The sequence below is a fragment of the Kitasatospora sp. NPDC097605 genome (assembly GCF_040302725.1).
In the GTDB taxonomy this organism is placed as follows: domain Bacteria; phylum Actinomycetota; class Actinomycetes; order Streptomycetales; family Streptomycetaceae; genus Kitasatospora.
Map to the genome: position 1 here is coordinate 113326 of NZ_JBEOSF010000006.1, position 113362 is coordinate 226687.

Sequence of the window (113362 nt, forward strand, 5' to 3'; positions counted from 1 at the left end):
CTCCTCGTAGAAGTCGTCCAGCGCGCCCCGGTAGCCGCCGGGGTGGTCGGTCGTCTCGACGGTGACCGGGTAGACCAGCTTCTCCTCGATCTGACCGCCGGTCAGGTAGCGCTCGGCGATGGACCGGGCGATCGAGCGGCCGTGCCGGGCGCTGTGATAGGCCACCACGTCGGCCTTGCCGATGAGTTCGGCGGCGCGGACGGTCACCAGCGAGGGGTCGCCGGGACCGAGGCCCACCCCGTAGAGCCGGCCCGTGGTGGTGTTCTGACGCTCCGTCACTCTTCCTCGCTCGCAATCGCGTTGATCGCGGCGGCGGCGATCGCGCTGCCGCCGCGGCGGCCGCGGACCACCAGGTGCTCCAGGCCGGCCGGGTGCCCGGCCAGCGCCTCCTTGGACTCGGCCGCGCCGATGAAGCCGACCGGCACGCCGATCACCGCGGCCGGGCGCGGGGCGCCGGCCTCGATCAGCTCCAGCAGCCGGAAGAGCGAGGTCGGCGCGTTGCCGACGGCGACCACGGCGCCCTCCAGGCGGGGCAGCCACAGCTCCATCGCGGCGGCGCTGCGGGTGTTGCCCATCGCCCGGGCCAGCTCCGGCACCGCCGGGTCGGTGAGCGTGCAGATCACCTCGTTGTCCGCGGGCAGCCGCTTGCGGGTGACGCCGCTGGCGACCATGTTGACGTCGCACAGGATCGGCGCGCCGGCGCGCAGGGCGGCGCGCGCGGAGGCGACCACGCCGGGCGAGTACACCAGGTCCTCGACCAGGTCGACCATGCCGCAGGCGTGGATCATCCGCACCGCGACCTGGGAGACGTCCGCCGGCAGCGCGGCGAGGTCGGCCTCGGCCCGGATGGTGGCAAAGGACTGGCGGTAGATGGACGCGCCGTCCTTCTCGTACTCGATCACGTGGTGGTCCTCCGGGCCGCGGCGACCGCCGCGGCCATCTCCTCGTTCGTCACTTCCACGGCGGTCTCCCGCCCCGGCGGCCCGCCTTCGACCGCCACCCGGTACCCCTGCCCGGTCGCCAGCACGTCCACCCGCCGTCCGGCGGGGTGGCCGCAGCGGCGCTCGCAGCCCGACCAGTGCACCGGCAGGCCGCCGGGGCCCGCCGGGACGCCGTCCAGCGCCCGGGCCGCGTCGGCCCGGACGTCGGCCGGCGACTTCGCGCAGCCCGGCAGCCCGGTACAGGCGCTCGCGCCGTCCCAAGCCGTCCCGGCGGCGGTCCGGAAGCCGGCCGCCGCCAGCCCCGCCAGCCGTCCGGCCGGCGCGTCGGGCAGCACCACGGCGCGCCACGGGGTGAGCCGCAGCTCGCCCTCGGCGGCGTCGGCCAGGGTCCGCCACTGCCCGGCCGTGGCCACACCGAAGCGCGGGCCGACGTGCAGTCCGCCACCGGGCAGCGCGCCCAGCGGCGGGCGGGTCCCGGACAGCACCGGCATCGGGAGCTGACCGGGCGGCAGCAGGTCGGGCACCTCGCGCAGGTGCCAGGCCCGCACCCCGGCGGCGCGCTGCGCCTCCAGGAACTCCCGGGCGGCCTCCAGGGCCGCGCAGGGCGCCTGGTCGGCGGGCACCGGCCGCACGGTGGCGGCCCGGCCGAGGCGCAGCAGGGCGGTGCCCTCCGGGCCTGCGATCAATGTCACATCGGCGTCCAGCGCGGCGACGTCGCCGTCGCCGTCGTCCAGCGCGAACAGGAACTTGCCGGACAGGCCGGTCGCCCAAGGGGCGGCGCACAGGGACCGGTCGAGCGAGCGCGCCCAGCCCCGCACCACGCCGCGGCCGGTGGCGGGGACGGGCGAGGCGACGATGTTGCGGACCCGCTCGTGGGTGTCGGAGGGCAGCAGGCCGGCGGCGCGCAGCCGCCCGCCGAGTTCGCCGCCGCCGTCCGGCGCCAGGCCGCGCAGCTGGACGTTGCCGCGCGAGGTGATCTCCAGTCGGCCGTCGCCGAGTTCGCCCGCCGCGTCGGCCAGCGCGAGGGCCTGAGCGGCCGTCAGCAGTCCGCCGGGCAGCCGGACCCGGGCCAGGGCGCCGTCGTCGGCGGTGTGCAGACGAAGGGCCCCGGGGCAGGCGTCCGGACGCGCCCGGTCGGGCACGGCGGCGCCCGGCGCGGCGGCGTCGGGTTCGGGAGGCATGGCGGCGAGCATACAGATGATCCGATGGGTTGCCGCCGTACCGTCGCTCACATCCCCGGCCCCGCCCGGCGCCCCCGTCACCTGCACTCCCCCGGCCCGGCCGTACCCCGTACGATGCTGGCGGACGGTCCCCGCGGACCGTCCGACGCCAGCGACGGCGCAGGGGAGGAAACCGGTGCGAACCCGGTGCGGTCCCGCCACTGTGACCGCGGTTCACCGGGCCTTCCGGTGGAACGCGGGAGCCAGGAACTCCTGCCGTCCTCCACCGGCCCGGGGCGCGGACCCCGAGGAAGGCTTGAAAGCCATGCGCCGTCGCATGCCCGCTCTCGCGGTCTCGTCCACCGACAAGGCCGGGAGGGCCTTCGCATGATTCTGCTGCTGTCGACGTCCGACACCGACCTGCTGAGCGCCCGCGCCTCCGAGGGGCCGGTCCGCTACCGGCTGGGCAACCCCGCCCGGTTGACGCCCGAGGAGCTGCCCGCCCTGCTGGAGGGCACCGAGCTGGTCGTGGTCCGCCTGCTCGGCGGCCGCCGCGCCTGGCAGGAGGGCCTGGACGCGCTGCTCGCCGGCCCCCGCCCGGTGGTCGTGCTGACCGGTGAGCAGGCCCCCGACGCCCAGCTGATGGAGCTGTCCACCGTCCCGGCCGGCATCGCCGCCGAGGCGCACGCCTACCTGGCGCACGGCGGCGCGGCCAACCTCGCCGAGCTCGGCGCCTTCCTCTCCGACACCGTGCTGCTCACCGGCCACGGCTTCGCCCCGCCCGCCTCCGCCCCGGCCTGGGGCCCGCTGGAGCGCGCGGCCCGGACGGAGGAGGGCCCGACCGTCGCGGTGCTCTACTACCGCGCCCAGCACATGAGCGGCAACACCGCGTTCGTGGAGACCCTCTGCCGGGCGATCGAGGACCAGGGCGCCCGGGCCCGGGCGTACTACTGCGCCTCGCTGCGCGGCGCCGAGCCGGAGCTGCTGGCCGCCCTCGGCGAGGCCGACGCGATCGTCACCACGGTGCTCGCCGCCGGCGGCACCCGCCCGGCCGACGCGCAGGCCGGCGGCGACGAGGAGGCCTGGGACGCCGGCGCGCTCGCCGCGCTGGACCGCCCGATCCTCCAGGCGCTCTGCCTGACCTGGTCGCGCGCCCAGTGGGAGGCCAGCGACGACGGCCTGTCCCCGCTGGACACCGCCACCCAGGTCGCGGTGCCCGAGTTCGACGGCCGGCTGATCACCGTCCCGTTCTCCTTCAAGGAGCTGGACGAGGACGGCCTGACCGTCTACGCCGCCGACGGGGAGCGCGCCGCCCGGGTGGCCGGCGTCGCCGTCGCGCACGCCCGGCTGCGGCACGTCCCGGCCGCCGAGCGCCGGCTCGCCCTGGTGCTGTCCGCGTACCCGACCAAGCACGCCCGGGTCGGCAACGCCGTCGGCCTGGACACCCCGGCCAGCGCGATCCGGCTGCTGACCGCGCTGCGCGCGGAGGGCATGGACCTGGGCGAGGGCCTGCCCGGTCTGGACACCGACACCGATGACGGCCACGAGGGCGACGCCCTGATCCACGCCCTGATCGCCGCCGGCGGCTACGACCAGGACTGGCTGACCGAGGACCAGCTGGCCCGCAACCCCGTGCGCATCCCGGCCGCCGACTACCGCCGCTGGTACGCCACCCTGCCCGAGGGCCTGCGCGCCCGGGTCGAGGAGCACTGGGGCCCGGCCCCCGGCGAGCTGTACGTCGACCGCTCGCAGAACCCCGACGGCGACATCGTGCTCGCCGCGATCCGCTCCGGGAACCTGCTGGTGCTCATCCAGCCGCCGCGCGGCTTCGGCGAGAACCCGGTCGCGATCTACCACGACCCGGACCTCCCGCCGTCCCACCACTACCTGGCCGCCTACCGCTGGATCGCCGCCGCCGAGGCCGACGGCGGCTTCGGCGCGCACGCCGTGGTCCACCTCGGCAAGCACGGCAACCTGGAGTGGCTGCCCGGCAAGACCGCCGCGCTGTCCGCCGAGTGCGGCCCGGACGCCGTGCTCGGCGACCTGCCGCTGGTCTACCCGTTCCTGGTCAACGACCCGGGCGAGGGTACCCAGGCCAAGCGCCGCGCCCACGCCACCCTGGTCGACCACCTGGTGCCGCCGATGGCCCGCGCCGACTCCTACGGCGACATCGCCCGCCTGGAGCAGCTGCTCGACGAGCACTCCAACATCGCCGCGATGGACCCGGCCAAGCTGCCCGCGATCCGCGCCCAGATCTGGACGCTGATCCAGGCCGCCAAGCTCGACCACGACCTCGGTCTGGAGGAGCGCCCCGAGGACGACGGCTTCGACGACTTCCTGCTGCACGTCGACGGCTGGCTCTGCGAGGTCAAGGACGCCCAGATCCGCGACGGCCTGCACGTCCTGGGCCAGGCGCCCGCCGGCACCGACCGGGTCAACATCGTGCTCGCCATCCTGCGCGCCCGGCAGATCTGGGGCGGCGTCAGCGCGCTGCCCGGCCTGCGCGAGGCGCTCGGCCTGGACGAGGCCGCGCTCACCCTCGGCGCCACCGACGCGGCCGAGGCCAAGGCCCGCGAGCTGGTCGAGGCGATGGAGGCGGCCGACTGGGCGCCGGAGGCCGTCGAGAAGGTCGCCGCCGGCCTGCCGGAGGCGGTGCGCGAGGTGCTGGACTTCGCCGCCGTCCAGGTGGTGCCGCGACTGGCCGCCACCACCGACGAGCTGGACGCCGTGCTGCACGCGCTGCGCGGCGGCTTCGTCCCGGCCGGCCCGTCCGGCTCGCCGCTGCGCGGGCTGGTCAACGTGCTGCCGACCGGCCGCAACTTCTACTCCGTCGACCCCAAGGCGGTGCCCAGCAAGCTCGCCTGGGAGACCGGGCAGGCGCTCGCCGCCTCGCTGGTCGAGCGCTACCGGGCCGACAACGACGGTGCCTACCCGCCGTCGGTGGGCCTGTCGCTCTGGGGCACCAGCGCGATGCGCACCGCCGGCGACGACATCGCCGAGGCGTTCGCGCTGCTCGGCGTCCGCCCGGTCTGGGACGACGCCTCGCGCCGGGTCACCGGCCTGGAGGCGATCCCGCTCGACGAGCTGGACCGCCCGCGCATCGACGTCACGCTGCGCATCTCCGGCTTCTTCCGGGACGCCTTTCCGCACGTCGTCGCCCTGCTGGACGACGCGGTGCGCCTGGCCGCCGCCCAGGAGGAGCCGGAGGAGCGGAACCACGTGCGCGCCCACGTCCAGGCGGACCTCGCCGAGCACGGCGACGAGCGCAAGGCCACCGTGCGCGTCTTCGGCTCCCGCCCCGGCACCTACGGCGCGGGCCTGCTCCAGCTGATCGACAGCCGCGACTGGCGCACCGACGCCGACCTCGCCGAGGTGTACACGGTCTGGGGCGGCTACGCCTACGGCCGCGGGCTGGACGGGCGCCCGGCCCGCGAGGAGATGGAGACCGCGTACAAGCGGATCACCGTCGCCGCGAAGAACACCGACACCCGCGAGCACGACATCGCCGACTCGGACGACTACTTCCAGTACCACGGCGGCATGGTGGCCACCGTGCGCGCGCTCACCGGCAAGGCGCCGACCGCCTACATCGGCGACTCGACCCGCCCGGAGACGGTCCGCACCCGCACCCTGACCGAGGAGGCGGCCCGGGTCTTCCGCGCCCGGGTGGTCAACCCGCGCTGGATCGAGGCGATGCGCCGGCACGGCTACAAGGGCGCGTTCGAGATGGCCGCGACCGTCGACTACCTCTTCGGGTACGACGCCACGACCGGTGTGGTCGCGGACTGGATGTACGAGAAGCTCACCCAGGAGTACGTGCTGGACCCGGTCAACCGGGAGTTCCTGGCCGGCGCCAACCCGTGGGCGCTGCACGGGATCAGCGAGCGGCTGCTGGAGGCGGCGAGCCGGGGGCTGTGGGAGCAGCCGGACCCGGAGCTGATCGAGCAGCTGCAGGCGGCGTTCCTGGAGACCGAGGGCGACCTGGAGGGCGACGAGGGCTGACCCGCCTTCGGCCACTGGGCCGTTCGGGTGATCGCGGGGCTGGTGACGGGGCCGCGCCGAGCGGACAATACGGGGCATGCCGCGCCCTCCCCTGCTCACCGGCCCCGACGGCCCGTCCGACCCCGTCACCCGGACGGCGGCCGATGTCGCCGCCGCCCGACCCGGCGGGGCCGCCGCCCGCTACCGGCCCCGGCTGGCGGCGCTCGCCGCCGGGGCCCTGCCGGTGCTCGCCTTCCCCGCCCCCGGGGTGGCGGCGCTCGCCTGGGTCGCCCTGGTCCCCGGCCTGCTGCTGATGCAGCGGGCTCCGGGGGCCCGCGAGGCGGCGGTGCGCGGCTGGTGGTTCGGCGCCGGGTTCATCCTGACCGGGATGTCCTGGCTGCTGTCCTCCGTCGGACCGGCCCTGCCGCTGATCGCCGTGGTGTTCGGGTCGCTGCAGGCCGGGGTGGGCTTCGCGGTGTGGCGGCTGCTGCGCCCGCCGCTGACCGTCCGCCGGGCGCTGCTCGCGCCGCCGGTGGTCGCGGCGGTCTGGCTGACCACCGAGTACGCGCGCTCCTGGCCCGCGCTGGGCGGGCCGTGGGCGCTGCTCGGCGCCACCCAGTGGCAGCACCCGGCCGTGCTGGCGCTGGCCTCGGCCGGCGGGATCTGGCTGGTCAGCGCCGCCGTGGTGGCGGTCAACACCGCCGTGCTGGTGGTGCTGACCGCCGTCGACCCGCGCCCGCGGGCGGCGGCCGCGCTGCTCGCGGCGGGGGCGCTGGCGGCCGGGCCGCTGCTGTTCGCGCTGCGCCCGGCGCCGCCGGCCGCCGCCCCGGACGGGCTGCGGGAGGTGCGGATCGCGCTGGTCCAGCCCGGGATCGTGGACGAGCCGCAGGCCCGGTTCGAGGCCAGTGCCCGCGCCACCACCGCGCTGGTCGGGCAGCGGCCGGTGGACCTGGTGGTCTGGGGCGAGTCCAGCACCACCGCCGACCTCGACCGCGATCCGGGGGCGCTCGACCGGCTGCGCGCGCTGTCCGCCGCGACCGGGGCCGAGCTGCTGGTGGGCGAGGACGCGCGCAAGGCGGACGGGCGGATCTCCAAGGACGCGGTGCTGGTGACGCCGGGCGGCGTGGCCGACCGGTACCGGAAGATCCGGCTGGTGCCGTTCGGCGAGTACATCCCGCTGCGGCCGGTGCTCGGCTGGGTCGCCGGGGTCAGCCGGGCGGCGGGCGAGAACCGGGCGCCGGGCAGCGGCCGGCACCTGCTGCCGGCCGTCGACCGGTCGGGGCGTCCGCTGCCGGTCGGGGCGCTGATCTGCTTCGAGTCGGCGTTCCCCGACATGGCGCGGACGGCGGCGCGCGACGGCGCCCGGGTGCTGGTCTACCAGTCGTCGACCTCGACCTTCCAGCGGACCTGGGCGCCCGAGCAGCACGTCTCGCTGGCCGCGATCCGGGCCGCCGAGACCGGGCGGCCCGCCGTACAGGCCTCGCTCACCGGGGTGTCGGCCGCCTTCGACGCGCAGGGGCGCGAGCTGGCCCGGCTGGGCACCGACGACACCGGCGCGCTGGTGGTGGACCTGCCGCTGACCGCGCCGACGACGTCCACCTGGTACCTGCGGGTGGGGGACGTGGTGCCGCTGACCGCCGTCCTGGTGACGGCCTGCGCCGCGGCGCTCGCCGTCCGCCGGCGTCAGCCCGCTCCCCTGGTCTCCGAGCGGAAGTAGAGGCCGAACGCCGCGCCCACCGGGTCGCGCAGCACCGCGATCCGCAGGCCGCCGCCCGGCAGGTCGGCGGGCGCCATCAGCACGGTCGCGCCGAGGTTTCCGGCCCGGAACGCCGAGACGTCCACGTCGGCCACCGAGAAGTACGGCAGCCAGTGCGGCGGCACCTGCGGCGGGAACTGCTCGCCCATGGTCAGCATGCCGCCGAAGTCGCCGTCGGCCAGGCCCCACTGGGTGTACGGCCCGGCGGGGCCGGCCTTCCAGCCGAACACCTCCGGGTAGAAGGCGCGGGCGCCGTCCGGGTCCCGGGTGAGCAGTTCCACCCAGCCGAGCGAGCCGGGCGCGTTGAGCACCTCGGCGCCGCGCAGCCGGCCCGCCTGCCAGAGCCCGAACACCGCGCCGGACGGGTCGGCCGCGATCGCGAACCGGCCGTAGTCCAGCGCGTCCGTCGGCTCGACGACCAGGCTCCCGCCCGCCCCGGTCACCCGGCGGGCGACGGCGTCGGCGTCCTCGACCAGGAAGGAGACCGTCCAGGCGGTGGGCTGCTCCTCGCCGTAGAGCGGGGTGACGGACGCGGCCGCCCTGCCGTCCAGCCGCATGAACGCGTAGCCCGCGGCCCCGGGGTGCTCGTCGGGCTCCGGCTGCCAGCCGAACAGCTCGCCGTAGAACCGCTGGGCGGCCGCCGGGTCGGCGCTGCCGTGCTCGACCCAGCACGGGCCGCCGGTCGTCACCGTCCGCTGCTTCATCGCGCTCTCCTCCTTCAGCCGATGTCCAGGACGACCTTGCCGCGCGCGTGTCCCGACTCGACGAGCGCGATCGCCTCGGCGGCGCGGGACAGCGGGTAGCGGCTGACGATGTGCGGGTCCAGTTCGCCCGCGGCCACCAGCTCGGCCAGCGCGGCGAGCGTCCCGGGGCTGGTGGAGCGGGTGAGGTAGCGCCCGCCCAGTTCCTCGGCGGTGGTCGGGTCGGCGGTGGACACCAGCCGGGAGCGGTCCTCCAGGGTCACCGCGGCGGCGCGGGCGTCGTCCCCGCCGACCAGGTCGAGCAGGCCGTCGACGCCGTCCGGCGCGGCCGCCCGGATCCGGTCGGCGACACCCTCGCCGTAGCGGATGCGCACCGCGCCCAGCGACTCGACGTACTTCTGGTTGGCGTCGCCCGCCGTGCCGATCACATGGATGCCCCGGCTGCGGGCGATCTGGGCGGCCGCGCTGCCGACGCCGCCGGCGATGCCGAGGATCAGCAGGGTCTGCCCGGCGCCGACGCCGACGTCGCGGACCGCGTCGTCGGCGGTCGCGGCCGCCACGGGCAGGGTGGCCGCCTGGTCGAAGCCGACCTTCGCCGGCTTCACCGCGCTCGACGCGGCGGACAGCAGGGTCTGCTCGGCGAACGCCCCGGCCGCCGCGATGCCGAACACCTCGTCGCCCGGGGTGAACCCGGTGACGCCGGGGCCGACCCGCTCGACCACGCCGGCCGCCTCGGACCCCATCACGGAGGGCAGCTCGCGCACCTGGCCGAGCCAGCCCCGGCGGACCTTCCAGTCGACCGGGTTCACCCCGGCCGCCCGGACGGCGATCGCCAGCTGGCCCAGACCGGGCTCCAGCACCGGCCGGTCCAGGAACTCCTGAGTCTCCGGCCCGCCGTAGTCGACGAACCCGAACGCCTTGGCCATCCCCGCTCCACTCTCCGCTCGACGGCCCCCGCCCCAGCATGCGGGCGGGGCCCGTCGGGAGGCGGTTCCTACTGGGCCACCCGGAGTACCGGGATCCAGAGTTCGGCCTCGGCCTCCTCGCCACCGGGGCGGACGTCCACCCGCAGGATCTCGGGACCGAGCCGGAACTCGTACGGGTTGGACGGGAACCACTGGGTGAAGACGTCCCGCCACATCTCCTGCAACGCGCGCGGGTACGGCCCGCTGTTGGCGAACACCGCCCAGGTGCCGGCCGGGACCTCGCGCACGTCCAGGTCCTCCGGCACCTCGGCGTCCGTCCCCGTGACCACCGCGTGGTAGTAGTCCAGCGGAACGCCCTCCTCCCGGCTCTCCGAGAAGAACTCGGTGACCGCGACGATCCCGGCCGGCTCCTGCTCCGAGAGGGCCGCGATCCGCTCGATCGTCTCCCGGCCGAGGCCCCTGATGAACTCGGCCATCGCCGGGTTGACCCCCTCGTGGACCAGGGGCACCCGGGCCCGCCGGCCCACGACCCGGAAGGCCGGCCGTTCGACGACGCGGTACTCCATGCTGCTGCTCCCTTCGATGACGAGCCGGAAGGACATCCGGGGCTGGGAGACGAGCACCGCACCGGTGCGCCGGGCCTCGCCGGGGCCGACGCCGTGCATCGCCCGGAACGCCCGGGCGAACGCCTCGCCGGAGCCGTAGCCGTGGCGGACCGCGACATCGAGCAGCGTCCGCTCCCCGGCCAGCACCTCCGCCCCGGCCAGGGTGAGCCGGCGCCGGCGCAGGTACTCCGACAGCGGCATCCCGGCGAGCGCCGAGAACAGCCGCCGGAAGTGGTACTCCGAGGTGGTCGCGATCCGCGCCAGCTCGGCGGCGTCGACCTCCTGGTCGAGGTGCTCCTCGATGTACTCCATGGCCTGGTTCAACCGGTCCAGCATCGGTTCCCGCCCCCGTCCTTCCCTCTGGTGCTCCTCACCGTAGGAGGCGGCCGCCCGCCCGGACCCGACATCTCCTGCCCGTTCCGGTCGGGTGGCCGCCGTGGCCCCGCCGCAGGTCAGGAGCCGTCGGCGCGCACCGCGTGGACGGAGCGGCTGCCCGCGTACTCGCCGAGGTTCCAGATCACCGACTCGGCGGACTTCCAGTCGGTGGTCGCCGAGCTGGGGAAGCCGAGGTCCTCGCAGCCGACCGCCGGCCGGGCCACCGTGGACGGCGTGTCGGCGCCCGGGGCGACCGCGCGCCGGCTGCCGTTGGCGGAGCCGTTGCTGGTGGACGGGTAGTGCCGGGGCTGCTGGGAGACCACGCCCTGGATCTTGCCCTGCTTACGTGCCGTCGGAGGCGTCCAGTCCGCAGACGTCGGACTTGCCGGTGGCCGCCTCGAAGACCGTCTCCAGGTCGAAGACCCGCAGGCCCTTGGTGGTGTCCACCGTGTAGAGCAGGTTGCCGTACCAGAGGATGCCGCCCGCGTGCCGCTGATGAAGCCAGAACGTACGGTGATCACCGGGCCGCTGACAACCCGCCACCTCTCCGGCCGGCCGAACGCCGCCGGCCGGGGAGATGCGGTGATGACTTCGTGTCGGATCAGGCCCTGCTCAGATCAGGCCCTGCTCAGATCAGGCCCTGCGCCAGCATCGCGTCCGCCACCAGTTCGAAGCCGGCGATGTTGGCGCCCAGCACGTAGTCCCCGGGCCGGCCGTACTTCTCCGCCGTGGTGTGGCAGGCGGTGTGGATGTTCCGCATGATCGCGGCCAGCCGCTCCTCGGTCCGCTCGAAGGACCAGACGTCGCGCGAGGCGTTCTGCTGCATCTCCAGCGCGCTGGTGGCGACACCGCCCGCGTTGGCCGCCTTGCCCGGCCCGAAGGCCACCCCGGCCTCCTGGAAGACCCGGACCGCCTCCGGGGTGGTCGGCATGTTGGCGCCCTCGGCGACCGCCCGCACCCCGCCGCGGACCAGCGCCAGCGCGTCCGCCTCGTCCAGCTCGTTCTGGGTCGCGCAGGGCAGCGCCACGTCCACCGGGACGCTCCAGACGCCGGTGCCCTCCACGTAGCGGACGTGGTCGCCCCGCTGCTGCGCGTACTCGGTGAGCCGGCCGCGCCGGACCTCCTTGATCTCCTTCAGCAGGTCGAGGTCGATGCCCTTCTCGTCCACCACGTAGCCGGTGGAGTCGGAGGCCGTCACCACGGTCGCGCCCAGCTGCTGGGCCTTCTCGATCGCGTACAGGGCGACGTTGCCGGAGCCGGAGACGGAGACCCGCAGGCCGTCCAGCTCCTCGCCCCGGGCGCGCAGCATCTCCTGGGTGAACAGCACGCAGCCGTAGCCGGTGGCCTCGGTGCGGGCCTGCGAGCCGCCCCAGCCGATGCCCTTGCCGGTCAGCACGCCCGACTCGTAGCGGTTGGTGATCCGCTTGTACTGGCCGAACAGGTAGCCGATCTCCCGGCCGCCGACGCCGATGTCCCCGGCCGGGACATCGGTGTGCTCGCCCAGGTGGCGGTACAGCTCGGTCATGAAGGACTGGCAGAAGCGCATGACCTCGGCGTCCGAGCGGCCCTTGGGGTCGAAGTCGGAGCCGCCCTTGCCGCCGCCGATGGCGAGGCCGGTCAGCGCGTTCTTGAAGATCTGCTCGAAGCCCAGGAACTTCACGATCCCGAGGTTCACCGAGGGGTGGAAGCGCAGGCCGCCCTTGTACGGGCCGAGCGCGCTGTTGAACTCCACCCGGAAGCCGCGGTTGACCTGGATCCGGCCCTGGTCGTCGGTCCACGGCACGCGGAAGATCAGCTGGCGCTCGGGCTCGACGATCCGCTCGACGATCCGGGCGTCGGCCAGCTCCGGCCGCTGCTCCAGGACCGGTCCGAGCGTCTCCACCACCTCCCGCACGGCCTGGTGGAACTCGGGCTCGCCGGGGTTGCGGCGGAGCACCTCGGCGTACAGCGACTCAATGGCGGGGTTCCCGGCGTCGTGGGACGCAGCGGGCACGGGGGTAGCCGACATCTTGATGAGGACCTTCCATGGTCTGAATCGACAGACAGGGCGCCTCCCCCGTCGTCCCGGGGGAAAGGCACCGGCGGTCCCCTCGCCATTGAGGGCGTCACGGCGCATTGAAACACCAGCGCGGCAACTCCTGGACCGCTCGCGCGGGCACAGTCTCTCATTGCCACCCCCCGTTTGTCCGCCCCTGTCCGTCCGGACTCCGTCCGGCAACCCGTTCGTGAGCTGCACCGACCTTCCGTCGGCCCACGGACCGGCCTCCGATTCGCCCCCGAATAATGTTGTTCAAATTGGAACTACCTAGTACCGTCGGAAGCCCAGCCCCACCGGAACCGCCCGTCACGAAAGGCCCGCCCATGCCGCAGGTGCAGTTGCCGCAACAGCAGAACCGTTCCTCCCAGGGCGACGACACCGCCCGGGTGCGGGCGCGGGTGCGGATCCCGCTGGTGTTCCCGGACGGGTACCGCGCCGAGGCGCAGGTGTCCACCTTCCACGGGCTGGCGGACGGGGCGGAGCACCTGGCGCTGGCGCTCGGCACGGTGCCCGAGGGCGCGACGCCGCTGGTGCGGCTGCACTCGGAGTGCCTGACCGGGGACGTGTTCGGCTCCGCCCGGTGCGACTGCGGGCCGCAGCTGCGCGAGGCCGTCGAGCGGATCGCCACGGCCGGCGGCTACCTGCTGTACCTGCGCCAGGAGGGGCGCGGCATCGGGCTGTACAACAAGCTGGACGCCTACGCCCTGCAGGACGCCGGCCTGGACACCTACGACGCCAACACCGCGCTCGGCCTGCCGGAGGACGGGCGCGACTACACCGCCGCCGCGCAGATGCTCGGGGCGCTCGGCGTCGACGGGATCGAGCTGCTGAGCAACAACCCCGACAAGGCCGCCCAGCTGGCCGCGCTCGGCGTCACGGTGCGGCGCCGGGTGCCGACCGGTGTGCACGTGTCCGAGAGCAACGTCCGCTACCTGCGGGCGAAGGTCGAGCGGACCGGGCACTCGATCGAGCTGTCCCGGCTGGTGGGCTGAGCGGCCCTCTCCCCGAAGAGTGCCCGGACGGTCAGCCGACCGGGCGGCCGCGCGGCTCCTCGGCGATCCGGCGGGCGATCTCGGACGGGCGCACCGGGCGGCCGAAGTGCCAGCCCTGCGCCCAGTCGCAGCCGATGACGCGCAGCCGCTCGGCGTCCCGGCCGGTCTCCACGCCCTCGGCGGTGACGGTCAGTCCGAGGGCGTGCGCCATCGACACCAGGCCGCTGACGATCCGCCAGCCGGTCTCCTCGTCCTTGGCCGGGTCGTGCAGGTCGCCGACGAAGGAGCCGGCGATCTTCAGTCCGGACACCGGCAGGTCGCGCAGGTAGGCGAGGTTGGACCAGCCGGTGCCGAAGTCGTCCACGGCGAGCGAGACCCCGAGGCCGACCAGGCCGTGCAGGGTGCGCAGCGCCTCGTCCTCCGGGCCGACCACGGTGGACTCGGTGATCTCCAGCTGGAGCCGGGCCGGGTCGAGGCCGGTGGTGCCGAGGATCCGGCCGAGGTCGCCGACCAGGGCGGCGCTGCGGGCCTGGCGCACCGCCAGGTTGACGTTGAGCTGGGGCGCGGCGTCGCCGAACCGCTTGATCCAGTCGGCGGCCTGGCCGCAGGCCTGTTCCAGCACCCAGCGGCCGAGCGGCATGATCAGCCCGGTCTCCTCGGCGGTGGTGACGAACTCGTCCGGGCCGAGCACGCCGAGCTGCGGGTGGCGCCAGCGCACCAGCGCCTCGACGGCGGCGAGCCGGCCGTCGCCGAGCGCGTAGAGCGGCTGGTAGTCGATGAAGAACTCGCCCCGGTCCAGGGCGGCGGGCATCCGCACCGAGACGGCGTAGCGGGAGACGGCGCGGGCGTTCTCCTTGGGGTCGAAGAGCGTCCAGCGGCCCCGGCCGGCCTCCTTGGCGCGGTAGAGCGTCAGGTCGGCGGCGCGCACGGCGGCGCCGGGGGTGGTGGTGGAGACCCGGCGCTCCAGGACGCCGACGCTGGCGCCGACGGCCAGCTTGTGGTCACCGATCAGCACCGGTCCGGCGAGCGCCTTCAGGACGGTCTTGGCCGCGGCGACCGCCTCCTGCTCGCCGCGGCTGTTCTCCAGCAGGACGACGAACTCGTCACCGCCGAGCCGGGCGACCAGGTGCCCGAGCGGGGTGAGCGCGGCCTTCAGCCGGGCGGCGACGGCGCACAGCAGCTGGTCGCCGGTGTCGTGGCCGAGGCTGTCGTTGACCACCTTGAAGCCGTCGAGGTCGACGTAGCAGAGTCCGAACCGGGCGCCGGGGTCCGGGTCCTCGAAGAGCTTCTCCAGCCGTTCGAAGAACGCGGCCCGGTTGGGCAGCCCGGTCAGCGGGTCGTGGGTGGCCTGGTGGCGCAGCCGCTCCTGGAGCCGGTAGCGGTCGGTGACGTCCTCCAGCATGGCGACCTGGTACACCGGGCGGCCGTCGTCGTCGCGGATCAGCGAGACCGTCAGGTGGGTCCAGACCACCTCGCCGTCCTGCCGGTAGTACGGCTTGTCGAACTGGAAGTACTCGCGCTTGCCGCTGATCAGCTCCTCGTAGGCGTCCCAGACGCCGTCGGCGTCCTCGGGGTGGACGAGGTCGCCGACCCGGCGGCCGATCATGTCGTCGGGGCCGGCGCCGAAGAGCTCCTGGAGGGCCTTGTTGACGGCCAGGATGTTGCCGTCGGTGTCGCCGATGCCGATGCCGATGGCCGCGCTCTCGAACAGCGCGCGGAAGCGGGCCTCGGAGGCGCGCAGCGCCTTCTCGGCCTCCTTGCGGGCGATGTCGGCGGCGGTGCGGATGGCCTCCTGCTCGCGCAGGGTGCGCTCGCGCAGCGCGGCCGCCCAGCCGGCCGCGAACGCGCCGCTCAGCGCGGGGCCGCGGCCGTCGGCGGCGGGCTGGCGCTGGAGCAGTTCGACCGCCCGGGCCAGCACGACCGGGTCGGTGAAGTGGGCGTCGACCAGCTCGGCCCCGGCCGAGGCGGCCAGGTGCGGCTCGAACGGGTGCTCCAGCTGGGCGCGGTGGAGCAGCCCGGCGGTCCGGGAGACCAGCCGGCCGAGCAGGCCGGGGTGGACCGCCGTGCCGTGGTCACCGGAGAGCAGCCGCGCCCAGTCCTCGTGGAACCGTTCGGCGCCGCTGCCCGGTTCCGGCGCGTCCGTCACGGACGGAGCCCCACGCCCGCCACCCCGGTCATCCGCTCGGGGTGTTCGCCGACGGTCTCGGGCTGGTCCGGGCGCCACTGCGGCAGGTAGACGACGCCGGGCTCGACCAGCTCGAAGCCCTCGAACATCGCGGTGATCTGCTCGTGGGTGCGCATGGTGAGCGGGGTCGGCGTCATCCGGTAGAGCCGCTGGTGGTCCTCGGCCTGGTCGGGGCGGCCCTCCAGGGAGGCGTGCGAGAGGACCAGGGCGCTGCCCGGCGGGAGGGCGTCGCGGATCACCGCGATCAGCTTCCACGGGTCCTCGGCGTCCTGGACGAAGTGCATGACGGCGACCAGCAGGACGGCCACCGGCTCGCCGGCGGCGAGCAGCGCGGTCACCTCGGGGCGGGACATGAGGTCCTCGACGTCCCGCACGTCGGCCTGGACGACGGAGCTGCCCGGGTCGTCCTCCAGCAGCAGGCGGCTGTGCGCGACGGCGACCGGGTCGCGGTCCACGTAGACGACCTGCGCCTCGGGGCGGATGGCGCGGGCGATCTCGTGCACGGCGCCGAAGGTGGGGATGCCGGAGCCGATGTCCAGGAAGCGGCCGATGCCGCGCTCGGCGGCGAACTGGACGGCGCGGCGCAGGAAGGCGCGGTTGGAGCGCATGATCTGCGGCAGCTCCGGCCACAGCGCGATGGCCTTGCGGGCCATCTCCCGGTCGACCTCGAAGTTGTGCGATCCCCCGAGGTAGTAGTCGTAGACCCGTGCGGCGTTCGGTTTGTCCAGGTCCGTGCCCTCCGGTACCCAGTTCGGTCGCCGCATCCTCGGGACTCCTTCGCTCCGGTTCCGGTGGACCAGCCGCCTTCTGTGGCAGCTGTGACTGATGAGACTACAAGCACAAAAGATCCTCCTCTGCACGCCGAACGCATGCAAGCGGAGTGCCGCGCTCCTGTCGGAGGTCCGCCGGACACCCCGGCGCGCGCGGCTACAGTGCCTCCGTGGACCCCAACCACTACCGGTTCCACGGGGTGTGGCGGCTGGCCGCGCCCCCCGCCGCCGTGTACCGGGCGCTCGCCGACGTGGCCGGCTACCCGCGCTGGTGGCCGGAGGTCCGCGACGTCCGGGAGACCGGGCCGGACCGCGGCGAGGTGCTGGTCCGCGCACTGCTCCCCTACCGGCTGGTCATCGGGCTCACCGCCGTCCGCCAGGACCCCGCCGCCGGGGTGCTGGAGGCGGCCATGCACGGGGACCTCACCGGCTGGTCGCGCTGGACGGTCACGGCGGACGGCGAGGGCGGCGCCCTGGCCCGGTTCGAGGAGGACACCCGCCCGGCCAAACCGCTGCTGCGCCGCCTCGCGCTGCCCGCCCGGCCGCTGTTCCGGGCCAACCACGCGGTGATGATGCGGCGCGGGCGGCGCGGCCTCGCGGCGTACCTGGACCGGCGGGACTGACCCCGGCCGGCCCCACCGGAGGCCCGGCGGCCCGGCCCGGCCCGGCCCCGGCCGTCCCCCGCTGTTCCCCGCCGTCCCCCGCTGTTCCCGGCGGCCGGATCGGTGCGCCCGACGGCCGGATCCCGCCGTCCGCGCGCCCGGTTCACCCGTCCGCACCGCCCCGGCCTGCGGCGACGGGCCTTCACCAGATGTTTGGGCGGCGCCCCCGCATGGTCCGGGGCAGACTGGGCAAGGTAGTCCGGGCCGCACCCGTGCCCCGAGGATGGTGAGTCCGGTGATACCGCTTCGACCGCCCAACCCGACCGACCGGCAGAGCCCGGAACCGCACGCCGACGCGGTGAGCCCGCTCACCGAATCAGCCGCGCGCAGCCACATGGCGGGCGTCTGCTTCAAGATCGGACCGCCCCGGCTGGTCGGCGTCGAGGTCGAGTGGTTCGTCCACGACGACCGATGTCCCGACCGGCCGGTCCCCGCGGAACGGCTGCACGCAGCACTGGACGCACTACCGCTCGGCGGACCCGACGGGACCTCGCTCCCCTCCGGCTCCCGCCTCACCCTCGAACCCGGCGGACAGGTCGAGCTCAGCTCCCCGCCCGCCGACAGCCTCACCGGCTGCGTCGCCGACACCCGGCGCGACCTCGGAGCCCTGCGGGCCGCCTTCGCCGGCCAGGGCCTGCGCCTCACCGGCACCGGCACCGACCCGCTGGCCCGCCCCCGCACGATGGTGCTGGACCATCCGCGCTACCTCGCGATGGAGCGCCACTTCGACGCCGCGGGCCCCTGGGGCCGGATCATGATGACCGGCACCGCCTCGCTCCAGGTCTGCCTGGACGCCGGCGCCGAGGACGGCCCGCACGCCCTGGACCGCCGCTGGCTGCTCGCCCACCGGCTCGGCCCGGTGCTGGTCGCCGCCTTCGCCAACTCGCCGCTGCTGGACGGCCGCCCCACCGGGCACCGCTCCACCCGGCAGACCGTCTGGTCCCGGATGGACCCCACCCGCACCCTCGCCCCCGCGCCCGACCACGGCGACCCCCGCGAGGCCTGGGCCGGGTACGTGCTGGACGCCGAGGTGCTGTGCGTGCGCCGCCACGACGGCCTGCCGTGGACCGCCCCGGCCGGGCTCACCTTCCGCGACTGGCTGCGCGGCGGCGGCGAACGCCCGCCGACCCTGGCCGACCTCGATTACCACCGCACCACCCTGTTCCCGCCGGTGCGCCCGCACGGCCACCTGGAGCTGCGGATGATCGACGCCCAGCCGGGCGACGGCTGGATCGTGCCGACCGCGCTGGTCACCGCGCTGCTGGACGACCCGCTCGCCGCGGACGCCGCGCTCGCCGCCCTGGAACCGCTGCAGCCGCCCCGGGACGACCCCCGCCCGCCGCGCGGCGACCTCTGGCGCCGGGCCGCCGCCCTGGCCACCGCCGACCCCGAGCTGCGCCGCGCCGCCCTCGCCTGCTTCGGCGCCGCCGACGCCGCGCTGGGCCGCCTGCCCGGCGCCGAGCGGCTGCGCGCCACCGTCGCCGCCTACGCCGAGCGCTACCCCGCGCGCGGCCGCTGCCCGGCCGACGACCAGCTGGACGCCCTGCGCTCCGGCACCCGAAGCACTCCCCCGGAGGAGGCCGCACCATGATCGACGACGCCCGTGAGGCCGGAACCACTCCCCCGGCGAACACCCCCGCGCCCGAGGCGCCGACATCGGACACCCCGGCGCCCGAGGCCCTGACCTCGGAGGCGCTGCGCGAGGCGATCGCCGTCGAGCTGCTGGCCGCCCGCGCCCGCACCGCCGCGCTCACCGACTGCGTCGGCGACCACGACCTCACCGCCCAGCACTCCCCGCTGATGTCCCCGCTGGTCTGGGACCTCGCGCACATCGGCAACCAGGAGGAGCTCTGGCTGCTGCGCAACGTCGGCGGCCGGGACCCGATGCACCCGGAGATCGACCCGCTCTACGACGCCTTCCAGCACCCGCGCGCCGAGCGGCCGAGCCTGCCGCTGCTGCCGCCCGCCGAGGCCCGGGCGTACGCGGGCGAGGTCCGCGGCCGGGTGCTCGACCTGCTCGCCGCCAGCCCGCTGGAGGGCGCTCCGCTGCTCACCGCCGGGTTCGCCTTCGGCATGATCGCCCAGCACGAGCAGCAGCACGACGAGACCATGCTGATCACCCACCAGCTGCGCAAGGGCGAGCCGGCCCTGGCCGCTCCCCCGCCGCCGCCCGCCCCGGCGGACGCCGCCGCGCTGCCCGCCGAGGTGCTGATCCCGGCCGGCCCCTTCACCATGGGCACCGACACCGAGCCGTGGGCGCTGGACAACGAGCGCCCCGCCCACCGCGTCGAGGTGCCCGCCTTCCGGCTGGACACCACCCCGGTCACCAACGGCGCCTATCTGCGCTTCATCGCCGACGGCGGCTACGACGAGCCGCACTGGTGGACGCCCGAGGGCTGGGCGCACCGGCGCGGCGCAGGGCTGAACGCGCCGCTGTTCTGGCACCGCGAGGACGGCCAGTGGCTGCGCCGCCGGTTCGGCGTGCTGGAGCCGGTGCCGCTCGACGAGCCGGTGCTGCACGTCAGCTGGTACGAGGCCGACGCCTACGCCCGCTGGGCCGGGCGCCGGCTGCCCACCGAGGCCGAGTGGGAGAAGGCCGCCCGGCACGACCCGGCCACCGGCCGCTCGCGGCGCTACCCGTGGGGCGACGGCGCGCCCGGCCCCGAGCACGCCAACCTCGGCCAGCGGCACCTGCGCCCGGCCCCGGCCGGCAGCTACCCCGAGGGCCGCTCCCCGTACGGGGTGCGGCAGCTGATGGGCGACGTGTGGGAGTGGACGGCCAGCGACCTCACGCCGTACCCGGGCTTCCGGGCCTGGCCCTACCGGGAGTACTCGGAGGTGTTCTTCGGCCCGGAGTACAAGGTGCTGCGCGGCGGCTGCTTCGCGGTGGCGCCGGTCGCCTGCCGGGGCACCTTCCGCAACTGGGACTATCCGGTGCGCCGGCAGATCTTCGCCGGGTTCCGCACCGCCGCCGACATCGACAGCGACGGTGGCGGTGGCGGCGGCGGCCAGGGGACCCGGTCCGCCGCGGAGGCCGGCTGATGTGCCGCCACCTCGCCTACCTGGGCGAGCCGGTGGCGCCCCGGACGCTGCTGGTGGAGCCCCCGTACGGGCTCTACCGGCAGTCCTGGGCACCGCGCCTGCAGCAGTACGGCACGGTCAACGCGGACGGCTTCGGCCTCGGCTGGTACGCGGACGGCGACGGGACACCGGCCCGCTACCGCCGGGCCGGGCCGATCTGGGCGGACGCCTCGTTCGCCGACCTCGCCCGGGTCCTGCGCACCCGGGCGCTGCTGGCGGCGGTCCGCTCGGCCACCGAGGGCTGCGCGGCGGGCGAGGAGGCGGCCGCGCCGTTCGCCGCCGGGCGCTGGCTGTTCAGCCACAACGGGGCACTGGCCGGCTGGCCGGAGCAGAGCGGGGCGCTCGCCGCGCTGCTGGCGCCGCGGGAACTGCTCGGCCTGGAGGCGCGCACCGACTCGGCGCTGCTGTGGGCGCTCGCGCTGCACCGGCTGCGCGCGGGCGCCGCGCCCGGCGAGGCGCTGGCCGGCACCGTCGCGGAGGCCGCCGCGCACACCACCGGGCGGATCAACCTGCTGCTCACCGACGGCCGGGAGATCGCCGCCACCGCCTGGGGCGACACCCTGCACCACCGCACGGTGCCCGGGCTCGGCGTGCTGGTCGCCTCCGAGCCCTCCGACGACCACCCCGACTGGACGGTCGTGCCGGACCGGTCGCTGCTGCTGGCCGGACCCGACGGGGTGACCGTCAAGCCGCTCTGAACGCGGCGGTCCGAGCCCACCGCAGGTACATCATCTCTTCACTTCCTGAACAGAGGACCCACCTGTCATGAGCACCTTCGATCTCACCCGACTGCTCCCCGCCGACCACTTCAGCACGGCGCTGCGGCACGACGTCGAGACCGGGCTGACCGCCCGGCCCAAGACGCTGCCGCCCAAGTGGTTCTACGACGCGCGGGGCAGCGAGCTGTTCGAGGAGATCACCCGGCTGCCGGAGTACTACCCGACCCGGGCCGAGCGGGCGATCCTCACCGCCCGGGCCGGCGAGATCGCCGCCGCCACCCGCGCCCGCACCCTGGTGGAGCTGGGCTCCGGCTCCTCCGAGAAGACCCGGCTGCTGCTGGACGCGCTGCGCGGCCTCGGCACGCTGGAGGCGTACGTGCCGGTGGACGTCAGCGAGAGCGCGCTGACCTCGGCCGGCGAGGCGCTCGCCGCCGAGTACCCGGGCCTCGCGGTGCACGGCGTGCTGGCCGACTTCACCGCCCGGCTCGACCTGCCGCCGGCCGGCGGCCCGCGCCTGGTCGCCTTCCTCGGCGGCACCCTCGGCAACCTGCTGCCGGCCGAGCGGGCCGGCTTCCTGCGCGGGCTGCGCGCCGCCCTCGACCCGGGCGACTTCCTGCTGCTCGGCACCGACCTGGTGAAGGACCCGGCGGTGCTGGTCGCCGCCTACGACGACGCGGCCGGGGTGACCGCCGAGTTCAACCGCAACGTGCTCAACGTGCTGAACCGCGAGCTGGCCGCCGACTTCGACCCGGAGACCTTCGCCCACGTGGCGCTCTGGGACCCGCGGCGGGAGTGGATCGAGATGCGGCTGCGCTCGCTGGTCCCGCAGACCGTGAAGATCCCGGCGCTGGACCTGCCGGTGCACTTCGCCGAGGGCGAGGAACTGCGCACCGAGGTGTCGGCCAAGTTCCGCAAGGAGCGGGTCGCCGAGGAGCTGGCGGCGGCCGGGATGCGGCTGGCGGCCTGGTGGACGGACGACGAGGGGCGGTTCGGACTCTCGCTGGCCCAGCCGGTCGAGGGCGCTATTTGATCGTTCAGTTTACTAAATGCCTGACGCCTGGGATGGCCATCCGGCGTACAACACTTGAACATTGAGGGGTTACGATCGCGGCTACCGCACTCAGCGTTGAGTACCAGGAGTCAAGATCGTGAGCGTCACCCAGCAGTCCGCGGAGCCCTCCGGGGCCGGGACCGGGCCGGCACCGTCCGGCCGGCTCGGCTTCGTCGTCTTCATCACCGCCGCCGCGGCCCTCGGCGGGTTCCTGTTCGGCTACGACAGCTCCGTGATCAACGGCGCGGTCTCCGGCATCCAGGAGAAGTTCGGTGTCGGCGACGGCGTGACCGGTCTGATCGTCTCCTCCGCGCTGCTGGGCTCCGCCGCGGGCGCCGCGCTGGCCGGCCGGTTCGCCGACCGCTACGGCCGGATCACCGTGATGAAGGCCGGGGCGCTGCTCTTCGCGGTGAGCGCGGTCGGCTCGATGCTGCCGTTCTCCGCCTGGGACCTCGCCCTGTGGCGGGTCCTCGGCGGAGCGGCCATCGGCATCGCCTCGGTGATCGCCCCGACCTACATCGCCGAGGTCGCGCCGACCAGGTACCGCGGCCGGCTGGCCTCCTTCCAGCAGGCCGCCATCGTGCTCGGCATCGCGATCTCGCAGCTGGTGAACTGGCTGCTGGCGAACGCCGCCGGCGGCGAGACCCGCGGCCACCTGCTCGGCCTGGAGGCCTGGCAGTGGATGCTCGGCATCTGCGTGGTCCCGGCCGCGGTCTACTTCGTGCTCGCCTCGACCATCCCCGAGTCGCCGCGCTTCCTCATCTCGGCCGGCCGCCTGGACGAGGCCCGCACCGTCCTCGCCGACATCGAGGGCGAGGCCGTCGACAGCGACGCCCGGATCGCCGAGATCCGGGGCCTGATCGACTCCGACCACCGCCCGCGCTTGCGCGACCTGCTCGGCGGGCGCTTCGGCCTGCTGCCGATCGTCTGGGCCGGCATCGGCCTGTCGGTCTTCCAGCAGCTGGTCGGCATCAATGTGATCTTCTACTACTCGTCGATCCTCTGGCAGTCGGTGGGCATCGACCAGTCCAACTCGCTGCTGATCAGCTTCGTCGGCTCGGTCATCAACATCCTCGGCACCGTGATCGCGATCCTGCTGGTCGACCGGATCGGCCGCAAGCCGCTCGCGCTGATCGGCTCCGCGGGCATGGCCGTCGCGCTGGGCGCCTGCGCCTGGGCCTTCTCCTCCGCCACCGGCAGCGGCGACGACGTCGCCCTGCCCGACCTGCAGGGCACCGTGGCGCTGATCGCCGCCAACGCCTTCGTGCTGTTCTTCGCGCTCTCCTGGGGCGTGGTGGTCTGGGTGATGCTCGGCGAGATGTTCCCCAACCGGATCCGCGCCGCCGCGCTCTCGCTGGCCGCCTCCGCGCAGTGGATCGCCAACTGGGCGATCACCGTCTCGTTCCCGGCGCTCTCGCGCTGGAACCTCTCCGCCACCTACCTCGCGTACGCGGTGTTCGCGGCGCTGTCCATCGTCTTCGTGGCGCGCTTCCTCAAGGAGACCAAGGGCGTCCGCCTGGAGGACATGGGCTGACCGCCTCCGTGGCCTCCGGCCCCCGCACCCTAGCGCGAAGACGCCGGGGGCGGGGGCCGAATCGTTCACTCTCTGCGGTCCCGCGCACACCTCCGGTATCCCTGTGCGGCAGGAGGGATGTCCTTGATCTTCGACCGGCTCCGCACCCGCGGCAGCAACCGGAGCGGTGAGCACGGCACGCGCCGGCCCGCCGCCGCCTGCCCCTACTCGCACGCCCACGTCCACGGCCACCTCGTCCCCGAGGACCCGCCCGAACCCGCCGCCGGCCCGCCCGCCGATCCGCAGCGGCACTTCACCGACCCCCGGCAGGCCGCCGACTTCGTGCGGCGCTTCCACGAGGAGCAGCCCGCCGCCGGGGACCCGGACGCCCGGATACGCGCCGTCCTCGACGAGATCGACCGCACCGGCACCTACGAGCACACCCCCGCCGAGCTCGCCCACGGCGCCAGGCTCGCCTGGCGCAACGCCGCCCGCTGCATCGGCCGGCTGTACTGGCGCAGCCTGGTGGTCCGCGACCTGCGCCACCTCTCCTCCGCCGACGACATCGCCGCCGAGTGCTTCACCCACCTGCGCACCGCCACCAACGACGGCCGGATCCGCCCGGTGGTCTCGGTGTTCGCCCCCGACCGGCCCGGCCGCCCGGCCGCCCGGATCCTCAACCAGCAGCTCGTCCGCTACGCCGGCCACCCCGGCCCGGACGGCCGCTGGATCGGCGACCCGGCCGGCGGGCAGCTCGCCGCCCGGGCCCGCGACCTCGGCTGGAAGGGCGGCGGGGAGCGCTTCGAGGTGCTGCCGCTGCTGGTCCAGGAGCGGCCCGGCGAGCGGCCCGCCTGGTACGAGCTGCCCGAGGACGCCACGCTGGAGGTCCGGCTCACCCATCCCGAGCACCCGTGGTTCGCCGACCTCGGCCTGCGCTGGTACGCGGTGCCGGCGATCAGCGACATGACGCTGGAGATCGGCGGCGTGCGCTACCCCACCGCGCCGTTCAACGGCTGGTACATGGGCACCGAGATCGGCGCCCGCAACCTGGCCGACGCCGACCGCTACGACATGCTGGCCACCGTGGCCGGCCGGCTCGGCCTGGACACCTCCAGCGACCGCACGCTCTGGCGGGACCGGGCGCTGGTGGAGCTGAACATCGCGGTGCTGCACTCCTTCGAGGAGGCCGGGGTGACCATCGCCGACCACCACACCGAGTCCGAGCGGTTCCTGCGGCACATCGCGCAGGAGCGGCGGGCCGGCCGGCCGACACCCGCCGACTGGAGCTGGATCGTGCCGCCGGTCTCCGGCGGGCTGACCCCCGTCTACCACCGGTACTACGACCCGGTGGACCCCGCGCTGCGCCCGGCGTTCGTGGCCCGCGGGCCCTGGTGAGTCCGGGGTCCTCGCTCCAGCCGTTCGAAACGCAGCACCAGCCCGTCGAGGAGCGCCTCCAGCCCGGTCTCGAAGGCGCCCTCGTCGACGGCCGCCCGGTGCTCGGCCAGCCGGTGCGCCTCGCCGAGGTGCGGGTAGTCGGCGACGTCGTACACCCCGGCGTCCTCCGGGAAGCCGGCCGCGAAGGAGGCCAGCGCCGAGCCGGTGACGAAGTAGCGCATCAGCGCGCCGATCCTGGTCGCCTGTCCGCGCGGCCAGCCAGCCTCGACCAGATGGCCGAAGACGGCGTCGGCCAGCCGCAGCGCGTTCGGCCGGCGCCCGGGGCCCTGGGCGAGCACCGGGACGATGTTCGGGTGGGCGGCGAGCGCGGCGCGGTAGGAGCGGGCCCAGTCGCGCAGCGCCCGCGGCCAGGGCGCACCGGCGGTGAACATCGACAGGTCGACCTCGCCCATCACGCCGTCCACCACCGCGTCCAGCAGCTCGTCCTTGGTGGCGAAGTGGTTGTAGAGGGACGGCCCGCTCACCGACAGCTCGGCGGCCAGCCGGCGGGTGGAGAGCGCGGGCAGCCCCTCCTCGTCGACCAGCCGCAGCGCGGCGGCGACGATGCGCTCGCGGTTGAGCAGGGGGGTGCGCGGGCGGGGCATCGGCGCGGTTCCTCCGGTCGGGTGGGGGTGTGCAGCGATTCTGGCAGGCGCCCCTTCCCAGCACGGCCGGTCGGAGCTACAGTCCCCTCGTAAAACTTGCAGCGCTAGTTTAACTGGGGGCGCCCCGATGGACCTGGAACTCTCCGGGGAACAGGCCGCCGTCCGCGCACTCGCGGCCTCCTTCACCGACCGCGAGATCGTGCCGCACGCCGCCGCCTGGGACCGCGCCGAGTCCGTCGACCGCGCGATCGTCGGCAGGCTCGGCGCGCTCGGCTTCCTCGGCCTGACCATCCCCGAGGAGTACGGCGGCAGCGGCGGCGACCACCTCGCCTACTGCCTGGTCCTGGAGGAGCTGGGCCGGGGCGACTCCGCCGTGCGCGGCATCGTCTCGGTCTCGCTCGGCCTGGTCGCCAAGTCCGTCAACGCCTTCGGCACCGAGGAGCAGAAGCGGCACTGGCTGCCCCGGCTCACCTCCGGCCAGGCGCTCGGCTGCTTCGCCCTCACCGAGCCCGGCACCGGCTCGGACGCCGCCAACCTCACCACCCGCGCCGTGCGCGACGATGGGGGCACCTCCCGCTCGAAGAGTGGGGGACACTGGCGGCTCAGCGGCAGCAAGACCTTCATCACCAACGGCACCTGGGCCGACGTCGCGCTGGTCTTCGCCCGCACCGGCGGGCCCGGCCACCGGGGCATCACCGCCTTCCTGGTGCCCACCGGCCTGCCCGGCTTCACCCGCACCGAGATCCACGGCAAGCTCGGCCTGCGCGGCCAGGCCACCGCCGAACTCGCCCTCGACGACGTCCGGGTGCCCGACAGCGCCCGGCTCGGCGAGCTCGGCAAGGGCTTCACCGTCGCCATGGCGGCGCTCGCCAAGGGCCGGATGTCGGTCGCCGCCGGCTGCGTCGGCATCGCCCGGGCCTGCCTGGACGCCGCCGTCCGCTACGCCGGCGAGCGCGAGCAGTTCGGCGCGCCGATCGCCTCGCACCAGCTGGTGCAGCAGCTGCTCGCCGGCATCGCCGTGGACGTCGAGGCCGCCCGGCTGCTCACCTGGAAGGTCGCCGACCACATCGAACGCGGTCTGCCGTTCGCCACCGAGTCCTCCGTCGCCAAGCTGTTCGCCAGCGAGGCGGCGGTGCGGGCCGCCAACAACGCCCTCCAGGTGTTCGGCGGCTACGGCTTCATCGACGAGTACCCCGTCGGAAAGTACCTGCGCGACGCGCGGGTGATGACCCTCTACGAGGGCACCAGCCAGATCCACCAGTTGCTCATCGGGCGCGCGCTCACCGGCGTCAACGCCTTCTGACCCCCCTCTTCGACAAGGAGCCCGACGTCGTGCGTCCTGTCTACTTCGCCGCCGCCCGCCGCACACCCATCGGCCGGCTGCGCGGAGCGCTCGCCACGGTCCGCCCGGACGACCTCTCGGCCACCGTGCTGCGCGCCCTGCTCGCCGACCTGCCCGCCCTCGACCCGGCCCGGATCGACGACGTCTACTGGGGCGCCGCCAACCAGGCCGGCGAGGACAACCGCAACGCCGCCCGGATGGCCGTCCTGCTCGCCGGACTGCCCGACAGCGTCCCCGGCGCCACCGTCAACCGGCTCTGCGCCTCCGGTCTGGAGGCGGTCACCATGGCCGCCCGGGCGATCGGCTCCGGCGAGGCGGACGTGGTGCTCGCCGGCGGCTGCGAGTCGATGACCCGCGCCCCCTTCGTCCTCCCCCGCCCCGACGAGGCGCTGCCGCACCGGATCGAGACCTACGACACCCGGCTCGGCTGGCGGCTCACCCACCCCCGGATGGCCGCGCTGCACGGTGTGCTCTCCATGGGCGAGACCGCCGAGGAGGTCGCCGCCCGCTACGGCGTCACCCGCGAGCGGCAGGACGCCTTCGCGCTGCGCAGCCACCAGCGGGCCGCCGCCGCCCGCAAGGACGGGCACTTCGACGCCGAGCTGATCCCGGTCGAGCGGCCCGACGGGGTGAGCGTCGGCGCGGACGAGTCGATCCGCGAGGACACCAGCCTGGAGAAGCTGGCCCGGCTCAAGCCCGCCTTCCGCCCCGGCGGCACGGTGACGGCGGGCAACGCCTCGCCGATGAACGACGGCGCGGCCGGGCTCGTCCTGGTCAGCGAGGAGGCGCTGAACGCGTTCGGCCTGGAGCCGCTCGGCCGCTATGTGGCCGGTGCCTCGGCGGGCGTGCACCCGGACGTGATGGGCATCGGGCCGGTGCCGGCCACCCGCAAGGCGCTCGCCCGGGCCGGCTGGTCGCTGGGGGAGGTCGAGGAGGCCGAGCTGAACGAGGCCTTCGCCGCCCAGGTGCTGGCCTCCGTCGACCAGTTGGGGATCGACCCGGAACTGGTCAACCCGACCGGCGGCGCGATCGCCCTCGGCCATCCGCTGGGCGGCTCCGGCGCCCGGATCCTCACCACCCTGCTGCACCGGATGCGCCGCACCGGCGGCCGCCGGGGCCTGGCCACCATGTGCGTGGGCGTCGGCCAGGGCACGGCGGTGCTGGTGGAGTCCGCCTGACGGCTGACAACTGACAACTGACAGATATCAGATGACAGCTGACAGATTTCAGATAACAGATTTCAGATGACAGATTCTGTCAGCTGTCAGCCGGACTTCCCTTCCCGAGGAGCAGCAGCATGACGCGTTTCGCAGGCAAGGTCGCCGTCGTCACCGGCGGGGCACAGGGCATCGGCGCGGCGACCGCGCGCCGGCTGGCCGAGGAGGGCGCGGCGGTCGCCGTGGTCGACCTCTCGGCCGAGCGGGCCGCCGGCACGGCCGGGGAGATCACCGCCAAGGGCGGCACCGCCCGGGCGTACGGCTGCGACGTGGCCGACTACGACGCCGTGGAGGAAGTGTTCGCCCGGATCGCCGAGGACCTCGGCGGCCTGCACATCCTGGTCAACAACGCCGGGATCACCCGGGACAACCTGTTCTTCAAGATGCCCAAGGCCGACTGGGACGCGGTACTGACGGTCAATCTGACCAGCGCCTACAACTGCAGCCACGTGGCACAGAAGTACATGGTGGCGCAGAAGTGGGGCAAGATCGTCTCGCTCAGCTCGCGCTCGGCGCTCGGCAACCGGGGCCAGGCCAACTACGCCGCCGCCAAGGCCGGCATCCAGGGCCTGACGGCGACCCTCGCCATCGAGCTCGGCCCGTTCAACATCAATGTGAACGCGGTGGCCCCCGGCTACATCGCCACCGCGATGACCGCCGCCACCGCCGCCCGGGTCGGCGCCACGGCCGAGGACCACCAGATCGAGGTGGCCGCCCGCACGCCGCTGCGCCGGGTCGGGCAGCCGGAGGAGATCGCCTCGGTGGTCGCCTTCCTGGCGAGCGAGGACGCCTCGTACGTCAGCGGTCAGACGCTGTACGTCAACGGCGGGGCGCGCTGACACGGTCAATATTTCTGACGGTCAGTCAGTAGGCCGTCCCAGGTGTTGGGTTACCTTCGCCTGGGACGGCCTTGACCTTTCCCGGTGGCCGGAGACGACCATGCCGACAGCATGAAATGACTATGGCATGATCATGCGGCACTCGATGGGATGGCCGGACCGACCCGTCCGATCCCGGCCGGGCCCAGCGTCCCTAGGAGTCCCATGCGCAGCCCCCGCACCCTCCGCCGTGCCCTGGCCCTGCTCGCCGTCGGGGCCACCGCCCTCGCGGCCGGCACCGTCTCCACCGGTTCCGACGCCGCCGGCACCACCGCCGCGCCGAGCGCCGCCGGCGTGCACGTCCGCCCCGCCTCGGCCGGCCGGGTGAGCGCCGTCGGCCGCACGTCGCCGCTGTCCACCTCGCAGTGCCTGGCCGAACTCGGCCTGCACTGCTACTCCCCGCTCCAGTACCGCGAGGCCTACAACCTCAACGCCCTCTGCCGGGAGGGCGTCACCGGCAAGGGCCGCACCATCGTCATCGTCGACTCCTTCGGCTCCCCCACCATCCAGCACGACCTGGAGGTCTTCGACCGGCAGTGGGGCCTGCCGGACACCCAGGTCGAGGTGGTCAAGTGGGGCGACGTCCCGCCGTTCGACCCGACCAACCCCGAGCACACCGGCTGGGCGGGCGAGGCCACCCTCGACGTCGAGTACGCCCACGCCATCGCGCCGGACGCGCACATCATCCTGGTCGAGACCGGGGTCGCCGAGACCGAGGGCACCACCGGCCTGCCCGAGATGATGGATGCCGAGCGGGCCCTCATCCGCTCCGGCCGGGCCGACGTCATCTCGCAGAGCTTCGGCGCCACCGAGAACACCTTCCCCGGCTACGACAAGGGCGACTTCCGCTCGCTGACCGACCTGCGCTACGCCTTCAAGGAGGCCGCCGCGCACGACGTCACCGTGCTCGCCTCCTCCGGCGACGCCGGGGCCACCGACTACCAGGAGAACGGCACCGACCTCTACCCGTACCGGGTCAACTCCTGGCCGTCCTCGGACCCGCTGGTCACCTCCATCGGCGGCACCCAGCTCACGCTGGACGACGCCGGGAAGCGCACCGCGCCCGACAAGGTCTGGCACGACGCCTACGGCGCGGGCGGCGGCGGGGTCTCCGGCGTCTTCGAGCGGCCGCCGTACCAGACCGGCGTCGCCAAGGTCACCGGCAACCACCGCGGCACGCCGGACATCAGCATGAGCGCGGCCGTCGACGGCGGCGCGTGGACGTACGAGTCGTACGACCCGGCCCGGGCGGGCTGGCACCTCACCGGCGGCACCAGCGAGGCGGCCCCGGTCTTCTCCGGTGTGGTCGCCCTCGCCGACCAGCTCGCCGGCCGCCGCCTCGGGCAGCTCAACTGGCGCCTCTACGGCATGAATCCGCTCCCGCAGCAGTGGAGCGGCCTGGTCGACGTGACCACCGGCGACAACTCGTGGGACAGCGTCACCGGCTACCAGGCCACCAAGGGCTACGACCTCGCCAGCGGCCTCGGCACCATCGACGCCCACCGCTTCGTCCACGCCCTCGCCGGGCGGTAGAGCGGAAAGCGGCCGTCCACCGACGGGCGGACGGCCGCATTGCGCGCGACTGGTCGTCAGATGGTCTGCGTGAACTCGACGAAGGACCGCCAAGCCGCCGGAGAGAAGGCTAGCTGAGGACCGGACTTGTCCTTGGAATCACGCACCCGGACCTCGTCCGCCACCTCGGCGACCTCGACGCAGTCGCCGCCCTCGTTGCTGCTGTAGCTGCTCTTGAACCACACCTCGACGCAGTCCCCGCCCTCATTGCCGCTGTGACTGCTCTTGAACCACACCGGACGGGCGCTCATCAGACCGACTGCGCGAACTCGACGAAGGACTGCCAGGCGGCCGAAGAGAAGGCGAGCTGAGGACCGGACTTGTCCTTGGAATCACGCACCAGAACGGATTCGGTGGCCTCAGCGACCTCGACGCAAGCGCCGCCCTCGCCGCCGCTGTAACTGCTCTTGAACCACACCAGATCGCTGCTCATCGCTCTCCCAGCATCTTCTCGATCAAGGACAGGGATTCTTGCGGAGAGTGCGCCTGCGCCCTGAGGTTGCCGTACCGCACGTTCAGGAGGCGAACTTCCTCCGCATCGGTGATGAGCCTACCGTTCATCTGGACCTCCATGTAGCCGGTCTGCGGACGCCCCTTGGGCGTGATCAGAATGAACGAACCATCCATACCGGCGTTTTCAGCTCGGTCCATCGGCATGACCTGAAGCGTCATGCCACGGGTGTCCCCGATCTCCAGGAACCGTTCGAGTTGCCTCTTGTGCACCTCGGGCCCGCCGAGCCGCCGGTGCAGGACACTCTCGTCAATCACCCAGCTGAAGACCGCTCGGGGCCACCGGGCAAGGATCTCCTGTCGCGCCATCCGGGCCGCCACCCGGATCTCGACCATCTCCTCCGCCAGCAACGGCTGCCTCATCCGGAACACCGCCCGGGCGTATTCCTCCGTCTGGAGCAACCCCGGCGCAAGGTAAGAACTCCAGTCATGGTGCTCGATGGCCGAGGTCTCCAGGCTGGCGTAGTTCCGGAACCACTCCGGGTGCCGCACACGCGCCCTGGCCTTCGCCCGTTCGATGTCCTGCGCAATGACGAGCAACAGCCCGCCAGCGTCCAGGATCCTCTCCGCCGCCTCCAGCAACTCCCGCTGCGGCGTCCGCTTCCCCTGCTCCACCGAACCGATCAGGCTCTCGGTGTAGCCGACCTGCTTGGCGAACTCCTTCTGCGTCAGCCCCGCCCGCTCGCGCAGCAGCTTGATCTGCCGGCCGACCGCTCGCAGGAAGTCCGAGAACTCCGACAGGTCCTCGTCCAACTCCGGCCGCACGTCGCCGCTCTCGACACCGCCCCGAACCTCAGCCACAACGGCCTCCCCTGTTGTTCACTCACAGAACTGTCCGCACTCGAATGGGCACCCACCGTGCCCGCCGGACGCTCCGTCAGCGTAAGCCCGGGAAACGGGCCGCTCCCCGTGAAGTCCGAAACTCCCCTCGCTACCCCAGCGCCCCGCCGTTCACACCAGGCGCGCCACCGGCCGCCGGTCCCTCGGGCAACGGTCACGACGCGGGCACCCAACTCCCGTTCACCGGAGGCGTTCCACTCCACCCGATTCGCGTCGCATACCCGGCCGCCCGCACCTCCGCCCCCCAGGCGCACACCAGGGCGGAAGCCCGAGTCGCACCCCCCGCTCACCACCTCACGCCCGGCGTGCACCCCCGCGCTCCGGCTCAGGAGGACGTGGTCCGCCGGTCCGGGCGGGAGTCAGCGGCAGAGGGCCGCGTCGACCGCGTCGGTCATGCGGCTGGCGGTGGATGCGTCCGGGACGGTGGTGACGGTGATGTTGACGGCGCGGCCGTCCTCCGTGACGCCGCCCCGGCTCCGGTGGCCCGGGGCGGTGCCGCCGTGACCCCAGACGAGGCCGCCGCAGGTCAGTGGCCTGCTCTGGATCCCCAGGCCGTAGCGGACGCCGGGGCCCAGGAGCTCGGCCGGGACGGTGGTACGCATCTCGGCGAGCTGGGCGGCGGGCAGCAGACGGCCCGCCAGGAGGGCGCCGTAGAAGGTGTTGAGGTCGGTGTTGGTGGACACGACCGCCCCCGCGGCCCAGGCCATGGACGAGTCCATCGCGGTGTAGTCGACCAGCGGCGCGTCCGGGCCGGTGCGCAGGTAGCCGTGCGGGTGGGGCTCGCGGAGGGCGGTCTCCCCGGTGGCCGGGACGTAGGTGCGGCGCAGGCCGATCCGGTCGATGACGCGCTTGGCGACCTCCTCGCCGTAGGGGCGGCCGGTGACTCTCTGGATCAGCAGGCCGGCCACCAGGTAGTTGGTGTTGCTGTACATCCAGTCGGTCCCGGCGGCGAACAGCGCCTTCTGGGCCAGTGCCCCGTCGAGGAGTTCGCGCGGCTCGAAGTAGCGGTACTGGATGGTGGTGAAGTCGGTCAGCGCGGGGGCGTCCATGTAGTCGGGCAGGCCGCTGGTGTGCTGGAGCAGCTGGCGGACCGTGATGGTCCGGCCGTCGATGCCGTCGCCGCGCAGGAGACCCGGCAGGTAGGCGTCGACGGCCGTGTCGAGGCCGACCTTGCCCTCGGCGACCAGTTGCAGGACGACGACGGCGGTGAACGCCTTGGTGTTGCTGCCGGCCCGGATCTGCCCGTCGACCGGGACCCCGGCCCCGGTGGCCAGGTTGCCGACACCGGCGGTGTAGGTACGGCTGCGGCCGTCACGGCCCTTGACGGTGGCGAGGGCGGCGGGCATCCCGTCCTCCTTCACCAGCGCGTCGAGGCGCTGCTGCACGACGTCCGGGCGCGGCGCGGCGGTGGCCGCGGCCGGGGCGAACGCGGTCAGCGCGAGCCCGGCGGCGGCCGTGACCGTCGTGGCGTGCCTCGCCATGCGGATGCGGCGGACCGTGCGCTGCGGGGTGTGTTCGTTCATCGGGACTCCACTGCTGGGAAGGAAAAGGGGAGAGGTGCGAGGCGGCGAGGCCGGGTGGCCGGCGCCGACGACCGGCGCCGGCCACCCGGGGGACGGTCAGCGGCAGAGCACCTCGTCCACTGCCTGGTCCATGTGCTTACCGGTCTCGGGGTCACCCGGGATCGTGGTCACGGCGGCGCTCACGGCGCGGCCGTCGTCGGTGCTGCCGCCGAAGGTCTCGTAACCCGGGATCGCCCCGCCGTGCCCCCAGGAGAGCCCGCCGCAGGAGAGCGGGCGGCTGACCAGGCCGAGGCCGTAGCGGACCCCGGATCCGAGCTCCTCGGCGGGGACGGTGGTGCGCATCTGGGCGAGCTGGGCCGCGGGCAGCAGACGGCCGCCGAGCAGCGCGCCGTAGAACCGGGTGAGATCGGTGTTGGTCGAGACCATCGCGCCGGCCGCCCAGCCCCAGGAGGGGTCCAGCTCGGTGTAGTCGCGCAGCGACCCGTCCGCGGCACGCTGGTAGCCCTTGGGGTGGGCCTCGTGGATCGTCATGTCCCCGGGGAGGGGGAAGTAGGTGTGGCGCAGGCCGATCCGGTCGATGACGCGCTTGGTGATCTCCTCGCCGACCGGGCGGCCGGTGACCTTCTGGATGATCATGCCCGCCAGCAGGTAGTTGGTGTTGTTGTACTCCCACTGGGCGCCGGGCGCGAAGTGGGCCTTCTTGGCCAGGGCGGCGTCGAGGAGTTCGCGCGGCTCGAAGTACCGCTTGGGGTCGCCGAGGACGCCGTCCTTGTCCACGTACTCGGGCAGGCCGCTGGTGTGCTGGAGCAGCTGGCGGACCGTGATGCTCCGGCCGTCGAAGCCCTCGCCGCGCACCAGGCCGGGCAGGTAGGTGTCCACGCTCGCGTCCAGGCCGACCTTGCCCTCGGCGACCAGCTGCAGGACGACGACGGCGGTGAACACCTTGGTGTTGCTGCCGATCCGCACCTGCCCGTCCACCGGGACCCTGGCCTTGGTGTCCGCGTCGCCGACACCGGCGGTGTAGGTGCGGGTGCGGCCGTCACGGCCCTTGACGGTGGCGAGGGCGGCGGGTGCCCCGTCCTTCTGGACCAGGGCGTCGAGGCGCTGCTGCACGGCATCCGGCCGCGGTCCGGCGGAGGCCGTGGCCGGCGCCAGGATGCCGGCCACCACCGCGGCGGCCACGGCGGTCACGGTCACCGCCACCCCGCGCCGGCGACCGCGGAGGCGGTTCGGGCGGTGGTGCTGCGATGCGTGTTCGTTCACGGGAAAGCCCCTCTGGGTAGGGCACCGGAGCTCTTCTCGGCGCCCTTCAAGAGGATCATCCGACGGTCCGTCAATCCGTCCGCGCGGAGGACGAATCCGCACCCGGGAACGTGCTCCGGGCCGGGGGCCGGACACGGGACCGTGCTCCCAGGGCCGTACGGCGACCGTCCCCGCCCCCTGCGCGCGTCCGTGGCCGGGGAAATGGCCGGCGAATTCCCCCGGCAATGTTGCACTTCGCCCCAAAACCACTCCGTCCGCACATTTCCACCCTTGACCTCTTGAACGAGTCCTGTCAGCATTGATCGAAATCGCTTTCCGGAGAATTCGCCAGGGAGGTGCCGGACTGTGCGTTCCCCCACCCACCCGATCACGGCTCCCATCGCACCGGGCCGTATTCCACTCCTCGGACACCTGCCCCGACTCGCGGTCGGCCGGGTGGAATTCCTGCAATCCATCAGATCCCGGGGCGACATCGTCAGGATATTCCTCGGGAATCAGCCGGTCTTCGTCCTGAACTCGCCCGAAGCCGTGCACGACGTCCTCGTGACCCAGGGCCGGAGGTTCGGCAAGGGCCTGCTGTTCGACGTCGCACGCCCGTTCATCGGCAACGGCATCATCACCTCCGAGCGCGAGGTCCACCGGCGCCGGCGGCGCGCGCTGCAGCCCGCCTTCCACCGCCACGCCATCGCCGCCCACGTCGCCACCATGACCGACATCGCCGAGGAGCAGGTGTCCGCCTGGCGCCCGGGCGAGGTGATCGCGATGGACCGGGTGATGCGCCGGATGGCGACGGTCATGCTGGTCGCGACCCTGTTCAGCACCGAGCGTCCCGAGGGCGCCGGGGCCATGGCCGCGCTCGGGGAGGAGGTGGCGGAGCACCTGACCACGGTGATGCGCGGGGTCTTCGTCGGTACCGTCCTGCCCGCGCCGGTCGCCACCCTGTCCGTGCTCGGCCACCGCCGCTACCTGGCCGCCGCCGCGGCGCTGCGCGAACTCGCCGACACCGCCGTCCGGCAGGCCCGGGAGGACCCCTCCGAGCGCGGCGGCCTGCTGTCGGTCATGTTCGCCGGCACCCCCGCGCACCCGCAGGGGATGACCGACGTCGAGGCCCGCGACGAGCTGCTGTCCCTGCTCATGGCCGGCGCCGAGACCACCGCGACCACCCTGGCCTGGGCCCTGCACGAACTCGGCCGGCGCCCGGAGATCGCCGGCCGGGTCAGGGACGAGTGCCGGGCCCTGCCCGCCGGCACCCCGCCCGGCGCCGAGGCGCTCCCCTACACCGACCGGTTCCTGCGCGAGGTGCTGCGGCTGCACCAGCCCAACTGGCTGCTGATGCGGCGCGCCACCGAGCCGGTGCGGGTCTGCGGGGTGGACCTCCCGCAGGGCGCCGAGGCCGTCTACAGCGCGGTGACGATGCACCGCGACCCGGCGTACTACCCGGACCCGCTGCGCTTCGACCCGGACCGCTGGCTGCGCCGCCCCGTGAAGGAACTCCCGCCCGGTGCCTACATCCCGTTCGCGCTGGGCAGCCGGAAATGCATCGGGGATTTCTTCTCGCTGACCGAGATGCTGGTCGTCCTGCACACGGTCGTCTCGCGCTGGCGGCTGCACCCGGTCGAGAACCACCGGGTACGACCCGTGGTCCAGGCGATGATCCGGCCGAACGCGCTGCCGATGCGCGTCTCCCCCTGGTAGACCCGGAAATCTTCGAGCCCGCCGGGAATTCCCGGAATTCCGGCGGACCCGCCTTTTCCGGCCGCCCCGGAAAACCGGCCCCGCCCCTGGAGGTGAGCCCGTCATGACCCGAACCATGGAGCCCCCGGCCGACGAGCGCCGCACCGGCCCGACCGCCGTCCCCTTTCCCAGCCGGATCAGCCCGGACTTCCCGGCCGCCCACGAACGCCACCTGGCCTGGCCGAAATCCTTCGGCTTCCTCGCCTCGGCGCCGGAGGAGGCCCACCACCTCAAGGGCCAGTTCCCGCTGATCGCGGCCATGTTCTACCCGAACGCGACCGGCGCCGAACTGGACCTCGGCGTCGACCAGCAGAGCTGGTACTTCCTGTTCGACGACGCGCTCGACGAGCAGTGGGGCCACTCACCGGAACGCGTCCGCCACCTCGTCGAACTCGTCAAGGAGGGCACCACCGGAGCGGCGTCCCCGCTGCCGCTGGCCGCCGCCTTCGCCGACATGCGCCGGCGCAGCTGCCACGGCATGCCCGAGGACTGGATCCAGCGCTCCGCCGCCCACTGGTCCTCCTACCTCGACCACCACGTCCACGAGGCGCGCAGCCGGCGGTCCGGCCGTCCGATGCCGCTGAACGCCTACCTGCGCGTCAGGCGGCACACCATCGGCGTGGCACCGGTCATCGACCTCGCCGAGCGGCTGTCCTCGTGCGTCCTCCCGGACCACCTGTACGCGCTGCCGCACCTGTCGGTGCTGCGCGAGATGACGAAGACCTTCATCATCTGCGACAACGACGTCGTCTCCCTGGAGAAGGACGCCGCGCTGGGCGAGCGGAACAACCTGGTGCTCTGCCTGGAGCGCGAGCACGGCCTCTCCCGGCCGCAGGCCCTCGACCGGGTGCTGCGACGTCAGGACGAGGTGCTGCGCCTGTACACCGGAACCCGGGACGCGCTGCTCGACCGCACCCGGCCGGACCCGCTCGCCCCGGCCGACCACGAGCTGGTGGCGCGCTACTGCGCCGAGGCGCTGGAGACGACCGTCCGGGGCGCCTTCGACTGGCACCACACCTCCACCCGCTACCACACCTGACCGAGTTGAGTTGAGTTGAGTTGAGGGGAACCGTCTGCCATGTCCGATGAGCGCCTGGCCTCCTTCGTGGCCTCCGAACGGGACCGGGCGTGCCCGTTCGATCCGTCGCGCGACCTGCTCCGGCTGCGGGAGGAGGACCGGACGCCCCGGCTGCCGGTGGTCCACCCGGTGCGCGGCGCGATCGAGGCCGTCGTCCTCACCGGGTACGGCGACGTCCGGGCCGCCTTCGCGGAGGAACGCCTGGTCACGGGCGACGGCATCGACCCGGCGCTGCCGCGGACCCTGTTCAACCACCCGGGCTTCCTGCCCGCCTACAGCGGCCCGGAGCACCTGCGCCTGCGCCGGATGCTCACCGGCGCCTTCACCGTCCGCCGGACCGAACAGCTGCGGCCCGCGATCGAGCAGCTGGTCGCCGGCCACCTCGACGCCATGGCCGCGCGCGGCCCCGTGGTCGACCTGGTCGAGGCGCTCGCGCTGCCGGTCCCCTCGCTGGTGATCTGCGAACTGCTCGACGTCCCGTACGCGGCACGGGCGATGTTCCAGCGCTGCTCACAGGTGATCATGGACGGGTCGGCCGACGCCGGGCAGCTGGTGGCGGCGTCGGCGGAGCTGAACGCGGCGATGGCGGAGATCGTCGCCCGCAACCGGGCGACCCCCGGGGACGGTCTGCTCGGCGAACTGGTGCGGGAGCACGGCACGGAGCTGACCGACGACGAACTCGTCGGCTTCGGGACCACCCTCCTGGTCGGCGGGCACGAGACCACGGCGACCATGCTCGCCCTCAGCGCGCTGGCCCTGCTGCGGAACCCGGAGCAGGCCGCCGTCCTGCGGGACGACCCGGCGGCCGCGGGCCCGGCGGTGGAGGAGCTGCTGCGCTACCTCGCCGTCCCCGCGCCGCTCCTGCGGACGGCGGTGGCGGACGTCGAGGTGCGCGGGCACCGGATCGCCGCCGGCGAGCACGTGCTGCTCTCCCCGCTGACGGCGAACCGCGACCCCGCCCTGGTGCCCGAGCGGCCCGACACCCTGGACCTGCGCCGGCGCCCGGTCGCCCAGCTGTCCTTCGGCTTCGGCGTCCACCAGTGCCTCGGCCAGCAGTTGGCGCGGCTGGAGCTGAGGATCGCCCTGCCGGCCCTGCTGCGGCGCTTCCCCACCCTGCGGCTCGCCGTCCCCGAGGCGGAGATCCGGTTCCGGCAGGGCTCGACGGTCTACGGGGTCGAGGCGCTCCCGGTCTCCTGGTGATCCGCGGCGGGGCGGTCGGCGGCGGGGCGGTCGGCGGCGGCGAGGGTGGCGGCGGCGAGGGTGGCGAGGTGGCGTTCGGCGGCCCGGAGCTTGCGGCCGCCCGGGCCCGGCAGGTAGGCGCGCAGCTCGATGATCTCCGGGGCGATCCGCAGGGCCTCGGCGCGGTCCCGGATCGCCCGCCAGCAGGCCTCGGCGTTGGTCGCCGCGTGCTGGGTCTCCGGGTGCTCGGCCCCCTGGGTGCGGAGCAGGGAGAGCGCGACCTCGCGGTAGATGTCGGCCGCCTCGGCCGGCCGTCCGGCGAGGCGGGACACATGGGCGCGGACCTGACGGACCTGCAGCACCGGGGCGGAGACCGGGCCGTGCTCGGCGATCGCCTCCAGTTCGAGGGCGAAGGCCAGGTCGGTGGCGGCGGCGTGGTCGCCGGCGTCGGCGCTGCGGACGATCCGGCCGATCACCTCGCGGTAGTCGGCTCGGGGCTGCGCGAGGTCCGGGGCGGGTGCGGCCTCGACCGGGACGGCGTCGACCGGGACGGCATCGACCGGGGCGGCATCGACCGGGCCGGGGTCCGCCGGCTCGGTGGGCTCGGCGGCGGCCTGTCCGGCAGGGTCGGCCTGTTCGGCCGCCTCCACCGGCTCCGGCTCCGGCGACGGCTCCGGCTCTGCGGCCGTGGCGGCGGCTTCGGCCGCCACGGCGGGCTCCACGGGTTCGGCGTCGGCGGGTACCGGCTCGTCGGCGGGTACCGGCTCGTCGGCGGGCTCGGGGGCCGGCGGCTGCCAGGCGTGGGGCTTCCGCAGGTCGACCGGGTGCGGCGGGAGCGGCGGGGTGGGCGGCACCCCGGGCTTGAGCAGGTCCACCGGGCCGTCCGCGGGCTGCGCCGCGGACACCGGTGCGGTGGCGGCCGGCTTGTCCAGGGTGACCGCCGGACCGGGCACCGCGTCCTGCGGCACCGCGTCGCGCGGCGGCTCGTTCCACGGCCGGCCGGCCGGCGGCCAGGGGGTGTCCTCCTGGGCGGCCGGACGGGGCAGCACGGCGGCCGGGCTCGGCCCGTCGTACGGGACGGCGTCGGCGAACGGGCCGTCGCCGCGCCGGGCGGTGTTGCGGAACACGGGGCGGTCCGGCGCGTGGGTGCTGAGCACGATCACGTCGGGGCGCAGCACCGAGTAGACCTGCTGGCGCAGCTGTTCGGGGGCCAGGACCGCCTCGGCGCCCGGGCGGCCGCCGTGCAGGGCCTCGATCAGCGCGCGGGTGAAGGTGCCGATCTGCTCCGGATCCGGGCTGATCACGGCCCACAGCGGCAGGCCGTCGCCGAGCGGCGAGACGGCGCCCTGGACGGCGCCCTGGAGCAGCGGCCAGGCGTTCTGGTCGGCGCTGAGGTCGGCGATCACCAGGGTCTGCCAGTCCGCCGGGCGGTGCCGCAGTTCACCGGCGATCGCCTGCCAGGCCAGGCCGTCCTGGCGGATGCTGCCGGGCTTGGAGTCCCGCAGGGTGAGGTGGAGTTGGCCGCCGCGCTTGTCGGCCAGCAGATGGCCGCCGAGGTGGACGAGCAGCGGGCCGGGGTGGCGGGCGGCGGCGCGCAGGTGGGCGAGGACGGTGTGCGGGTCGCTGGCGCCGGGCAGGTGGACGGCGTCCACGGCGTCGGCGGCGAGCAGCACCTGCGGGGAGACGGCGGCGAGCATCGCGGACAGCACCGGCGCCTGCGCCGGTCCGCCGCGGCCCCAGGTCCGGCGGCCCGAGGTGCCGTAGCCGCCCTCGACGACCAGGATCCGGCCGCGCGGGCCTCCGCCCAGGCCGCCGATCCCGGGCAGACCGTGCGCGGGGGTGGCACCGGGGGCGGTGAACGGCGGCGGCGGGACGGCCGGTCCGCCGGGCAGACCGCCCATCGCGGGCATGCCGGTGACGGTCCATCCGGTCGACGGCGCGGGCGGTCCGGGCACCGGCCCGGGCGCCGGCGCGGGGGGCTCGTAGAGGGCGGCGGGGCCGGGCGGGTGCTCCTCGTAGGCGTTGCGCGCGGAGGCCGGCGGCACGGCGTCCCGGGGACCCGCGTCCGGTAGGGGCTCGGGACCTCCGGGGACCACCCTCGTCTCCGCCATCTCCAGGTCACCGCCCCGCCCCGCCGCCCAGCGGCGTCTGCTGCCTCGTACCCCGCGTGGTGCCTGTCACCACACCCGTGGGCGCCACCCTACGAGATCCCGCCACACCCGATCCAGGCCGGGTCTGCGTTGCCCCGGAGCGCCACCCCATCAGCCGACCCGGCTGGCCCCGAGCACAGGAAGTCGGCCGGCCCGACTTCCCACTCCGGCCCCGCACCGACGGCCCGAAACACGACCCCACCGAACAGCCCAACCGGGCAAGCCCACCCCAGCAGAAACAGAAAGTCGGCCGGGCCGACTTCCCACTCCGCGTCAGGGCACGGGGTGGGGCAGGACCGCACGTCGGAAAGGGCACGAGAGCGGCAGGCGCGGGAAGTCGACCCGGCCACCGTGAGAGGCCCGGGGCAGGAAGTCGACCGGGCCGACTTCCTGCCCCGGGGCCATGCGACCGCCGAGTACGGGAAGGGGCGGGCCCGGCTCGCGTTGTCGGGGTGCAGGCGAGCGGGACGGGCGCTGGAGGCAGGACACCGCCGACCCAGCGGGGACCAGGCGACGGAGGAAGGTGGAGCAGGAAGTCGACCAGGCCGACTTCCTGCCCCGGGGCCCTGCGACCGCCGAGTACGGGAAAGGGCGGGCCCGGCTCGCGTTATCGGGGTGCAGACGAGCGGGACGGGCGCTGGAGGCAGGACACCGCCGACCCAGCGGGGACCAGGCGACGGAGGAAGGTGGAGCAGGAAGTCGACCAGGCCGACTTCCTGCCCCGGGGCCCTGCGACCGCCGAGTACGGGAAAGGGCGGGCCCGGCTCGCGTTATCGGGGTGCAGACGAGCGGGGCGGGCGCTGGAGGCAGGACACCGCCGACCCGGCGGGGGCCAGGCGGCGGCGGAGGGGGGGTGGAGTAGGAAGTCGGTGGGGCCGACTTCCTACTCCGCTGTCACGAGCCGGCGAGGAGGTCGCGGAGGAGGGCTACGGTGTCGGCGTCGAGGTCGCGGCCGGTGCGGCGGCTGAGGGCGTCGAGGCGGTTGACGGCGCGCAGGAGTTGGTCGCGGGCGCCGGCGGAGGCGTAGGCGTAGAACAGGTCGCGGTGCAGCAGTTCGACGTCCGGGGCGACGGCGAGGCCGCGGAAGACGGCGGCCTCGGCGCTGCGGTGGTCGCCGTACTGGAGGCGGCGGGCGGCGAGTTCGTGGGAGGTGTCGACGATCGCGGCGATCATGTCCTGCCGCTCGGTCTCGGCCCAGCCGTAGGAGGCCGGCGGGGCCTCGGCGAACGGGGCGCCGCGGACCAGGGCGAGGGCGTGGGCGAGGGCCGCGTCGGCGGTGGCGCTGGTGCTGCGCATGCCGCGCCGGTAGAGGCTGCGGAACTCGTCCCAGTCGCAGGTGACGGCGGGTGCGAAGGTGTAGCCCTCGGCCAAGTCGGTGGCCAGGAACGGCCGGCCGTCCGGGGCGGTGCCCAGCCAGGCGGCCAGGTCGGCGAGCTTGTCGGGCAGCGGGCCGTCGGCGTCGGCGGCGCTGGGGTGCCGGTCGAGGTGGGCCGCGCCGGGGTGCAGGTCGTGGTCGAGGGCGGCGTGGTCGGCGCCGGGGCGCAGGGCCAGGTAGGCGGCGAGCTCGGTGAGCCGGACGACCGCGCCGGGCTCGGCGGTGCCGGCGGTCCCGGCGACGTCGACCGGGCCGAGCAGGCGGATCCGGGGGGTGGCGCGGGTGGCGTGCGCCTCCGGGGAGCGGAGGATGGCGAGCAGGTCGTCGCTGTCGCTGCGGCCGGAGGTGGTGCGGGCGACCGGGGCGGTCGCGGCCGGGCCGGGCTCCGGGCGGGCGGGGACGCGCGGGTCGGTGGCCCTGGGCGCCGGGGCCGGGTCGTGCGTCGGCACCGGCTCGGGCACCGGGGCGGGGGCGGGGGCGGGGGCCTGGGCCGGAGCCGGTTCGGGAGTCGGCTCGGGCGCGGGGTCGAGGACCGGCGCCGGGGCCACCGGGGCCACCGGCTGGACGGGTGCGACAGCGGCGGCGGGACCCGGCAGGCCGAGGTTCTGGGTCGTCTCGTCCCCGTCGAACCCGTCGGAGTCGTCGGAGCCGCCGGGGCTGTCCGGCACGACCGGGACCGGGCTCGGGACCGGAGCCGGCACCGGGAAGGCGGCGGCCGGGCCCGCCGGGACGGCGGCGGAACCGGCCTGGCGGCCGAGCCCGTTGATGAGGTGGCGCGGAGCGGGCAGCGCGGCCGGTCCGGCGGAGGCGGGCAGCGGCGCCGCCGGGTTGGTGCCGGCGAACGGGCTGGCGCCGGTGCCGATCACCCGGGCCAGCAGGCGCGGCGCCGCGCCCGCGCCGGTGTCCCCGTCCGGGTCGTCCCCGTCGTCCGGCCCGCCGAGGGCGGCGTCCAGCGCGGCGAGCGAGAAGCCCGCCGGGCCGTCCCCGCCCGGGCCGGCGGCGGCGCCGACGCCCGCGAGCACCGGAACCGGCAGGTCGGCCGGCTCCAGCTCCTCGCCGTCCAGGGTCCAGGCGGGGGCGGGGTGCTGGGTGGGGTCGTCGGCGGTCCGGAGCAGTTCGGTGACCTGCTCGTACTGGCCGGTGGTCAGGCGCTGCAGCTCCAGGGTGAGGTGCAGGCCGGGGATGGTGGCCTGGCCGGTGGCCGGGAGGGTCCAGCGGGCGACCGGGCCGGTGCCGCGCTCGGGCGCCCGGGTGACCACGGCGACGCAGGTGCGCGGGCGGGCGTCGAGCAGCCGGCCCAGCTCGGCCGGGACCTCGCCGCCGGGCTGGTGGGCGCAGAGCACGATCTCGGGGACCCAGGACTCGTCGGCCAGGCCGCGGCTGCGGGCGTCGCGGGGGCTGGCGGACTCGGCGGCGACCAGCGTCGCGCGGGCCTTGGCGGTGCGCGGGCCGAGGGCGGCGAGCGCGGCCTCCAGGGTGGTGTGGCGGTGGATCCGCTCGGCGGCGGGGCCGCTGATCGGCACCTCCTCGGCGAGGTCGACCAGGTGCAGGTGGAGGCGGTCGGCGAGCGGGCTGTGGGCGAGTTCGATGGCGAGGGTGCGCAGCACGTCGCGGGCGTCGTCCGGGTGGCCGGACAGGTGCAGCAGCCGGACGGTCTCCAGGTCGGCGAGGACCACCGAGCCGTCGGCGGCGGAGCCGAGGGTGACCAGCGCCGGGTAGGGGGCGGCGGTCTTGCGGGCCTGGGCCGGCGAGAGCAGGCCGTCGGAGTCGGCGGCGCACCACCAGATGTTGGGCGCGTGGGCGGCGCGGAACGGCGCGATGGGGGCGGCGGCTCCGGAGAGGTGGAGCTCGATCGTGCGGCCGGGGGTGATCCGGGCGGCGACGATCGCGGGCAGCCGCTTGCCGCCGCGCACGGTGTTGCGGGCCATGCTGCGCAGGGCGCGGTCGAGCAGGTCGAGGCCGGCGTCGTCCTGGCGGGCCTTCAGCTCGGCCTCGAAGGCGGCGGCCGGGGCGGCCGGCAGGGCGATGCGGTGCCGGGGGCGGCGGGCGCGCAGCTGGCCGCCGCGCTTGCGGGCGACGGTGCCGACCATGATCGCGGCGAGCAGGACGCCGACGGTGGAGGCGGCGAGGGCGACGGTGTAGTCGTCGTCCGGGGCCTGCTCGGCGTGGGCGGCGGGCGCCTGGGCGGCGGCCTGCGGCGCGGACCCGTCGGCGGGCGCGGACGGCTGGGCGGGCGCCGGGGTCTGCGCCGGCGCGGACGGCTGCGCGGGGGCGGGCGCCTGGGCGTTCGGCGCGGGCTGCGGCGCGGTCGGCGCGGGGGCGGCCTCCGTCCCCGTCGCGGGCGCGGGTGCCTGCTCGGGGGCCGGGGTGGCAGCCGGTGCCGGGGCGGGCGCGGCCGCCCCGGGCAGGGTGAGCACCATCCCCGGCGCGACGACGTCCGGATCGGTGAGCCGCTCGCCGTCCGGCGCCTGGGCGCCCTTGTTGGCCTCGAACAGCTGCGGCCACGCCTCGGCGTCCCCCATCGCCCGCTCGGCGATGGCGGACAGGCTGTCGCCCTCCTTGACCGTGACGGTGCCGCCGCCCTGGGCCGCACCGCCGGAGCCGGCGGCGCCGGCCTGCGGCGTCCCGGCCGGGGCGGGCGCGGGGGCGGCGGCCTTGGCCTCGTCGGGCTTGGCGTCGGCCGGCATCAGCAGCTGCCACCCGGGGTGGATCGGCCGGTCCGCGTCGAAGCGGGTGCCCGAATCGTCCATCACCCGGCCGTCGTTGAGCTTGGCGATCTCCGTCCACCGCTCCCCGGAACCCAGTTGGCGCTCGGCGATGGACCAGAGGCTGTCGGCGGGGCGGCTGTCGCGCACCGTGTAGGAGGCCTGCGACTCGGCGGCGGGGGTGAGCGACGGCGCGGCCTGCGCGGCGGGCAGCGCGGCGCGCTGCACGCCGGCCGTCACCTGGGCCGTCGCGGCGGCGGCCGCCGGGACGTGCTCGGCGGTGGCGGCGAACGCCCCGCCGGCCACCGGCAGCAGCGCGATCACCGCGCCGACCAGTCCGGCCGCGGCCCGCTGGCTCCAGCCGAACGCCGGGATCCGCCGGGCCACCCGGCCGCGCAGCTGCGCCGGGATCTCCAGCAGCACGGAGAGCGCGAAGCAGGCCCAGCCGATCCAGCCGACCACCACCAGCAGCCACAGGAACAGCCGCCCGTCGTCGGGGCTGGTCAGCAGCGCGCCGAGGCCGTCGGGAGCGAGCTCGCCCATGTCGGCGACCGCCTTGGTGCCGTACAGCAGCAGCGCGGGCACACCGGCCAGCAGGCCGAGCAGGGTGATCAGGGCCGCGAGCGCGCCGAGCACGGCGCCGCCCCGGCCGCGTCCGCCGCCCCGGTGGGACGGCTGCGGCGCCGGCCGCCGGCCGGACGCGGGGGTGGTGGGCACACCCCGGGCCGGACGCCCGGCACGGGTCTGGTCCTTGACACGTGGCGCGGCCATCAGTCGGTCTCCGCTTCCTTGACTCCGTGGACGAGGGTGGCTCTCCCCTTGCCCGTGACCTTCACGTTCGCGAGGTCGCCCAGCATGATGGGGCGGAAGTCGGCCTGCACCGTGATCACGACAGTGGCGCCGTCGTCCAAGAACTCCACCCGGTGGGCGCTCAGGCCGTACAGCTTGAGGTAGCTGTTGGCCGCCTCCTCGACGTACGCCCGCTTCACCTTGTACCCCTGGCCCTGCAACAGGGCCGCCTCGTCGAGCTGCTGACCGCCCACCCGGGCGGCCTCCTGGGCGTAGCCGTCCACCTGCTCGGCCAGCCGCAGCTTGCCGCCGGCGTCCACGACCAGCGCGATGGCCAGCACCACCGCGCCCGCGCACATGGCGACGAAGATCGACAGCGCGCCCCGGTCGGTGCGTCCGCCGAGCGGCCCGCCGAACCTGGCGCGGCGGAACCGCCGCACCGCGCGTCCGCGTGCCATGGCGTTCCCTCCCCACCGGTCCGTCCGCCCTCCCCCGGGCGCCCTCCGCATGCGTCTCCCCCGCCCGACGGCTCCCCAATCCCCGTCCGGCCCGCTCATGCCCACAACACCGTCACCACCCGCACCACGACCTGACACACCATCATCATGCCCGCCGCTCACCGGCCGCGGTACCGGTCGACCACCGAGACGAACCGTCCGGTGAGGGTCTTCGTCAGCGGCACGTCCGGCCCACTGAGCAGATCGCCCAGGCCGACCTCGCACCGCACCGTCACCTCGACCGTCGCCAGGGTCACCCCGTGGCTGACCAGTTCGCCGTGCCCGACGTCCACCTCGCTGCTCCGGCAGTGCACGCCCTGCTGCTCCAGGACGCGCTCGGCGGCGGCCTTCGCCGCGCCGTCCATCCCGTCCACGCTGCGCGCCATCGAGGCCGTCCGGGCGGCCGAGCGGGCCGCCGCCTCCACCGTGCCGCCGGCGGTCTGCACCCGGCCCGCCGCGACCGCGACCAGGATCAGCGCGACCACGGCGGGCGCGATGATCGCCGCCTCGACGGCGGTGCTCCCGCGGTCGCTCCGGCCCGCCGCCCGGGTGGGGCGGCGCACGCCGGACCGCCGCTCCCACCCGGCCGGCCGCACGGCCCGGGACCGCTCCCGGGCACTCACGGTCCCACCTCCGTCGGCGGCACGAACCGCTCGCGCGGCGCCTCGGCGAACTGGGTGACGGTCGGCGGGGTGATGAACGGCACGATCACCGGCGCCTTCACCTCCACGGTCACCCGGATCAGCACCGGCGAACTGCCGTCCGTGACGACCCGGTGGTCCCGGTTGCCCTGCCGGTCGAGAAAGTCGGCCGCTTGCCGGCGGGCCGCCTCGTTCTTCTGCTCGTCGCTCCGGTTCCCCTGCATCCGCCCCGCGTCGACGCCCTCGCGGGCAGCGCTCAGCGCGAGTTGGCGGTGGTACCACCACAGCCCGGTCTGGGTGACGGCCAGGAGCAGGATCAGGACGATCGGGAAGACGATGGCCAGGCTCAGGCTCATCGACCCCCGGTCGGAACGGCGGAGGCGGCGAGGGCGGGTCACTTGGGGCCGTTCTCCCCGTGGTAGTCCGGGTTCTCGTTGACCTTGCCGACGACCTTGTCCTTGAGGCCGACCAGCGCGAACGTGACCAGGCCCGCGATGAACACCAGCGCGATGACCGCGAGCGCGAGTTCGATGCTGATGGCACCCTTGTCACCGCGCGCCCGGGCGGCCCTGGCCCGGCCCATCCGGAAGTGGAACAGCATCAGGGCGAACTGGATCGGCAGCAGGGTCGCTCCGGCCAATCGTCCGACCAGTGCCTTGAGATGAGTGTTCATCAGGTACTCCCAGGAGTGAGGTGTGGTGACGGAGGGGTTGACCTCCGCGGCGGTGCTGCTCAGTTGAGCATCTTGTAGAGCGCGGGAAAGATGATCAAGACGGTCATCAGCATGGTCAGCGCGGAGCCCGGCGCGACCATCCGCTCGCTGTCGGCGTTGGCCCGGGCGAGGTCCTCGGCCATCAACTCACCGCGCAGGCCCTTGGCGCGGGCCCGCAGCGTGTCGTAGACGGCCGCCCCGTCGGTACCGGAGATCCGCATGATGTCGGCCAGGTCCTGGAGCGGGGTCAGGCCCAACTCCACAGCCAGCGCGTCCAGTCCGGCCCACGGCGGGAGCCGGTCGGTGGCCGCCCGGTCCAGCGCGTCGCGGATCCGGCGGAACACCGCGCCGCGCCCGACCGCGGCGGCCCGGCGCAGCGCCTCGGCCGGGCCGAGGTCGGCGGCCCGCTCCATCGCGACCAGTTCCAGGTAGGCGGCGATGCCGTGCAGGTACTCGACCCGCGCCTCCTTGGCCTCGCCGCGCACGATCGCGTCCGGCACGAACCAGAGCAGGCCGGCCAGCAGCGGCCCGACCACCAGCGGCAGCGCGAACGGCAGGTTCACATCCAGCAGCAGCGCCGCCACCAGCAGGTACGGCGGCAGCACCAGGCCGAGCAGGGCGAACAGCAGCTTGTGCGCCATGAACCGGGCCGGGGTGCGGCCGATCAGGGCCAGTTCCCGCTCGGGGATGCGCACCCCGCGCAGGGTGACGGAGCGCTGGCCGATCCGGTCGAACCAGCGCGGCCGCTCGTCCGGGTCGGGGGTGCGCTCGGCCGGCGTGCGGTGCAGCCGGTCCAGCGCCTGGCCCAGGTCGGGCGGCGCGGGCCGGAGTTCGGCGACCAGCAGGGCGACGCCGCCGGCCGCCACGGCACCGGCCAGCACGGACCACGGGGAGATCATCGCGCCTCCCCGAGCAGTCGCGCGCCGCCCTCGGTGCCGGCCGCGGAGCCCGGATCGGCCCCGGCGTCCGCGCCGTCGGCCTCCTCCGCGCCGCCCTCGCCCCGGCGGCGGCGCAGCGCCCGGCCGGGACGGCTGCGCCGGTCCACCTCCAGCAGCCGCGGCACCGGCGGGTACGAGGCCAGCGCCCGCATCCAGGCGATCACGCCGACGAACAGCGCGCAGACCACGGCCAGCACGATCTGCCCGAGCACCGTGTCGTACGGGCGGGTGTACTCGGCGTTGAACGAGCCCACCACCACGACCAGCAGGATGATGCCGACCAGCCAGCGGATGGTGGTGCGGTGCTTGGCCCGGTCGGCCTCGATGGTGCGCCGCTGACGGACCTCCTCGCGCACCGACTCGGCCATGTCGGACAGCGCCCGGGCGAGACCCGGCCCGCTGTCGCCGGCCCGCAGCAGCAGTGCGGCGAGCACCTTGTCGGCGGTGGCGTCGGCGATGCTGTCGGCGAACAGCCGCAGCGCCTCCTCCGGCCGCCAGCGGGCCTGCAGCCGGGCGGCCAGCTCGCCGACCTCGGCCTCGATCGCGGCGGGCGCGGTGCGCCGGCTGGTGACGATGGCCTGGTTGAGGCCGACACCGAGCAGCAGCACGTCGGCGATCCGCTGGGTCCACTCGGAGAGCGCCTCCAGCCGCTCGATCCGGTCGGTGTCCGAGCGGGTGGCGTCGAACAGCCAGGGCAGGCCGAACACCGCCAGCGGCACCAGCAGCACGGTCAGCGGGATGCGGGTGAACAGCCAGCCGAGCGGCGCCCCGATCAGCGCAAGCGGCAGCTGGACGCGGCGCAGCCGCGCCACCCGGTGCGAGGCGGTGCCGGGCGCGCCGTACCAGAACACGTGCAGCCGGGAGGCCAGCGGGTTGGGCTCGTGCTCCTCCTGTTCGCCGGCCGGCTCGCTGCCGCGCGCCCAGGCCACCAGGGCGACCAGGCCCGCCGCGACGGCCAGGCCGCAGAGGACGAAGAGCGGCATCATCGGGCGCCACCGCCGATCCGGAGTTGCAGCGGTGCGGCCCAACCGCCGTACCGGGAGCCGAGCAGCGCGGCGTCGAAGCCGGCCCGGCGCAGGTCGTCCAGGCACTGCGGCGGGGTGTGCGGGACGGCGCGCGGCTCGCCGAGGTCGGGGCGCGGCCCGAACACGGTGTTCAGCGCGGGCCGGCCGCTCTCGCCGAGGCCGGTGACCTCCAGGACGTGCGAGACGAACCGGTGCCGGCGGCCGCCGACGGCCGTCTCGTCGACCATCGCCACGTGCACGATGAGGTCGACCGCGTTGGCGGTGAGCCGGTAGGCGAGGGCGTCGGTCATGTGCGAGCCGTACTCCAGGCAGAGTTCCGCGATCCGGTCGACGACCATGTGCGGGCCGCGCGCGTGCAGGGTGCACATCGAGCCGCCCTCGCCGTTGGTCATCACGCGCAGCATCGGGACGACCTCGCCGGAGCGGACCTCGCCGACGATGATCCGCGAGAGGGTCATCCGCAGCGCGGCCGGGATGAGGTCGCCGATGGTCAGTTCGCCCGCCGAACGGCCGTCCACCCGTTCGCCGTTGCCCTCGCGGGCCTCCATCGGGACGACCTGGCGCAGATGGCCGAGGGTGTGCAGCCAGAGCTCGAACTCCGACTCCAGGGTGCCGATCCGCTCGTCCGGCGGGATCTCGGCGGCCATCGCGCGCAGCAGGCTGGTCTTGCCGACGCCCTGGGTGCCGGTGATCATCACGTTCTTCCGGGCCCGGATGGCCGAGGCCAGGAAGGCGGCGAGGGTGGTGTCCAGGGTGCCGAGCCGGACCATCTCGGGCAGCGTCGCCGAGGCCACCCGGTGCCGGCGGATCGCCACGTACGGGCGGGGGGTGACCTCGGTGAGCGCCTGGAGGCGCATGCCGCCCTCCAGGCGCAGGGCGAGGGTGGGGCTGGCGGTGGACAGGGTGCGCTCGCCGCCGCCGTGCTGGCGGGCGAGGTCCTGGAGCAGCTCGACGAGTTCGGCGTCGCTGTCGGCGACCGGCGGGACCTGGCGCAGCGGCTGGTGGACCCGGGAGACCCAGACGTCGTCGCAGCCGTTGATCAGGATGTTCTCGATCTCGGGGTCGTCGAGGTAGGGCTGCAGCCGGCCGGCCCGGAACAGCAGGTCGAAGACGGCCTCGGCGAGCGCGCGGTCCTGGTCCCGGGTGGGCGGGATGCCGTGGGTCTGGGCGTAGGCGTCGGACCAGCGGGCGACGGCCTCCTCGATCAGCGCGCGGCCGCGCTGGCGGCGGGTGGCGCGGTCCGGCTCGGTGCCGGAGCCGGTGGTCAGCCGGGTGATCTGCTGGTGCAGTTCGGCGGCCACCTGGCGCTTGAGCTCGCGCGCGACCTGCGGGTCGACGGCCGGGCGGGTGCCGGCGCCGCGCGGGTCGAGCGAGGGCAGCTGGGAGGGCACGGCGGTGGGCGCGACGGGCGCGGCCGGGGCGTGCGGCTGGGCGGGGGTGTGGGCCTGGGCGTGGGTGTGGGCCTGGGCCTGAGTGTGGGCCTGGGCGGCCTGCGGCGGGGCCTGGGCGGCCTGCGGCCCGCCGGCCGGGGCGACCCGGCCGGGGGCCACCGGCTGGACCGGACCGGGCAGCGGCGTGGTCCAGGGCAGCGCCGCCGGGTCGGCCGCGGGCTGCTGGTGCAGCGGGCTACCGCGCACGGAGCACCTCCCCGTCGACGGGCGCGTGGTGGGGCCGGGGCTGTCCCGGGTACGGCTGGGCGTTCGGGTACGGCTGTCCGGGGTGGGGCTGCCCCTGCTCCTGCCCCGGCGCGGCCGCGTACGGCGGACCGCCGTGGCCGGGGAACGGCGCGGGCGCGGCCGGCTGCGGCGCCAGCCCGGCGAGCGGCGCCACCGGGCCGGTGGTGATCACCGGCGGCACCGGGCCGTACGGCTGCTGGTGGGGCTGCTGGGCCTGGTGGGGCTGCGGGGTCTGCGGTTGCGCCGGCCCGTACGGCGGCGCGGGCTGCGCCGGTCCGACGGGCTGCCCCGGCTGCGGAACCGCGGCCGGCGCGGGACGGGCGTAGTCGTACCCGGCCGGCGCGGGCCGCGGTCCGGACTGGGCGGCCGGCCCCGCCACCGGCGGCGGCGCGCTCCCCGGCGCGAGCTGCGCGGGCCGGGCGGGCTGCGCCTGGGCGGGCGCGAGCCGCTGGCGTCGCCGACGGACCGTCAACTGGATCTCGTCCGCCGCCGAGCGCGCCGTGCGCATCAGCTCCGAGCGGATGAACCGCCGGTCGGTGACGTCCCCGCCGTCCGACAGCACCCGGGCGGTGCGCGGCGCGTGCGGCAGCAGCCCGAGCACCGGCAGCCCGAACTCCCGGGACACCTCCGCCCCCGAGTACGGCCCCTCGGCGATCAGCAGCAGGCCCAGCGCGTCCGCGCCGGTGCCGGCCGTGGCGAGGTCCTCGGCGAGCGCGGTCAGCCGGGGCCGGACGGCGCTCAGCCCGCGCAGGGTGGTGCGCACGGTGGCGGCCACCACGTCGGCCCGGCGGGCCAGCACCGCGCTGGTGCCGCTCGCGCCGGAGCGGCCGAGGTCGAGGATGACGTCGTAGCCCTGCGGCTCCAGCCCGCGCAGCAGCTCCACCAGCGGCTCCCAGGTGTAGGCGAGGCCGGGGGCCTGGACGGGGTCGGTCAGGCCGGGCAGCAGCAGGCGTTCGGCGTTGCCCTCCGGCGAGATGTCGATCAGCTGCTCCCAGAGGGTCTGGGCGAGCAGGCCGCGCCGGTCGGCCACCGCGAGGTTGCGCAGCCCGTAGACCGCCTCGACCCGGCCCTCCAGGGCCCCGGCCAGCACGGCGCCGCCGTCCGGGTCGCACTCGACCAGCAGGACGCGGCGGCCGGGCTGCAGCGGCCAGGCCAGCAGCAGCGCCAGCGCCGTCGTGGTCGCGCCGGGTGCCCCCGGAGCGCCGACCACCGCGATGACGGCCATGTCAGTTCCCACCCGCCCCGGCCGGGGCGGCGGGCGCCGTCGCGGGGCGGCCGGCGGCCGGGGTCCCCGCGGCGGGGGCACTGGCAGCGGCCGACGGCGCGCCGGAGGCGGGCGCGCCGGAGACGGGCGCGCCGGACGCCGCGGTCCCGGTGGCCGGCGCCCCGGTCGGGGCGGGAGCCCCGGCGGCGGGCGCGCCGGACGCCGCCGGGCGCGGGGCGAGCACCACCTGGATCCGCCCGGTGGCCACCCAGGCGGCGAGCTTCCCGGCGTCCGCCTGGTCCACGACGGCGTCGAAGACCTGGCTGCCGTCGGTGTCCACCCGGCCCACCGTGTACACGGTGGCGGCGAGCGACTCGGCCCGCGCGCTGTCCGGGGTGTAGACGACGATCACCGGCTGGCCCGGCTGGAGCCGGGTGGCCGGCAGCTGGGTGCGCCGGGCCGAGACACCGACCAGCAGTTGCCCGGGGCTGAGGACGAGCGACTGCGCGAGGTCGGACTTGGTGAGCAGCCCGCCCCGGTGGAGGTCGGTGGTGGCCCGCATCCCGACCGCCTTGGTCCGGTCGGCGGCGTCCAGCGGCTTGAGCGCCGGGTCACTGGCGATCCGGACGACCACCAGGTCGGCCTCGGTCAGCACCTGACCCCACGGCACGTCCCGGGCGAGCGCCAGCACGGCGACCCGCTGGCCGGTGCTGTTGTACAGCACCGCGCCGCCCAGCCCGCCCGCGGCTATCAGGGCCACCGCCATCGCCAGCACGGCGGGCCGCCGGCGCCGCGCGCCGAGCGTCCGCCCGGGGCTGCGCGGCGCCCCGCGCCGCTGCTCCGGCGCGACCGCCGGGGCGGTCGCGGCGGTGGCCGCGGTCGCCGTGGCGGACGTGCCGGGGCCGGGCGTGGCAACTGTACGGTTCTCCACCGGGCTTCGGCCTTCCTCGCGTTCGTTCGTTCGTCGGGGTTGCTGTGCGCTAGTTGAGGACCTGGACCTCGGCGACCCGGAAGCTGACGTCCGTGCTGACCCGGATCTCGATCGGGTTGACCTTCGTGCCGTCGGACACCGTCACGTCGTTCATCCACACGACCTCGACCTTGCCGGTGAACGTGCCGCCCTTCTTGGTGCCCGATCCGGTCGTGAAGACGTGACCACAGGTGGGCGACGGGCCGGCTCCGTACTTGACGTCGTACGCGGTGCCGACCGCGGCGGCGCCCTTGCAGGTCACGCTGGTCCCGTCACCGAGGTCCCACTTCACCGAGGCCACCCGGGGAGTGACCGTCACCGTGAGACTGCCCGCGTGAAGCGGTTCCGTGGCCGGCTTCTTCGGATCCGCCAGCCAGAGCCAGACGTTTCCGCCCACCACCGGGTCCTTCTTGGGGGCGACCCCGAGGACCGGGGGTTTGAACTCCAGCCGGTCCTTGACGTACGCGGCGGCCATGGCTCCCGGGTCCGGCGGCGCGGGCACGGGCGCCTCGGGGAGGAACTTGTCGTCGGGCGCACCGATCCCCCCGTCGGGGTAGCGGCAGGTGATGCGATAGACCGCCCCCTCCTCCGGCTTGTGGCCCTCCCAGCGGGAATCCCCGGCCTCGGGCTGCGGGTTGAGGACCCGGTAGTAGCAGCCGTTGGAGGCGCTGAACCAACCCAGCTCCGGGTCGGTGCAGGCGAAGATCTGACCGTTCCAGAGGCAGAGTTGCGGCCCCGAGGTTCCGCCCCCTCCCCCTCCGCCGCCACCGCCGGAGGGGGGTGGCGTGCTGCCACCGTGGCCGCCACCCGTGCAGATGACGGTGACCTCGCAATGGGTGGCGCCCCCCGTGTCCGCGGGGGTGGGATCAGCTGCGGCAGGGCCGGTTGGCGCCAGGAGTAATCCGGCGAACAGCGGCGTGCCGATCACCAATCGCCGTACCGGTTTCAGCATGTGCGTCCCACCTCCCGCTTGAAGTCGTTGATCAGCCAGCGCGTTCGGAACTGTCGCAGGGAAACGGTCGCCACGTACCGGCTGAGCCGGTCGGGCGGGTCCTTCACCGCACGGGTCACGGCGTCCGCCTGGTGCCACCCGGAAACGTCCAGGCAGTCTTCGATCACGGCGGTGTTCGGATCCGACGTCAGATCGACGGATTTCACCACCGCGGAGGTCCGCGGCTCACCCGTCATCACCAGTTTGGCCTCGTGCAGTTGACGGAGATTGACCAGGGCTTCGGTCAGCGCCTTCCCGGAGGCGAAGGTGTCGAATCGGGAACCGTCCGAATCGGTCTGCCCGAACGCCTCCACCTGGGTCTGCCACCAGTCCTGATAGGTGCTCAGCGCCAGCCGGGCCGCCGCCCCTTCGGGCCCGTCGGTCGGCGCGTTCCCGACGTTTGCCGAACCACCCGAAGGAGGGACCGCCGTCACCCCCGCAACCGTGGGCGCGCTCGTCCCCAGGCGATCGGTGGAACCACCGGCCCCGCTGCCCGCGCAGCCGCCCAGCAGCAACGCCAGAACCAGCCCTCCGGCCCCAACCGCCCCAGGGCGCAACACCATTCCGCGCTGCCGCATCGCCCCACCTCGTCGCAGCCGACCCCGGGTGTGGACCGGGGCCGCCAGAAGAATTCCGCCGTCCCGCCGGTGTTCCCCCGCGGGCATCGATTCTTCGCCAAACCGGGCCTTCACGGCAACACCTACGGCCTCCTGACCTTACGCGGAAGGCGGATCCGTCGGTGCACTTTCCCGCCACAGCAGGGCCAACAGTTCCTCGGAAAGCGACAATCCGGCCAATGCGCCGCGAACCGCCGCCCGATTGCGCATCAGAAGGCGCCCGCCCTCCGGCGGAACGAGCAGGCGCACACCCGGCGCTTCGTGCTGGTTCGACGGCGCACCGGCGCCCCCGCCGTCGTGCGCGCCGCCGCCGTCGAGCAGTGCGCCGACGGCCGGTTGCAGGTCGTGCGGTCCGACGGCGGCGGGCGCGCCCGGGATCCCCTGGCGCAGCACGGTGGTGAGCGCCTGGCTGAACGAGCCGGGCCCGCCCGGCAGGACGGCGTCCCGGCCGCGTCTGCCCGGGGTGTAGCGGCCGGGCGCGTGGCGGCCGATCCGGCCCCAGAGCGGGACCCGCGAGTAACTGAGCAGTTCGCCCGCGCCGTCCTCGCCGCCGCCGCGCTCCAGCGCCGCCCAGGTGTCCTTGTCGGCGACCGCGTCGACCAGCAGCAGCGCCTCCTCCTGGTCGCCGTGCACCATCGCGCTGACCACCCAGTCCCAGGCCAGCCCGCGCCGGTAGGCGTTGTCGGCGGTGGAGCCCGCCGTCACCAGGGCGAGCCGGCGCCCGCGCGGGTCGGCCACCAACTGGCCCACCAGGCAGACCAGCAGCCAGCGGCCCGGGCGGGCGGCCGCCTCCCGGACAGCGGTGAGCATGGTGTTGGCGTCCGCGCCCGGGTCGACCACGGCGACCCGGCTTCCGGCCGCGCCGGCGTCGAAGCACATCCCCGGCAGCACCTCGGCCAGTGACCGGGCGCCCTCGGCCGCCTGCGCGGACCCGCCGAAGGCGCGGTCCGGCCCGCCGTCCGCCCCGATGACCACCAGGTCGACCCCACTTGCCACCCGCACCGCCCCCTCCTGCCCGGCCCCGGTCCCCCGGGGCCGCCGAACCGTTCCGCCGCGTCCGCTCCGGCCCTGCCGCACGCGCCGCCCGCCTGCTGCGGCGGCCCGTCCGGCTCCCGGCACGCCCGGCGTGCCCCGGTGCCACCGCCGGGCAGGCTACCGTCCCCGGCCGCCGCCGTCGGGCCCGCGGGCCGCGTTCCGGGGCCCGGTCCCGCGTCCGGCCGTCGCCCGTCCGCCGTCGCCCGACGGTCCGTCCTCCGTCCGAACACCTCGCCCGCGCCCCTCCCCCGGTGCCGCGCGACGGCCGCAAGGCCCTATCGCCCAGGGACCATGGGCCCTGTCGGCCCGCGCTCCGGAGGGGGACCATCGGACCCATGGAGCGTGACGACCCCCTGGAGGAACTCGGCGCGGACACGTGCCTGCGCCTGCTCAGCACCGTGCCCGTCGGACGCGTGGTGTACACCGAGCACGCGCTGCCGGCCGTCCTGCCGGTCTCCTTCGAGGTCGCGCCGGACGGGCGCCTGCTGCTCGCCGTGCGCCGGGGCAGTGCGACCGCGCGCGGGTTGGACGGCACCGTGGTCGCCTTCCAGGCCGACCAGCTGGACCCGGTCACCCGGACCGGCTGGAGCGTGCTGGTGCACGGCCGGGCGGACGTCCTGCGCGACCCGGAGCAGGTCCGCCGCGCGCTGCGCTCGGGCCTGCGGCCCTGGGTCGGCGACCCGGACCCGATGTTCGTCTCCCTGGTGCCCGAACTGATCAGCGGCCGCCGGCTGACCGCGGCCGCCCGTCCCGTCCCGCACTCCTGAGGCCCTCCCCCGATGCCTGAGGCTCCCCCGGGAGTGCGGGCCTTCCTGGGAACCCCTGACAGGTGACCGGCGAGTAGGCATACTCTGCGGAGTCCACCGCAGCATCCGCGCCGCCGACCCGCCCCACCTGCCCCAGGAGTGCCCCTGTGACGACCTTCGCCTCCCTCGCCGAGCTGACCGCCGCCGTCGGCACCGAGCTGGGCACCAGCCAGTGGCACACCGTGGACCAGGCCCGGATCGACCTGTTCGCCGAGGCCACCGGCGACCACCAGTGGATCCACGTCGACCCGCAGCGCGCCAAGGAGAGCCAGTTCGGCTCGACCATCGCGCACGGCTACCTCACGATGTCGATGATCCCGGTGCTGGCCAAGGAGTGCTACGGCGTCGAGGGCGTGCGGATGGCGCTCAACTACGGCTCGGAGAAGGTCCGCTTCCCCGCCCCGCTGCCGGTCGGCACGGCGATCCGGGCCAAGGCCGAGCTGGTCTCCGCCACCGAGGTCGCGGGCGGGGTGCAGGCGGTGGTCCGGTTCACCATCACCAGCGCGGAGAGCGCCAAGCCGCACTGCGTCGCCGAGACGATCACCCGTTTCTACGCCTGATCACGGGGGAAGGCCCCTGGTCGGCGGACGGCGGCCACCGCTCGCCGGGTCCGCCGGGCCGAGCACGAGTAATCTCCGACGAGATGGTCGTCGTACCGGATCGGCGTCGCCGTCGGCGCCACCGTCGGCGGTCCGCCGCCCCGGCATGCCAGGTATCCGTCGCCGTCCTTGGAGGTGCCGTGCCCCGTCCAGCCGCCTCGTGGTACTCCCGCGCCCTCGGCCTGCCGTCGGGCCTGTCCTCCCTCGCCTCCTCCGCCCTCGGCACGCCCCCCGGCCTGGCCGGGCTGACCGGACTGCCCCGGGCGGCCTGGCACCGGGTCCGCACGGACGCCTTCGGCGCCGAGCCGCGCGGCGAGCGGCTGGCCCGGATCCGGCGCTCGCCCCAGTTCGTCGACGGCGCCTTCCGCAACCCCGTCCCGACCCGCCGGCTGGTCTCCGCGCGCAGCCCGCTGGAGATCGCCCGCGCCCAACTGGCGGCCGACCGCGCCCGGCGGGAGCCGGCCGCCGCCGTGCCGCTGCACCGACTGCTGCCCGCCGACCTCGCCGCGCCGCCCGCCTCCGGCCTGCGGCTCACCTGGCTCGGCCACGCCACGGTGCTCGCCGAGATCGGCGGGCGCCGGGTGCTGTTCGACCCCGTCTGGGGCGAGCGCTGCTCCCCGTTCTCCTGGACCGGCCCCAAGCGGCTCCACCCGGTGCCGCTGCCGCTCGCCGAACTCGGCCGGGTCGACGTGGTCGTGGTCTCCCACGACCACTACGACCACCTCGACATGGACACCGTCCGGGCGCTGACCGGCACCGACGCGGTGTTCGCCGTCCCCCTCGGCGTCGGGGCGCACCTGGAGCACTGGGGGGTGCCGGCCGGCCGGATCGTCGAACTCGACTGGTGGGAGTCGGCCGAGGTGGCCGGCCTCACCCTGACCGCCACCCCCGCCCGCCACTACTGCAGCCGCGGCCCGCGCACCAGCCCGCTCTTCCTCTGGGCGTCCTGGGTGGTGGCCGGCGGCGGCCGCACCGTCTTCCACAGCGGGGACACCGGTTACTTCGCCGGCTTCGCCGAGATCGGCCGCCGGCTCGGGCCGTTCGACGCGACGATGATGCAGGTCGGCGCCTACAGCGACTTCTGGCCCGACGTCCACATGACGCCGGAGGAGGGCGTGCGGGCCCATCTCGACCTGCGCGGCGCGGTGCTGCTGCCGATCCACTGGTGCACCTTCAACCTCGCCCCGCACCCGTGGGAGGAGCCCGCCGAGCGGGTGGTCGCCGCCGCCCGGGCGCGGGGTGCCCGGCTGGTGGTGCCGCGGCCCGGCAAGCCCTTCGAGCCGGCCGAGCCGCCCGAGCCGCGGCGCTGGTGGCGGGCGATCGCCGCGCCGCCCCGGGACGGCGCGCCGCTGGTGGTGCCGGACGGCCCGGCCGCCGCGGCCGACGGGTCGCGGTCCCGGGCGGCGGCCGGGGGTGACGGCGTGCCGGTCTGAGCCGGTCAGGCGGACCGCTTGGCGTGCTCGACCAGGTCGACCGTGGCGCGCGGGTCGTCGACCTCCACGACCAGCCGGCTGTAGCGCTCGTCGACGAGTTCGATCACCACGGCCTTGGCGGGGTTCTTCACGTCCCAGAACACCCACTCGCCGCCCGAGCGGAAGGTGCCGGCGGTGATCACCCCCGGGAAGTGGGTGCCGCCGACCTTGACCCCCTTGGGCTCCCGGAAGATGCCGGGGTCGACGGTCGCGCCCCGGACGTTGCCGAGCGGGATCTCTATCCGGCTGCGGACCGCCCAGAGCCGGTCGAGGCCGTTGATCTCGACGACGAGGGTCTGGTCGGTGATGCTGACACGGGCCATGGAACTGTTCCTCCCACTGGTGAATGTGCTCTGTGCTGATCGAAGGTCGGCCGGGGTCGGCCGGGGGTTGCGCAGGGGGTCGCGCCGGGGTCAGGCGACGCGTTCGGCGAAGGCCAGCACCGCGTCGGCGGAGGGTCCCCCCGCACCGGCGCGGGCGCGCAGCCGCAGGCCGAGGACGGTCGCGGCGAGCACCCCGGCGGCGCCGGCCCCGTGGCCGCCGACCCGCTCGACCGCGCCGTCCAGCGCGGCCAGCCCCTCGCCGACCAGCGCCCCGACCTCCGCGTCGCTCCCCGCCCGCTCCACGGCCGCCGACAGCAGCAGCCCGGCCGCCGGCCCGCCGTCGAACGCGGCCACCGCCTGCGTCAGCAGCGCACCGAGCCCCTCGGCCTCCCGCAGCACCGCCGCGAGCGGCAGCACCTCTTCGTCCAGGTGCCGGCGCAGCGCGGCGAGATACAGCCCGCGCTTGCTCCCGAACACCTTGTAGAGGCTCCCCCGGTGTACCCCGAGCCCGGTGACGAGATCGTCCACCGAGGTCCCCTCGTATCCGCGAACCGCGAACAATTCCGCCGCCGCCCGCACAGCCTGTTCCTCGTCGAAGGCGCGTGGTCTTCCCATGGCCAGGACTCTACGAGTTAAAGAACGCTCGGTCAAGAACGACCGTTCTCAAACCCCGGCGGCGCCCGGTCCCCAGCACACGCCCACCGCTGCCGACGGCACTCACGCCGCACAACACCACCACTCCCGCACGCCGGCCCGCCCCGGCGACCGGGGCGCCGGGGCGGAAGACAGAACGTCGCCCCCAACAGCACCTCGCCGGGGGGGCATCCGAACCGGCGCCCACTGCCGCCCCGCGACACGCTCCGCAGCCCTCGGCCCGGCAAGCGCCGGAACGGCGTGCTGTGACGCCTGGTCGGCCGGTCGGAGTCAGGTCCGCCAGCTACGGCCGGGACCGGCGGCGGCCGCCAAGCTGCGGGCCGATGGTCGGCCGGTGTCGGCGGCGGACACCGGCTGCGGGTGGTGGTGCCCGGCCCCGTCGAGGCCCGGGGCTGTTGCCAGCCCGGCAGGAAGCCGCCGAGGGGCGGGCTCGGCGGCCCGGAGTGGGCGGTAGCCGCCTCCCGGTAGGGGCGAGCGGCCAGCCGCCGGACGGGTGTGGTGGGAGGCCGCCGAGGCGCCCGCCCCGCCCGGACGGTGGCCGCCGTCCGTGGGGGGCGGGGGGACCGCGGCCGGTGGGGGTCAGGGGGAGGCGAGGAGGTCGCGGAGGGTGCGGGCTTCTTTGAGGAGGCGGCTGGTGCCGGGGCGGGCGGCGGTGGCGGTGACTTCGGGGATCGGGCCGCGGGCGGCGCTGCGGCGGCCGGTGTCGGCGGCGATGGCGAGGAGGTCCGCGGTGCCGCGCTGGGGCTCGCCGGTGAGGAGGGCCGGGAGGGCGGCGGACAACACGGACCAGACGGTGGCGTGGGCGCCGGTCTCCGCGGCGGTGGCCAGGGACTGGGCGAGGCGGGTGGGCTTCACCGTGCCGAGCGCCACCAGTTCGCCCAGCTCGCGCCCGAGCAGGGCGCCGTCCAGGTCGCCGCGGGCGGCGAGCACGAGCAGGGCGTCGACGGCGGCGGCGCGGTCCTCGGGGTGGCGGGCGCCCAGGCCGTAGGCGAGGGCCAGGTGGAGGGCGAGCCCGGCCGGGCCGCCGGCCTCGGCGAGCACGACCAGCATCCGGGCGGTGCCGCGCCGCTCGCGGTCGGCGCAATCGGCGAACCGGTCCAGCCAGCGGGCGGCCAGCTCCTCGCGGTGGTGCGGAAGGATGGCGGCCCAGTGCTCGGTGGGCTCCCGGAGCCACTCCTCCGACCGCCGGGCCCGGGCCACGCTGGGCTCGGTGCCCTCCAGCAGCGTCCGGAAGTCGGCGGCGAGCCGCTCGCGCGCCGGCCCGGCCGGGCCGGCGGTGCCGCGCTGAGTGACCGCGATCCGCCGGAGGTCCTCCCACCAGCGGTCCCAGGAGGGCCGCTTGCGCTCGCTGCCGGCGCCGGGGGCGAAGAACACCCGCTCCGAGGCCTGGGCCGGCAGGCCGCCGTCGCGCAGCCAGGCGGCCGCCCACCGCCCGGCGGCCGAGGTCAGCCTGCCGGACGCCGCCAGCACGACCGGGTCCGCCGTCGGCGCGACCCGCAGCAGCGCGGCGCTGAGGTCGACCGGGCCGGCGCTCGCACCGGCCGCCTCGTACCCGGCGAGGCGCTCGACCAGCGCGGTCGCGGTGATCGCGCCGGTGGCGTCGGTCGGCGTGGCGAGCAGGAACGGCGGGCCATCGGCCTTGGCGCGCTCGGCGGCCTCGGAGATCCGGGCGGCCAAGGCGTTGCCGTACTCGGTGTTCTGGGTGCCGCGCAGCGGGTTGCGGCTGCGGCGGAGGAGGAAGCCGGTCCGGCTCGACTCGACCTGCCCGGCGAGCACCGCGGCGACGTACAGCGCGTCGGCCGGGCCGCAGTCCCGCCAGCGGTTGCCGTCCTGCCAGTGGTTCGCCCGCAGCACCGGCTCCAGCGCCTTCACCAGCGCCGCCCGGTCGCGGTGGGCGTGCCGGACCAGGCCGTCCAGGACGCGCTCGAAGACGGCGACCTCGGGCCGCTCGGCGGCCAGCAGCACGGCCAGTTCCTCGGCGACCTCCGCCGGGGTGGCGAGCGGTTCGCCGAGCGGGGCGGGCACCGGGGCGGGCGGCAGCGCTTCGGCCCAGGCGGTGTCGTCGTCCTCCGAGCCGCCCACGGGCGCCCCGAACAGCTGGCCGGCCCGGGCGTGGTGGGCGGGGTTGAGCGCCTCGGCGGCGAGCAGCAACTCCGGCAGGACGGCCTCGCCGGCGGCCTTGAGGCGGCGGGCGACCACGTTGAGCGCCCGTTCCTGGATGGCGCTGTCGGGGTGGCCGAAGGCCTCGGCGGCGGCGAGCACCACCGGTCCTGACCGCCCGGGCGAGCGCTTCGCGGCCTGCTCCAGCCAGCCGAGCTGGGCGCGCACCAGCTTCTTCTCGCTGCGGAACAGCACCACCGCCGAGGCCTCGACGACCACCTCCGGCTCGACGAGCCCGGCCTCGTCCAGCCCGGCGAGCACCTGCTGGGCGTGGCCGGCCACCGCCGGGAGGCCGTCGAGCAGCGCCAGCAGGTCGCGGACCCGGGCCGCGTACTCCTGCGGGGTGGGGGCGAGCGCGGTCAGCACGGTGAGGAACGCGCGCTGGTCGGCGGTCTTGCCGCCGCGCACCAGGCGGCCGAGGCAGAGGTCGACCAGGTCGCCGCGGTCGAAGTCCCCGGACTCGGCGAGACCGGCGATCGCCGCCGGCCAGCTGTCACCCGAACGGGTGGTGTAGACGGCGTTCAGCGGCCAGGCGACATCCTCGAGTTCGAACACCCGGGGCAGCAGGACGGGGGTGAAGGTGTCCGCCCGCAGCCGCTTCAGCAGGGTGACGGCGGTGCCGTGCGGCCCGTTCTCCGCCTCGGCCGCCGAGCGCAGCCACTCGGCGGCGAAGTCGTCGGAGGTCGGCACCGCGCAGCCGGTGCGGCGCACCACCCGCGTGATCAGCGGATAGAGGTCCCAGCTCCAGCCGGAGCCGCGCTTGGCGGCGAGCCGGCCGGCCACCTCGATCTGCCACTCCACCGGCTGCGCCTCCACGACGTCGGCGAGGGCGGGGTTGCGGGCCCAGGAGCGGCCGGAGAAGTCCCGGGCGCCGATCCAGGTGGCGGCGCCGGCCGCGCCGAGGTGGCAGCCGGCGCCGGCCACCAGCAGCGCGCACATCCGCCGGCCGGCCTCCTTGGACCAGTCGCCGCGGGTGGTGCGGCGCAGTTCCTTCAGCTCCAGGAGGCAGCAGCGCCGCTCGGCCGGGCCGAGGGCGGCCAGCAGCCCCGGCAGCCGCCCGGTCTCGCCCTCGCGGACCGCCGCCAGCACGGCCTTCACCCCCTCCGTCAGCGCCATCGCCGGCCGTGCCTTCACGGCCTTCGTGCTCTTCACCGTGCCGGTGCTCATCGCGCCGCCTCCTTCGCCGGTCCGTCCGCCGTGCCCTGCGCCCGCGCCTCGCGGACCATGCCGACCGCCAGCACGTGCTTGCACGGCCCGCGCCCGCCCCGGTACTTCGCCCACCACAGGCAGGTGCAGCCGACCGCGCCGTCCGCGTCCGTGCGCACCCGCTGGACGTGGTCGTCCACCGTGACGACGGCCGTCGCGCCGCCCTTCTCCAGCCGCACCGCCCCGGCCGCGACCAGCGCGCGGGCCGCCCTCAGGCGCGGGTTGGCCGCCTCCGCGCGCCCCGCGTCGTACGGGAGCTGACGGTGGAAGTACGCGGCCTCGGCGGCGTCGTAGCCGATCTGCCCGGCGGTGCCGAGCCGGGTGAGCGCGGCCCGCACCCGGGCCGGGGTGAGCCCGGACTGCTCGGCGAGCTCGGCGATCTCGATCCGCGGCTCCCAGGCGAGCAGCGCCGACACCAGGTCGGCGTCCTGCTCGGCGGTGCCGGTGGCGAGCGCGCCGAGCACCCCGCCCTCGCCGCTGAAGCCCCGGGAGGCGTCCGGCGAGAGGGTGAGGGTCAGCCGCATCCCGGGCAGCTCGACCTCCCAGGCGGAGGCCGCCAGGCCGCTCCCGGTGACCGGCGGGCCGTAGATCCGCAGCGCCCGCGCGTGCCGCAGCACCCGCTGCAGGGCGGCCAGCCGCTCGGGCCCGGGCAGGCAGACCGCGCCGGGCACCGGCCGGGTGGTGGGCCGCAGCGTCCGCCCGGCCGGCACCACCCACTGGGCGACGCGGGCCCCGGCCCGGCCGCCGCCGCGCGGCAGCGAGCGCAGGAAGCGGACCGCCTCGGCGGCGGGCAGCTCTGCGCGCAGGTCGAAGCCGGCGGCGGTGACCTGGGTCTCGGCGAAGCCGCGCAGCCAGCGCTCGGGCAGCGGGACCTTCTTCTCGACGACCGGCCCGTCGAAGGTGGTGACCTCCAGGGCGTCCGGGCCGACGGCGAGGTGCAGCGGCTCGGCGGGGCCGATCCGGGTGAGCGCCTCGCGCAGCGGGTTGTTGACGTCGACGTTGGTGGTGCCGTGGCCGATCTCGTCGCCGTCCAGGCCGGCGGCCAGCACGTCGAGGCGGGCGTAGACGCCGCAGCAGCCGGAGAAGGACTCGAAGCGGAGCCGGTCGCCGTTGGCGGTGACCACCGGGTCGAGCGAGGCGCGCAGCTGGGGCTGGTAGTAGCGGGCGGCGGCGACGTCGGCGACGGCGAGCAGCGCGGCGGCGGCCGGCGCGGGCTCGGCCAGGAAGCCCGCGAAGAAGCGCGGGTGGGCGGCCGCCCCGAGCGGGGTGGTGCCGCCCGAGGTCTCCAGGGCGAGGCGCCGGCCGGCGCCGCCGTCGAGGACGGCGGAGGGGCGCAGATAGGCGTACGCGTGTGCGGATTGCGACATGCCGAGCACGTTAGGTCAGGGCACTGACAGTCGGCCCCGACCACCGCCCGAGCACCCCCCGGCCTTTCGAAATATGGAACACGTTCTAGCAAGAATGTTCGCCCGTCGGGGTTACCCAGGTCACACCGGCGCACGGCCCGGGTCTGCCAGTATGGGCCTGTGACAGAGCTGACCGAACAGGACAGACGGGCCACCGGCACGGTCGGCCCGTTCGCCGAGCTGCTGCGGGTCGAGCGCCTCGACGAGAACACGTTTCGCGGCCACTGCCACGCCGGTGCGCCGATGCGCGCGTTCGGCGGGCACGTCGCCGCGCAGGCGCTGGTGGCGGCCGGGCGGACGATCGGCACGGACCGCTCGGTGCACTCGCTGCACGCCTACTTCCTGACGCCGGGCGACCCGACCCGCCCCATCGAGTACCGGGTCGACCGGGTCCGCCAGGGCACCTCCTACGCCACCCGGCGGGTGACCGCGGTCCAGCGGGGCGAGGCCGTCTTCAGCCTCTCCGCCTCCTTCAAGCGCCCCGAGCCCGCCGCCGACCGCCACCGGGAGGTGCCCCGCCTGCCGGGCCCCGAGGACCTGCCGGACGCCTTCTCGCTCTGGGACGACGCGGCCCGCGCCGCGCTGGCCGACAGTGGCTTCGGCGCCCTGGAGCTGCGGTTCGTCCCGCCGGACGCGCCCGGTGTGCCGCCGGCCGTGCCCGGCATGCCGCAGCAGTTCGTCTGGCTGCGCACCGGCTCGCCGCTGCCCGCCGACGACCCGCTGCTGCACGTCTGCGCGCTCACCTACCTCTCCGACCTCACGCTCGCCTCGACGGCCGGGCTGCACGTCCAGCCGAACTTCTTCCAGCGCACCGAGGCGCCCCGGCTGCTGATGGCCTCGCTGGACCACGCGATGTGGTTCCACCGGCCCTTCCGGGCGGACGAGTGGCTGCTGTTCGCGCAGCGCAGCCCGTCCTCCTCGGACGGGCGCGGGCTGGCGCTGGGCGAGTTCTACGACCGCGGGGGCCGGCTGGTTGCCTCCGCCGTCCAGGAGGCGCTGATCCGCGAACGCCTGGTCGCGCCCCGCTGAACCGCGCCCGGCCGGGGCCGGGCACCCGCCTCCGGCACCCGCCGTCGCCCCCCGCCACCCCCCGGTGGCCGGGGGGCGAACGGCGGGAGGCCGGTCGGCGTCATATTCCTGAGCGCCCCCGGCCCGTATCATGGTGCGGGTGACCAAGGTTGACCTGTCACCACGGCCGGTGGAGGCGATGTCTCCGCGTCAGCTCGAACGCCGCGGAAGTCTGATCGCGGCCGCGCTCGCCCTGGTGAACGAGATCGGCGTCGAGCGGCTGCAGATGAAGCAGGTCTGCGAGCGGTCCGGAGTCGCCCTGGGGACGGCGTACCGCTACTTCTCCTCCAAGGACCACCTGCTGGCCGCGGCGATCGCCGAATGGCACCGGCTGCTGCTCGCCGACCTGGTGGCGGAGCTGCGCGGACCGCGCGCCGGCCTGGGCGCCACCGACCGGGTGGTGCGGTTCGTCCGCGGCGGCATGCGCGCCTACCAGCGCCAGCCCGAGCTGGCCCGGCTACGGGTCGCCGTCGCCGCCTCCACCGACCCGTTCGCCAGCGAGTCCCTCCAGGGCATGGCCCGGGCCGACAGCACGGCGCTCCAGGCGGTGATGGCCGACGAGGTGCCGGCCGCCGCGAGCGACCTGGTGCGGCACATCGTCGGCCACGCCTGGCAGGGCGAGCTGACCGCCTGGGTGACCGGCCGCACCACGCTCGGCGACGCCCGCCGGCGGCTGGAGGACGTGGTGCGGCTGGTGCTGACGCCGTACGAGACCGCCTGCCCGGCCCCGTACGAGGTCCCGTCCAACCTGCGCTGACGGCGGGACGGGCGCGCGCGGGCGCGCCCGCTCAGACCGCCGTCACCGGGTGGACCACCACCGCGTCGAACAGGTAGCCCTCGCGGTTGAACACCGTCACCTCGGGCTGGCTCCGGCCCCGGCGGTCGGTCGCCCGCGCCCGCAGCTCGTACGGGCCGGGCCGCTCCGGGCGCCAGTCGAAGCTCCAGCGCGTCCAGTCGCCGAACCGCGGCTCGTCGCGCAACTCGGCCGGGCGCCAGCGCCGGCCGCCGTCGACCGACACCTCGACCCGTCGCACCGGGGCCGCGCCCGACCAGGAACGGCCGTGCAGCCGGTGCGCGCGGCCGGCCGGGAGGACGGCGTCGCGGGCCAGTTCGAAGGCGCTCTTCACCACCTGGGCGGTGAGCGGCGCGCTGCCGCCGGGCGGGTGGTCGGGGCCGAACAGGCGGTAGGAGTCGGTGTTCCAGGGCGAGAACAGCGGCCGGTCCGCGACCTCGACGGTGCCGACCCACTTGATCGAGGCGATCCCGACCCAGCCCGGCACCACCACCCGCACCGGCGCGCCGTGGTCGGGGGTCAGCGGCTCGCCGTTCATCTCGTAGGCGAGCAGCACGTCGTCGAGCGCCTTGGCGACCGGCAGCGGACGGCGGACCCGGCCCAAGCCGACCCCGCCGACGACCGGCTCCGGGTCCAGGCCGGCCGGCATCACGTCCACCGCGTCCGCCGTCAGGCCGGCCCGGCGCAGCACCTCCGCCAGCCGCACCCCGCGCCAGCGGGCCGATCCGGTCCCGCCGAGCGTCCACGGGGTGCCGGGCACGCTCTGGTGCTGCTGGGAGGTGAAGAAGCTGCGGCCGTTGCCGGCGCACTCGATCAGCGCCGTGGTCGTGTGGGCGGGCAGGGCCCGCAGGTCCGCGAGCGAGAACTCGACCGGCCGCTCGGCGGTCGGGGCGCCGCGCAGGCCGGTGCCGAAGAGCCTCAGCCGCCAGGTGCCGGCGTCGATCAGCGGGGTGCTGGTGTGGTTGCGGACGAAGAACCGCTCCACCGGGACGAGCCGCCCCACCGGTCGGCCGTCCGCGCCGCCGCGCAGCGCGTCGAACCGCATCTCGGCGTTGGTCCCGCGCGGGACGAACCACTCGGCGGGCAGCGGTTTGACGATCCCGGGCACCGGCCCGGCGGTCGGCGGGACGGCGGCGGGGGCGGGGGTGGCGGCGGCGGCGGGGGCGGCTGGGGCGGGCACGGTGGCGGCGGGCGCCGCGGCCGCGCTCCGCGCGCCGGTCAGCGCGCCCGCGGCCGGGGCGGCGACGGCCCCCGCGGCGGCGAGCAGGCGCAGCAGCTCGCGGCGTTCGATGCCCCGCCGGCGGCCGTTCGGCCGGTCGTGGGCGGCTTCCGAGGGGATGTCGGCAGACATCGGCACACTCCCGTTCGGGTCGTGGTGATGCTCGGGGCGATGATCGTGGACGTGCTCGTGGCCGTGGCCGTGGCGCGGGAACAGCCGCGGGCGGACGACGGCGAGGGGCCTCAGCGACAGCGCTGACAGCGGCGACAACGGCCGCGGCGGGACAGGACGGGCGCGCCCACGGCGCCGGGGGCGGCCACGGGCCGCCCGGCGGGTATCACGGCGCGCGGTCCCCCGGTCACGGTCGGATCATAGGGCCGCCGCGGACGCCGCGTCAGGCGAACCGGGGCTTGACCCTGACACCGGTGTGAACTCCTACCGTTCGGAGCGGGCCGACCGCCCTCCCCCATCCCCGGACCCCCCGGACAGGAGCACCGCCATGACCACGCACCCCGCCCCCGCCGCCCCGCTCGCCCGCACCGTCCGCGGCACCGGCCCCGGCCTGCTGCTCGCCCACGGCGCGGGCGGCAGCGCCCACGACAACTGGGGCCCGCTGCTCGACGACCTCGCCGCCCACCGCACCGTCGTCGCCCCCGACTACCCCGGCTCCGGCGACAGCCCCGACGAGCCCGGCACGCCGCACTCGCTCGACGAACTGGCCGACCGCCTGGTGGCCGCCGCCGACGAGGCCGGGCTCGCTGGCTTCGACCTCGCCGGCTACTCGCTCGGCGCCGCCGTCGCCGTCCGGATCGCCACCCGCCACCCCGGCCGGGTCCGCTCGCTGCTGCTGCTCGCCGGGGTCGCCGGCGGCTCACAGCGGCTGCGGCTGCTCGCCGACCAGACCATCGCCCTCACCGAGCACCCCGCGCTGTGGGCCGACCAGTCCCTGGCCACCGCCTTCGGCCGCACCTGGGTGGACGCGCTGCCCGCCGAGCGGTTCGCCGCGTGGCGCGCCGCCCTGGCCGCCACACCGGTCCCGGCGGGCTTCCGCTGGCAGTTCGAGCTCGCCGGCCGCGCCGACGTGCGCGCCGAACTGGCCGGCGTCGGCGTGCCGACCCTGGTCGTCTCCACCACCGAGGACGGCCTGGTCGCCCCGGAGCAGCACCGCGCCCTGGCCCGGGGCATCCCCGGCGCCCGGCTGGCCGAGCTGGCCTCCGGCCATCTGCCGATGGTGGAGCGGCTGCCCGAACTGCGGGACCTGGTGGTGGGCTTCCTGACGGACACCGCCGCCGAGCCGGCCGCCGCCTAGCGCCCCGGACGGCACCCGTTCACGGCCCGGAACGGCCGACGGGACGGGCGCCGGGACGGCCGCCGGGACGGGCGACGGGACGGCCGCCGGGACGGGAACACCCCGCCGGACGGAGTCGTTCGTCCGATCATGCGCATCGGAGAACTCGCCCGCCTGACCGGGGTGTCCACCCGCCTGCTGCGGTACTACGAGGAGCAGGGCCTGCTCGAACCCGCCCGCACGGCCGCCGGCTACCGCGAGTACGGCGAGGGCGACACCGTCCGGGTCCGCCAGATCCGCAGCCTGCTCTCGGCGGGCCTGTCCACCCGGGTGATCGCGCAGATCCTCCCCTGCGCCACCGGGCCGATCCCCGCCCTGCTGGCCTGCCCCGACCTGCTCGACACCCTCCGCGGTGAACTGGCCGAGCTGGACGCGCGCATCGACGAGCTGAGCCGCAGCCGCGACGCCCTGGCCGGCTACCTGGACGCCGCCGTGCCGCCGGCCCGCCCGTACCTGGCCGCGTGATGCCCGGCGCCTGACGCCCGTTCAGGTCGCGCCTTCCCGGCGTGCCCTGCCGCCTCTCCCGGCGAGAACTGGACATAGTACGACATGCATCCCGATTTCGATCATGTCGTCGGCGCATGCCGCCGGCTCGCCAGTACGTCGCGAGAGGTACCCCATGACCAGTCAGCCGCCCGAGCCGCCGGACGAACCCGCCGCCACCCTCCCCCTCGACCGGGTGGTGTTCGGGGTCGGCGCCGTCGCGGTGCTCGGGGTCGTCGCCTGGGGCGTCTTCGCCGAGGACTCCCTCGGCCGGACCTCCAGCACCGCCCTCGGCTGGGTCCTGCACAACTTCGGCTGGCTGTTCGTCGCCGCCGCCGACGTCTTCCTGGTCCTCACCGTGGTGCTCGCCTTCAGCCGTTTCGGCCGGATCCGGCTCGGCCGCGACGACGACGAGCCGGAGTTCTCCACCACCGCCTGGGTCGCCATGATGTTCAGCGCCGGCATGGGCATCGGCCTGATGTTCTACGGCGTCGGCGAACCGCTCCAGCTGTTCGCCGCCCCGCAGCCCGGCTCCGGCATCGAACCCGAGTCCGCGGCCGCCGCCCGGCAGGCCCTCGAGTTCTCGCTCTTCCACTGGACCCTGCACCCCTGGGCGATCTACGCCGTCGGCGGCCTCGCGCTCGCCTACACCACCTTCCGCAAGGGCCGGGGCAACCGGATCTCCGCCGCGTTCGTCCCGCTCATCGGCGAGCGCGGCGCCAACGGCTGGAAGGGCCGGGCGATCGACCTGCTCGCGGTGTTCGCGACCGTCTTCGGCTCCGCCACCAGCCTCGGCCTCGGCGCCCTCCAGGTCGCCGACGGCCTCGGCTACGTCTCCGACATCGGCAACGGCGAGCGCACCCAGCTGGTGATCATCGGCGCGCTGACCGCCGCCTTCGTGCTCTCCGCCTTCTCCGGCGTGCACCGGGGCGTCAAGTGGCTGTCCACCGCCAACGTCGTGCTCGCCTCGCTGATCATGGTCTTCGTCTTCCTCGTCGGCCCGACCGTCTTCGTGCTGGACACCATCCCCTCGACGGTCGGCGGCTACCTCTCCAACCTGACCGTGATGTCCACCCAGACCGGCGCCTTCACCGACGAGGACTGGCTCGGCACCTGGACCATCTTCTACTGGGCCTGGTGGCTCTCCTGGGCGCCGTTCGTCGGCACCTTCATCGCCCGGATCTCGCGCGGCCGCACCGTGCGGCAGTTCCTGATCGGCGTGCTGCTGGTGCCCAGCGGGGCCACCGTCATCTGGTTCTGCGTGATGGGCGGCACCGCGATCCGGCTGGACTCCACCGGCGCCGCCGACCTCGTCGCCACCATCCCCCGGGGCGCCGAGGCCTCGCTGTTCGAGATGCTGCGCGCACTCCCGGGCGGCACGGTGACCAGCGTGGTCGCGGTGCTGCTGGTGATGACCTTCTTCATCACCAGCGCCGACTCCGCCTCGCTCGTCCTCGGCTCGCTCTCCAGCCGCGGCTCGCTGCACCCGCGCACCTGGCTGGTGGTGGTCTGGGGCGTGCTGATGGGCGGCGTCGCGGCCGCCCTGCTGCTGGCCGGCGGGCTCACCGCGCTGCAGAACGCCACCATCCTGGTCGCGCTGCCGTTCGTCGCGGTGATGCTGCTGCTCTGCCTCGCCCTGGTGAAGGAACTGCGCTCCGACCCGGCCGCCGGCCCGTCCCGCTTCCACCCCGCCCACGGCCTGCGGGACGCCGTCCGGGTCGCGGTCGGCGAGGCCCTGGCCGATGTCCGAAAGGGCAACCGGCGTCCCCCGACCGAGTGAACGTCCGCCCTCCGGGGACGGCCTCGACGACCGTCTTCGGGGGTTGTGACCTGCGGCGTTGCATATGTCGCCCAAGCCGACGCCCACCTCCCATCCGGACTTCACCCGCACGTAGCGATCGTTCACACCGGCGTGGAACCTTCGCTGTCATGAACGCCAATGTCCAGGCGACCCTCCAGGAACCGCGCTTCCCCCTGCCCCAGCGCCACCGCCGCTTCCTGGCCTGCGCCGCCGTCCTCGCCTCCGTCGCCCTCGGCACCCTGGGCGTCGGCGCCACCGTCGAAACCGTCCAGCACGACACCATCGCCACCGCCACGGCCACCGTGCGGAAGTAGCCCGGAGCGGCCGCCTGGGGCGCGCCATGACGCCGAACGCCTTGCTCCGGCCTTCTCCTCGCGGGGCAGGACACGAGGCTGTCCGGTCACCGGCACGGCGGGGCCGGCGAACTCGACGGACATGACGCCGAACATCCTTCCCGGTGAGGGGACCGCCGTCATCAGGGGGGCGCGGAGCTCGGCGCGCGGCCGGAACCACGACCACGCCCGCGCCCCAGCCGGCGCACGGAAGCAACCCACGCCAAGCACGCCGGCGAACCCGGGGGCGCGGCCGGAGCCCACGGCCGCGTCCCCGGTCCCGGCCCTCCCACCCCAGCCCCGCCCGCCCCCGCCACTCGGTTGACCGGCTCGCGCGCAGGGCACGGCGAACGAAGGGACGGCCGCGCATCCGCCGGGCGCCGGACGAGCCGGACACGATGACCGGCCCGGGGAAGGCGGAGACGATGACGCCCGGAGCGTGCCGGCCGCCACGCGGAGGCTGACCGGCTCCCGGGGAGGCCATGAGGACGGGAGCGCGGTGGATGCAACGGCGACGCATCCACAGCCGAGCGGGCATGGCAGGCCGGGCAGAGCCGACCGACGCGGGGCAGGGGGAAGCAGGCGTTGCAAGGTCGGCCGGCCGACCTCGAGCGCGCCGAGAAGCGCCAGGGCACGTGGAGACGGAGGACGACGCCCTGAGGGTGCCGGCCCCCCGTCATGCGGGCTGACCGGCTCTCACTGGGCGCAGCGGAAGCACGGCCGCGCATCCGCCGCCATGTGGGCGCAGATGGGCCAGGCAAGCTGACCAGCGCCGGGACAGCTGAACGCGGGGACGGCAACGCCGGCCGTCCGGCCTCAAACGGGGCGGAGGGAGGCCGGGGAGGCCACGCCGGACTCAGGCGAGTTGGCCGGCGCGGGGGGTGGTGGGGGCGGGGATGGTGAGGTCGGAGGTGGGGCGGGAGTGGCGGCCGGTGCCGGGGGCGGGGAGGAGGTCGGGGGCCGGGGCGTAGCGGGCGGCGGGGGCGCGCAGGAGCCAGCCCGCGGGGCGGGTGGTGATCAGGCCCATCCGGTGGAGCAGGTCGAGGGCGTCGCGGCGCAGGGCGGTGCGGTCGGCCAGGTAGTCGCGGCGCCAGCCGGCCGGGAGGCCGTACTCGTCGGCGATGTCGCCGAGCACGCCGTCTATCAGCGCGTCCGGGACGGGCACGTCGGCGCCGGTGGTCTCGCCGGGCAGCGGGCGGACCTCCTCGACCAGGCGCTCGACCAGCAGCAGGGCCGCCTGGGCGGCCGTCCCGGCGCCGGACAGGGCGAGGTCGGTGAGCTCCTCCGCCGGGTCGAGGAGGGCGACGCCCTCGGCCCGCTGCTCCGCCTCCAGGCCGAGGAAGTCGGCGAGCGCGGCGGGACCGGAGTGCCGGTGGTCGCGCAGCCAGGCGCGCTGGTCCTCGGGCAGGTCGGCGGCCAGGACGGCCGGGGTCTCGGCGAGGCGGCGGCGGACGGCGGTACCGGGTTCGGCCTCGGCGGCACGGCGAATGAGGTCGGCGGCGTCGTCGGCGAGCGCGGGCGGGCCGACCGGGACGGCGCGGGCGAGCTCCCGGTCGACCGTCAGAACGCCGGACGCCCCGCCGAGGTCGCCGAGGTCGCCGAGGCCGGCCGGGACATCGGCGAGCACCTGCCAGTCGGCGAGCACGGCGAGCGCCATGGCGAGGTCGGGGAGGTCACCGCCCCCGGCGGCCGGACCGGGCTCGGCGGCCCGCATCGCGGCCAGCAGGCGGCCGAGCGGGAGCCGTTCGGGCGCGTCGACGAGCAGGGCAAGGGCCAGGGCGAGCCGGGCGTAGCCGCCGGGGGTGAACGGGGCGCCGGTGACGGGGTGTTCGAGGCGGCGGACGGCGCCGGGGCCGGGGCCGGCCTTGTGCAGACGGGCGTGCCAGGGGCCGACCACCAGGGGGTAGCCGAGCAGGGTGTCGAAGCGCTCGGCGAGCCAGTCGCGGTGACGGCGAATCAGCGGGAAGCCGTCGGCGTGCGGCCCGGAGGCGGTGACCAGCGGGTGGGCGAGGAGCAGCCGGGCGGCGATCCGGCGTTCGGCGGCGGTGGTGGCGGCGGACCGGTCCTGCGGGACGACGGTGGCCGCGCCCCGGGAGCGTTCGGGCCTGCGGTGGCGCCCGGGCGTGCCGGACTTGGCGCCCGAGAGGACGACGGGCAGCGCGGCGGCGTCCCGACGGGCGCGGCGCAGGCCCGGGCCGGTGCGCGGTTCGCGGGCGCGCGCCGTGGCGGGGGTGTGCGCGGTGGGGCCGTGCCACCAGCTGACCTCGGCGGCGGACGGCTCGGTGGGGGCGCCGAAGTGACGGGCCGGGTAGAGGCCGAAGGAGGCGGCGCAGAGGTCGTCGGCGGTGCCGGGGTCGGCCTCGGCGAACCAGCGCGCGAGCCGGAGCAGCCCCGGGTCGGGCGAGAGTTCCTGCGGGACGTCAGCTCCGGCCGCACCGCCGGACACGGGTTCGCGTACGGCGACGACGGCGTCGGTGGTGCTGCGCCCCGCCCCGCCCGTGCGTCCGTCCGACGTGCCACCGGCCGTCCGTGCGGCGCCGGTCGCGTACTCCTGCTGCTTCATGTCGGGGACCAGACTAGACGCTGGGCGCGGCCCCCGCTGGCAGCCGCCCGGGGCGCGGCGACATCCGGCCGGACCGCGGCCGGACCGCCCACCGACCGCCCACCGACCGCCGACGGGCCGCCGACCGGCCTCGCACGCGACGGCCGTGGCGCGGGCCGGCCCGGCGAGACGTCACCCCGGCCTCCCCGCCGGATCTACGCACCGGTAACAATCTCTTCCGGACCCCCGTCCCCGTCCCCTATCGTGCCCGGCACGGGCCGTCCGCCCACCATCCGCTCCCCCACCCACCCGGAGGACACCGCCGTATGAGCATCCGTACGACCACCCGCGCCGTTCTCGGCGGCCGGCTGCGCTCGGCCTCCGGGCTGCTCGCCGGCTTCGCCACCACCTCGGCGGCCCACCTGGGGGCGCTGCTGACCGACACTCCGGCGCTGCGGCACGCCACCAAGCCGGCGCTGATGCCGCTGCTGGCCGCGCACAGCGTCGTCAGCGCCACCGCGGCCGGCCGGCGGGCGCCGAAGCTGCTGGCGCCGGCGCTGCTGGCCAGCGCGGGCGGCGACGTGCTGCTCCAGCTCGGCTCGGACCCCGCGTTCCTGGCCGGAATGGGCTCGTTCGCGGCGGCGCACGTCTGCTACGTGACGATGTTCGTCGGCCAGGGCGCGCTGACCGACCGGCGCCGGACGCTGGTGGTCGCGGCGGCGTACGCGACGGCCTGGGCCTCGATGGTGGCCCTGCTCTGGCCGGATCTCGGGGACCTGCGGATCCCGGTGGCCGGGTACAGCCTGCTGCTCGCCTCGACGGCGGTGACCTCGGCCGGGCTGGGTGTGCGGGCCGGGCTGGGCGGGGCGCTGTTCCTGCTCTCGGACACCCTGATCGCCACCAAGCTGGCCAACTGGCGCCAGCTGCGGGGGCACGAGTTCTGGATCATGGCCACCTACATCCTCGCGCAGTACCTGCTGGCGACCGGCGCGCTGCGGGCCGCCGCGGCCCAGGAGGACCAGCAGAACCAGCAGGACGAGCAGGACCAGCAGGACGAGCAGCAGGATCAGAAGCCGCGGGACACCACCACCGTCCTGCCCGACGGCACGGCCTGACCGCACGAAGGTGCCGCCGGACACCCCGTCCGGCGGCACCTTCGTCACGATCAGGCGGACCCGGCGCCCGTGCGTCGCCGCAGCAGCCAGAAGCCGCCGATCCCGCCCGCGACCAGCAGCGCGCCGCCGGCCAGCTCCGCCGGGTTCGCCGCGATCGAGCCGCCCAGACCGGTCTCCACCGCGCCGTGCGGGGCGACCTGGTGGCTGCCGGCGCCGGACTGCCCGAGCGAGCCCGCCCACTCGCCGGCCGCCTCGCTCCACCCGCCGATGCCCGAGGGTGCGGAGCCGCCGGCCGCGGCGGCACCGCCGGAGCCGGTGGACACCGAGACCGTGGTCACCGTGACGCTGGTGGTGAAGGCGGCTCCGTCGGGGCAGGTGCCGTCGACCTTGTTGTCGCCGCCGCCCTTGTCCGCCAGGCGGGCGGAGCCGGTGTGCTTGCCGTCCGCGCCGAGCGTGAGGGTGGCGGGGCCGCCCTCGAAGGCCGGCGAGCGGGCGGTGATCGTCTTGGCTTCGGGCTTGTCGGACTTCTCACAGGCGACCGTGACCGTCACGGTCTGGCCCGGTGCGGCCTGGGACGGGCTGACCGTGGCCGCGCCGTCCCTGGCCAGTGCCAGGGGGGCGGTCAGACCGGTCAGCAGCGTCGCGCCGATCAGGGCGGCGGCGGCCGTACGCGTGGGGCGCATACCGGAACCTCCGGGATTCTCTCGGGCGCGGCCGGGGACTCCGACGTCCCTCGTGATCGAACAACCACACCCGGTCACTCACCGACGGTAGGCACCCACCGCGCACCCGGCCACCGCTCTGGCCCGTTCGAGGGAGCCCCCGCCACCCTGCGTCACCCGGCCGGGGCCGGAGCCGTGGTCAGAGGTCCAGGTCGACGACGACCGGGGCGTGGTCCGAGGTGCCCTTGCCCTTGCGTGCCTCACGGTCGACGTAACTGTCGGTGACGGCGTCGACGAAGGGCTTGTTGGCGTAGGTGAGGTCGATCCGCATGCCCCGGTTCTTCGGGAAGGCCAGCTGGCGGTAGTCCCAGTAGGTGTAGGGGCGGTCGTACTTCAGCGGGCGCGGCACCACGTCGTGCAGGCCGGCCGCGTCGAGGGCGGCGAGGGCGGCCCGCTCGGCGGGGGTGACATGGGTGAGGCCCTCGAAGGCGGCCACGTCGAAGACGTCCTCGTCGCCGGGCGCGATGTTGAAGTCGCCGAGGACGGCGAACGGGCGCTCGCCGGCCGCGTCCTCCAGCGAGGCGCGGCGCAGCGCCTCCAGCCACTCCAGCTTGTAGCGGTAGTGGGCGTGGTCGACCTCGCGGCCGTTGGGCACGTAGACCGACCAGACCCGGACCGGGCCGCAGGTGGCGGCGACGGCGCGCGGCTCGACGTCGGGCAGCAGGGCGTCGTCGGCGAGGTAGCCGGGCTGCTCGGGCAGGTCGCGCACGACGTCGTCGAGGCCGATCCGGGAGACGATCGCCACGCCGTTCCACCGGCCGGTGCCGTGCGCGGCGGTCTCGTAGCCGAGCTCGCGGACCGGCTCGTAGGGGAAGGCGTCGGCGGCGCACTTGAGCTCCTGGAGGCAGAGCACGTCGGGCTTGGCGCTCTCCAGCCATTCGAGGAGCTTGGGCAGCCGCGCGGTGACGGAGTTGATGTTCCAGGTGGCGATGCGGACGGTCACGGCGGGCGGCCTTCCCGGTGGCGGTTCGGTACGGACGGTTCGGTACGGACGGTCCAGTACGGACGGTTCGGTACCGACAGGGGCGGGCGCCCGGCAGGACGCCCACCCCGAATCTACCGAACGGCACCGACAGCCCGGCCCGGCCTCACGGCGCGGGCCGGACCACCGCCGCCGAGCCGCCGCCGCGGCGCACCGGTTCGGCGGCGGCCAGCCAGCGTCCGTCCGGCAGCCGCTCGACGCCGGTCGCGGCGCCGATCTCCGGCGTGGCGGCGAACACGTGGCCGAGCGCCTCCAGCCGGGCCCGTTCGGGCAGCGCCAGGAAGGCCGGCTCGGCCTGGGTGGCGGCGGTGTTGCGCTGGCTGGCGCGCGGCGCGGCGATCGCCTGCTCCAGGCTCAGTCCCCGGTCGAGGCGGCCGAGCAGCACCTGGAGGGTGGTGGTGATGATGGTCGCGCCGCCGGGCGAGCCGGCCGCCAGCACGGGCTCGCCGTCGCGCAGCACGATGGTCGGCGAGAGCGAGGAGCGCGGCCGCTTGCCGGGGCCGGGCAGGTTGGGGTCGGGCACCCCGGGGAAGAGCGGGGTGAAGTTGAAGTCGGTCAGTTCGTTATTGAGCAGGAAGCCCCGGCCGGGGACGGTGATGCCGCTGCCGCCGGTCTGCTCCAGGGTGAGGGTGTAGGAGACGACGTTGCCCCAGCGGTCGGCCACGGTGAGGTGGCTGGTGCTCAGGCCCTCGTAGGGCTCGGCGGCGGGCGCCGGGGCGGCGTCCGGGCAGCCGGCCGGGTGGCGCGGGTCGCCGGGGGCGACCGGGCTGGTGAGCGCGCGGTCGGGGCTGATCAGGCAGGCGCGGGAGGCCGCGTAGCGGGCGGAGAGCAGCTCCTTGACCGGCACGTCGTTGAACGCCGGGTCGCCGACCCAGCGGTTGCGGTCGGCGAAGGAGAGCCGGGAGGCCTCCAGGAAGTGGTGGTAGTACTGCGTGGCGTCGTCGTCGGCGAGCTCGCCGTCCTCCAGGATGCCGAGCGCCTCGCCGACGGTGGTGCCGCCGGAGCTGGAGGGGGCGATCGAGTAGACGTCGTAGTCCCGGTAGGCGACGTGGGTGGGCTGCTGGCGGCGGACCCGGTACGCGGCCAGGTCGGCGGCGTCCACCTGGCCGGGGCGGGCGGTGCGGCCGGAGGCGGGGTCGACCGGCGGGTGCTGGACGGTGCGGACGATGTCCTCGCCGATCGCGCCCCGGTAGAGCGCCGCGGTGCCCTCCTTGCCGAGCTGGCGGTAGGTGGCGGCGAGGTCGGGGTTGCGGAAGGTGGAGCCGACGGCCGGGAGCGCGCCGCCGGGCAGGAAGAGCTTCGCGGTGTCGGGGAAGTCCTTGAACCGGGCCTGGTTGAGCGCGGTCTGGTCCTGGAAGGTCTGGTCGACGGTGAAGCCCCGCTCGGCGATCCGCTGGGCGGGCTTCAGCGCGTCGGCGAAGTCGCGCCGGCCCCAGAGCCCGACGGCGGTCTCCCAGGTGGCCGGGGAGCCGGGCACGCCCACCGACAGGCCGCTGGTGACGGCGTCGGCGAACGGCAGCGGCGCGCCGTTCTCCAGGAACAGTGAGGTGTCGGCCTTGCGGGAGGCGGTCTCCCGGCCGTCGATGGTGTGCACCTTGCCGGTGGCGTGGTCGTAGTAGACGAAGTACCCGCCGCCGCCGATCCCGGCGGAGTACGGCTCGGTGACCCCGAGCGCCGCGGCGACCGCCACCGCCGCGTCCACGGCGTTGCCGCCCTTGCGCAGCACCTCGATGCCGGCCGCCGTGGCGTCGGCGTCCACGCTGGCCACCGCCCCGCCCCAGCCGACCGCCTCCGGGACCTTGGCCGGCGGCGGCGCCGCCCCGGCGGGTCCGGTGGTGGACCACACCAGGGCGGTGGCGAGCAGGAGCGGTGGGGCGACGCGGGCCAGTGCTCTCATCCGATACTCCTCTGAGTCGACGTCAACTCCGTTGTTTCACAGGAGCCATGACCCCGACAACAGTGCCGCGTCGCTACCAACGGGTAGTTGACACGCCACCGGGAGGACCCGCCGGGCGGCCGGTCACGGCACGGCGCGCTCCACCCGGCGGCGCTTGATGGTGCGGAAGCGGCGGGCGACCTGGCGGGCGAGGTCGGCGGCGCCGACCAGGCCGGCCTCGTTGCCGAGGGCGGCGTGCACGATGGCCGCCTCGGGGCGGAAGCCGCGGCCGGTGAGGGTGCGGCGGAAGGTGTCGCGGGCCGGGCCGAGCAGCAGGTCGCCGGCCTCGGAGACGCCGCCGCCGATGACGAAGCGGCCCGGGTCGAGGGCGGCGGCCAGGTTGGCGATGCCGACGCCGAGCCAGGTGCCGACCTCGTAGAGCAGCTCGGTGGCGGTCGGGTCGCCGGCCCGGGCGGCCTCGGTGACCAGCGGGCCGGTGATGCCCTCGACGGTGCCGCCGGCCCGGGCCAGCAGCGGCTGGACCACCGGGGACTCCTCGGCGACCAGCTCGCGGGCGTCGCGCACCAGCGCGTTGCCGGAGGAGTACTGCTCCCAGCAGCCTCGGTTGCCGCACGGGCAGCGGTGGCCGCCGGGCACCACCTGCATGTGCCCGAACTCGCCGGCCAGCCCGTACTTGCCCCGGTCGACGAAGCCGTCGCGGACCACCGCGCCGCCGATGCCGGTGCCGAGGGTGAGCATCACCATGTGCTCCTCGCCCCGGCCGGCGCCGAAGCGCCACTCGGCCCAGGCGGCGGCGTTGGCGTCGTTCTCGACGATCACCGGGAACCGCAGCCGGCCGCTGAGCGCCTCCTGGAGCGGCTCGCCGCGCCAGTTGAGGTGCGGGGCGAACAGCACGGTGGAGCGGTCGGCGTCGACCCAGCCGGCCGCGCCGACGCCCACCGCGTGCACGTCGTGCCGGTCGGCGAGCTCCAGCACCAGCTCGACGATGACGTCCTCGACCACCTTGGCGCTCTTGGACTTGTGGGGCGTGTCGGTGCGCAGCTTCTCCAGCACCTTGCCCTCGCCGTCGACCACGCCGGCGACGACCTTGGTGCCGCCGATGTCGACGCCGATGGTGGGCAGCCGCAGCACGCCGGCGGGCAGCGCCCGGCGGCGGCGCTCGGCACGCGGCCCGAGGCCGAGCAGGGTGGGCAGGACCGGCGGCCGGGTGCCGCCTTGGGGGCTGGTCACGGCTGCGGACGCTCCTCGGGGTCGACGGGATCGGGACCGGGGGGCAGGTCGGCGCGGGACAGCTCGTGGGAGAGCTCGGCGAGGTCGGAGCCGCCGGCCATCTCGGTGGTGAGCTGTTCGAGGCCGATCTCCGCCCGGGGGTGGCTGCCGGCCATCCGGCCCCGCTTGAGCAGGGTGAAGTGGTCCCCGACCAGGTACGCGTGGTGCGGGTTGTGGGTGATCAGCACCACGCCGAGTCCGGCGTCCCGGGCGGCGGTGACGTACTTGAGCACCACCCCGGACTGCTTGACGCCGAGCGCGGCGGTCGGCTCGTCCAGGATCAGCACCTTCGCGCCGAAGTGCACGGCGCGGGCGATGGCCACGCACTGGCGCTGGCCGCCGGACAGGGTGCCGATCGGGCGGTCGACGTCGGGCAGGTCGATGCCCATGTCGGCGAGCGCCCGGCGGGTGGTGTCGCGCATGCCGTCGGCGTCGATCCGCAGCCCGCCCCAGCGCTTGTACCCCTGCTCGGAACCGAGGAAGAAATTGCGCCAGACGGGCATCAGCGGCACCACGGCGAGGTCCTGGTAGACGGTGGCGATGCCGCGGTCCAGGGCCTGGCGCGGCGAGTCGAAGCGGACCTCCTCGCCGCCCACCGTGAAGGTGCCCTCGTCGTGCCGGTGCAGCCCGGCGATGATCTTGATCAGGGTGGACTTGCCGGCGCCGTTGTCGCCGAGCACGCAGCTGATCTCGCCCGCCCGCAGGGTCAGCGAGACGTCCTCCAGCGCGCGCACGGTGCCGTAGGTCTTGCCGACACCCCGCAGGGAGAGGAGCTCGGTCATCGGGGCCCCCGTTCGGCGCGGCGCTTGACCCAGGAGTTCAGCAGGGCGGCGAGCAGCAGCATCGCGCCCAGGAAGAACTTGAACCAGTCGGGGTTCCACTGGGCGTAGATGATGCCCTTGCTGGCCATGCCGAAGATCAGCGCGCCCAGCGCGGAGCCGGCCACCGAGCCGTAGCCGCCGGTGATCAGGCAGCCGCCGATGACGGCCGCGACGATGTAGATCAGCTCGTTGCCGACGCCCTCGCCGGACTGCACGGTGTCGAAGGAGAACAGCAGGTGCTGGCCGAGCACCCAGGCGCCGAAGCCGACGAACAGGTAGAGCACGGTCTTCGTCCGGGCGACCGGGACGCCCACCGCGCGGGCCGCGTCCGCGTCCCCGCCGACCGCGAAGATCCAGTTGCCGAAGCGGGTGCGCAGCAGCACCCAGCTGCCGGCCAGCAGCAGGCCCAGCCACCACCAGACGGTCGCCTTGACCGTCAGCCCGCCGACGGTGACCTCGGAGGCGAACAGCCAGCGGCAGGAGGCGAAGCCCTCCATGTCGGAGATCGGCTTGGTGGAGACGGTGCCGGAGACCAGCTTGGTGACGCCGAGGTTGGCGCCGGTCAGCATCAGGAAGGTGCCGAGGGTGACGATGAAGCTCGGCAGCTTGGTGCGCGCCAGCATCCAGCCGTTGAACAGGCCGACCACCAGCGTGACGGCCAGCGAGACCAGCACGCCCACCCAGGTCACCGCGGTGAGCTGGTAGGAGACCATCGACGAGGTCAGCGCGGCGGTGGTGACCAGGACGCCGGCCGAGAGGTCGAACTCGCCGCCGATCATCAGCAGCGCGACCGGGACGGCCATGATCCCGATGGTGGAGGCCGCGTACAGCACGGTGCCCAGCGAGGAGACCCGCAGGAAGGGCTCGGCGACGGCGGCGAAGACCAGGAAGACCGCGGCGGCCGCGATCAGCGCGCCCAGCTCGGGCCGCCCGGCCAGCCGGCGCAGCGCGGCCGGGCGCTCCCGGCGCTCGGCCGCCAGGACGTCGGGGACGCTCACCTGGTCCCCCTCGCGACGTACTCGGCGAGCGCGTCCGCGTTCTCCGCGGTGAGGATCTGCGGGCCGGTGGCCACCGGCTTGCCGCCGCCGAGCATGTTGAGATTGAAGCGGTAGAGCCAGAGCAGGTCGACGCCCTGGTAGCCCTGGAGGTAGGGCTGCTGGTCGACGGCGAAGCCGACGGTGCCCGCCTTGAGGCCGGACACCACCTGCGTGCCCAGGTCGAAGGTGTCCAGCTCGACCGGGCGGTGGGCGTCCTGGATCGCCTGCAGGCCGGTGGCCGCCATCGGGCCGGAGAGGGTGAGCACGGTGTCGATCGCGGGGTCGGCCTGGAGCTTGGCGGAGATCGCCGCGCGGGCGTCGGGCATGTTGACGCCGTCGACGTACAGCACCTGGAAGGCGCCGCCGGCGGTGCCCCGGGCGCCGGAGCAGCGCTGCTCCTGGCCGACGTTGCCCTGCTCGTGGATCACGCACAGGACGTTCTTGCGCCCGCGCCGCTCCAGCTCGGTGCCGGCGGCCTGGCCGGCGGTGGCCTCGTCCTGGCCGATGTGGGTGAGCGCGCCGAACTTCGCGGAGAACTCCTGGCCGGAGTTGATGGTGATCACCGGGATGCCGGCGGCCTTGGCCTTGCCGAGCACGTCGGCCATCGCGTCGCCCTTGGCGAGGGTGACCAGCAGGCCGTCGACCTTCTGGTCGATGGCGGCCTGGACGAGCTGGACCTGGTTCTGGGTCTGCGCGTCGTTGGAGTACAGGAAGGTGATGTTGTCCTTGGCGGCGGCCTGCTCGGCGCCCTTGCGCACGGTGTCCCAGAAGGCGTCGCCGGCGCCCGCGTGGGTCACCATGGCGACCTTCCAGCGCGGGGTGGTGACGGCGCCGCCGGCGGCGGCCGCGGCCTTGGCGCGGGCCTCCTCGGCGCGTCTGCCTCCGGTGCTGCTGCAGCCGGCGACGGCGACCGTGAGGGCCAGGACGGCCAGCGCGGCGGCGGCGGGCCTCAGCCGGCGGACGGGACTCATGCGGGTTGTGCTCATCCCCATAGTCTCGCTTCCCGGCGGACGCGCGTTCGCACCGCCTCGCCCGGTGGGGCGATCCGTCCGGACGGTATCGTGCCCCGCGGGCGGTTTCCCGGGAGTCCGCCGGGTGCGAGGTCCGAGCCGGGTCCGCCGGGGTGGCAGACTGGGGCGGACCCGAAACGGGGGGCTTCGCGGGAACGTGATGTTCCTCTCAGGTTCCGCACAGATTCCGACGGCAACCGATCCAGGTTCCCCGCCGTCTGATGCCATTGAGGTGGCGCTCCGGGCGAGTGGGGCCCGGGCGGCTTCGAACCCGGATACGAGAACTTCATGCAACTGACAGGTACGCCATTCCTCATCTGCACGGTCGTCCTCGTGCCGGTCTCCATCGCGGTGGCGATGTGGTTCTGGGGCCGGGTCAAGGGCCCCAAGCCGGTGCGCGTCCTGTCCAGGCTCGCCATGATCGTGTTCTGCCAGGCCACCGCGGTGGTCATGGTCTTCGTCATGGTCAACAACGCCAACCTCATCTACGGCAGCTGGGACGACCTGCTCGGCACCGGCAACCACGTGCGGGCGGTGCCCCCCGTGCCGCCGCAGGAGCCCGCCGCGGGCGCCGGCCAGGGCGCGGCCCCGGCTGCGGCCGGGGGCGGGGGCGGCGCGCCGGCCGCCGACGCGGCGGCCCACCCGCCGGCCAACAAGGTCCAGCAGGCCTTCCGCGGCGTCGACGACCCCAAGGTGCCCGGCGACGTCCAGAAGACCGACCTCAAGGGCCAGCTGTCCGGCGTCGACGGCGAGGTGCTGGTCTGGCTGCCGCCGCAGTACAACGACCCGGCGTTCAAGGACAAGAAGTTCCCGGTGGTCGAGCTGATCCCCGGCTACCCGGGCTCCTCCTCCACCTGGTACGGCACCCTCAAGGTCTCCGAGCAGCTGAAGCCGCTGATGCAGCAGGGCAAGGTGGCGCCGTTCATCCTGGTCTCGCCGCGCACCCTGCTGCTGGGCAACCGCACCGACGCCGGCTGCACCGACGTGCCGGGCAAGGTCAACGCGGACACCTGGCTCACCCGGGACGTGCCGCAGATGATCCTGGACAACTTCCGGGCCGACCCGTCCGCCGACCGCTGGGCGATCGCCGGCTACTCGGCGGGCGCCCACTGCGCCGCCAAGCTCTCGCTCGCCCACCCGAACCGCTACCGGGCCGGCGTCAGCCTCTCGGGCTACAACGACCCGGCGACCGAGAAGGACTCGCTGGTCGGCAAGGACGCGAAGCTGCGCGAGGCCAACAACCCGGTCGCCATCGTGAAGGGCGCCGCCCAGCCGCCGAAGGTCGCGCTGTACGTCTCGGGCAACAAGGGCGACGGCTACGAGGACGGCCAGGCGATCGCCGCCGCCGCGAAGGCGCCCACCACCGTGCAGGTCGTCGAGACCACCGGGCCGCACTCCAGCGACGTGTGGAAGGACATGGTGCCGGGCGTCTTCGAGTGGCTCACCGGCATCATCCCGGCCCAGTAGCCGGCCCCCGCCCGTGACGGCGGCGGCCCCGGAGCCTCCGGCGCTCCGGGGCCGCCGTTGCTCACCCGCTCGCCTCACCCTTCGGCTCGGGACGGGGCGGCGTTACCCACCCGCTCGCCTCCGGGGCGGGGTGGCGCGCTCGGCCTCAGGCCAGTTCGAGCGCCAGGTAGAAGTCCACCCGGTCCTCCAGCCGGGACAGGTCGCGGCCCGTCAACTCCTCGATGCGGCCGATCCGGTAGCGCAGGGTGTTGACGTGGACGTGCAGCTGGGCGGCGCACCTGGTCCACGAGCCGTCCGAACGCAGGAACGCCTCCAGGGTGCGGACCAGGTCCCCCTGGTGCTCCAGGTCGTAGGCGATCACGGTGTCCAGCAGCCGGCCGCGGAAGGCCCGGCGGACCTCGTCGGGGACGGCCGCCAGCAGCAGCACGTGCGAGGCCAGCTCCTCCGGCCCGGCCACGCAGACCCGGCCGACCCGGGCGGCCGCGATCCGGCGGGCGTGCCGGGCCTCCTCCAGCGCGCCGCGCAGGCCCACCACCTCCCGGGTGGGGGCGGAGACGCCGAGGGTGATCCGGGCCTCCGGACCGAGCCCCGCCTCCAGCGGGGCGAGCAGTTCGCGCAGCCCCTCGGCCGGCACCGGGCCGTCCGGCGCGGGCATCAGCACCACCGCGCCGGTCCCGGCCCCGGCGACCAGCGCCCGGTCCGCGGCGCCGCCCAGCGCCTCCTCCAGGACGGCCCGCAGCGCGCCCTCGGGCAGGCCCGCGCCCTCGGCGCTGAGCACCAGCCAGGCCTCGTCCGCCGCCGGCGCCCCGGACCCGGGGCCCTCGTCGCGGGCGGTCATCGCCGAGGACGCGTACAGGGTGCGGCCGATCTCCGCCGGGTCGGCGTCGCGCCGCAGCAGGGCGAGCACCTCGTCGGCGAGGCGGCGGCGCAGCCGGCGGCCCTCGTCGCGGCGGTGGCGCTCGGCGGCGACCAGCCGGGCGAGGTTCTCGGCGAGCTGCTGGCGCTTGGCGGTCCACTCGGTGACGTCGCCGGCCACCGCGAGCACCCAGTCCGCCAGCGGGGAGGCGGCGTCCGGGGCGGCGGGCGCGGGCAGCAGCGAGTAGACGCCGGCCGCCAGGCGGGTCCGGTACGGGGGGCGGCGGCGCTGGCGCTGCGCCGTGAGGTGGGCGCGCACCAGCTGGTCGCGGTCCTCCGCGGGCAGCCGGTCGGCGGGACCTGCGATCACCGCGCCGGCCGGGGTGAGCACCCAGCAGTCGAGGTCGAGGTCGCCGCCGAGCAGGTCGAGGACGGCGTCCAGTCCCCCGCCGCCGGCCGCCGAGACCAGCATCCGGTGCCGGTCGACGAGCGCGGCCAGGTCGGCCGCCCGGTCGGCGGAGACCTGCCGGCCGACGAACTCGGTGACGGTGCCGAAGGCGATGTCGTCGGGCACGGCGAGCAGCGGCATCCGGTGCCGGCGGCAGGCCTCGACGAGGTCCTCGGGGACCGGGCCGACCTCGGCCTCGCCGGCCGCCAGGGCCACCGCGCCGCCGGCCGCCAGGGTGCGCACGAACCGCTCGGAGTCGGCCGGGGCGGTGCGCCAGAGCATGCCGGTGAGGACCAGCTCGCCGCCGTGCAGATACCGCCCGGGATCGTGCAGGTCCGTCGTCATCACCCCGCTGACCTGCCGGTCCAGCTCCTCCTCGGCCGCGAGCAGGCGCAGGCGCGGGGCGCCGGGGGCGAGCAGGTCACGGACACGCATTCCGCGGGCTCCTTAGGGGCTGGAGGTGGGGTGGGGTGGTCCGAGCGCTCGGTCCGCGGTCACAGTGTGCCCGAACATCCGTGCTCGGCGTCACGACCCGCGGGTGCCCGGATCGCGGGCCCGTGGCCCGGGGATCACGGCCGGATTACGGTCGTAGGGGGGAGCGCGCGGGCGGCCGGGCCGCGGCGACGTCCCGCACGCGGGCCCTTTAGAGGAACGTACAGGATGCCGGGCACCGCCGTGGCCGGGGCTCATGCCATCGGTGACTGCCGGCGCCCCGGTCGTCGCGGTTCACTGGCCGGACACCCCCGGACACGACCCCGGCCGGGCGGGAAGCACGTGAGGAGGCGTCCGCATGGAGTTCCTTCGCCCCGCCACCTGGGACGAGGCGCTCGCGGCGAAGGCCGGGCACCCGGACGCGCTGCCCCTCGCGGGCGGCACGGACGTCATGGTCGAGCTGAACTTCGACCTCCGCCGCCCGCCCGCGATCCTCGACCTGACCCGGGTCGGCGAGCTCACCGGCTGGTCGCGGGACGGCGCGGTGGTGCGGCTCGGCGCCGCCGTCCCCTACAGCCGGATCATCGCCGAGCTGTCCGGACCGCTGCCCGGCCTGACGCTGGCCGCCCGCACCGTCGGCTCCCCGCAGATCCGCAACCGGGGCACCGTCGGCGGCAACCTGGGCGCGGCCTCCCCCGCCGGCGACTGCCACCCGCCGCTGCTGGCCGCCGGCCGGGACGTGCTGGTCGAGGCGGCCTCGGTGCGCGGCACCCGGCTGATCCCGATCGACGCGTTCTACACCGGCGTGAAGCGCAACGCCCTGGCCGCCGACGAGCTGATCCGCGCCGTACGGATCCCCGCCGCCGACGGCCCCCAGCAGTTCTCCAAGGTCGGCACCCGCAACGCGATGGTGATCGCGGTCTGCGCCTTCGCCCTCGCCCTGCACCCGCGCACCGGCACCGTCGGCACCGGCATCGGCTCGGCCGCCCCCACCCCGCGCCGCGCCGTCGAGGCCGAGGACTACCTGGGCGCGGTGCTCGCCGAACGCGGCCTGTGGGAGAGCGGCGAGCCGCCGGACGCCGGGGTGCTGCGGCGCTTCGGCGAGCTGGTCACGGCCGCCGCCGACCCGATCGACGACGTCCGGGGCAGCGCCGGCTACCGGCGGCACGCGCTCGCCGTGATGGCGCGGCGCACGCTCACCTGGGCCTGGAACGACTACCGCCGGCAGATCAGGGGTGCGCCATGAGGGTCACGTTCACCGCCAACGGCAGGCCGGTCGAGGCCGACGACGTGTGGGAGGGCGAGAGCCTGCTGCACGTGCTGCGCGAACGCGTCGGCCTGCCCGGGTCCAAGAACGCCTGCGAGCAGGGCGAGTGCGGCTCCTGCACCGTCTACCTGGACGGCGTGCCGGTCTGCGCCTGCCTGGTCGCGGCCGGCCAGGCGCAGGGCCGCGAGGTGCGCACCGTCGAGGGCCTGGGCCCCGGGGACGGCGGCCTCGGCCTGGTCCAGCAGGCGTTCGTGGACGCCGGCGCCGTCCAGTGCGGCTTCTGCACCCCGGGCCTGCTGGTGCAGACCGACGCGCTGCTGGCCCGCGACCCGCGGCCGTCCGACGCCGACATCCGCGAGGCGCTGTCGGGCAACCTGTGCCGGTGCACCGGCTACGAGAAGATCATGGACGCGGTGCGGCTGGCGTCGGCCCGGGCGGGCGCCGGTAGGGAGGTGACCGGATGAACGCGCGCACCATCCAGGGCCAGAAGAACCTCCAGGCGATCCGGCAGAGCAGCACCCACGGCGTCGGCGGCTCGCCGCTGCGCCCGGACGGCACGCTGAAGGCGCGCGGCGAGTTCGCCTTCGCCTCCGACCTGTGGCACCAGGACATGCTCTGGGGAACGGCGCTGCGCTCGCCGCACCCCCGGGCGAACATCCTCTCCGTCGACGTCTCCGAGGCGCTCGCCGTGCCCGGGGTGGCCGCGGTGCTCACCCACGAGGACATCCCCGGTGCCAAGTACTACGGCCTGGAGATCGCCGACCAGCCCGCCCTGGCGATCGACCGGGTCCGCTACCACGGCGAGCCGGTCGCGCTGGTCGCCGCCGACCACCCGGAGACCGCCCGGCGCGCGGCCGGACGGATCAAGGTCGCGTACGAGGTGCTCACCCCGATCGTCACCGAGGAGCAGTGCCTCGACCCGCGGACCCACGGGTACGTGCACGAGCCGCACGAGTACAAGGCGCACGCGCACGGCAACATCTGCCACGAGCAGCGGCTGGTCTCCGGCCTCGGCGTCACCGACGAGGTGCGGGCGATGGCGGACGTGGTGGTGCGCGGCAGCTACGAGGTCGGCATGCAGGACCAGGCCTTCCTCGGCCCCGAGTCCGGACTGGCGGTACCCGCCGAGGACGGCGGCGTCGACCTCTACATCGCCACCCAGTGGCTGCACGTGGACCGCCGGCAGATGGCGCCGGTGCTCGGACTGCCGGAGGAGAAGGTCAGGCTCACCCTGGCCGGCGTCGGCGGGGCGTTCGGCGGCCGCGAGGACCTCTCGATGCAGATCCACGCCTGCCTGCTGGCGCTGCGCACCGGCCGCCCGGTCAAGATCGTCTACTCCCGGGACGAGTCGTTCTTCGGCCATGTGCACCGGCACCCGGCGCGGATGACCTACGAGCACGGCGCCACCCGGGACGGCCGGCTGGTCTACTCCGACGCCCGGATCGTGCTGGACGGCGGCGCGTACGCCTCCTCCTCGCCCGCCGTGGTCGGCAACGCCGCCTCGCTGGGGAACGGCCCGTACGTGATCCCGAACGTGCGGATGCACGCCCTCGCGCTGTACAGCAACAACCCGTCCTGCGGGGCGATGCGCGGCTTCGGCGCGGTGCAGGCGGCGTTCGGCTACGAGAGCCAGATGGACCGGCTGGCCGCCGAACTGGGCATGGACCGGTCGAGTTCCGGCGGCTCAACGCCGTGCGGCAGGGCGACCGGATGCCCACCGGCCAGGAGATCGACGCGCCGGCGCCGGTCGCCGACCTGCTGCGGCGGGTCAAGGACCTGCCGCTGCCGCCGCCCCTCGACCCCGACGACCCCGATCCGCGGCGGCTGCCCGGCGCGCTGTCCAACACCTCGCACGGCGAGGGCGTGGTGCGCGGCGTCGGCTACTCGGTCGGCATCAAGAACGTCGGCTACTCCGAGGGCTTCGACGACTACTCCACCGCCCGGGTGCGGCTGGAGGTGATCGGCGGCGAGCCGGTGGCCCTGGTGCACACCGCGATGGCCGAGGTCGGCCAGGGCGGCGTCACCGTGCACGCGCAGATCGCCCGCACCGAGCTGGGCGTCGAACAGGTGACCATCCACCCCGCCGACACCGGGGTCGGCTCGGCCGGTTCGACCTCCGCCTCCCGGCAGACCTACATGACGGGCGGCGCGGTCAAACTGGCCGCCGAGGCCGTCCGGCGGGAGCTGATCGAACGGGGCCGGCGCCGCTACGGCTGGACCGATCCCGACCTCGCGCTCGCCGGCGGCGCGGTCGTCTCCGCGTCCGGCGGCCCGCTGGTCCCGCCGGTCCCCCTGGTCCCACTGGCCGAGCTGGTCGGCGACGACCCGATCGAGCTGACCCGCGAGTACCACCACCGCCCGACCGTCCCGTTCGACAAGGAGACCGGGCAGGGCTTCGGCCACGTCCAGTACAGCTTCTGCGCCAACCGCGCGGTGGTCGACGTGGACGTGGAACTCGGCCTGGTCAAGGTGGTCGAGCTGGCCTCCGCCCAGGACGTCGGCAAGGCGCTCAACCCGGTGGCGGTGGCCGGCCAGATCCAGGGCGGCTGCGCCCAGGCGCTCGGGCTCGCGGTGATGGAGGAGATCGTCGTGCGGGACGGGAAGGTGCGCAACGCCTCCTTCACCGACTACCTGATCCCGACCATCCTGGACACCCCGCCGCTGCCGGTCGAGATCCTCGAACTGCCCGATCCGCACGCCCCGTACGGGCTGCGCGGGGCCGGCGAGGCGTCGACCGTCTCGGCCACGCCTTCCATCGTGGCGGCCATCCGGGACGCCACCGGGCTGGACCTGCGGCGGATCCCGGTCCGGCCGGAGCACCTGACCACCGAGCGGCCCGCGCAGCTGAGCGGCCCGGCGCCGAGCGGCCCGGCACCGAGCGACCCGGGCACCTGAGCACCGAGCGGCCCGGGCACCTGAGCACCGAGCGCGCGGCCACGGAGCGGCCGGGGAGCCCTGACGCCCCGTAGCATCGCCGCGGCACGGCCCGCCGGGAGTACCCGACCGCGGTACCGGATCGTTCTCCGTACGGCCCGGTACGGCGGCGCCCCGGTGGCCCGGTGCGCCTACCCTCGGAAGCGCAAAGGAGCTCCCGTCATGCAGGACATCGCCGAGCAGCTGCTGGCCTGGCACGCGTCCGGCCGCTCCTTCGCCGTGGCCACGGTGGTCGGCATCACCGGCAGCGCCCCGCGCGACCCGGGCGCCGCGCTCGCCGTCGACGCGGACGGCGAGGTCGTCGGCAGCGTCTCCGGCGGCTGCGTCGAGGGGGCCGTCTACGAGCTGTGCCGGGCCGCCCTGGCCTCCGGCGAGCCGGTGCTGGAACGGTTCGGCTACAGCGACGAGGACGCCTTCGCCGTCGGGCTGACCTGCGGCGGCGTCCTGGAGGTGCTCGTCCAGCCGGTCGTCCCCGGCGCGGACCCGGCGCTCGACGCCGGCCTCGCGCTGATCGCCGCCGGCACCCCCGTGGCGCTCGCCCGGGTGGTCGCCGGGTCCGCCGAGGCCGCCGGCCCCGCCGGGCTGCTGGGCCGCGCGGTCGCCGTCACCGCCGACACCCACCACGGCGCCCTGCCCCCGGCGCCGCTGCAGCGGGCCGTCGTCGCCGAGGCGCGCGCCATGCTCGACGCCGGCCGCACCGGCCGGCTCGTCCTCGGCCCCGACGGGCGCCCCTGCGACCCGCACGGGCGGGGCACCGTCACCCTGTTCGTCGAGTCCTACGTGCCCGCGCCCCGGATGCTGGTGTTCGGCGCGATCGACTTCGCCGCCGCGGTCGTCCGGATCGGCCGGTTCCTCGGCTACCGCGTCACCGTCTGCGACGCCCGGCCCGTCTTCGCCACCGCACGGCGCTTCCCCGACGCCGACGAGGTCGTCGTCGACTGGCCGCACCGCTACCTGGACTCCCAGCTGGACCGGCTGGACGGCCGCACGGTGCTCTGCGTGCTCACCCATGACGCCAAGTTCGACATCCCCCTGCTGGAACGCGCGCTGCGGCTGCCGCTCGGCTTCGTCGGCGCGATGGGCTCGCGCCGCACCCACCGCGAGCGCGCGGCCGGGCTGCGCGCGGCCGGGCTGACCGGCACCGAACTCGCCCGGCTGCACTCCCCCATCGGCCTCGACCTCGGCGCCCGCACCCCCGAGGAGACGGCCGTCTCGGTCGCCGCCGAGATCGTCGCCCACCGGCGGGGCGGCGGCTGCCTGCCGCTCAGCGCCGGCGACGGGCCGATCCACCACGATCCCGGGCCCGACCTCCCGTCCGACGTCGGGCACGACCCCGCGGCGGGCGGTGCGTCGGGCGGTGCGGGGGGCGGTGCGCCGGGCGGCGCGGGGGGCGGCGCGGGCCGGGTTCAGCTGACGACGTTGTAGGCCTCGCAGATCATCGGCGGGGCGGTCGCCATGCCCACCTCGCGCAGGATCGGCAGCAGCACCGCCGCGAAGTGCTCGAAGGCCTCCCGGGACTCCCAGACGTCGGTGACGTGCCAGCCCTCGCCGTCCGGCAGCGGACCGGCCGCGTGCAGCAGCAGGCCGCGCACCGGCCAGTCCTCGGGCCGGTTCAGCCCGGTGCCGCCGGTCAGCCGGTCCACCGACTCCTCGTACTGCTCCTGGGTGACCCCGGGGAGGTCGAACACCGCGATGATCGCCATGGGACGGCTCCTGTTCCTGCTCGCGCGGCTCACGCGCTCTCCGGCGACGGTCCGTCGTCGCCCGGTCGCCTCCAGTGCAGCCCGCGGTTCCGCGCGGCAGCCAACTCGGTACCGCCGAACGGGTGAATTGCGGGCCCCTCCGGACGGCGGGACGCTGGAGTCGAGGACTCGCCCGAGCCCGGGAAGGAGCACCGCCATGCGCGCGCTGCTGGAGATCGAACTCGACACCCAGACCGCCAACCGGGCCATCGCCGACGGCGCCATCACGGCCAGGTTCAACCAGATCATGGCCGACCTCCGGCCCGAGGCCGCCTACGCCTTCCCCCGCCACGGCCGGCGCTGCCAGATCGTCGTGGTCGACGTGCCCGACGAAGCGGCCGTCGTCAAGATCTGCGAACCGTTCTGGTTGGAGTTCAACGCCCACATCGACATGCACATCTGCATGACCCCGGACGATCTCCAGGAGGGTTTGGGCCGGTTGGACCGCTGAGCCCGCCCCCGTCCCGGGGGTGTCAGTCGGCGACCGCCAGCTTCACGCCGAACCCGACCACCACCACACCGGTCACCCGGTCCATCGCCCGGCGCGCCGCCGGGCGGCGCAGCCAGCCGCGCAGCGCCCGGGCGAAGCCCACCAGCACCACCGACCAGAGCAGCCCCTCCACCACGTGCACGCAGGTCAGCGCCACCCCGGCGGCGAAGTGCGGCGCCCCCGCCGGGATGAACTGCGGCAGCACCGCCACGTAGAAGACGCCCACCTTGGGGTTGAGCAGATTGGTCAGCAGGCCGCGCCGCCAGCCGGCCGCCAGGCCGCCAGCCGGGGCCTGCTCCTCCTCCGGTCCGTCCCCGGCCCCGTCCCCGGCCCCGTCCTTGACCCGGGCCCGGATCATCCCGATCCCCATCCACACCAGGTACGCGGCGCCCGCCCAGCGCAGCACCTCGTAGCCGATCCGCGAGGCGGTGAGCAGCGCCGTCACCCCGGCCGAGGTGAGCGCCCCCCAGAGCAGCGTGCCGGTCTGGATGCCGAGCACCACGCCCCACGCCTGCCGCCGATGGCCCAGCGCCGACGTCCGCAGGATCAGGGCGGTGTCCAGCCCCGGGGTGAGTGTCAGCAGCCCCACGACGAGGGCGAAGGACCAGAGGGCAGTCGTCATTTCCATGGACCCTCATCGTACGGGGGCGCCGATCGTCGGCCGGACCGGTTTTCCACCTGCGGTTTCGCAGGGACAGCCGCAGCGGGACAGCCGCGGCGGGACAGCCGCGGCGGGAGAGCGGGGGCGGGTCAGTCCAGCCGCCGCACCCGCTCGGCGACCCGGCGGCCCTCCTGCTCGGTCGGGTCGAACTCCACCCGCTGCCCCTCCGCGAGCACCCGGTCCGCGCCGGCCGCCGTCAGGATCGAGTCGTCGTACACGTACAGCGGCCGCCCGTCGTCGTCGGGGGTGATCAGACCGTACCCGAGGTTCACGTGGTAGGACTGCACGGTGCCGGTGGCCATCGGGTCTCCTCGGGTCCGGTGGTGGGCGCGTGGGCCGGAACACCCCCCCGGCCCCCATGATCGCTGCTGGACCGGCCGGGCGCGCGCCCGGCCCCGAACGGGAGGACGGGCCGCCGATGCGCACCGCCCGGGCGATCTCGCTGCTCCTGCTGCTCCAGGCCCGCCGCAGCATGACCGGCGCCGAACTGGCCGCCGAACTCGAGGTCTCCGAGCGCACCGTGCAGCGCGACGTCCTGGCGCTGGCCGAGGCCGGCGTCCCCGTGTACGCCGACCGCGGACGGGCCGGCGGCTACCGGCTGCTCGACGGCTACCGCACCCGGCTGACCGGCCTCGACCGCACCGAGGCCGAGGTCCTGCTGCTGTCCGGACTGCCCGGGCCGCTCGGGGACATGGGCCTCGCCGACCCGGCGCTCGCCGCCCGGCTCAAAGTGGCCGGCGAACTGGGCGAGGCGCCGGCCGCCGGAGCCCGGCGGTTCCACCTGGACGCGCCCGGCTGGTTCCGTGACGCGCCCGCGCCGCCGCTGCTGGCCGACGTCGCGCGGGCGGTGTGGGGCGGGCGGCTGCTGCGGGTGCGCTACCCGCGCCGCCCCGACGCCGACCCGCCGGCGGCCCCGGTCGAACGGGTGCTGCGGCCGTACGGGCTGGTGCTGAAGGCCGGCGCCTGGTACCTGGTCGCCCGCCCGGACGACGACGCCCCCGCGCCCGCCCACCGGGTCTACCGGGTCGACCGGCTGACCGCCGCCGAACCGCTGGCCGACCGGCCGTTCGAACGCGACGAGACCTTCGACCTCCCCGCGTTCTGGGACGCCAAGGCCGCCGAGTTCGCCCGCTCCCTGCTGCGCGAACGGGTGACCGTCCGGCTCAGCCCGCACGGCCTCGCCCGGCTGCCGCACCTGCTCGAACCGGCCGCCGTCCAGGAGGCGCTCGCCGGCGCCGGCGAGCCGGACGCCCACGGCCGGGTGACCGTCCGGCTCCCCGTCGAATCCCTGGACGTCGGCTACGAGGAGCTGCTGCGGCTGGGACCGGAGGCCGAAGTGCTCGAACCGCCCGCGCTGCGGCGCCGCCTCGCCGAGGCGGCGGCCCGCGCCGCCGCCCTCTACGGCCCCCCTCAGCGGTAGCCGGCCGGGTCCACCGGACCGTCCGCGCCCTCGACGTCCACCAGGTACCGGAAGGCGTCCGGGCGGCTGCCGTCCAGATCGGTGAACCCGTACTCCCGGGCCAGCCCGCCGCTGGAGTGCGAGGTGCCGTTGAACCGCGCCACCTCCGGGTCGGCGGCCAGCGCCACCACCGCGCGCCCGACGAACGCCGGGGACTCCGAGATGCCGAACTGCGGCTCGGCCGCCGTCGCCTCGCGCCACGTCTCCTCGGTCACCCCGAAGTGCTCCAGCATCAGCTCCGAGCGCATCCACCCCGGCGTCAGCGCCACCGCCGTCGCCCCGCGCGGACCCAGCTCGTGCCCCAGCGCGAAGGCCATCCGCAGCACGGCCGTCTTCGCCACGTCGTAGAAGAAGGAGTTCCGGTACCGGGGGCCGTTGTACTCGGCGGTGCCGTCCGTCATCTCCACCACCAGCCCGCCGGGGCGGCGCACCAGCAGCGGCAGCAGGTGGTGACTGGTGATCGCGTGCGTCTCGACCGCCAGCCGCAGCAGCCGCAGCCCCTTGTCCAGGTCGTGCTCCCAGACCGGACGGTCCCAGGCGAACAGCTGCTCCCCGCCCCAGATGTCGTTCACCAGGATGTCCAGCCCGCCCTGCTCGGCCTCCACCCGCGCGGCCACCGCCGCCACCTCGGCCGGCACCAGGTGGTCGGCGCGCACCGCGATGCCGTGCCCGCCCGCCGCCGTCACCAGCTCCGCCGTCTCCTCCAGGGTCTCCGGCCGCTGCCCGTACTCCCCCTGGTGCCCCTCGGCGCTGCGCCCCGTCCCGTACACCGTCGCCCCGGCGGCCCCGAGCGCCACCGCGATCCCCCGCCCGGCCCCCCGGGTGGCCCCCGCCACCACCGCGACCTTCCCCTTCAACGGCTGCTCCGTCATCCCTCACCCTTCCTCGCGCTCCACGGTGTCTCCACCCGTCGCCACCGATGCTCCCCCGGAATCCCGACACCTCCTGTCGGGATTCCGCCAGAACCTCGAACGGGAACCGTGGAACGATGACCGGGCACGCCGACGGATCATCGTCGGCGCGCAGAAGCCGAGGACCTCCGGAAGTGGCGGCCGTCCGTCAGTCCGCCGAGCCGGGCGGGATCACCCACCGGGTCGGCTGACCCGTCACAGCGGCGATCATGTCGTAGTCACCGTCGTAGTGCAGGACGGTCGCGCCGTGGCGCTCGGCCGTGGCCGCGATGACGAGGTCCGCCACCGAGAGGGCCCGCCAGTTGCCGGCGGCCGTGAGCAGGGCCTGGACCTCGATGGCCCGGTCCCACACTTCGTCCGGGGTCACCAGCCAGTCGAAGCCGGACAGGCCTTCGCGGATCCGGTCGGCGTCGGTCTTGGACCGCGCACTGTGCATGATCTCCAGCTCGACGGCACCGCAGAGCGCGAGCAGGCCTTCGTTGAACAGTCGATCGACCACCACCCGGACCGCCGGCTTGGAGTAGCGGGCGAAAGCCGACTTGTCGATCAGGAAGCGCTCACTCACCCTTTTCCACCGGTCCGGTGAGATCGGGCAGTCCGCCCTCGGCGAGCCAGGCGAGGAACTCCCTGCCCTTACGACGCTTGACCGCGTCCTCCAGGGCGGCATTGACGGTCGCGACCTTGGTCGACGTGCCGAAGATCTCCGCGGCCTCGGCCAACAGGGCGTCATTGACGTCTATCACGGTACGGGCCATGGTCGACCTCCCAGAAGCAGCACAGAGCATGCGATATCAGATTCAAGCCTATCCGATATCGCCGCGGCCCAGGGGCCGTCAGGTGACGTTGAGGCGGGCGGCGAGGCGGAGGAGGCCGGGGGCGAGGCGGCTGAGGAAGCGGGCGGCCTTGGCCTCGGGGGTGACGGGGACGACGGGCTTGTTGGTGCGGACGGCGGCGAGGATGGCGGTGGCGACCTTCTCCGGCGGGAAGCCGCGGCGGGCGTAGAGGCGGGCGGCGCGGTCCTGCTTGGCGGACTGCTCGTCGGCGGTGGTGGCGGAGAAGGTGGAGGTGCGGGTGATGTTGGTGTTGACGATGCCGGGGCAGATGGTGGAGACGCCGATGCCGTGGCCGGCGAGTTCGGCCCGCAGGCAGTCGGAGAGCATGAAGACCGCCGCCTTGCTGGTGGCGTAGGCGGTCAGCGCCTTGGACGGCAGGTAGGCGGCGGCGGAGGCGAGGTTGACGATGTGGCCGCCCTCGTCGCGGTCGGCCATCAGGGCGCCGAAGGCCCGGCAGCCGTGGATGACGCCCCAGAGGTTGACGTCCAGGACCCGCTGCCACTCCTTCTCGGTGGTCTCCAGGAAGGTCCCGGAGTGGCCGATGCCGGCGTTGTTGACGACCACGTCGGGCACGCCGTGCTCGGCGGCCACCTGCTGGGCGAAGGCGTCGACGGCGGCGCCGTCGCTGACGTCGACCCGGTAGGCGTACGCGGTCGGGCCGATCAGTGCGGCGAGTTCGGCGGTGCGGCGGGCCGCGTCGAGGTCGAGGTCGCAGACCACCACCCGGGCGCCCTCCTCGGCGAAGGCGAGCGCGGTGGCCCGGCCGATGCCGCTGCCGCCGCCGGTGATGACGACCAGCCGGCCGTCCTCGGGCGCGGCGGCGGACTTCCCCACGGCCTCGGCGGCCTCGCCGGCCTCGGTGCGGGCGACGTGTTCGCGGACCATTCCGGCCACGGTGGTTCCCTTCTCCAGCAGCGCGGACCAGTGGCCGGCGCGCAGCGTACGACGGGTCAGCCTGGGCACCCAGCGCTCCAGGCCCTCCGAGAGGTAGCCGCCGACGTAGCGGTCCTCGGTGAGGGTGATCAGCTGGACCGGCACCTCGGTGGGGCGTTCGCGCGGGTCGCGCAGGACGGGGCGCATGTTGGCCCGGTAGAACTCGATGCCGCGCACCGCGTCGCGCCGCAGGCTGGGCTGCGGGTGGTCCTCGCGCGGGGTGACGCCCTCCAGGTCGCGCAGCACCCGGGGCCAGGCGCGGGCCAGGCCGAGGCGCCAGACGCCGGGGGCGAGGTAGGGCAGGTGGAAGGCGGTGATGTACCAGGAGTGGAGCCCCTGGGTGAGCAGCTGCCTCAGGTGACGCGGGGTGGGGCGGCGCAGGCGCTCGCGCAGCCAGAAGCCCAGGTGGTCGAGGCAGGGCCCGGACATGGTGGTGTAGGAGGCGAGGCGGCGCTCGGCGCCGGGCGCGGTGACGGCCTCCCAGGACTGCAGCGACCCCCAGTCGTGGGCGACCACGTGCACCCGGCGGTCGGGGCTGACCGCGTCGGCGACGGCGAGCAGGTCGGCGGCGAGCCGCTCCAGGCGGTAGCCGGCCCGGTCGGCGGGGACGCCGGAGGCGCCGGCGCCGCGCACGTCGTAGCGGACCACGTGGTGGTCGCGGGCGAGGTCGGCGGCGACGTCGTCCCAGACGGCGTGGGTGTCGGGGTAGCCGTGGACCAGCAGGACGGTGGGCGCGCCCGGGTCGCCCTGCTCGTGGACGGCGAGCGGCAGGCCCGCGGAGTGGACCGTGCGGCGGCGGGTGGGGGTGCTCATCGGGCGGCTCCCTCGGGGGCGGCGGGCGCGGTCTCGGCGGCGGGGTTCGCGGTCGCGGTCCCCGTCGTGGTGGGGGCAGTATTCCAGCGGCGGACGTGCGGGAGGTCGTCGTCGAGCCAGTAGGCGTCGTCCTCCGTCACCACCAGCAGCTCCTCGAACTTGATGCCGGTCTCGCGGAACCCGATGTGCGGCTCCACCGCCCACAGGCCGGGGGTGGGCGCGTGCCGGGAGGAGCGGCCGTCCGCCCAGAGCGGGGAACGGCCGTGCAGGCGCTCGCTGATGAGTTCGCGCCCGAGCGTCTGGAGGGTGCGCACGCCGAAGCCGAAGACGTTCACCCCGGCCGGGCCCCGGGCCGTCATCCGGGTGACCTGATGGCCGATCACCCGGCCCGGGTAGACCCGGTGGCGGTTGTCGTAGCCGTGCGCCTCGATCTGCGCGTCGACGGCCGCGTACACCTCGGCGAGCGGCTTGCGGGCGCGGACCTCGGCGAGGATCAGCTCGCGGTAGACCCGCAGGTCGGCGGCGAGGCGGTCCCAGACGCGGTTCTCTCCGACCTTGCCGCCGTAGCCGATGTCGGCGGTGTAGCCGTCGACGACGGGCGCGCAGTCCAGCACGTACGGCATGCCCTCCTGAAGGCGGCGGTTGCCGGCGAAGAACTGCAGCGGGGTGTGGAAGTGGCGGAACGCCGTCCGGTCGCCGAACCAGGCGAAGGGGACGTGGAAGAAGTCCTGTACGCCGGCGGCGACCAGACGGCGGCGCAGCTCGGCGGTGGTCTGGCGTTCGGTGACGCCGGGTTCGATCCAGGCGGCGACCTGCTCGGCGCAGTCGTAGGCGAGCTGCTGGGTCTCCCGGAAGCGGGCGAGGTCGCGCTCGGTGAACGGGAAGGCGGGGGTGCGCGGCACGGCGAGGCTCCTTCTACGGGCTACTGGCTACGGGCTACTGGCTACGGGGCGCGGGTCGCTGGTCGCTACAGGTCGAGGACGAGGGTCTCGCCCTCGGCGGCGCGGGAGACGCAGGGCAGCAGGGCGCCGGCGGCGTGCTGGTCGGGGGTGAGGCGGCGGTCGCGGTGCTCGGCGGTGCCGGCCAGCAGGCGGACCTCGCAGGTGCCGCAGAAGCCCTGCCGGCAGGAGTAGGCGAGGTCGGGGCGGGCCTCGCGGAGCACGTCCAGGGCGGAACGGTCGGCGGGGACGGCCAGGTCGGGGCCGTCGGAGCCGAGGCGGACGGTGAACGGCTCGCCGTCGGTGACCGGGGCGGCGCCGAAGCGTTCGAAGTGCAGGGCGGCGGCGGGCGAGGCGTCCAGGGCCTGCCGCACGGCGGCGAGCATCGGGGCCGGGCCGCAGCAGTAGACGGCGGCGCCGCGCGGGGCGTGGGCGAGCAGTTCGGCGCCGGTGGGCGGGCCGCCGTGCTCGTCGTCGGTGCGCAGGTGGACCCGGTGCGGGTCGAGGGCGCGCAGCTCGGTGGCGAAGGGGAGGGTGTCGGCGCTGCGGCCGGTGTGGACCAGCCGCCAGTCCAGGCCGTGCCGCTGGGCCTCGCGGGCCATCGGGAGCAGCGGGGTGACGCCGATGCCGCCGGCCAGCAGCAGGACGGCCGGCTCGGCGCAGAAGGCGAAGCCGTTGCGCGGGCGGCGGGCGGTGAGCCGGGTGCCGGGGTGGATGTCGTCGTGGACCTCGACGGAGCCGCCGCCCCCGTCGGACAGGCGGCGCACCGCGATCCGGTAGGCGGCCCGGTCGGCGGGGTCGCTGCAGAGCGAGTAGTGGCGTTCGCGGCCGGAGGGGAGGGTGAGGCGCAGGTGGGCGCCCGGCTGCCAGGGCGGGAGGAGGCCGCCGGAGGGGTCGGCGAGCGTCAGTTCGACGGCGTCGGCGGCGACGGTGCGGCGGGCGGTGACGACCAGCTGGAGCGCCGGCGCGGGGCGGCCGAGCGGGCGCCGGGGGTTGCGGCGCAGCAGCGGGCCGCCGAGGGCGGGACTGTAGCGGTCCCCGAACGCGGTGAGGAAGCGGAAGAACTTGTCGGCGCGCGGGCGGCCGTAGAGGTCGGGGGGCGGGGTGCGCAGGTCCATCCGGCGGGGTCCTTGGGGGCTCGGGCGGTACGGGCTCGGGGTCCTGAGTGGGGGCGGCGCGCTGAGGACTGACGACTGACAATTGACAGCTGACAGATTTCAGCTGACGGATAACAGATGACAGATAACGTCAGCTGTCATCCGTCAGCCGTTATCCGTTCTCAGTCAGCTGTCAGCTGTCAGCTGTCAGTCGTCCGTCGTCAGCCGTTCCGCCCGGCGGCGGCGCGGGCGGCCGGGGAGGTCGCGAGGTAGCCGAGGGCCTGGCTGGAGGAACCCTCCTGGCTGGGGTGGTAGCCGGGCCGCAGGTAGCGCAGGCCGGAGCGGAGCGACCCGACCGGGTCGGGCAGCAGACCGCGCCGGGCGATCCGGCCGGCCTCGCGCCAGGTCGGTTTGAGCCGACCGTCGAGGCTGGGGTCGGCGGCGAGCAGGAAGCGGGCGCCGCGCACCCAGAGGTGGACCAGCAGCGGCCCGGAGATCAGCATGCCGCGGATCCGGCGCGCGTAGCCGGGGTCGAGGTGGACCATCAGGTCGAAGGCGACGCTGCGGTGCTCGACCTCCTCGGCGCCGTGCCAGCGCAGCAGGTCGAGCATCGTCGGGTCGGCCTTCGCGCGGTCCAGGCCCGGGGAGTTGAGCGCCCAGTTGCCGAGGAAGGCGGTGAAGTGCTCGATCGCCGCGACGAAGGCGACCCGCTCGATGACGTTCTCGCGCCGGCGGGCGGCGGACAGTCCGGGCTTGTCGCCGAGGACCCGCTGGAACAGCCAGGCGATCTGGCGCACGTACGGGCGCGGGTCGAGGCCCTGGCCGAGCAGGTGGTCGAGGACCTCCTGGTGCGCTTCGGCGTGGATGGCCTCCTGGCCGATGAACCCCAGGACCTCCTCGCGCAGTTGCTCGTCGCGGACCAGTGGCAGGGCCTCCTTGAAGACCTTGACGAACCAGCGCTCGCCCTCGGGCAGCAGCAGGTGCAGGACGTTGATGACGTGGGTGGCCATCGGCTCGTCCGGGATCCAGTGCAGCGGCAGGCCGGCCCAGTCGAAGCGGACGTCGCGGGGCTCCAGGACGAGGCCCTCGTGCACCCGGGCGGCGGGCGCGGCGAGGGCGGGGACGGGGGTGGGGCTGGGCATGGGAGGGCCCTCCTGACCTGCGGGTGGCGGCTCGACCCGGCTCAACGTACTCGCGGGTAGCCCGCGCCACAAGGGTTTCGGTGAGCCTTATCGACATCGAGTCTAATAAGTGGCGCTGCGCCGCACACCGCCGCCGGAGCGCGGCCCCGGAAACGCGAAGACCCCGCCGAAGCGGGGCCAGGGGCACGCTGTGGACCGGTCAGACCGCCATCGCGAGCATCAGCGGCGCGGCGCGGGCGGCGAGCAGTTCGGCCGCCGCCTTCAGCCGGTACACATTGTCGACCGGCATCGAGGTGGCCAGGCAGCCGACCGTGCTGCCGGCGGTCACCGGCACGGCCGCGCAGACCGTGCCGAGCGCGTACTCCTGGATGTCCAGCATCGGCACGGTGGCCGGCTGGCGCTCCAGGCGGTGCATCAGCTGGTCGGCGTCGGTGACCGTCCGCGAGGTGAGCCGGGCCACCGGGTGGCGGGACAGGTGGTCCCGGCGGGCGTCGTGGTCGAGCTGGCTGAGCAGGCACTTGCCGATCGCGCTGGCGTGCGCGGTGGCCCGGAAGTCCACCCACTCCTGCACCGCCGGCGCGCCCTCGGACGCCGAGACCGCCTCCACCGACAACTCCCCGTCGTGATAGCGGCCGAAGTACACCGCGGCGCCCAACTCGTCCCGCAGCTCGGCGAGTTTGCTGTCCAGCCGGGCGCGGACCAGCTGTTCCCGGTTGTGCTGGCCGAGCAGCGCGAAGGTCCCGCCGAGCACCCAACCGCCGTCCTGGCAGAGCAGATAGCCCTCGACCTCCAGGATCTCCGCGAGCCGGCGAACCGTGGGCAGCCCCAGGGACGTCTCCCTCGCCAGGGTGACCAGGGTGGCGCCGCCGGGGTGCCGGTCGACCGCCTCCAGCAGTCTGAGGGCGTGCTGCAGGGAGGTGAACGCACCGGGCACGCCCTGCTCCGGTACGGCGTGACGGCCCGGGGCTGGTGTCGACATGTCGTCCCCTTCCGATGTCCCCCCGCGGCGTGACCGGCGGGTAGGGTCCAGCCTATCGACCACCGGACGCCGCCAACGCCTCCTTCGCGGGAATCACGAGCAGGCGCGGTGAAACACTTGACTGGCATATGCCTCACCGCGCCCCCTCCTACCCCCTTACGGCCAGGCGGTGATCAGCAGTGCGGGACCGCCGGGTCGTTGCTGCCGGTGTAGACCCAGGCGTCCGGAACCGCGAGAGTGCGGAAGGTGAAGCCCGAGCCGCCGGCGCCCGGCCACTCGTAGAACTCCACCTTGTCCCAGATCGTGCTGGTGCCCCACGGCCCCTGCACTGCCGGGCCGCTGAGCCAGCAACTGATCGACAGACCCGTGTTGTACGGGAACGCCGTGAACTTCTCGTCCGACCAGGCGACCTCCGGACGCCCGTCGTAGAAACGGGACCACAGGCCGTCGGTGGCCGCCACACAGCCGTTCCACGAGATCCACGGACGGTCGCTGGCGCGCCCGCCGATCGCACCGCACCCGTCGGCCGCCCGGGCCGTACCCGTTCCGCTCGCGATCCCGCCGGTCACCAGGCCGGCCGACAGGGCCACGGCGGCCAGCGCCTTCCTCACCCGCATGTCAACTCCTCCGTTCCGTCGCGACGTTCGCCGCGTCCGACGGCACCCAGTCCAGCAGCGAGCGGCCCTCCCGGACCAGGCCCCACAGGCCCCTGGTGACCAACGATGGACAGGGCCCCCACCGCGCACGTGGTGGCCTTGACGTGGCCGGACAACGGTGAACAATCGGACAGTGCCGGCAGCGCCACGATCCCCGGGGGTCGCAACGATGGCACGCAGACAGGCTCCGCTGGAGGGTGACGGCGCGGCGGCGCGGTTCGCCGAACGACTGCGCGAGGTGCGGCGGGAGTCGGGGCTGACCCTGCGCCGGCTCGCCGCCGTCTCGGGCTACTCGCACTCCACCCTGTCCCTCGCCGAGAGCGGCCGGCGACTGCCCTCCTGGGACGTCACCGAGGCCTTCGTCCAGGCCTGCGGGCGCACGGACGTCGACCGCTGGCGGGGGTGGTGGGAGGCGGCCGAGGAACAGTGCTCGGCCGCCCGACCGGCCAGGCCCGAGCCGGAACCGGGACCGGAGCCCGGGAGCGGGGCGCCCTAGCCGGTGGTCGTGGTCCGCACCCGCTGGTGGCCGCTGCTGCTCGCGGTGCTGCTCTCCTCCGCGCTCACCGCGACGGTCACGCTCGCGCTCGCCCCGGAGCGCGGACGGGCCACCGCCACCGCGCGCACCACCTCGGAGTACCCGCCGGGCCGGGACGCGATGCCCACCGAGTCCTGCGGAGGGCAGAAGGCCGGGTACGGCTGCGAGCACAAGGACCCCAACGACAGCGGCTGCTGGGACAGCCACGCGGAACAGGGCCACCTCACCGAGATCATGGACGGCGAGGAGGTGGTCGGCAAGCTCGTCAACTGGTACTCGCCGCGTTGCGGAACCAACTGGGGCGCACTGCACATCCGTTCGGGGTGGAGCGGGCGGCTGACGGTCAGCTCACCGACCGACCGGGTGTGCTTCCCGGAGGACTGCACGTCCATGAACGGCAAGACACCGCCGTTCTGGACCCGGATGGTGTTCGGGATGAACCGGCCGGTCGCCGTCCGCGGCGAGGTGACGTTCCCCGACGGGCAGGTGCGGACGATCGTCGCCGACAGCACCTGAGCCGGCCCGCCCCGGGCGTGGACGTGGTCACCCGGGCCGGACGAGCTGGACGCCGAACGGCTCGCCGGCGACGTCCACCACCCGGCCGCGCAGCCAGGTGGCGCGCACGACACCGGTGAGTCTGCGGCCCGCGTACGGGGTGACCGGGTGGTGGTGGTGCAACTCGGCGGCGTGGACCGTGAACTCGGCGCCCGGGTCGAACGCCACCAGGTCGGCGTCACGGCCGACCGCGACGGCGCCCTTCCGCCCGTCGAGGCCGGCCAGCCGGGCCGCTCCCGCGGACATCCAGCCGGCCACCTCGGCGAGGGTGCGGCCGCGCCGCCGGGCCTCGGTCCACACCGCCGGCAGGCCGAGCTGGAGGGAGGCGATGCCGCCCCAGGCCGCCGCGAAGTCCCCGCTGCCGCCGCGCTCGGGCAGCAGCTTGAGGTCAGGGGTGGACGGCGAGTGGTCGGAGACGACGGCAGCGAACTCCCCTGCCGCCAGGGCCTCCCAGAGCGCGTCCCGGTTGGCCTCGTCGCGGATCGGTGGGCAGCACTTGAACGCGGTGCCGCCGTCCGGGATGTGCTCGGCGGCCAGGGTCAGGTAGTGCGGGCAGGTCTCGGCGGTGACGTCGACGCCCTCCGCGCGGGCCCGGCGCAGCAGCGGCAGCACCGCCGCCGAGGAGACGTGCAGGACGTGCACCCGGGCGCCGGTTCGGCGGGCCGCCGCCAGCAGCCGGGCGACGGCGGCGCTCTCCGCGCCGTCGGGGCGGGAGGCGAGGAAGTCCCGGTAGTGGACGCCGGGTTGCCGCGGCGCGGCGGCCAGCACGGCCGGGTCCTCGGCGTGGACGACGGCCAGCGCCCCGAGCCGGGCCTGCTCGGCGAGCGCGGCCTCCAGCCCGGCCGGCTCCAGGTGCGGGAACTCGTCGACGCCGCTCGGCACGAGGAAGGACTTGAAGCCGAACACGCCCGCGCGGTGCAGGGGTTCGAGGTCGGCGAGGTTTCCGGGGACGGCGCCGCCCCAGAAGCCGAGGTCCACCCAGGCCCGGCCCTCGGCGGCCTTCCGCTTGGCCTCCAGGGCGGCGAGGGTGGTGGTGGGAGGAATCGAGTTGAGCGGCATGTCGACGATGGTGGTGACGCCGCCGGCCGCGGCGGCGCGGGTGGCGGTGGCGAAGCCCTCCCACTCGGTGCGGCCGGGCTCGTTGACGTGCACGTGGGTGTCGACCAGGCCGGGCAGCAGGGCGGTGTCACCGAGGTCGGTCAGCCGGGCCCCGTCGGGCGGGAGGGAGCCGTGCGCGGCGATCCGTGCGATCCTGCCGCCGCTGACCAGCACGTCCGCGGGGCGCTCGCCGTCCGGCAGCACCACCCGGCGGGAGCGGATCACCTCGGTCTCACTGTGGTGCATCGGAGGCCTCCGAAGCCTGAACGAGGGGCGGGGTGCGTCGAAGGGTGGGCCGGAGATCCTAGGACCGCCCTCGACAGGACGTCAATGGAGGGGACGCCGGGCGCGGGGGCCGCTACCCGCGCAGCAGGTCCGCCGCCAGCCGCTCCCCCGCGAGCTCGGCCAGCTCCCCGGCCCTGGCCAGGCCTTCGGCCGGGTGCCCGGCCAACTCTCCGAGCGCGTAGGCGGCGACGAAGCCGGCCGCCCGCCACGCGCGTTCGGACAGCTCCACCCGCCCCGCCACGGCGGCCACCGGGACCCCCGCCGCGACGGCCGCCGCCGCCACCCCGGCGGGCGCCTTGCCGTGGAGGGTCTGCGCGTCCAGGCAGCCCTCGCCGGTGACGACCAGGCGTGCGCCGCGCACCGCCTGCTCGAAGCCCAGCAGGTCGAGCAGGAAGTCGATGCCGGGCCGCACCGTGGCGCCCAGCAGGGCGAGCGCGGCGAAGCCGACGCCGCCCGCCGCGCCGGCCCCGGGGGCGTCGCGGACGTCCCGGCCGACCGCGGCGCCGACCACGTCGGCGAACCGGGTCAGGCCCTCCTCCAGCACCGCCAGGTCCTCGCCGCTCGCGCCCTTCTGCGGGCCGTAGACGGCGGCGGCGCCGCGCGGGCCGAGCAGCGGGTTGTCGACGTCGCAGGCCACGATGACCTCGACGCCCTCCAGGGTGCGGGCCAGGGGGCCGGGGTCGATCCGCGCCAACCGTCGCAACGCGGCTCCACCGGAGGGCAGTTCGGCGCCGTCGCCGTCCAGCAGCGACACGCCCAGCGCCTGGAGCAGACCGGCCCCTCCGTCGGTGCTCGCGCTGCCACCGAGGCCGAGCACGATCCGCCGCGCGCCCCCGCCGAGCGCCCGGCCGATCAGCTGGCCGACCCCGTAGGTGCCGGCCACCAGCGGGGCGGGCCGGCCACCGGGGAGCCGGGCCAGGCCGGCGGCCTGGGCGAGTTCGACCACGGCGGTGTCGCCACGGACGGCGAACGCGCCGTCCACCGGCAGGCCGGTGGGGCCGTCCACCTCGGCGGGGACCCTGGCGAACCCGGCGGCGAGGGCGGCGGCCAGCGTGCCCTCGCCGCCGTCGGCGACCGGCAGCTCGCGCACCTCGACACCGGGAACGGCGCGGCGGATGCCGGCGGCGATCCGGGCCGCCGCCTCGGCGGCCTCCAGGGTGCCCTTGAACTTGTCGGGAGCCACGACCACATGGCCCTGGCGGGAGCTGGCGGGCATGACGTGGGCCTCACTTCCGGACCGGCTGGCGCTGTCCCTCAAGCATCGACGACTGACAACTGACAGCTGACAGATTTCAGATTTCAGCCGACAGATAACAGATAACAGATTCTGTCAGCTGTCATTCCGCCAACCGCCCGAGCCCCCGATCGTTAGAGTGAGCAGGTGCGATTGATGGTGGAGTTCACGACGGAACCGTTCGAACTGGAAACGTTCCCGCCGCACGCCGCGGCGGCCCGCCAAGCGGTCGACGAGGCCGGACTGGCGGCCTCGGTCGGCCCGTTCGGCACCGGCGCCGAGGGCGAGGCGGACCAAGTCCTGGCCGCCGTGACCGCGCTGCTCCGACAGAGCCTGGACGCCGGCGCGACCCGCATCTCGCTCCAGGTCAGCGTGCTCGGCCGGACCGACGACAGCGCGGCCGCGGAAGGCGACAGGCCGTGACCGACCAGCCGCAGCACCCGCTCGCCACAGCCCTCAAACCACTCCTCGACGCGGTCGGCGCGACGCCCGTCCCGCTGGCCGAGGCGAGGCCCGAGGACGTCGTCCTGGAGTGGGAGGGCGAACGCGCACTGGCCGTCCGCCTGCCGCACCTCGGCAACGCCCTGGACCGCCTCCTCGCCGAGATGACCCGCCAGTTCGACGGCCGCCCCCTGGCCGACCTGGAACGCGCCGAGAAGCAGCGCGTCGTCGCCCTCCTGGAGGAACGCGGCGCCTTCACCGTCCGCCACGGCGTCGAAACGGTCGCCACAGCCCTCGGCGTCAGCCGCTTCACCGTCTACAACTACCTCAACCGCCAGGACGGCTCTACTGGCACAACATCCAAATAAACCTGGGCACTTAGGAAGGCCGGCGCGTACCGACACACCGGCCTTCTCACGTTTTCTCCCACGTGCCCGCAGGGGTCACCAGAAGCCCGAGAAGCACAGGCGCCGGCGGCGCCCGTTCCTTGATCGCTGAGGCGCGAAGCGCTCGCTTACGAAAGCCAGACGCCCCGCAAGGGGGTCTGAGTGGAGCGCGGAGCCAGGCAAGGGGCCGAGTCTGAGGCAGCGCCCGCGCCCCACGGTAGAGTAGCCGCTCAGTTGGACCCAAGTATGGATGACATGTTTCAGCCAGCTTTAATGTAGTGAGCCCAGTATAAAACAAATGCTAGAGCCAAAAGCGCGAATAGTTCTACCATAAGAAATGTCTGACGAGTTCGCCTCAGCCACATACTCAATGTGGAACTGTCCCTGACAAGTAGGAATGAGGCGGCAAAGGCAACGGGGATTAGGACAACCGCAGCATCCTTTGCAGTGAGATTGTGCCCGAGGGTTTCCCCCGCCTCGTCTGCGATAAATCCGTCGACCACTCCGCGATTAATTAGTAGGCCGATGGCGACGCCTGTGATTAGGATGGTTAACCAAAGCATGCCCGATTGGATTCTCGTCAAGCGCAATGGACACTTGATATAAATTCGCCCCGGCCTTCCCCTTGTTGAGTCTTGCCGAAAATACAGTTCAAACGTGCTCTCCTCCTCGTCAACTTCACCTTCAACGGGCCTCCTCGCCGTCTCGTCAAATACGACTGGGCGCCCCTTTAGACGAACTGCCATGTCTTCAATACGGATACTTACGTGGTTAGTCTCAGCATCTGCGTATGCGACCATTTGCCAAGCTTGTTCGAGAAGTTCTCGTGGTGACCGCGTCTCGCGATTCAGCCTTCTTTTGGGCGTGAAGTAGATTGCCCGTTTCTCCCGCACGGCGATAGTGAACGGGCTCTTGAGAGGGATTGTGCATCTGGCGAATGTCATCCAACGATGCCCGTAGCCGAAGTACGCCGTGAGGAATATTCTGGCAGCCGCCTCGCGCACTGCCTGCTGCTCATCCCTGCCGATGTCGCCAGTTCTCGGCTTCGCACTTGCAATTGCATCGGCTGTGGCCACTGCCGTTTGAAGATAGCTAAGCAGCTTGGTGACATCCTGCAGAGCAGGCTCAACTGCCGGCCTGCGCTCTCTCAACTCCTGAAAGAAGTAGGGAAGACAGATAAGAGGATTCTCCGACCCACTTGCATAGTCGTTAAGAACGTACCCCTTAGCAATATTGCCAATTGCCAGGGAATATGCCTTCCATTTATCATAATGGCCGCTCAGCCCTCGCTGCGGGATTCCCGATGCCTGTTCAGTCAGGTACTCAAAGTTGCGATCCGCGGGAAACCTGCAGTTACCCGCCCTCCGCTGCATAACCTGCTCATACGGACTGGATGGAAAATAGAAGAGGAACGTAAGAAAGTCAACCAAATGGAGAGGCTCCCCCGCTTCCCCCACCTTTTCTTCCGCCGGCATCAGCCCAATTGCTTCATGCCTGGCTAGGTCAATGACGTGCCGAGCTTGAATTCTTGCACCTTCGTCCCGAGAAACCCGATAGACGCGCTTTTCTGCGACAGTGATCCTCAGGTCAAGAACAGGGAGCTGAGGTAGCTCTGTGATTGGAAGCACCAGGTCGATCTCGTCCGGAATTCTTCTAAGCCGTTTTCCCCATACGCTCGATAGTGCAGCTCTAATCTCATCATTCTCAGTCATCACGTCAATGAGCGGCTTAACATGGATCTCGCGGTCTCGCTCCGACCAAAAAGCGCTCGATAGCTCAACGCGCTCAATAGCACGCAACCGCCATGCTGGCATGTCGGATAGGAGCGCCTTAGCCACATCATCAAGTTGCTGCTGGGACGATCTCTTCATTGGTGCGTTTCCTAGCCTGTTCTCCGTGACATCAGCGATCTGTCACCGAGCAGCTCATACCCAGCCCAGTAGCCATTGACTGCTCCTTCATCCCAATAGCGCACTCCTTCCACCTGAGTGGACGTGTTGAGATCCGATGATTCTGGTCGTACCGGCCGCCGGCCCGCCCAGCGGAGAACATGGGGTCGTCGCGATATATGGCCGTCGCGCAGTTCAGGTGCAGCGCGGAGGTCTGGCAGCCACGCAGCAACCGCCAGGACGGTTCGAAGTCGAACTGACCGGGATCCGCCCCGGCGAGGCACACTGGTGACCAGGCCCGCGGGGAGGTGCGGGCGGCTGTCGTTCAACAAAGTGTTGACGGTCTGAGTCCGCCGATCTAGCTTGTGCGGGTGGCTTCATTCCCCAGGAGGTCCACTCGTGACCGACCGCGCCCGTGCCCTTGACGCCCTGGCGGCCGTCGATGCCGTCGGGCTGAGGGCGGTCCTGCTGGAGGTCTGTGCCAGCCCCGCGTGGGCCGAGGCCGTCGCGGCGGGGCGGCCGTGGCCGGATCGCCGGGCGCTGCTCGACGCCAATGCCGAGGCGGTGGCGGCGCTCACCTCCGCCGATCTGCGGGACGCGATGGCCGGGCACGCCCGGATCGGCGCGACCGAGGCGGGCGGCTCCGCCTCCGCGCGGGAGCAGGCCGGGGTGCGGGGGGCCGACGAGGCCGTGCTCGACGAGCTGCGCCGGGCGAACGCCGCCTACGAGGCCAGGTTCGGCCATGTGTTCCTGATCTGCGCCACCGGCCGCACCGCGGCCGGCATGCTCGCCGCCCTGCGCGAGCGACTCACCAACGACCCCGCCACCGAGACCGAGATCACCCGGGGTGAACTCCGGAAGATCAACGACCTTCGCCTCACCCGCCTGCTGGAGGGTGATTGACGCTCGGTCACCGACGACTCCCACCAGTAAGGTCACCTCACCCATGACCGGCATCTCCACCCATGTGCTCGACACCAGCCTCGGCCACCCCGCCGGGGGCGTCCCGGTCGAGCTCGCGCTGCGCACCGAGGACGGCTGGCAGGTGCTCGGGGCCTCCGCCACCGACTCCGACGGCCGGGTCGGCGACCTGCCGGCCGTGGAGGCGGGATCGGTCGTCCGGCTGCGCTTCGACACCGCCGCGTACTTCGCGCGGACGACCGAGGACCCGCCGTTCTTCCCGGAGGTCGCGATCGTCCTCACGGTCGCGCCCGACCAGCACCACTACCACGTGCCGTTGCTGTTGAACCCGTTCGGCTACTCGGTCTACCGAGGAAGCTAGACCGCCCCATCGACAGACCCATGGACAGGGGAGTCACGTCATGGCCCACGTGCTCGGTCAGAACCAGTACGGCAAGGCGGAGAACCGCATCGTCCGCGTCCACCGGGACTCCTCCCGCCACGAGATCAAGGACCTGAACATCTCGGTCTCCCTCTCCGGCGCGTTCGAGGACGTCCACCGCACCGGGTCCAACGCCAACTGCCTGCCGACCGACACCGCCAAGAACACCGTCTACGCCTTCGCCAAGAAGTACGGCATCGACTCCGCCGAGGCCTTCGGCATCCTGCTGGCCCGGCACTTCGTGGACGACACCGAGCGCGGCGTCGTCCACCGGGCCCGGATCCGGATCGAGGAGTACGCCTGGGACCGGATCCGCACCACCGGCCCCGAAGAGCAGGGGCAGGAGGCCGGCCACTCCTTCGTCCGCAGCGGCCAGGAGGTCCGCACCGCCGAGATCGGCTACGACGGCCGGTCCCTCCAGGTGATCTCCGGCCTCAAGGACCTGGTCGTGCTGAACTCCACCGACTCGGAGTTCTGGGGCTACCTCAAGGACGGCTACACCACCCTCCAGGAGGCCTACGACCGGATCCTCGCCACCCAGGTCACCGCCCGCTGGAAGTACCGCTACACCGGTCGCGCCGACGAGGCCGAGCCGCACTGGGACCGCTGCTACGCCCAGGTCAAACGGCAGTTGCTGGAGGCCTTCGCCGGGACCTACTCCTACTCCCTGCAGCAGACCCTGCACGCGATGGGCACCCACGTCCTCGACGACAGCGCCGAGGTCGACGAGGTCCGCCTCGAACTCCCCAACAAGCACCACTTCCTGGTCGACCTGGCGCCGTTCGGCCTGAAGAACGACAACGAGGTCTACTACGCCGCCGACCGGATGTACGGCCTCATCGAGGGCACCGTGCACCGCGAGGGTGTCGTCCCGGTCATCCCGGTCGTCTGACCGAACCGCCCCACCCGGCGCCCCCGTTCACACTCCCTCCGGACTCCCCCTTGGAGCCACCATGGCAGTCCAGCCCCCGCCCGCCGGACGGCGGATCGTCATCGAGAACGCGGCGATCGCCACCGTCGACGCCCACGACACCGAATACGCCCGCGGCCACGTGGTGGTCCTCGGCAACCGGATCGAGTCGGTCGGCGACGGACCCGCCCCGCCGTGGCCGGAGGACACCGTGGCGCGCCGGATCGACGCCGAGGGCCACCTCCTCACCCCCGGCCTGGTCAACACCCACCACCACTTCTACCAGTGGATCACCCGAGGCCTCGCCCAGAACGACATCCTCTTCGACTGGCTGGTCGCCCTCTACCCGACCTGGGCGCGGATCGACGACCGGCTGGTGCACGCCGCCGCCCAGGGCTCCGCCGCCGCGCTGCTCAAGTCCGGCTGCACCACCGCCGCCGACCACCACTACGTCTTCCCCCGGGACGGCGGCGACATCCTCGGCGCCGAGATCGAGGCCGTGCGCGAACTCGGCCTGCGGTTCACCGCCTCGCGCGGCTCGATGGACCGGGGGAAGAAGGACGGCGGCCTGCCCCCGGACGACGCGGTCGAGGACCTCGACACCATCCTCACCGCCTCCGAGGAGGCCGTCGACCGCCACCACGACCCCTCCCCCGACTCCATGCTGCGGATCGTCCTCGCGCCCTGCTCGCCGTTCTCGGTCTCCACCCGGCTGATGCGCGAGTCCGCCGAACTCGCCCGCCGCAAGGGCGTCCGGCTGCACACCCACGGTTCCGAGACGGCCGAGGAGGCGGAGTTCTGCGAGGAGCTGTTCGGCATGGGCCCCACCGACTACTTCGCGTCGGTCGGCTGGCTCGGCGAGGACGTCTGGATGGCGCACTGCGTCCACCTGGACGACTCCGACATCGCCAAGTTCGCCGAGACCGGCACCGGCGTCGCCCACTGCCCGTCCTCCAACGCCCGCCTGGCCGCCGGGACGGCGCGGGTGCCCGACCTGCTGGCGGCCGGCGTCCCGGTCGGCCTCGGCGTCGACGGCACCGCCTCCAACGAGTCCGGCGAACTCGGCACCGAACTGCGCAACGCCCTGCTGATCAACCGCCTGCACGGCTCGCCCCGGGCGCTCACCGCCCGCCAGGCGCTGCGGCTCGGCACCATGGGCGGCGCCCGGGTGCTCGGGCGGCAGGACGAGATCGGCTCGATCGAGGCCGGCAAGCTCGCCGACCTCGCGCTGTGGAAGGTCGACGGCCTCATGCACTCCTCGATCGCCGACCCGGTCGCCGCGCTCGTCCTCGGCGCGCTGCCGCCGCTGGCCGTCCTGCTCGTCAACGGCAACACCGTCGTCGAGCAGGGACGGCTGACCACGGTGCCCGAGGAGCGGATCGCCCGGGCCTGCGCCCGGGCCGCCAAGGAGCTGGCCGAGCGGGCGAACTGACGCACCGTCGGAGAGATGGACGGGCGCCGGCGTCCACCTCCCGTGGGTCGCCGGCACCCGTCCCGCTCACGGGGTCGTCGGCGCGGGCGCTCCCACCGGCCCCCGTTCACGGCCGGCAGAAGCGCGGGCCCAGCAGGGGGCTCGGCCCGGCAGGGGGATCAGCCCGGTAGGGGGCTC

The 113362-nt window shown here is 74.7% G+C and carries 101 protein-coding genes, 1 pseudogene and 1 riboswitch (1 of these 103 cut by a window edge); of the genes and pseudogenes, 42 read left to right on the top strand and 60 right to left on the bottom strand.

Translation table 11 applies throughout. The features are described from left to right. The 3 genes in view from ABTX81_RS09370 to ABTX81_RS09380 are tightly spaced (each overlapping or abutting the next) and all read right to left on the bottom strand, a layout consistent with a single transcriptional unit that may run on beyond the window. On the bottom strand, positions 1 to 279 hold the 5' portion of the coding sequence (locus ABTX81_RS09370; RefSeq protein ID WP_350542624.1) for a precorrin-2 C(20)-methyltransferase. Its footprint begins 1242 nt before the window's first position; the window shows 279 of its 1521 coding nt (coding positions 1–279); the start codon lies at positions 277 to 279; its stop codon lies off the left edge, out of view. Further along, a complete protein-coding gene (locus ABTX81_RS09375; RefSeq protein ID WP_350542625.1) occupies positions 276 to 902 on the bottom strand; it encodes a precorrin-8X methylmutase in 627 nt (208 codons plus the stop codon). Before ABTX81_RS09375 ends, ABTX81_RS09370 begins: the two co-directional genes overlap by 4 nt. Continuing rightward, complete coding sequence (locus ABTX81_RS09380) at positions 899 to 2122, bottom strand: ferredoxin-like domain-containing protein (RefSeq protein WP_350542626.1); 1224 nt, start codon at positions 2120 to 2122, stop codon at positions 899 to 901. Before ABTX81_RS09380 ends, ABTX81_RS09375 begins: the two co-directional genes overlap by 4 nt. Before the next feature lie 108 nt (positions 2123 to 2230). Continuing rightward, positions 2231 to 2396: riboswitch (cobalamin riboswitch) on the top strand. A gap of 92 nt (positions 2397 to 2488) precedes the next feature. Between ABTX81_RS09380 and cobN the strand changes: the two genes are divergently transcribed. Continuing rightward, positions 2489 to 6103, top strand: a complete 3615-nt coding sequence (gene cobN, locus ABTX81_RS09385; protein ID WP_350542627.1) for a cobaltochelatase subunit CobN — start codon at positions 2489 to 2491, stop codon at positions 6101 to 6103. A gap of 76 nt (positions 6104 to 6179) precedes the next feature. Continuing rightward, the gene (gene lnt, locus ABTX81_RS09390) at positions 6180 to 7799 is read left to right on the top strand and encodes an apolipoprotein N-acyltransferase (protein WP_350542628.1); all 1620 of its coding nucleotides are present in this window, start codon (positions 6180 to 6182) and stop codon (positions 7797 to 7799) included. Here lnt and ABTX81_RS09395 read toward each other — a convergent pair. The 6 genes from ABTX81_RS09395 to gdhA all read right to left on the bottom strand — a co-directional run bounded on the left by ABTX81_RS09395 (position 7766) and on the right by gdhA (position 12453). Continuing rightward, positions 7766 to 8542 carry a VOC family protein gene (locus ABTX81_RS09395; protein ID WP_350542629.1) on the bottom strand — a complete coding sequence of 259 codons (777 nt, stop codon included), beginning with the start codon at positions 8540 to 8542 and terminating at the stop codon, positions 7766 to 7768. The genes lnt and ABTX81_RS09395 overlap by 34 nt on opposite strands. Before the next feature lie 14 nt (positions 8543 to 8556). Next, entirely contained in the window at positions 8557 to 9465 is a 909-nt protein-coding gene (locus tag ABTX81_RS09400; protein WP_350542630.1) for an NADP-dependent oxidoreductase, read from the bottom strand. A gap of 68 nt (positions 9466 to 9533) precedes the next feature. Further along, positions 9534 to 10406, bottom strand: a complete 873-nt coding sequence (locus ABTX81_RS09405; RefSeq protein WP_350542631.1) for an AraC family transcriptional regulator — start codon at positions 10404 to 10406, stop codon at positions 9534 to 9536. Between the two features lie 116 nt (positions 10407 to 10522). Further along, on the bottom strand, positions 10523 to 10768 hold the full coding sequence (locus ABTX81_RS09410; protein ID WP_350542632.1) for a hypothetical protein: 246 nt from the start codon (positions 10766 to 10768) through the stop codon (positions 10523 to 10525). Positions 10769 to 10787: 19 nt separating this feature from the next. Beyond that, positions 10788 to 10988, bottom strand: a complete 201-nt coding sequence (locus tag ABTX81_RS09415) for a hypothetical protein (protein WP_350542633.1) — start codon at positions 10986 to 10988, stop codon at positions 10788 to 10790. Positions 10989 to 11073: 85 nt separating this feature from the next. Then, complete coding sequence (gdhA, locus tag ABTX81_RS09420) at positions 11074 to 12453, bottom strand: NADP-specific glutamate dehydrogenase (protein ID WP_350542634.1); 1380 nt, start codon at positions 12451 to 12453, stop codon at positions 11074 to 11076. A gap of 353 nt (positions 12454 to 12806) precedes the next feature. Between gdhA and ABTX81_RS09425 the strand changes: the two genes are divergently transcribed. Next, positions 12807 to 13475: a GTP cyclohydrolase II gene (locus ABTX81_RS09425; protein WP_502892733.1), complete on the top strand. Its 669-nt coding sequence runs from the start codon at positions 12807 to 12809 to the stop codon at positions 13473 to 13475. A 31-nt stretch (positions 13476 to 13506) separates the two neighbouring features. Here the strand turns inward: ABTX81_RS09425 and ABTX81_RS09430 are convergent, their stop codons facing one another. Together ABTX81_RS09430 and ABTX81_RS09435 are read right to left on the bottom strand one after the other, a co-directional pair. Continuing rightward, a complete protein-coding gene (locus ABTX81_RS09430; RefSeq protein WP_350542636.1) occupies positions 13507 to 15621 on the bottom strand; it encodes a putative bifunctional diguanylate cyclase/phosphodiesterase in 2115 nt (704 codons plus the stop codon). After that, entirely contained in the window at positions 15618 to 16424 is an 807-nt protein-coding gene (locus ABTX81_RS09435; protein WP_350542637.1) for an SAM-dependent methyltransferase, read from the bottom strand. The genes ABTX81_RS09430 and ABTX81_RS09435 overlap by 4 nt, the downstream gene beginning before the upstream one ends. Positions 16425 to 16600: 176 nt before the next feature. On the opposite strand from ABTX81_RS09435, the gene ABTX81_RS09440 reads away from it, so the two are divergent. The 7 genes from ABTX81_RS09440 (at position 16601) to ABTX81_RS09470 (ending at position 24851) form a co-directional block, all read left to right on the top strand. Further along, positions 16601 to 17053, top strand: a complete 453-nt coding sequence (locus ABTX81_RS09440; protein WP_350542638.1) for an SRPBCC family protein — start codon at positions 16601 to 16603, stop codon at positions 17051 to 17053. Positions 17054 to 17327: 274 nt separating this feature from the next. Further along, the gene (egtA, locus tag ABTX81_RS09445) at positions 17328 to 18683 is read left to right on the top strand and encodes an ergothioneine biosynthesis glutamate--cysteine ligase EgtA (protein ID WP_350542639.1); all 1356 of its coding nucleotides are present in this window, start codon (positions 17328 to 17330) and stop codon (positions 18681 to 18683) included. Then, the gene (gene egtB / locus ABTX81_RS09450) at positions 18680 to 20134 is read left to right on the top strand and encodes an ergothioneine biosynthesis protein EgtB (protein WP_350542640.1); all 1455 of its coding nucleotides are present in this window, start codon (positions 18680 to 18682) and stop codon (positions 20132 to 20134) included. The genes egtA and egtB overlap by 4 nt, the downstream gene beginning before the upstream one ends. Further along, positions 20134 to 20871, top strand: coding sequence for an ergothioneine biosynthesis protein EgtC (gene egtC, locus ABTX81_RS09455; protein WP_350542641.1), 738 nt, complete (start codon positions 20134 to 20136; stop codon positions 20869 to 20871). Before egtB ends, egtC begins: the two co-directional genes overlap by 1 nt. Before the next feature lie 67 nt (positions 20872 to 20938). Then, positions 20939 to 21922: an L-histidine N(alpha)-methyltransferase gene (gene egtD, locus ABTX81_RS09460; protein WP_350542642.1), complete on the top strand. Its 984-nt coding sequence runs from the start codon at positions 20939 to 20941 to the stop codon at positions 21920 to 21922. A gap of 115 nt (positions 21923 to 22037) precedes the next feature. Further along, positions 22038 to 23477 (top strand): sugar porter family MFS transporter, encoded by a 1440-nt coding sequence (locus ABTX81_RS09465; protein ID WP_502892739.1) that lies wholly within the window; start codon positions 22038 to 22040, stop codon positions 23475 to 23477. Between the two features lie 117 nt (positions 23478 to 23594). Further along, a complete protein-coding gene (locus ABTX81_RS09470; protein ID WP_350542644.1) occupies positions 23595 to 24851 on the top strand; it encodes a nitric oxide synthase oxygenase in 1257 nt (418 codons plus the stop codon). Here ABTX81_RS09470 and ABTX81_RS09475 read toward each other — a convergent pair. Then, entirely contained in the window at positions 24794 to 25495 is a 702-nt protein-coding gene (locus tag ABTX81_RS09475; RefSeq protein ID WP_350542645.1) for a TetR/AcrR family transcriptional regulator, read from the bottom strand. The genes ABTX81_RS09470 and ABTX81_RS09475 overlap by 58 nt on opposite strands. A 127-nt stretch (positions 25496 to 25622) precedes the next feature. Here ABTX81_RS09475 and ABTX81_RS09480 point away from each other — a divergent pair, with 127 nt between their 5' ends. The 4 genes from ABTX81_RS09480 (at position 25623) to ABTX81_RS09495 (ending at position 30465) form a co-directional block, all read left to right on the top strand. Next, positions 25623 to 26798, top strand: a complete 1176-nt coding sequence (locus ABTX81_RS09480; RefSeq protein ID WP_350542646.1) for an acyl-CoA dehydrogenase family protein — start codon at positions 25623 to 25625, stop codon at positions 26796 to 26798. Between the two features lie 29 nt (positions 26799 to 26827). Then, the gene (locus ABTX81_RS09485) at positions 26828 to 28015 is read left to right on the top strand and encodes a thiolase family protein (protein WP_350542647.1); all 1188 of its coding nucleotides are present in this window, start codon (positions 26828 to 26830) and stop codon (positions 28013 to 28015) included. Between the two features lie 119 nt (positions 28016 to 28134). After that, positions 28135 to 28893 (top strand): 3-oxoacyl-ACP reductase FabG, encoded by a 759-nt coding sequence (gene fabG, locus ABTX81_RS09490; RefSeq protein WP_350542648.1) that lies wholly within the window; start codon positions 28135 to 28137, stop codon positions 28891 to 28893. 204 nt (positions 28894 to 29097) lie between these two features. Beyond that, entirely contained in the window at positions 29098 to 30465 is a 1368-nt protein-coding gene (locus ABTX81_RS09495) for a S53 family peptidase (protein ID WP_350542649.1), read from the top strand. Positions 30466 to 30521: 56 nt separating this feature from the next. Here the strand turns inward: ABTX81_RS09495 and ABTX81_RS09500 are convergent, their stop codons facing one another. From ABTX81_RS09500 to ABTX81_RS09520, 5 genes are all read right to left on the bottom strand, one after another. Further along, positions 30522 to 30755: a DUF397 domain-containing protein gene (locus ABTX81_RS09500; RefSeq protein WP_350542650.1), complete on the bottom strand. Its 234-nt coding sequence runs from the start codon at positions 30753 to 30755 to the stop codon at positions 30522 to 30524. Beyond that, on the bottom strand, positions 30755 to 30937 hold the full coding sequence (locus ABTX81_RS09505) for a DUF397 domain-containing protein (RefSeq protein WP_350542651.1): 183 nt from the start codon (positions 30935 to 30937) through the stop codon (positions 30755 to 30757). Before ABTX81_RS09505 ends, ABTX81_RS09500 begins: the two co-directional genes overlap by 1 nt. After that, on the bottom strand, positions 30934 to 31815 hold the full coding sequence (locus tag ABTX81_RS09510) for a helix-turn-helix domain-containing protein (RefSeq protein ID WP_350542652.1): 882 nt from the start codon (positions 31813 to 31815) through the stop codon (positions 30934 to 30936). Before ABTX81_RS09510 ends, ABTX81_RS09505 begins: the two co-directional genes overlap by 4 nt. A gap of 398 nt (positions 31816 to 32213) precedes the next feature. Further along, positions 32214 to 33377, bottom strand: coding sequence for a serine hydrolase domain-containing protein (locus ABTX81_RS09515; protein ID WP_350542653.1), 1164 nt, complete (start codon positions 33375 to 33377; stop codon positions 32214 to 32216). Positions 33378 to 33473: 96 nt separating this feature from the next. After that, positions 33474 to 34640 (bottom strand): serine hydrolase domain-containing protein, encoded by a 1167-nt coding sequence (locus tag ABTX81_RS09520; protein ID WP_502892734.1) that lies wholly within the window; start codon positions 34638 to 34640, stop codon positions 33474 to 33476. 345 nt (positions 34641 to 34985) lie between these two features. On the opposite strand from ABTX81_RS09520, the gene ABTX81_RS09525 reads away from it, so the two are divergent. The 3 genes from ABTX81_RS09525 (at position 34986) to ABTX81_RS09535 (ending at position 38652) form a co-directional block, all read left to right on the top strand. Continuing rightward, positions 34986 to 36335 carry a cytochrome P450 gene (locus ABTX81_RS09525; protein ID WP_350542654.1) on the top strand — a complete coding sequence of 450 codons (1350 nt, stop codon included), beginning with the start codon at positions 34986 to 34988 and terminating at the stop codon, positions 36333 to 36335. A 103-nt stretch (positions 36336 to 36438) separates the two neighbouring features. Further along, positions 36439 to 37413, top strand: a complete 975-nt coding sequence (locus ABTX81_RS09530; protein ID WP_350542655.1) for a terpene synthase family protein — start codon at positions 36439 to 36441, stop codon at positions 37411 to 37413. A 39-nt stretch (positions 37414 to 37452) separates the two neighbouring features. Further along, positions 37453 to 38652 carry a cytochrome P450 gene (locus ABTX81_RS09535; RefSeq protein ID WP_350542656.1) on the top strand — a complete coding sequence of 400 codons (1200 nt, stop codon included), beginning with the start codon at positions 37453 to 37455 and terminating at the stop codon, positions 38650 to 38652. Here ABTX81_RS09535 and ABTX81_RS09540 read toward each other — a convergent pair. The 14 genes from ABTX81_RS09540 to ABTX81_RS09605 all read right to left on the bottom strand — a co-directional run bounded on the left by ABTX81_RS09540 (position 38619) and on the right by ABTX81_RS09605 (position 55923). Next, positions 38619 to 40676 (bottom strand): hypothetical protein, encoded by a 2058-nt coding sequence (locus tag ABTX81_RS09540; RefSeq protein ID WP_350542657.1) that lies wholly within the window; start codon positions 40674 to 40676, stop codon positions 38619 to 38621. The genes ABTX81_RS09535 and ABTX81_RS09540 overlap by 34 nt on opposite strands. 999 nt (positions 40677 to 41675) lie before the next feature. Beyond that, complete coding sequence (locus ABTX81_RS09545) at positions 41676 to 45632, bottom strand: LysM peptidoglycan-binding domain-containing protein (protein ID WP_350542658.1); 3957 nt, start codon at positions 45630 to 45632, stop codon at positions 41676 to 41678. Further along, positions 45632 to 46108, bottom strand: a complete 477-nt coding sequence (locus tag ABTX81_RS09550) for a hypothetical protein (RefSeq protein ID WP_350542659.1) — start codon at positions 46106 to 46108, stop codon at positions 45632 to 45634. The genes ABTX81_RS09545 and ABTX81_RS09550 overlap by 1 nt, the downstream gene beginning before the upstream one ends. Before the next feature lie 158 nt (positions 46109 to 46266). After that, positions 46267 to 46770 (bottom strand): TadE/TadG family type IV pilus assembly protein, encoded by a 504-nt coding sequence (locus ABTX81_RS09555; RefSeq protein WP_350542660.1) that lies wholly within the window; start codon positions 46768 to 46770, stop codon positions 46267 to 46269. After that, positions 46767 to 47144, bottom strand: coding sequence for a TadE family protein (locus ABTX81_RS09560; RefSeq protein ID WP_350542661.1), 378 nt, complete (start codon positions 47142 to 47144; stop codon positions 46767 to 46769). The genes ABTX81_RS09555 and ABTX81_RS09560 overlap by 4 nt, the downstream gene beginning before the upstream one ends. Positions 47145 to 47182: 38 nt before the next feature. Continuing rightward, complete coding sequence (locus tag ABTX81_RS09565) at positions 47183 to 47461, bottom strand: hypothetical protein (RefSeq protein WP_350542662.1); 279 nt, start codon at positions 47459 to 47461, stop codon at positions 47183 to 47185. Positions 47462 to 47520: 59 nt separating this feature from the next. Further along, on the bottom strand, positions 47521 to 48399 hold the full coding sequence (locus ABTX81_RS09570; RefSeq protein WP_350542663.1) for a hypothetical protein: 879 nt from the start codon (positions 48397 to 48399) through the stop codon (positions 47521 to 47523). Further along, on the bottom strand, positions 48396 to 49424 hold the full coding sequence (locus ABTX81_RS09575; protein ID WP_350542664.1) for a type II secretion system F family protein: 1029 nt from the start codon (positions 49422 to 49424) through the stop codon (positions 48396 to 48398). The genes ABTX81_RS09570 and ABTX81_RS09575 overlap by 4 nt, the downstream gene beginning before the upstream one ends. Further along, positions 49421 to 51100: a TadA family conjugal transfer-associated ATPase gene (locus ABTX81_RS09580; RefSeq protein WP_350542665.1), complete on the bottom strand. Its 1680-nt coding sequence runs from the start codon at positions 51098 to 51100 to the stop codon at positions 49421 to 49423. Before ABTX81_RS09580 ends, ABTX81_RS09575 begins: the two co-directional genes overlap by 4 nt. After that, positions 51090 to 52364, bottom strand: coding sequence for a hypothetical protein (locus ABTX81_RS09585; RefSeq protein ID WP_350542666.1), 1275 nt, complete (start codon positions 52362 to 52364; stop codon positions 51090 to 51092). Before ABTX81_RS09585 ends, ABTX81_RS09580 begins: the two co-directional genes overlap by 11 nt. Before the next feature lies 1 nt (position 52365). Next, a complete protein-coding gene (locus tag ABTX81_RS09590) occupies positions 52366 to 53274 on the bottom strand; it encodes an SAF domain-containing protein (RefSeq protein ID WP_350542667.1) in 909 nt (302 codons plus the stop codon). 49 nt (positions 53275 to 53323) lie between these two features. Beyond that, entirely contained in the window at positions 53324 to 54265 is a 942-nt protein-coding gene (locus tag ABTX81_RS09595; protein WP_350542668.1) for a hypothetical protein, read from the bottom strand. Continuing rightward, positions 54259 to 54882 carry a hypothetical protein gene (locus ABTX81_RS09600; RefSeq protein WP_350542669.1) on the bottom strand — a complete coding sequence of 208 codons (624 nt, stop codon included), beginning with the start codon at positions 54880 to 54882 and terminating at the stop codon, positions 54259 to 54261. Before ABTX81_RS09600 ends, ABTX81_RS09595 begins: the two co-directional genes overlap by 7 nt. Positions 54883 to 55020: 138 nt before the next feature. Beyond that, entirely contained in the window at positions 55021 to 55923 is a 903-nt protein-coding gene (locus ABTX81_RS09605; RefSeq protein ID WP_350542670.1) for a hypothetical protein, read from the bottom strand. Between the two features lie 368 nt (positions 55924 to 56291). Between ABTX81_RS09605 and ABTX81_RS09610 the strand changes: the two genes are divergently transcribed. From ABTX81_RS09610 to ABTX81_RS09620, 3 genes are all read left to right on the top strand, one after another. Further along, on the top strand, positions 56292 to 56723 hold the full coding sequence (locus ABTX81_RS09610; RefSeq protein ID WP_350542671.1) for a pyridoxamine 5'-phosphate oxidase family protein: 432 nt from the start codon (positions 56292 to 56294) through the stop codon (positions 56721 to 56723). 146 nt (positions 56724 to 56869) lie between these two features. Beyond that, positions 56870 to 57322, top strand: a complete 453-nt coding sequence (locus tag ABTX81_RS09615; RefSeq protein WP_350542672.1) for a MaoC family dehydratase — start codon at positions 56870 to 56872, stop codon at positions 57320 to 57322. 284 nt (positions 57323 to 57606) lie between these two features. Beyond that, positions 57607 to 58794, top strand: a complete 1188-nt coding sequence (locus tag ABTX81_RS09620; RefSeq protein WP_350542820.1) for an MBL fold metallo-hydrolase — start codon at positions 57607 to 57609, stop codon at positions 58792 to 58794. Between the two features lie 5 nt (positions 58795 to 58799). Here ABTX81_RS09620 and ABTX81_RS09625 read toward each other — a convergent pair whose 3' ends face one another. The 4 genes from ABTX81_RS09625 to ABTX81_RS09640 all read right to left on the bottom strand — a co-directional run bounded on the left by ABTX81_RS09625 (position 58800) and on the right by ABTX81_RS09640 (position 64543). Then, the gene (locus ABTX81_RS09625) at positions 58800 to 59156 is read right to left on the bottom strand and encodes a hypothetical protein (protein ID WP_350542673.1); all 357 of its coding nucleotides are present in this window, start codon (positions 59154 to 59156) and stop codon (positions 58800 to 58802) included. A 90-nt stretch (positions 59157 to 59246) separates the two neighbouring features. Continuing rightward, positions 59247 to 59771, bottom strand: a complete 525-nt coding sequence (locus ABTX81_RS09630; protein ID WP_350542674.1) for a TetR/AcrR family transcriptional regulator — start codon at positions 59769 to 59771, stop codon at positions 59247 to 59249. Between the two features lie 618 nt (positions 59772 to 60389). After that, positions 60390 to 63137, bottom strand: a complete 2748-nt coding sequence (locus ABTX81_RS09635; protein WP_350542675.1) for a DUF7824 domain-containing protein — start codon at positions 63135 to 63137, stop codon at positions 60390 to 60392. Next, positions 63134 to 64543: a winged helix-turn-helix transcriptional regulator gene (locus ABTX81_RS09640; protein WP_350542676.1), complete on the bottom strand. Its 1410-nt coding sequence runs from the start codon at positions 64541 to 64543 to the stop codon at positions 63134 to 63136. The genes ABTX81_RS09635 and ABTX81_RS09640 overlap by 4 nt, the downstream gene beginning before the upstream one ends. Before the next feature lie 159 nt (positions 64544 to 64702). Between ABTX81_RS09640 and ABTX81_RS09645 the strand changes: the two genes are divergently transcribed. Together ABTX81_RS09645 and ABTX81_RS09650 are read left to right on the top strand one after the other, a co-directional pair. Next, complete coding sequence (locus tag ABTX81_RS09645) at positions 64703 to 65611, top strand: acyl-CoA thioesterase (protein WP_350542677.1); 909 nt, start codon at positions 64703 to 64705, stop codon at positions 65609 to 65611. Between the two features lie 139 nt (positions 65612 to 65750). Next, the gene (locus tag ABTX81_RS09650) at positions 65751 to 66407 is read left to right on the top strand and encodes a TetR/AcrR family transcriptional regulator (protein ID WP_350542678.1); all 657 of its coding nucleotides are present in this window, start codon (positions 65751 to 65753) and stop codon (positions 66405 to 66407) included. Positions 66408 to 66438: 31 nt separating this feature from the next. Here ABTX81_RS09650 and ABTX81_RS09655 read toward each other — a convergent pair whose 3' ends face one another. Continuing rightward, positions 66439 to 67794, bottom strand: a complete 1356-nt coding sequence (locus ABTX81_RS09655) for a sulfite oxidase (protein WP_350542679.1) — start codon at positions 67792 to 67794, stop codon at positions 66439 to 66441. Between the two features lie 367 nt (positions 67795 to 68161). Here ABTX81_RS09655 and ABTX81_RS09660 point away from each other — a divergent pair, with 367 nt between their 5' ends. The 4 genes from ABTX81_RS09660 to ABTX81_RS09675 all read left to right on the top strand — a co-directional run bounded on the left by ABTX81_RS09660 (position 68162) and on the right by ABTX81_RS09675 (position 71608). After that, a complete protein-coding gene (locus ABTX81_RS09660) occupies positions 68162 to 68971 on the top strand; it encodes an alpha/beta fold hydrolase (protein WP_350542680.1) in 810 nt (269 codons plus the stop codon). A gap of 129 nt (positions 68972 to 69100) precedes the next feature. Further along, on the top strand, positions 69101 to 69475 hold the full coding sequence (locus tag ABTX81_RS09665; protein ID WP_350542681.1) for a MerR family transcriptional regulator: 375 nt from the start codon (positions 69101 to 69103) through the stop codon (positions 69473 to 69475). A gap of 154 nt (positions 69476 to 69629) precedes the next feature. Next, positions 69630 to 71273: a BCCT family transporter gene (locus ABTX81_RS09670; RefSeq protein ID WP_350542682.1), complete on the top strand. Its 1644-nt coding sequence runs from the start codon at positions 69630 to 69632 to the stop codon at positions 71271 to 71273. A gap of 149 nt (positions 71274 to 71422) precedes the next feature. Then, the gene (locus ABTX81_RS09675) at positions 71423 to 71608 is read left to right on the top strand and encodes a hypothetical protein (RefSeq protein ID WP_350542683.1); all 186 of its coding nucleotides are present in this window, start codon (positions 71423 to 71425) and stop codon (positions 71606 to 71608) included. A gap of 874 nt (positions 71609 to 72482) precedes the next feature. Here ABTX81_RS09675 and ABTX81_RS09680 read toward each other — a convergent pair. Further along, a complete protein-coding gene (locus ABTX81_RS09680; protein ID WP_350542684.1) occupies positions 72483 to 74189 on the bottom strand; it encodes a DUF2398 family protein in 1707 nt (568 codons plus the stop codon). A gap of 305 nt (positions 74190 to 74494) precedes the next feature. On the opposite strand from ABTX81_RS09680, the gene ABTX81_RS09685 reads away from it, so the two are divergent. Further along, positions 74495 to 75283, top strand: coding sequence for a lysoplasmalogenase (locus ABTX81_RS09685; protein ID WP_350542685.1), 789 nt, complete (start codon positions 74495 to 74497; stop codon positions 75281 to 75283). Between the two features lie 50 nt (positions 75284 to 75333). Here ABTX81_RS09685 and ABTX81_RS09690 read toward each other — a convergent pair whose 3' ends face one another. The 7 genes from ABTX81_RS09690 to ABTX81_RS09720 form a co-directional block, all read right to left on the bottom strand. After that, positions 75334 to 75966 (bottom strand): hypothetical protein, encoded by a 633-nt coding sequence (locus ABTX81_RS09690; RefSeq protein WP_350542686.1) that lies wholly within the window; start codon positions 75964 to 75966, stop codon positions 75334 to 75336. A 178-nt stretch (positions 75967 to 76144) separates the two neighbouring features. After that, entirely contained in the window at positions 76145 to 76948 is an 804-nt protein-coding gene (locus tag ABTX81_RS09695; protein ID WP_350542687.1) for an exodeoxyribonuclease III, read from the bottom strand. Positions 76949 to 77093: 145 nt separating this feature from the next. Beyond that, positions 77094 to 78884: a gamma-glutamyltransferase gene (gene ggt / locus ABTX81_RS09700; protein WP_350542688.1), complete on the bottom strand. Its 1791-nt coding sequence runs from the start codon at positions 78882 to 78884 to the stop codon at positions 77094 to 77096. 123 nt (positions 78885 to 79007) lie between these two features. Then, positions 79008 to 80114 (bottom strand): ROK family glucokinase, encoded by a 1107-nt coding sequence (locus ABTX81_RS09705; RefSeq protein ID WP_502892735.1) that lies wholly within the window; start codon positions 80112 to 80114, stop codon positions 79008 to 79010. Further along, complete coding sequence (locus ABTX81_RS09710) at positions 80111 to 80935, bottom strand: ATP-binding cassette domain-containing protein (protein ID WP_350542689.1); 825 nt, start codon at positions 80933 to 80935, stop codon at positions 80111 to 80113. Before ABTX81_RS09710 ends, ABTX81_RS09705 begins: the two co-directional genes overlap by 4 nt. Further along, positions 80932 to 81972 carry an ABC transporter permease gene (locus ABTX81_RS09715; RefSeq protein ID WP_350542690.1) on the bottom strand — a complete coding sequence of 347 codons (1041 nt, stop codon included), beginning with the start codon at positions 81970 to 81972 and terminating at the stop codon, positions 80932 to 80934. Before ABTX81_RS09715 ends, ABTX81_RS09710 begins: the two co-directional genes overlap by 4 nt. After that, positions 81969 to 82982 (bottom strand): substrate-binding domain-containing protein, encoded by a 1014-nt coding sequence (locus tag ABTX81_RS09720; protein ID WP_502892740.1) that lies wholly within the window; start codon positions 82980 to 82982, stop codon positions 81969 to 81971. Before ABTX81_RS09720 ends, ABTX81_RS09715 begins: the two co-directional genes overlap by 4 nt. A gap of 327 nt (positions 82983 to 83309) precedes the next feature. On the opposite strand from ABTX81_RS09720, the gene ABTX81_RS09725 reads away from it, so the two are divergent. Further along, on the top strand, positions 83310 to 84488 hold the full coding sequence (locus ABTX81_RS09725; protein ID WP_350542692.1) for an alpha/beta hydrolase: 1179 nt from the start codon (positions 83310 to 83312) through the stop codon (positions 84486 to 84488). Between the two features lie 145 nt (positions 84489 to 84633). Here the strand turns inward: ABTX81_RS09725 and ABTX81_RS09730 are convergent, their stop codons facing one another. Continuing rightward, entirely contained in the window at positions 84634 to 86226 is a 1593-nt protein-coding gene (locus ABTX81_RS09730; RefSeq protein WP_350542693.1) for a PucR family transcriptional regulator, read from the bottom strand. Between the two features lie 355 nt (positions 86227 to 86581). Between ABTX81_RS09730 and ABTX81_RS09735 the strand changes: the two genes are divergently transcribed. The 4 genes and pseudogenes from ABTX81_RS09735 to ABTX81_RS09750 all read left to right on the top strand — a co-directional run bounded on the left by ABTX81_RS09735 (position 86582) and on the right by ABTX81_RS09750 (position 91849). Then, positions 86582 to 87469, top strand: coding sequence for an FAD binding domain-containing protein (locus ABTX81_RS09735; protein ID WP_350542694.1), 888 nt, complete (start codon positions 86582 to 86584; stop codon positions 87467 to 87469). Next, positions 87466 to 87954, top strand: a complete 489-nt coding sequence (locus ABTX81_RS09740; RefSeq protein WP_350542695.1) for a (2Fe-2S)-binding protein — start codon at positions 87466 to 87468, stop codon at positions 87952 to 87954. Before ABTX81_RS09735 ends, ABTX81_RS09740 begins: the two co-directional genes overlap by 4 nt. Continuing rightward, positions 87951 to 90385, top strand: a pseudogene (gene pucD, locus ABTX81_RS09745) (xanthine dehydrogenase subunit D). The gene ABTX81_RS09740 and the pseudogene pucD overlap by 4 nt, the downstream one beginning before the upstream one ends. 201 nt (positions 90386 to 90586) lie before the next feature. After that, positions 90587 to 91849 (top strand): XdhC family protein, encoded by a 1263-nt coding sequence (locus ABTX81_RS09750; protein ID WP_350542696.1) that lies wholly within the window; start codon positions 90587 to 90589, stop codon positions 91847 to 91849. On the opposite strand, the gene ABTX81_RS09755 is transcribed toward ABTX81_RS09750, so the two are convergent. Further along, a complete protein-coding gene (locus tag ABTX81_RS09755) occupies positions 91831 to 92127 on the bottom strand; it encodes a hypothetical protein (protein WP_350542697.1) in 297 nt (98 codons plus the stop codon). The two genes, ABTX81_RS09750 and ABTX81_RS09755, sit on opposite strands and share 19 nt — an antisense overlap. 196 nt (positions 92128 to 92323) lie before the next feature. Between ABTX81_RS09755 and ABTX81_RS09760 the strand changes: the two genes are divergently transcribed. Further along, positions 92324 to 92617 (top strand): hypothetical protein, encoded by a 294-nt coding sequence (locus ABTX81_RS09760; protein WP_350542698.1) that lies wholly within the window; start codon positions 92324 to 92326, stop codon positions 92615 to 92617. A gap of 22 nt (positions 92618 to 92639) precedes the next feature. On the opposite strand, the gene ABTX81_RS09765 is transcribed toward ABTX81_RS09760, so the two are convergent. Further along, on the bottom strand, positions 92640 to 93284 hold the full coding sequence (locus ABTX81_RS09765) for a LysE family translocator (RefSeq protein ID WP_350542699.1): 645 nt from the start codon (positions 93282 to 93284) through the stop codon (positions 92640 to 92642). A gap of 122 nt (positions 93285 to 93406) precedes the next feature. Continuing rightward, entirely contained in the window at positions 93407 to 93619 is a 213-nt protein-coding gene (locus tag ABTX81_RS09770; RefSeq protein ID WP_350542700.1) for a cold-shock protein, read from the bottom strand. A 116-nt stretch (positions 93620 to 93735) separates the two neighbouring features. Here ABTX81_RS09770 and ABTX81_RS09775 point away from each other — a divergent pair, with 116 nt between their 5' ends. Further along, positions 93736 to 94737: a helix-turn-helix transcriptional regulator gene (locus ABTX81_RS09775; RefSeq protein WP_350542701.1), complete on the top strand. Its 1002-nt coding sequence runs from the start codon at positions 93736 to 93738 to the stop codon at positions 94735 to 94737. On the opposite strand, the gene ABTX81_RS09780 is transcribed toward ABTX81_RS09775, so the two are convergent. From ABTX81_RS09780 to ABTX81_RS09820, 9 genes are all read right to left on the bottom strand, one after another. Then, a complete protein-coding gene (locus ABTX81_RS09780) occupies positions 94728 to 95648 on the bottom strand; it encodes an SDR family oxidoreductase (RefSeq protein ID WP_350542702.1) in 921 nt (306 codons plus the stop codon). The genes ABTX81_RS09775 and ABTX81_RS09780 overlap by 10 nt on opposite strands. 187 nt (positions 95649 to 95835) lie before the next feature. Continuing rightward, positions 95836 to 96252 carry a PIN domain nuclease gene (locus ABTX81_RS09785; protein ID WP_350542703.1) on the bottom strand — a complete coding sequence of 139 codons (417 nt, stop codon included), beginning with the start codon at positions 96250 to 96252 and terminating at the stop codon, positions 95836 to 95838. Continuing rightward, on the bottom strand, positions 96245 to 96442 hold the full coding sequence (locus ABTX81_RS09790) for a type II toxin-antitoxin system VapB family antitoxin (protein ID WP_350542704.1): 198 nt from the start codon (positions 96440 to 96442) through the stop codon (positions 96245 to 96247). The genes ABTX81_RS09785 and ABTX81_RS09790 overlap by 8 nt, the downstream gene beginning before the upstream one ends. A gap of 78 nt (positions 96443 to 96520) precedes the next feature. Then, on the bottom strand, positions 96521 to 98266 hold the full coding sequence (locus ABTX81_RS09795; RefSeq protein ID WP_350542705.1) for an SDR family oxidoreductase: 1746 nt from the start codon (positions 98264 to 98266) through the stop codon (positions 96521 to 96523). Next, complete coding sequence (locus ABTX81_RS09800) at positions 98263 to 99168, bottom strand: M24 family metallopeptidase (protein WP_350542706.1); 906 nt, start codon at positions 99166 to 99168, stop codon at positions 98263 to 98265. The genes ABTX81_RS09795 and ABTX81_RS09800 overlap by 4 nt, the downstream gene beginning before the upstream one ends. A 65-nt stretch (positions 99169 to 99233) precedes the next feature. Then, positions 99234 to 100322 (bottom strand): PDR/VanB family oxidoreductase, encoded by a 1089-nt coding sequence (locus tag ABTX81_RS09805; protein WP_350542707.1) that lies wholly within the window; start codon positions 100320 to 100322, stop codon positions 99234 to 99236. Positions 100323 to 100522: 200 nt separating this feature from the next. Beyond that, entirely contained in the window at positions 100523 to 101443 is a 921-nt protein-coding gene (locus tag ABTX81_RS09810) for a metal-dependent hydrolase (RefSeq protein ID WP_350542708.1), read from the bottom strand. A gap of 199 nt (positions 101444 to 101642) precedes the next feature. Then, entirely contained in the window at positions 101643 to 102422 is a 780-nt protein-coding gene (locus ABTX81_RS09815; RefSeq protein WP_350542709.1) for an IclR family transcriptional regulator, read from the bottom strand. 173 nt (positions 102423 to 102595) lie between these two features. Next, positions 102596 to 103039, bottom strand: coding sequence for a hypothetical protein (locus tag ABTX81_RS09820; protein ID WP_350542710.1), 444 nt, complete (start codon positions 103037 to 103039; stop codon positions 102596 to 102598). A gap of 208 nt (positions 103040 to 103247) precedes the next feature. Here ABTX81_RS09820 and ABTX81_RS09825 point away from each other — a divergent pair, with 208 nt between their 5' ends. Together ABTX81_RS09825 and ABTX81_RS09830 are read left to right on the top strand one after the other, a co-directional pair. Further along, positions 103248 to 103574 carry a helix-turn-helix domain-containing protein gene (locus ABTX81_RS09825; protein WP_350542711.1) on the top strand — a complete coding sequence of 109 codons (327 nt, stop codon included), beginning with the start codon at positions 103248 to 103250 and terminating at the stop codon, positions 103572 to 103574. Positions 103575 to 103583: 9 nt separating this feature from the next. Further along, positions 103584 to 104129, top strand: a complete 546-nt coding sequence (locus ABTX81_RS09830; RefSeq protein WP_350542712.1) for a hypothetical protein — start codon at positions 103584 to 103586, stop codon at positions 104127 to 104129. Positions 104130 to 104156: 27 nt separating this feature from the next. Here ABTX81_RS09830 and allB read toward each other — a convergent pair whose 3' ends face one another. Both allB and ABTX81_RS09840 read right to left on the bottom strand, forming a co-directional pair. Continuing rightward, on the bottom strand, positions 104157 to 105512 hold the full coding sequence (gene allB, locus ABTX81_RS09835) for an allantoinase AllB (RefSeq protein WP_350542713.1): 1356 nt from the start codon (positions 105510 to 105512) through the stop codon (positions 104157 to 104159). 112 nt (positions 105513 to 105624) lie between these two features. Further along, positions 105625 to 106767 carry a glycerate kinase gene (locus ABTX81_RS09840; RefSeq protein WP_350542714.1) on the bottom strand — a complete coding sequence of 381 codons (1143 nt, stop codon included), beginning with the start codon at positions 106765 to 106767 and terminating at the stop codon, positions 105625 to 105627. Positions 106768 to 106932: 165 nt separating this feature from the next. On the opposite strand from ABTX81_RS09840, the gene ABTX81_RS09845 reads away from it, so the two are divergent. Together ABTX81_RS09845 and ABTX81_RS09850 are read left to right on the top strand one after the other, a co-directional pair. Beyond that, positions 106933 to 107208: a thiamine-binding protein gene (locus ABTX81_RS09845; protein ID WP_350542715.1), complete on the top strand. Its 276-nt coding sequence runs from the start codon at positions 106933 to 106935 to the stop codon at positions 107206 to 107208. Continuing rightward, on the top strand, positions 107205 to 107594 hold the full coding sequence (locus tag ABTX81_RS09850; RefSeq protein ID WP_350542716.1) for a helix-turn-helix domain-containing protein: 390 nt from the start codon (positions 107205 to 107207) through the stop codon (positions 107592 to 107594). Before ABTX81_RS09845 ends, ABTX81_RS09850 begins: the two co-directional genes overlap by 4 nt. 278 nt (positions 107595 to 107872) lie before the next feature. Here the strand turns inward: ABTX81_RS09850 and ABTX81_RS09855 are convergent, their stop codons facing one another. Next, on the bottom strand, positions 107873 to 109483 hold the full coding sequence (locus ABTX81_RS09855; RefSeq protein WP_350542717.1) for a hypothetical protein: 1611 nt from the start codon (positions 109481 to 109483) through the stop codon (positions 107873 to 107875). A gap of 417 nt (positions 109484 to 109900) precedes the next feature. On the opposite strand from ABTX81_RS09855, the gene uraD reads away from it, so the two are divergent. The 4 genes from uraD (at position 109901) to ABTX81_RS09875 (ending at position 113185) form a co-directional block, all read left to right on the top strand. After that, complete coding sequence (gene uraD, locus ABTX81_RS09860) at positions 109901 to 110404, top strand: 2-oxo-4-hydroxy-4-carboxy-5-ureidoimidazoline decarboxylase (protein WP_350542718.1); 504 nt, start codon at positions 109901 to 109903, stop codon at positions 110402 to 110404. Between the two features lie 43 nt (positions 110405 to 110447). Then, positions 110448 to 110783, top strand: coding sequence for a hydroxyisourate hydrolase (uraH, locus tag ABTX81_RS09865; protein WP_350542719.1), 336 nt, complete (start codon positions 110448 to 110450; stop codon positions 110781 to 110783). 40 nt (positions 110784 to 110823) lie between these two features. Further along, on the top strand, positions 110824 to 111735 hold the full coding sequence (gene pucL / locus ABTX81_RS09870) for a factor-independent urate hydroxylase (RefSeq protein ID WP_350542720.1): 912 nt from the start codon (positions 110824 to 110826) through the stop codon (positions 111733 to 111735). A 61-nt stretch (positions 111736 to 111796) separates the two neighbouring features. After that, the gene (locus ABTX81_RS09875; RefSeq protein ID WP_350542721.1) at positions 111797 to 113185 is read left to right on the top strand and encodes an 8-oxoguanine deaminase; all 1389 of its coding nucleotides are present in this window, start codon (positions 111797 to 111799) and stop codon (positions 113183 to 113185) included. Positions 113186 to 113362 lie beyond the last annotated feature (177 nt).

Coding starts and splice junctions, on each gene's coding strand:
- ABTX81_RS09380 (WP_350542626.1), bottom strand. CDS start 2,122: ATGCCTCCCGAACCCGACGCCGCCGCGCCGGGCGCCGCCGTGCCCGAC.
- cobN (WP_350542627.1), top strand. CDS start 2,489: ATGATTCTGCTGCTGTCGACGTCCGACACCGACCTGCTGAGCGCCCGC.
- lnt (WP_350542628.1), top strand. CDS start 6,180: ATGCCGCGCCCTCCCCTGCTCACCGGCCCCGACGGCCCGTCCGACCCC.
- ABTX81_RS09395 (WP_350542629.1), bottom strand. CDS start 8,542: ATGAAGCAGCGGACGGTGACGACCGGCGGCCCGTGCTGGGTCGAGCAC.
- ABTX81_RS09400 (WP_350542630.1), bottom strand. CDS start 9,465: ATGGCCAAGGCGTTCGGGTTCGTCGACTACGGCGGGCCGGAGACTCAG.
- ABTX81_RS09405 (WP_350542631.1), bottom strand. CDS start 10,406: ATGCTGGACCGGTTGAACCAGGCCATGGAGTACATCGAGGAGCACCTC.
- gdhA (WP_350542634.1), bottom strand. CDS start 12,453: ATGTCGGCTACCCCCGTGCCCGCTGCGTCCCACGACGCCGGGAACCCC.
- ABTX81_RS09425 (WP_502892733.1), top strand. CDS start 12,807: ATGCCGCAGGTGCAGTTGCCGCAACAGCAGAACCGTTCCTCCCAGGGC.
- ABTX81_RS09435 (WP_350542637.1), bottom strand. CDS start 16,424: ATGCGGCGACCGAACTGGGTACCGGAGGGCACGGACCTGGACAAACCG.
- egtB (WP_350542640.1), top strand. CDS start 18,680: ATGATCGACGACGCCCGTGAGGCCGGAACCACTCCCCCGGCGAACACC.
- egtC (WP_350542641.1), top strand. CDS start 20,134: ATGTGCCGCCACCTCGCCTACCTGGGCGAGCCGGTGGCGCCCCGGACG.
- egtD (WP_350542642.1), top strand. CDS start 20,939: ATGAGCACCTTCGATCTCACCCGACTGCTCCCCGCCGACCACTTCAGC.
- ABTX81_RS09470 (WP_350542644.1), top strand. CDS start 23,595: ATGTCCTTGATCTTCGACCGGCTCCGCACCCGCGGCAGCAACCGGAGC.
- ABTX81_RS09475 (WP_350542645.1), bottom strand. CDS start 25,495: ATGCCCCGCCCGCGCACCCCCCTGCTCAACCGCGAGCGCATCGTCGCC.
- ABTX81_RS09480 (WP_350542646.1), top strand. CDS start 25,623: ATGGACCTGGAACTCTCCGGGGAACAGGCCGCCGTCCGCGCACTCGCG.
- fabG (WP_350542648.1), top strand. CDS start 28,135: ATGACGCGTTTCGCAGGCAAGGTCGCCGTCGTCACCGGCGGGGCACAG.
- ABTX81_RS09495 (WP_350542649.1), top strand. CDS start 29,098: ATGCGCAGCCCCCGCACCCTCCGCCGTGCCCTGGCCCTGCTCGCCGTC.
- ABTX81_RS09500 (WP_350542650.1), bottom strand. CDS start 30,755: ATGAGCGCCCGTCCGGTGTGGTTCAAGAGCAGTCACAGCGGCAATGAG.
- ABTX81_RS09505 (WP_350542651.1), bottom strand. CDS start 30,937: ATGAGCAGCGATCTGGTGTGGTTCAAGAGCAGTTACAGCGGCGGCGAG.
- ABTX81_RS09515 (WP_350542653.1), bottom strand. CDS start 33,377: ATGAACGAACACACCCCGCAGCGCACGGTCCGCCGCATCCGCATGGCG.
- ABTX81_RS09530 (WP_350542655.1), top strand. CDS start 36,439: ATGACCCGAACCATGGAGCCCCCGGCCGACGAGCGCCGCACCGGCCCG.
- ABTX81_RS09535 (WP_350542656.1), top strand. CDS start 37,453: ATGTCCGATGAGCGCCTGGCCTCCTTCGTGGCCTCCGAACGGGACCGG.
- ABTX81_RS09545 (WP_350542658.1), bottom strand. CDS start 45,632: ATGGCCGCGCCACGTGTCAAGGACCAGACCCGTGCCGGGCGTCCGGCC.
- ABTX81_RS09550 (WP_350542659.1), bottom strand. CDS start 46,108: ATGGCACGCGGACGCGCGGTGCGGCGGTTCCGCCGCGCCAGGTTCGGC.
- ABTX81_RS09560 (WP_350542661.1), bottom strand. CDS start 47,144: ATGAGCCTGAGCCTGGCCATCGTCTTCCCGATCGTCCTGATCCTGCTC.
- ABTX81_RS09565 (WP_350542662.1), bottom strand. CDS start 47,461: ATGAACACTCATCTCAAGGCACTGGTCGGACGATTGGCCGGAGCGACC.
- ABTX81_RS09570 (WP_350542663.1), bottom strand. CDS start 48,399: ATGATCTCCCCGTGGTCCGTGCTGGCCGGTGCCGTGGCGGCCGGCGGC.
- ABTX81_RS09575 (WP_350542664.1), bottom strand. CDS start 49,424: ATGATGCCGCTCTTCGTCCTCTGCGGCCTGGCCGTCGCGGCGGGCCTG.
- ABTX81_RS09585 (WP_350542666.1), bottom strand. CDS start 52,364: ATGGCCGTCATCGCGGTGGTCGGCGCTCCGGGGGCACCCGGCGCGACC.
- ABTX81_RS09595 (WP_350542668.1), bottom strand. CDS start 54,265: ATGCTGAAACCGGTACGGCGATTGGTGATCGGCACGCCGCTGTTCGCC.
- ABTX81_RS09600 (WP_350542669.1), bottom strand. CDS start 54,882: ATGCGGCAGCGCGGAATGGTGTTGCGCCCTGGGGCGGTTGGGGCCGGA.
- ABTX81_RS09610 (WP_350542671.1), top strand. CDS start 56,292: ATGGAGCGTGACGACCCCCTGGAGGAACTCGGCGCGGACACGTGCCTG.
- ABTX81_RS09625 (WP_350542673.1), bottom strand. CDS start 59,156: ATGGCCCGTGTCAGCATCACCGACCAGACCCTCGTCGTCGAGATCAAC.
- ABTX81_RS09630 (WP_350542674.1), bottom strand. CDS start 59,771: ATGGGAAGACCACGCGCCTTCGACGAGGAACAGGCTGTGCGGGCGGCG.
- ABTX81_RS09635 (WP_350542675.1), bottom strand. CDS start 63,137: ATGAGCACCGGCACGGTGAAGAGCACGAAGGCCGTGAAGGCACGGCCG.
- ABTX81_RS09640 (WP_350542676.1), bottom strand. CDS start 64,543: ATGTCGCAATCCGCACACGCGTACGCCTATCTGCGCCCCTCCGCCGTC.
- ABTX81_RS09655 (WP_350542679.1), bottom strand. CDS start 67,794: ATGTCTGCCGACATCCCCTCGGAAGCCGCCCACGACCGGCCGAACGGC.
- ABTX81_RS09660 (WP_350542680.1), top strand. CDS start 68,162: ATGACCACGCACCCCGCCCCCGCCGCCCCGCTCGCCCGCACCGTCCGC.
- ABTX81_RS09665 (WP_350542681.1), top strand. CDS start 69,101: ATGCGCATCGGAGAACTCGCCCGCCTGACCGGGGTGTCCACCCGCCTG.
- ABTX81_RS09670 (WP_350542682.1), top strand. CDS start 69,630: ATGACCAGTCAGCCGCCCGAGCCGCCGGACGAACCCGCCGCCACCCTC.
- ABTX81_RS09675 (WP_350542683.1), top strand. CDS start 71,423: ATGAACGCCAATGTCCAGGCGACCCTCCAGGAACCGCGCTTCCCCCTG.
- ABTX81_RS09680 (WP_350542684.1), bottom strand. CDS start 74,189: ATGAAGCAGCAGGAGTACGCGACCGGCGCCGCACGGACGGCCGGTGGC.
- ABTX81_RS09685 (WP_350542685.1), top strand. CDS start 74,495: ATGAGCATCCGTACGACCACCCGCGCCGTTCTCGGCGGCCGGCTGCGC.
- ABTX81_RS09690 (WP_350542686.1), bottom strand. CDS start 75,966: ATGCGCCCCACGCGTACGGCCGCCGCCGCCCTGATCGGCGCGACGCTG.
- ggt (WP_350542688.1), bottom strand. CDS start 78,884: ATGAGAGCACTGGCCCGCGTCGCCCCACCGCTCCTGCTCGCCACCGCC.
- ABTX81_RS09710 (WP_350542689.1), bottom strand. CDS start 80,935: ATGACCGAGCTCCTCTCCCTGCGGGGTGTCGGCAAGACCTACGGCACC.
- ABTX81_RS09720 (WP_502892740.1), bottom strand. CDS start 82,982: ATGAGTCCCGTCCGCCGGCTGAGGCCCGCCGCCGCCGCGCTGGCCGTC.
- ABTX81_RS09725 (WP_350542692.1), top strand. CDS start 83,310: ATGCAACTGACAGGTACGCCATTCCTCATCTGCACGGTCGTCCTCGTG.
- ABTX81_RS09730 (WP_350542693.1), bottom strand. CDS start 86,226: ATGCGTGTCCGTGACCTGCTCGCCCCCGGCGCCCCGCGCCTGCGCCTG.
- ABTX81_RS09735 (WP_350542694.1), top strand. CDS start 86,582: ATGGAGTTCCTTCGCCCCGCCACCTGGGACGAGGCGCTCGCGGCGAAG.
- ABTX81_RS09740 (WP_350542695.1), top strand. CDS start 87,466: ATGAGGGTCACGTTCACCGCCAACGGCAGGCCGGTCGAGGCCGACGAC.
- ABTX81_RS09750 (WP_350542696.1), top strand. CDS start 90,587: ATGCAGGACATCGCCGAGCAGCTGCTGGCCTGGCACGCGTCCGGCCGC.
- ABTX81_RS09755 (WP_350542697.1), bottom strand. CDS start 92,127: ATGGCGATCATCGCGGTGTTCGACCTCCCCGGGGTCACCCAGGAGCAG.
- ABTX81_RS09760 (WP_350542698.1), top strand. CDS start 92,324: ATGCGCGCGCTGCTGGAGATCGAACTCGACACCCAGACCGCCAACCGG.
- ABTX81_RS09765 (WP_350542699.1), bottom strand. CDS start 93,284: ATGGAAATGACGACTGCCCTCTGGTCCTTCGCCCTCGTCGTGGGGCTG.
- ABTX81_RS09770 (WP_350542700.1), bottom strand. CDS start 93,619: ATGGCCACCGGCACCGTGCAGTCCTACCACGTGAACCTCGGGTACGGT.
- ABTX81_RS09775 (WP_350542701.1), top strand. CDS start 93,736: ATGCGCACCGCCCGGGCGATCTCGCTGCTCCTGCTGCTCCAGGCCCGC.
- ABTX81_RS09780 (WP_350542702.1), bottom strand. CDS start 95,648: ATGACGGAGCAGCCGTTGAAGGGGAAGGTCGCGGTGGTGGCGGGGGCC.
- ABTX81_RS09790 (WP_350542704.1), bottom strand. CDS start 96,442: ATGGCCCGTACCGTGATAGACGTCAATGACGCCCTGTTGGCCGAGGCC.
- ABTX81_RS09795 (WP_350542705.1), bottom strand. CDS start 98,266: ATGAGCACCCCCACCCGCCGCCGCACGGTCCACTCCGCGGGCCTGCCG.
- ABTX81_RS09805 (WP_350542707.1), bottom strand. CDS start 100,322: ATGGACCTGCGCACCCCGCCCCCCGACCTCTACGGCCGCCCGCGCGCC.
- ABTX81_RS09810 (WP_350542708.1), bottom strand. CDS start 101,443: ATGCCCAGCCCCACCCCCGTCCCCGCCCTCGCCGCGCCCGCCGCCCGG.
- ABTX81_RS09815 (WP_350542709.1), bottom strand. CDS start 102,422: ATGTCGACACCAGCCCCGGGCCGTCACGCCGTACCGGAGCAGGGCGTG.
- ABTX81_RS09820 (WP_350542710.1), bottom strand. CDS start 103,039: ATGCGGGTGAGGAAGGCGCTGGCCGCCGTGGCCCTGTCGGCCGGCCTG.
- ABTX81_RS09825 (WP_350542711.1), top strand. CDS start 103,248: ATGGCACGCAGACAGGCTCCGCTGGAGGGTGACGGCGCGGCGGCGCGG.
- allB (WP_350542713.1), bottom strand. CDS start 105,512: ATGCACCACAGTGAGACCGAGGTGATCCGCTCCCGCCGGGTGGTGCTG.
- ABTX81_RS09840 (WP_350542714.1), bottom strand. CDS start 106,767: ATGCCCGCCAGCTCCCGCCAGGGCCATGTGGTCGTGGCTCCCGACAAG.
- ABTX81_RS09855 (WP_350542717.1), bottom strand. CDS start 109,483: ATGAAGAGATCGTCCCAGCAGCAACTTGATGATGTGGCTAAGGCGCTC.
- uraH (WP_350542719.1), top strand. CDS start 110,448: ATGACCGGCATCTCCACCCATGTGCTCGACACCAGCCTCGGCCACCCC.
- pucL (WP_350542720.1), top strand. CDS start 110,824: ATGGCCCACGTGCTCGGTCAGAACCAGTACGGCAAGGCGGAGAACCGC.
- ABTX81_RS09875 (WP_350542721.1), top strand. CDS start 111,797: ATGGCAGTCCAGCCCCCGCCCGCCGGACGGCGGATCGTCATCGAGAAC.